Genomic DNA, 105,978 nt, shown 5'->3' on the forward strand with positions numbered 1-105,978 from the left:
AAGAACCCAAGGTTCTTCGACCCGGTGCCCGCTTTAATCCGGGAAACGCCCCCGACCCGGTGCCCGCTTTAACGAAAAAGGGACAGACGGGTGCGTCCGCTAGGCGCGGCGACGGCGCACGGCCACGACCAGACCGATGCCGGCAGCCAGCACCAGGACGGCGCCGATGCCGTAGAACAGCGTGGTGCCGATGCCGCCGGTGCTCGGCAGCATGGAACCGGAGGTGTTCTGGATGTTCAGCGTCACGTTCGGGCTGGTGGTGCCCAGCAGCTTCGGGTCGTCGGACGTGATCTCATGGTCCGCGTTGATGGTGAACACCTCGGGGGCCGCGGTGTTGTAGCCGCCAGGGGTGTGGGACTCGACGAGCTTGTAGGTGCCGGCGTCCAGGCCCTGGAAGGACAGCGTGTAGGTGCCGTCGGCGTTCGCGGTGACGGTCTTCGTGGCGCTGGTCTCCAGGCCGTTGGTGTACTCGACCCAGCCTTCGGAGCTGGCGGTCGGGTTGGCGTCGGTGCCCGTGTACTTGTACAGGGTGAACTGCGGCAGGTCGTTGTCGGCAGGCTTGCCCACGTCGAAGGTCTTGTTCACGTCGACCTTGTAGGTGAAGACGGCGACCTTGTCCTCCGGGGTGGTGGAGGTGGTCTCGCCGGAGCCGTCGTTGCTGGCGTTGTCGGAGAAGGTCAGCGACGCGGTGTTCGGGTTGCCGTCGCCGGCGATCACGGCATTGGAGTTCAGGGTGGCGTCGTAGCTGACCACGATCTGCGTGTTGGGGCCGATGTTCGCGGCGGTGCCGTCGTCGGCAGTCTGGATGGCCTTGAGGTTGTCGTTGGTCAGGGTGAGGACCGTCTGGCCGTCTGCGTTGGTGCTGGTGGCGACAGTGAAGTACTTGGTGATGTTCTGCGCGCTGGCGGTGGACGTGTTCGGGTTGTTCACCACGTTCACCTGGATGCTGGACTGGTCCAGCGTCAGGCCCTTGGACAGGGTATCGGTGAAGACGTACTTGAAGGTGTCGAAGGAGGAGTAGTTCGCGGGGATGGTGCCCACGAGGATGTACGGGACCTTGTCGCCGATGTTGTAGTCGGCGGAGTCGATCCACGTGGTGCTGCCGGTGACGTCACCGTTGGGGTCGTTGTCCTTCACCTTCTTGGTGAGGGTGACCGTGCCGCGCTTGGCGGCGATGGACTGCGAGCCGGACAGGTTCGTGTTCACGATGAACGACGAGTTGGTGTTCGTGCTCGGCGCGCCGTTGACGGTCTGGTTGAACAGGTAGTAGCCGAGCGGCAGGTCGAAGGTGACGGAGGTGGCGCCTGCCGCGGCGGTCTGCACCTGGTCGGGCTCCAGCTTGGCGTCCTTGATGGCGGCCATGACGCTGGCGGCGAAGCTGCGCACCGCGGCGGCGTCGCCGCCGGTGGTGGCGCTGCTGCCGGCGCCGGTGAAGGCGTCGTCGGGCAGCTTGGAGATGTAGTCGATGATGCCGGCAGGCGTGGTCTGGCCGGTGACCTGCTGCAGGACGGCCGTGTACTTGCTGTTCAACGCGTACGCGACCTTGGCGTCGGCGCCGGTGCCCGAGGCGCCGGTGACGGTGAGCAGCTCGTAGGCGGCATAGGTGTCGCCCGGGGCCAGGTTCGTGATGGTGATGCTGTCACTGCCGCTGGCAGTGCTGTCCGTCGTGTCGTCGGCGGACGCCGTGGCGACGCCGACCAGGCCGGCGGCGGCGATGGCGAGCGCGGAGACGGCGCCAGCCAGGCTCTTCCAGACCTTCCTCATGTGAAATCTCCTTGTCATGTTGTCCCTCGCCTCACGGTCCGGCAAAAGACACCTGTTCCTCTATGCCCGTGCATGCGCATGGACGCGTGCACGGCAGGTGCCAACCATGTGGTCGATCCGTGTGGGTTCCCCTTGGACAGTTCCCCCTGCCATTTATCGGCATCTGCAATTGCCAGCCGTACGCGCACTGGATTCGGGCGTCGGCGTATTTGCTGAACGCGCAACGGTGCAGGGCGTCCCGGCAGATGCGTTAGGGCGTGTGTTCCTGCGTGCCAGAAAAATCACGGGAAAACGTAAGATTTCTAGCACGCAGGAACACACGCGGCAGAGGATGCTGTCGGGTATGACAAGGCCCCGTTTCCCTCATTGCTGGGAAACGGGGCCTTGGACCCTGACCGGGCCGTCCGGCGTTCCGGCCGCCGCGCATGGCGGGCCGTGGCGTCGGGCGGTCCGGACCGGCGAACGTCAGGCTCAGATGGAGGCGACGTCGACCGGGATGCCGGGGTTCATCGTGGAGGTGATGGTCGCCTTGGTGATGTAGCGGCCCTTCACGGTGCCCGGCTTGAGGCGCTTGATCTCGTCGGTCACGGCGCGGAAGTTCTCGTCGAGGTTCTCGGCGGGGAAGCTCAGCTTGCCGAACATGAAGCTCAGGTTGCCGTTCTTGTCCACGCGGAAGTCGACCTTGCCGCCCTTGATGTCCTTGATGGCCTTGGTGACGTCCATGGTCACAGTGCCGGTCTTCGGGTTCGGCATGAGGCCACGGGGACCGAGCACGCGGCCGAGGCGGCCGACCTTGCCCATCATGTCCGGGGTGGCGACCACGGAGTCGAAGTCGAGGAAGCCGTTGGCGACCTTCTCGACGAGGTCGTCGTCACCGACGATGTCGGCGCCGGCCTCGAGGGCCTCGGTGGCCTTCGGGCCACGGGCGAAGACGAGGACCTTGGCGGTCTTGCCGGTGCCGTGGGGCAGGTTCACGGAGCCGCGGACCAGCTGGTCAGCCTTGCGCGGGTCCACGTTCAGGCGGAGCGTGGCCTCGACGGACTGGTCGAAGTTGTAGGTCGGCATGCTCTTGAGGAGGGCGATTGCCTCTTCCGGCGTGTACAGGTTGTTGCGATCGATGCGCTCTGCCGCTTCGCGGTACTTCTTGGAATGCTTAGCCATCTGTCTGTCTCCTCTCAGTCGGTCACCGTGATGCCCATCGAGCGCGCAGTGCCCTCGATGATCTTCATTGCGGCTTCGACGTCACGAGCGGAGAGGTCAGCCATCTTGGTTTCGGCGATCTCGCGCACCTGGTCCTTGGTCACCGTGCCGACCTTGTCGGTCAGCGGGTTGGACGCGCCCTTCTGGATGCCGGCGGCCTTCTTGAGGAGGGCGGCGGCCGGAGGGGTCTTGAGGATGAAGGTGAAGGAACGGTCTTCGTAGACGGTGATCTCGACCGGGATGACCTGACCCATCTTGTCCTGCGTCTGAGCGTTGTACGCCTTGCAGAAGTCCATGATGTTCACGCCATGGGAGCCGAGGGCCGGACCGAGCGGCGGGGCCGGGTTGGCCTTGCCAGCCTCGATCTGGAGCTTGATCAGCGCCGAGACTTTCTTCTTGGGAGCCATAGTATGGTTCTTCTTTCTGTCAAGCGGTCAAACGGTGCGGGTTCGACCCCGCGCCTTCCGCATCACTGTTGCTGTGCTGTGCAAGCGGGTGCGCCAATACGCCCCCTCCATGACACAACTTATCCATTATTGCACGACCCATGCCTAACCATAAGCGCCCCGCATCCCCCCGCCCTCCTCCCCCACGAGAAATTGTTCATTTTTTGAACAAAATCTAGGGGGTGAGTCCGGTTCACCGGACTCACCCCCTAGATTTTGTTCAAAAAATGAACAATTTCTCATCAGGTCAGTCGATCTTCTCCACCTGGTTGAAGCCGAGCTCCACCGGCGTGTCACGGCCGAAGATGCTCACCAGCACGGTGAGCTTCTGCGTGGTGGGCTCGACGTCGGAAACCACGGCGCTCATGGTGGCGAAGGGGCCGTCGGTGACGGTCACCTGGTCGCCCACGGCGTAGGAGACCTCGACGGTGCGCTTCTTGGCGGCGGCGGGCTTGTCGCCGGCGGCCTTGAGCGCCTGGGAGGCGATCATCGGGGCCATCATCTGCACGACTTCCTTGCGGGTCAGCGGTGCGGGCTCACGGGTGGGGCCGACGAAGCCGGTGACGCCCTCGGTCTCGCGCACGATGCGGCGGGCGTCCTCGTCCGGGTTCATGCGGATGAGCACATAGCCGGGCACGCGCACGCGGGTGATGACCTTCTTGCCCTTCTCGGTGTGCTGCTCGACCTCCTCCATCGGCACCTCGACCTGGAAGATGGTGTCCTCGAGGCCGTAGCTGGAGACGCGGGACTCGATGTTGCTCTTCACGCGCTTCTCGTAGCCGGAGTACGTGTGCAGCACGTACCACTTGCCTTCCAGCGTGCGCAGCGACTTGGAGAACTCCTGCACGGCGATGGCGCCGGCATCGGCTTCCTCCTCCGGGGCGTCGTCGTTGGCGTCCTCGTCGGCGGCACCGTCGGAGTGGTCGTCGGAGTACACGGACGGCGAGGCGTCCACGGACTCCTCGATGCTCACGGATTGTGCCTCGGCCTTGTCGGCGTCGTCGGCCAGGTCGGATGCCGCCATGGCGTCGTAGGCCATGCCCTCGGCGATGTCCTCGCTGTCCGAAGCCGCCTGGACGTCGTCGATCTGATCGTTCGCGGCCGTCTCGGCGTCGACCGTCTCCTCTGCGCCCGCGACGGGCTGCTGGTCGAGGTTCACTTCGTCACTCATGCACGTTCACCTTTACTGGTTTGCTGGGAAAAACTACAATCATGGAAAATGATAATGCCCCAACGAGTATAACCGTTGGGGCAAACCGTTCGATGCGGCGCTCAGCCGAAGATCAGGAAGGCGAGCTGGCCGAGGCCGTAGTCCATGGCGGTGACGCACACCATGAGCAGGGCGACGAAGATGAACGCCGCCAGCGACCACCAGAACAGCTGCTTGCCGGTCGGGGTGACGACCTTGCGCAGCTCGTCGATGATCTGCTTGAAGAACAGGCCGATGCGCATGAACACATTCGGCTGGATGACTTCCTCACCATGGTCGGTCTTGCGTGCCATGATCCCTCCTGGATTTGAATACACTTACTCGCTGATGGTCTTTGCAGGGAAGGCGGGACTCGAACCCACAACCTACGGTTTTGGAGACCGTTGCGCTACCAATTGCGCCACTTCCCTAGGTGGATCATGCGCGGCCGTCCGTGAGGTCCCTCTCGGCAGCCTCGCAAAACCGCCAAGAAGAGATAATAGACCACGCCGCCGACGATGTCCAATCCCCGGCGCGTGTTCTTTACGTTTCGCCCATAATTCGGCGTGTTACGCCGCGGCGCCGCCCCTCCTTCTCCCCGTTGAGAAATTGTTCATTTTTTGAACAATTTCTCAACGACCAAGCCGCCTCACGCCTCGGCCCACTCCTTGAACCGCTTCATGCCCTCGGCGATCGCCTCATCGCTCGTGGCGTAGGAGAAACGCATGTACCCGGGCGCGCCGAAGGCCTCGCCGGGCACGGCGGCCACGTGGGCCTCCTCCAGCAGTGCGTCGGCCAGCTCGGCGCTGGTGGAGAAGACGCGGCGGTTCGGCCCGACCGGTCGGCCGAGCAGTCCGCTCACCTCCGGGAAGGCGTAGAAGGCGCCGGTCGGCATCGGGCAGCGTACACCGTCAATGTCATTGAGCGCACCCACGATCGCCTTGCGACGCACGTCGAAAGCCTCACGCATGCGATCGACGGCGTCCAGCGGACCCGCCACGGCCGCCAGCGCGGCACGCTGCGCGATGTTGTTCACGTTGGAGGTCATGTGCCCCTGCAGCTTGCCGGCGGCCTTGGCCACGCGCCCGGGCGCCACCATCCAGCCGACGCGCCAGCCGGGCATCGCATAGGTCTTGGCCACGCCGTTGAGCACGATCAGCTGCTCGCGCACCTCGGGCACTGCCGCGCCCGGGTAGACGGTGTGCACGCCGTCGTAGTTGAGGTGCTCGTAGATTTCGTCGCTGATGACCCACACGCCGTGCTCGACCGCCCACTCGCAGATCGCCTTGATCGTCTCGCCGCTCCACACCGCGCCGGTCGGGTTGTTCGGCGACGTGACGATGATCGCCTTGGTGCGCCCGGTGCGCGCGGCCTCAATGGCGTCGATGCTCGGCTCGAAGTTCACGTCGGCGCCGGCGAACACCTCGACCGGCTTGCCGCCGGCCAGCTTGACGGCCTCGGGATAGCTCGTCCAGTACGGCGTGGGGATGATGACCTCGTCGCCGTCGTCGAGCAGCAGCTGGAAGGTCTCGTAGACGGCCTGCTTGCCGCCGTTGGTCACCACGACCTGGTCGGCGGTCACCGGGTAGCCGGAGTCGCGCAGCACCTTCGCTGCGATGGCCTCGCGCAGCTCGGGCAGGCCGGCGGTCGGCGTGTACTTGTAGTTGCGCGGGTCGTCGACCGCCTCCTCGGCAACCTTGACGATGCTCTCGGGCGTGGCGAAGTCGGGTTCGCCGGCGCCGAAACCGATGACGTCGACGCCGGCGGCCTTCATGGCCTTGGCCTTGGAGTCCACGGCGAGCGTGGCGGAGGGGGACACCGCGTTGATGCGGTCGGACAGGGGGAGCTCTGCAGTAGTCATGCTGCCCATGGTACCGGCGTGGCCGCCCATTGCCTGGGTCATTGCTCGTTTTTCAAGCAAAGACCCGTGGGGAAGGCTGGTAATGCCCCAAAAGTGACTCTCCGAAGCGATTCGGAGCCCTTCCCCGGACTTTCCACGCCTTACACCAGCACCAGGTTGTCCCGGTGCACCACCGGGTGCGCATACTCCTCGCCCAGGATCCGGCGCAGCTGCGCGGTGGTGCGGCCGAGCATGTCGGGAATCTCCTCGGAGTCGAAGCCGACCAGGCCGCGCGCCAGGTGGTTGCCGTCCTCGTCGTCGATCCACACGGCGTCGCCGGCGGCGAAGTCGCCGCGCACTTCCACGACACCGGCGGCCAGCAGCGATGCCCGCCCGCCGCGCACGGCCGCCGCGGCGCCGGCATCGACGACCAGCACGCCCTGCGGATGCGACGCGAACTTGATCCACAGCCGCCGCGCCGACCCGCGCTGGCGCACGGGAGCGAAGGCGGTGCCGACGGCGTCGCCCATGAGCGCGGGACCGGCGTTCGGCGCGCAGGTCATGACCGCGGGGATGCCGGACACGGACGCCATGCGCGCCGCCTCGAGCTTGGTGACCATCCCGCCGGTGCCCACGCCGGAGTCGGAGCCGCCGACCTGGATCCCGTCGATCATCGCGGCGACGTCCGGCACGAAGCCGATGCGCTGCGACCCCGGCTTGCTCGGCGGCGCGGTGTAGAGCGCATCGACGTCGGTGAGCAGCACGAGCGCGTCGGCGCGCACCATGTTCGCGATGAGTGCGGAAAGCCGGTCGTTGTCGCCGAAGCGGATCTCGTTGCTGGCCAGGGCGTCGTTCTCGTTGACGATGGGCAGCACGCCCAGCTCGAGCAGCCGCCCGATGGTGCGCCGCGCATTGCGGTACTGGCGCGGCTGCATGGTGTCCTCGGCGGTGATGAGCAGCTGGCCGACCCTGATGCCGTAACGGGCGAAGGCGAGTTCGTACTGCGCCATGAGCAGCCCCTGGCCGACGCTGGCCGCCGCCTGCTGCGTGGCGACGTCGGTGGGCCGCGATTCGAAGCCGAGCGGCCCGAAGCCCGCGGCGATGGCGCCCGAGGAGACGAGCACGACGTGGCCGCCGAGCATGTGCACCTGGGCGAGCGCACCTGCGAGCGCCTCGAGCTTGTCGACGTCCAGGTGTCCCGACGGCTGCGTCAGCGAACTCGACCCGACCTTGACCACGACCGTGCGCGCCGCCGCCACCGCGCGGCGTGTCTCTTCCTCGTTGTGTTGCATTGGTTCTCTTCCCTGGCTGTGCCTTGCACCCTTGCTAGAAATTGTTCATTTTTCTGAACAAATCCAGGGTGGGCCGCACACGCGGCCCACATCCTGGATTTTGTTCAGAAAAATGAACAATTTCTAGCAAGGGTGCAGAACGCCTACTCTTCCTCGTACTCCTCGGGCTCGCCGCGGCCGAACAGGCTGGTTTCGTCGTGGCGGTCGTCGTCAATGCCGGGGTCGGCCCAGTGGCCGGCTTCGCGCTCGGCCTGCATGGCGGCGCGCACGGCGGCGCGGGCGTCCATCATCTCGTGGTACTGGCGGCGACGCTCCGTGTTGGTGCGGCGGTGGGCACGGCCGGAGTCCTCCTCGAGGCGCAGGTCCTTGCCACGGCCGCCCAGCTGGGAGCCGTCGAGCATCTCGGCGCCGGCGGCGATGGTCGGATCCCAGTCGAAGGCGACGGCGCGCGCGCCGCGGCCGATGCGTACCTCGTCGCCCGGCTTGGCGCCGATCCTGCGCAGCGCATCCTCCACGCCGAGCCTGGCGAGGCGGTCCGCGAGGTAGCCGACGGCCTCGTCGTTGTCGAAGTTCGTCTGCATGACCCAGCGTTCGGGCTTGGTGCCGGTGACGGTGAACCAGAAGTCGCCGTTGCGGTCCTCTTCGCGCACGATGTCGAACTCGCGCACGTCGCGGCCGGCGCGGCGGCGCGGCCCGCTTTCCTCCAAGGGCTTGATGATGACGCGCTCCTCCTCGGCGGCCTCTTCGCGCTGGGCGATGTCACGGCGCATCTCGGTGACGAGGTTGGCGAGCGCGAAGTTCAGCTCCTTGAGACCCTCGTGGGAGGCGGTGGAGACCAGGTAGACGGGCAGGTCGAGCTTCTCGAATTCCGGCTTGACGAACTCGGCGAGTTCCTTCGCCTCGGGCATATCGACCTTGTTGAGGATGATGACGCGCGGGCGTTCGGGGATCGGTATCGCCCCGAGCGGAAGTTCGAGGTCGTTCGCGTAGATGGCGAGTTCCTCTTCGAGCGCATGGTAGTCGTGCAGCGGGTCGCGGTTCGGTTCGAGGGTGGCGCAGTCGATGACGTGCGCGATGATCTCGGTGCGTTCGATGTGCCGCAGGAACTGCAGGCCCAGGCCCTTGCCCTGGGAGGCGCCGGGGATGAGGCCGGGCACGTCGGCGATGGTGTAGCGCATGTCGCCGGCCTGCACGACGCCGAGGTTCGGCACGAGCGTGGTGAAGGGGTAGTCGGCGATCTTCGGCTTGGCGGCGCTCATCGCGGCGATGAGGCTGGATTTGCCGGCCGACGGGAAGCCGACGAGTGCGACGTCTGCGATGGACTTGAGCTCGAGGATGATGTCCCGCTCCTCGCCGGGTTCACCCAGCAGCGCAAAACCGGGGGCGCGACGCGTCTTGTTGGCGAGCGCGGCATTGCCCAATCCACCCGCACCGCCTGCCGCGGCGACGAAGCGGTCGCCGGCGTGTCGCAGGTCGGCGAGGACTTCACCGGGGCGCTTGGGCTGGCCTTCGGCGCCTCGCGCGGTGAAGACGACGGTGCCGACAGGCACCGGCAGGATGAGGTCGTCGCCATTGGGGCCGTCCTTGGTGTCGCCCAGGCCCATGGTGCCGTTGCCGGCGGTGCGGTGCGGCATGAAGCGGAAGTCGAGCAGTGAGTTGGCGTTGGGGTCCGCCACGAGGATGACGGATCCGCCCCGGCCGCCGTTGCCGCCGTTGGGGCCGGCGAGGGGCTTGTATTTCTCGCGGCGGATGCCGGCGGAGCCGTTGCCGCCGTCGCCGCCCTTGACATGTACCGTTACGCGGTCCACAAAATCACTCATGCCCACCAGCTTACCGGCAGCGGCCTATTGGGTGCCTTGAGAAACCTCTCGTTTTTTCGTGACATTTCCAGGGCGGACTTGGGCTGGCTGGTTTTGTGTGCCCGTCTTCGGGCACAAAGGCAGACACGGTTCTTGTTGTTCAGGGTGTGCAAGCCACAGGCAACAGGGGCCAGCCCTTCAAGACACGCGCCTACGTTTGTGTCGGCACGCCAGTGGCGACCGGTACGTCCCGGCCGCCCATCTGCCGCGCCGGACCCGTATCCACAGGTGCCGCGACCTGTCCGATGCGCCGTACTACCTAGCCTTCGTGCGACCCGTGGCGTGCCTGCCGCCTCCGGGACAGCAACACCATAGACAGATCGACGGCCAACCACTTTCCCGATATCGGAACGATCCGCTTGCCTGCTCAGCGCCTCGGCAATCCGGGCGTCCACGACCGAAGGCGTGCAAGGCAACCGGCGAATTCATCCGGGTTGCGGCGCGAGCCCGCACAAATTCGCCGTAACGAGAACCCGGGACGACGAATCCTTACAGAACCGGGCAAGTTCCCGTACAAATTCGCCCTAACGAGAGATTTCCAGGATGAGGAAACAAGAGAACATCGCACTGACTTTGTCAATATGGCTAACATCACCTACGATGTTAGCCATATTGACAAAACCATCGGAAAAGAAAGAAGGCGGTTATGGGCATGATCCCGGTTCACTCCATCCGACAAGTGACCGTACTGCTGCGAGACGCACGCAAGTCACTTGGCTGGACCCAGGATGAACTGGCCGAGCGGGCGGGACTGACACGCTCTTGGGTCAGCATGCTCGAAAGCGGACGTATCGGCGCCCCCGGCATGGATCGAATACTGAGATTGTGCAGCATCCTGGAGGTGGACTTGCTCATGCGCATATCCGAGGCGGATGGGGGAATCTCGCCCGTGCATCCTCCACATCTGGATGAATCACAGCCAAAGCAGCATCCAACTCCGACACCACTCCCCCCGGAAACCGAATTCGCCGATGACGACCTCCAGGAAGACACCGCCGTCGATTTCCCGGTCCAGGTTTCGGGTGCCAACGCCCGACGGGTGAACCGCATCATGGAGCGCCTGGCCCAACGTGCAGAGACAACAGGCGTCCCAGCGCAATAGGAAAGGCAATAAGCATGATTGCAACAACCAAACACTTGCACGTGCTCCTGTCCGGTGCACATATCGGCATGCTCGAAGAGGACCGTGCCGGGAGCCACATGCTGACGTATGATTCCCTGGACGTGACCCCGCTGTCATTGGGGCTTCCCCTGCGTCGCGAACCCTGGACCGGTACCCCGGTAGAGGCATACATCGATGGCATTCTCCCCGACGATCCCGCCATCCGCAACGGCATCGGACGCATCCATGGCGTCAATCCCCGCAATCCATTCGCGCTCCTGACCGCAATCGGCTTGGACTGTGGCGGCGCCGTCCAGTTCATGACGGACGAACAGTATGCCACGTGGCAGTCGGGCAACGCTCCCGCAGATTCGATATATCGCGAACTGTCCGCAGAACGCATCGGCGAACGATTGGCTTCCCTCGTCAACGGCACGGCGTCCTCGTGGCAGATGCCCCAAGAACATTGGTCACTGAACGGCGCACAAAGCAAAATCGCTTTAGCCTATGACCCTCACGGCGACCGATGGTACGAGGCTTTGGGTAGCGCCGCCACCACGCATATCCTCAAGCCAGGAGTCAATGGCTTGCACGAGCAATCCTTCGACGAGTACTTGTGCATGAGGATCGTACGCGCTTTGGGATTACCGACTGCTTCGGTGCAATACCGTCGGTTTGGTACCATGTCCGCCCTCGTCAGCAAACGTTGGGACCGCGCATGGCTTCCGGAGGAAGGACACCAAACGGTGCACCGCATCCACCAGGAGGACATGTGCCAGGCGATGGGTGTGATGACCGCTTTCAAATACCAGAACGAAGGCGGCCCCGGTGCCGCTGCCATCGTGCGATTCATGCGCGAAAATGGCTTTCACGAGGATGACGTGGCCATGTTCTATGGTGCGCTCGTCGTCAATTACTATCTGGGAGGTTCCGACGCCCACGCCAAGAACTACGCGATCCTTGAGCCTCCCGGCGAGGCGCCACGCTTGGCACCGCTGTACGACATCGCCTCGCTCTATCCCTATCAGCCAGGACGGAAGCAGTTCAGGATGGCGATGAGCATCGGGCATGACTATCGCTGGGACCGCATCGGATTGCGTTCATGGCGCGAACTGGCGCGCCAAAGCGGCAATCCTGATGACTTCGACGTCCTGGTCGTCATGCTCCGAAGATATGCGCGAATCCTGCCGGACATGGCACGCAGCATAGGCCGGGAATCCCTGCAGACAGCCCGTGCGTTGCCCGGCGAAAATGAGGAATCGTTGGCCCGCAAACAACGCATAGCAGAGCGCGTGCTGGAAGGCGTCGAGGCACAGATACAACGAGTCACCCACGAATTCAATCCGGCAAGCAATGGCATAGGGCATCAGTCTGACAGTCCGCCCGAATGGCTCCGTTCCCGGGACAGCCCTCGTTGAGAGATATCTTTTGGGATGGTATGGTCCGGTATCCCTGATGGAAGGTTGGCGGAATACCGGGCTTTCTCCGAATCGGATACGTGGCCATATGCCCGAATTTGATATCTCTCAACACCGCGGACGCACCGGCAGGCTGTCCACGGAACCGAAGCTGGTGGAGGGGAACTTCGCCAGTGCGGGACGCGCAGCCGCGGCATTCCCCGCAGCCGCTCCGGCAGCACCGGCGTCCCCGCAGGCACCCCCGCCACTGTCCCCTGCTCCTGTATCCTCGCCGGGTCCCGTGTGACCGGGCACCGCACCACCGCCCGAGGCCGCAGAAGCCGCCGATGCTGCCGCCGCCGGTGGCCGCCCCGCTGTCCTTGGTGACCTGGCCGTCCACGGTGACGTAGCCGGACAGTTCGGTGCCGGCGTCCTCGCTGAATTCGATGATGGCCTTGCCGTTGCGAATGGTCCAGGTGGCGCGGGTGCGTCCGCTGGAGTCCTTGAAGGCCTGCACGCCGATGTCGTGAAACTGCAGGTTGGCCGGCAAGTCATAGGTGAGCCGGTCGCCTGCCTGGATGGCGGTGTCGTTGCCCACCTTGAAGGCGATTTCCAACCGGACCGTGTCACCCACGGACACCGGCGTGTTGTCCGCCAGGGTGGCGCATCCGCCGCCGTTGGCTTGCGCGCAGACCTGGAAGGAGCTGTGGTCGGCGTCCAGCCAGCCCTGGGCGTCGATGTCGTAGGTGGTGGCAGCCGCGGCGGCAGGAACGAGGGCCAGCAGCATGGCGAACGTGGTGAACAGGGAGATGAATGCGACAGCGATGCGGCGACTGACTGCCATCCGCGGCGCCGTCGCCGGGGTCGAAAGCGTCACTCGGGCCATGGCTGGCCGCCTCTCTCCTACCGGCCGCCCAGCAGTCCACTCAACCCCGCTACCCACGAAGTGCATGCGAAAAAGCCGCAGCGCTTCTGCACTGCGGCTTTCACAACGTATATGTGGCGCGGAAAACTACTCCGCCACGGCCTCGACCACGTCGACGACCTTGCGGTCACGACGGACGCCGAACTTCACCTGGCCATCGGTCAGGGCGAACAGCGTGTGGTCCTTGCCCATGCCGACGTTCTGGCCCGGGTGGAAGTTGGTGCCACGCTGACGAACGATGATGTTGCCCGCGATGACGGCCTCGCCGCCGAACTTCTTCACACCAAGGTATTGGGGCTTGGAATCGCGACCGTTGCGCGAGCTGGACGCACCCTTCTTATGTGCCATGATTGGTTCCTTTCGCTAACTAAGCTGGTTGAAAACCTTGAAACTGACTTGTCGGGAGAATCAGGCGATCTCGGTAATCTTGACGAGGGTCAGCTTCTGACGGTGGCCCTTGCGGCGAGCCACGCCCGTCTTGTTCTTGAACTTCTGGATGCGGATCTTCGGACCCTTCGCATCGTCGTTCACAACCTCACCCTTGACGGTGATCTTCGCCAGGTCCGCAGCGGCGAGGGTGACCTTGCTGCCATCCACCACGAGCGCAACCGGGAACTCAACGGTCTCGCCGTTCTTAGCAGCAAGACGATTCACGAGGATGGTATCGCCAACCTCGACCTTTTCCTGATGGCCGCCGGCCTTCACAATCGCGTACATAATCAGTTCCTTTATTCACTTGGAAAGCTTACTGCCCGGCATGCGCGAGCCCGCGGCCAGACACCAAACGCCAACTATACACACGCCCACGAACAATGCCAACCCCCGCGACACACCGGGTTGCCGCATCCGTCGTTACCCCGCAAAGCGCCATGGTTCTCGTCCTTACCGACATGTGCAGCATTCGCAGCAAGGAGCGTCAGCCCCGCACCCACCACTACTTGCCTATGAGGGGTAGGTTAAGCAACACCCCTCCTAGTATGCCCCTTGGTATTCCAACCTTTTCAAGGCCTTATACTCGGCGGGTTCCGCTTGACCTACTCCTCATAAGCAGCCAGTGGCGCCCTAGGAGCCGTATGGAAGCCTTGCACCCTTGTCTGGAGGCTTCCCTACCTAGAAATATCACGAAAGATTTCTAGGTAAGGAAGCCTCCACATGTGGAAGGTATGCTCTCATGGGATTCCTCCCAGCCGCCCCGCCCACACGCAGCCGGGTCAATCAATCACACAGGACAGAACGAGCGCCGTGACGGCATCCATCTCCTGCGGACGCAGGCAGCCAACCACCTGCGCATCACGGGCTTCCAGATCCAACGCCTTTAACTGTTCAACCTCCACAAAACCATTGACATCCCCGTCAGCACCGACAACCCGCACCTGATGATGCAGGGGATATCCGTTACCTGCGGAAGTAATGGGGCATACCATGGTCAAATGGCATCGCGCGTTGAACCCATCGTTGGAGACAACAACCATGTAGCGACGTTTCGTCTGCTCATGCCCGGCAGACGGATCAAGCGTCGCCACTACGACATCCCCTCGGCGAAAGTCACTCACAATTCCTCCCGCCCTACGGGTGCCGCAAAGGCATCTTCCTGGGGCTGATACGAACCGTCATACTCCAGAAACAATGCGCCGATATCAGGCACATCAAACCTGCCGACACGACGCCCGGAAGCCAAAGGTGTGACGACCAGGCTTCCATCAGACACCTCCAAGCTGACCGTGTCTCCGGCATGCAACCCCAGCTCTTCCCGGATGCCCTTGGGAATGCGAATCGCCTCGCTATTCCCCCACTGAGCCACTACAGCGTGAGATGCCATGATTCCTCCTTGCCTCCGCTAACGCACAACCATATGTAGATACATAGTATCTACATATGGTTCCGGGAATGCATCCTCTGTGTTGCGTCTCCCTCAAGGCACAGATATCGGCCGGAGAAGCTCACTCATGAGCGGAGGCCGCAATTCGAGGCTGGTGGCGCGCTAGGCGTGATTGCTTCCCTCCCTAGAAATGTCAAGAAAAAACGAGAGATTTCTCAGAGGGACGGGACGCCAATCTGCATCCTCATGCGCGCTTCTCGCGGCCATCCAGATACCTGATGACCGCAGGCATATCCGTCCACGGCGCATACGCGGGCCCATTGAGCTGATCACGGCCCACCCGCTTGCCATCGTCATTGTGCTTTTCGGCATTCCGTACCGCAACATCCAACAGATCGCCGACATCCTCCAGATGCACGTACTTGCCGCGCGCACCACCGGACACCTGCAATCTTACGGCTTCCGCCTCGGCTGCTTTTGCCTGCGTCAACGACGGCGGACACACCCTGACGTGGTCTATCAGCCACACTTCGAAGCATGGGTTCGAAATGATCAACTCGATTCCGTGGCTTCGGCAATACTGCTGTGCATCGCGCAAATCCGTGAATTGATCAACGTCCACGACAACCCAGACGCACTCATACGGATCGACATCGGTATCCCGACGGTCCTCATCCCTGATGCGAACTGCCTGCCTCGCCAACTTGGAGGGACTCTCGTTGTACGACCGGTAGTCGATGACTATTCCATACACCGATTCCAGCTGCTTGAAGTACTGCCTTTCCGTGACCTCGCCGCCTGCGACGACCAGATAACGATGCTTGCGCTGGCGTGCCGACCGTCGTACGCAACGGCCGTGGGGGAGTTCGCGACGCCGTCCCACTATGCCGCCTCCTGCGCCATGATCTGCGCGAAGACATCGTGGAAGGCCGGCTTCGGGGCCGCTCCATAGACGCCGTTGAGATAGTTCTTGCCGATGTTCTCGCCCTTGCGCAGTCCCATATCGGTTGCCGGGAAAAGTTCGGATGAGCCATCTGGACCTTTCTCCACGAACCAGACCTGATCAGGCGCAAGGACATGGTGACCCGATGCTGGCACGTTGATCAAGGACACGTCATGGGTGGTGAAGATCAGTTGGGCGCCATGCGGATTGGTCATGGGATCCGTATACAGCTCCACGAGCTCCTCCACGAACTTGGGATGCAGGCTCGTGTCGATTTCGTCCACCAGCGTTACCGTCGGCCCCGCAAGGTTGATCAACGCCATGGAGAAGAAAGACAGGGCGGCACGGGTGCCGTCCGACTCCTCCTCTGCACCCAGCGCCGCACCTGTGTCGCCGCCGTGCCGGAACAGAAGATGCAGCGCAGGGCCGCCTTCCAGCAACCCATGCAAATCACCACCTTCCTCGAAGAGTTCGGGCTGGGTTTGCTGCAATTGCGCGAACATGGGCAGCAAATCGACTTTCTCCAGCTCGATGTCATCGATCCCGAAATCCGCATATCGCACCAGCTGCGACAGGTGCTTGGCAAAAGCACTCCCCGCTGCCAACTCGTTGAGGATGCGCCGCTCCTCCGATTTGAAACCTGCAGCCACGTAGTAGCGGATCTGCACGGAGAAGAAGTCAAAAACCGGCTGGGTCACTTCCACGCCTACGGCTGCGCACACCGAAAGCATCAACGCATTGGGACGCTTCGCCACCAGTTCCTTGATCTGTGCACGCGCACCCTTGAAGGCAGCCCCGTATGAGACGTCCTGACCATCTCGACGGAACAACAGTGCCGAACGGGTCGAAGGCCGTCCGTCGATGACGTTGTAGCGACGCAGTTCCTCTGACACGATCACCTGCGAATCGCACGCAAAGGAATACCGATACCGCAATCCATCCTGCCCCAGGAATTCCACATAGAACTCCGTGGCCTCTTCCCTGCTGTGCCGATCCAAACGAAATGGCTCCTGCGGCACACCGCTGTTGACATCGCCCTCTCGGTAACTCGATACCACCATGCGCTGCATGGCCTCGAACGCCTTCAGGAAATTCGATTTACCGGATGCGTTGGCCCCATACACGGCCGATACGGGCGATATATCGGCCCCCTCAGTCGCATCTCTCTCGTCTCGTTCCATGGAGAATGCCTGTTCATCACGGAACGACCGGTAGTTCCTGAAACTGAAATCGATGAGCATGATACCATCTCCCACAATATTCTTTTCAAGAACTATATCATATTTGTACCTTTCTGCAAAAAAGAACTACTTCTTACGATTGCAGATACCTGAAGCGCTCACATCAGACGCGCACGCACCATCCATCATCGCGCGCATTTTCTTATGAGGAGTAGGTTAAGGAGAACCCCTCAAGTATGCCCATTGGCATTTCAACCTTTTCAGGCACCCATACTCGGCAGGTTCCGCTTAACCCACCCCTCATAAGCACAATGCCACCTAAACAAGCCCAAACCCTCCAGCCGGACTCCGCCCCAGCACCTGCGACCGTAGGTGGTGTATCTGATAGAAAGAACAAGGAAAGGAATAGGTTCGAAGGAGCAGCTCCATGGATTCTTGTTGCGCATATGGAGACGAGAGCATCCGAATCCAAGGCTCGGGCATGCCCACATACTATCTTGGTGCTTGCATCTATAGCGAGCCCGAGGATTCCCTCCGCTCCGATCTTCTTCAAAGAACCGGCGTCGACGTTCCCAAATTGCATTGGCGCGACATGACTACGCACGTAAAACAACGGGCTATTTCAGCAGTAACTTCATATGAACCGACTTTTGTAGTTGTCGCTCTTCGCCCCATGGTATCGATGTCCCAAGAACGTGCTCGCGGAAAGTGCTTTGAATACCTCCTCCCTCTCCTCGAACAACAATACGGCGTGGCGCACCTTTTCATGGAATCGCGAGAAAAAACACAAGACAAGAAGGACATTGCCCTTATCCAAGGCCTCCGATCACGACATTATATCGACACACTGCGCGTGGATTTCCGTTCAGGAAAAGAGGACGCCCGATTATGGCCCGCAGATCTGCTCCTAGGTGCTTTGGGGGACATGGAGCATACGTTACAATCGCCAGATTACGCCATCCAGGACATGCTGCATGAATACACCATCAGTGGAAAATGAACGTCAAGGAGCTCCATTAGTATAATTGACCATAGGCCAGCCTCTGCGGAGGATATGGAAGTAGGAGCCGGATTCCCTGTGCATCATGGGGGCCGGCTCCTGCGCTATGTTTGGGAAGAGTGCGAAAGCGCTTCCGTGAAACCTTACGTGCTTGTTCCTGACGAGAAGCCCCGTCTTCTGCGAACACCTCACCGCCAGTGCAAGGCCAATCAGAATCATCATCGCGCGCATTTTCTTATGAGGAGTAGGTTAAGGAGAACCCCTCAAGTATGCCCATTGGCATTTCAACCTTTTCAGGCACCCATACTCGGCAGGTTCCGCTTAACCCACCCCTCATAAGCACAACGGCACCCCCGGGGAGGCATGTGTGGCGCCCAGTCACATCCCGCCTACGCCCGCAGACGCCTCATCGCCAGCGCCAGGCCGACCATGGCCACCAGCACGATGCCCAGACCGCCCAGAACCACCGCCAGCTCGCCACGGCCGCCCGTGTCGGGCAACACGAAACCTGGCTCATCGGTGATCACACCGTCGTCACCGAGCGAGATCACGGTGCCCGCCGTGGAGGCATCCACGGTGAAGGTGAAGGTCTTGTCATTGAGATAGTAGCCTTCCGGCGCCTTGGTCTCCTTGACGGTGTACGTGCCCCAGGGCAGGTTCTCCAGCTTGAACCGCCCCGCCGTGGGATCCACGTTCACCTGCCACTTGCCGGCACTGGAAACCGCACACCCGCTCGCCGCGCAATCGCTGACGGTGAAGCTCTGTCCATCCGCACCGGACCCATCCGCCGGCGTATACGTGACCTTCCACTCGGACCCCGGCAGCACCTGCGACTCCCCGCTGCCGCCGGACTTCTTGGCCCACTGCACCGCCCCGAGCAGCCGCTCGTTGGCGATGGCGGTGCCGGACGCCCTGGAGCCGCCGGTGACCGGATCCCCGCTGCCGCCCACGGCACCGCCGCCGCGCACCAGCGCGGACACGACGCCCGTGGAGGACACGGTGAAGTAATAATAAGGACCCTCCGCCTCGCTCGGCGCGGCATACCCGTCCGGCACCTTCGACTCGAAGATCCGGTACTTGCCCGGCACGAGCCCGGCGACGCGGAAGGCCGCCCCGCCCTCCGACACCGTCACCACGACCGTCGGCAGCCCCGACCCCTGGGAGAACTCCATGGAATCCGGGCACCCGTCCGCGCACTGCGACGCCATGTCGAACACCGACGCGTACGACGCCCCGTCCCACTTGGACACCTGCCACGCGGACCCGGCCAGGGCCGCACCGGAGGTGCCGTCCGTCTTCGACCAGTCGACCGCCGTGGGACTGTCCGCCACATCCAGCGAACCGTCCGTGACCAGCGACGCCACGTCCGTGTCCCACGTGAGCTTGCCGTCGGCGATGGTGAACCCGTAGGTCTTCCCGTTGAGCTGATAGCCCGCCGGCGGCGTGATCTCCTTGAGCGTATACGTGCCCGGCTTGAGGTCCGTGATCTTGAGCTGTCCCGCCGCCGAATCGGCGTCCTTGAACGTGCCGGAGACGCCGGAGGTGTCGTTGTCGGTGATCGTCCACGACTCGGTGCCGTTGCTGACCTGCCACACGGAGCCACCGAGCAGCGTGGAGGAATCCCCGTCCGCCGTCTTCTTCCACGCCACGTCGGCGCCGTTGACCGCGTCGACGATGGTGGTGACGCCGTCGGGGGTGCGGTGCATGGTGTCCTGGGTGCCGTCGGCGAGCGTGTAGTCCGGCGCCATGTACACCTGGAAGACGTTGCTGCTCACCGTGCCTTCGGCACCGGTGGGCATCTGGTAGATGTTCGCGTTGAGCTTGTAGCCGTCCGGCGCCACGGTTTCACGGATGTAGTAGTTCGCGTTGGGCGACAGCCCTTCCACCTGGAACGAACCGTCATTGCCGTCGGCCCAGTCGCCGGAGGACAGGTCGCCGTCCTTGACCACCATGAGTGCCTTGGACGCGTCCCCCGCCTTGGCCGCCGCGAGCGACCCGTACACGGCGAACGAGGCCCCCGGCAGCAGCGTCTCCTGCATGTCCGCCTTGTTCCACTTGAGGCCCGCGGACTGGCTGAGTTCCGCCGCCCACGGGAAGTTGTGCCGTTCGAGGTCCATGTTGATGACCGACGCGGAGTCGGTGCCGCCGATCGGCGTGGGGCTGTTGAGCTCGAGGTCCTGGCCGACCCACACGCGGCCGTTGGTGGTCACGTGGCAGTCGAGGCTGCCCTTGGGCACCATGACCGACCCGACGAATTCCGAGGCCGGGTCATCGTTGTTCTTGTTGTTCTTGCCGCCGGTGACGGTCACCTTGGAGGCGTCGGCGAAGTTCCACATGATGGCTTCCGCCGCATGCCCGTACTGCTTGGAGTACGTGGAGGTGGGCAGGTAGCCGCTGGCGATGTCGACGCCGTTCCACCACAGCCGCCAGCCGTGGGCGAAACTGACGTCGCCGCCGGTGACGTTGATGGCGATCGGCGCGTCGGCGGCGATGTCCTTGAAGCTGAAGTCGACGGCCTTGCTGCCGAAGGAATTGAGCTGCTGTGCCGTGAGGTCGAAGACCTGCAGGCGCGAGGTCCCGTCGCCGGTGAAGGTGATGAGCCCCTCTTCGCCCTCGGTGTAGGTGTAGGTGACGGTGGTGCTGCTGTTGGCGTAGTCGGTGACGGTGACGCTGCCGGCCGGCGCATTGCCGACCGTGACCGTCCCGTTGGCTTTGGCCTTGTCCAGCTCGGTGGAGAGCGACTGCACCTGCGTCCCGTAGGTGCCGTAGTCCGTCCCGTTCACGTCGGCGAGCGGCGACGACTGGTTCCACCAAGCGCTGTTGGTGTGCCAGTCGGTCATCTTCCCGACGATGGAATCGCGCCCGCTGTTCGACTGCCAGTGCGTGACTGGCCCGGCGAACTTGCCCGCGAACTCGGGCCCGTGCCAGCTTCCGTCGCCCCACTGGCCCGGCCCGATGAAGCCGCCGTGCGTCCATGCGCCGATGTCGCCGGTGACGCCGCCCGTGGTCATGGTCCCGATGCCGGAGTCCGCGCCGGCCACCACGAGGCCGACCTTGCCCGCGGCCGGACGGAACTGCGACCCGAAACCGGCCGCCACGAAGCGGAAGCCCTGCCCGCTCCACGAGTTCTTGACCGGGTTCATGGCGAGCTTGCCGCCCACCACGGTCAGTCCCTCGGCCTCGGCGGCGTAGGTGCCGATCGGCGCGTTGGTGGCGTTGAGCACCGTCGTGTCAGCGGGTTTGCCCGCCACGTAGTAGTCGCGCCCCACGTAGGTCGCCACGCCCGTGTCCGTGTTGTTGGCGTTGTCCGCGCGGTCCAGGTTCGTGGTCAGCGTCAGGTCGCGCCACGTGGCCATGGAGCCGTCGGGCAGTCCGTTGTCCGCCGCGAAGGCCTCGGGGGCGCCGGCGCTGGGCAGGAAGAACACCGCGACCATGGCCAGCACCGTGACAATACCGCCGATCAGTCCCAGCCGCGCGCGGTGAGCCGTGGAACGATATGCCGTTGAGGAAATCATGCGCGCCGCCCCTCGTCCTGCTCGCCTGCAGCGGAAGCGCGCATGATCATGAGCACGCCGAGCACGACCGCCACCACGGCTACGCCAACGGCGAGCACGGTGGTGGCGCCGGTCTGCGCCGGCGTTTCACCGGCCGTGAACGGTTTGCTGTTGGTGATGGTGACGACTTCGGTGCCGTCGCCGCTGGTGTCGTGGTCGCTGTCCATGGTGTAACCGACGGGCACCTGCCGCTCGACGACCCGCCAGTCATGCCCGGCTGCGAGCTGCGTCCATTCATGCGTCCATCTGTTGGACGCGCTGAGTTCCACCACCTGGTCGACCGCGCCGTCCCTGAGCAGTGCCACCTGAATCGAGGTCGGCCTGTCCGCAGCGAAGCCGTCCTGCCACACCTTGTGCACCTGCAGTGCGGAAGTCGCCGTGGTCGGCGGCGCGCAGTCGCTCTTGGGTTCGATGTCCGCGACCATGCGGTCCGCACCGGCGGCCGCGTATGCGTTGGGCAGTTCGACGAGCATGGCGGACGCGCCGCAGGTGAGGGTGGATGTGTCGACGCGGTCGGCGGTCACCAGGAAGAGCCCCTCCCCCAGTCCGGCGAAGCTCGCCCGGCCGTCGGCGTCGGTGACGGCGGTCGCCTCGGCGGGGGTGCCGTTGGCGGCGATGAGGTCGGCCAGCGTGGCCGCCAGCTCGCGGTACTCCTCCTCGCTGGCGTGCGTCGGCCAGGAAATCGGGAACCGTGCGGTGTCCGCGAAGGCGCCGACCGGCGTGACCTTGCCGTCGGCGAGCATGGCGACCCTGTAGATATGGAGCGTGACGTCCCCAAGGCGCTGGGCCGCTGCCCCTGCTGCGTGCCCGCGGTGTGTGCGTAGGTGACGTTGACGATGCCGGCCTCCGTAAGCTGGTCGGCCGATGCGGTGGCTGCTCCCCCGAGCATGGCTAGGGCCATGGCGATGGCGCAGAGCACTCCCGCGCATCGACTGGCTACCGTGTGGCGTCTCATGATCTCCCCTTCCGAGCAGGGCCATGGGAGATTCATTCGCTCCCGTTGCTGGCCCTAAGAAGGGATGGTAGTAGTACGTCACCGTACAAGTGCCGTTTTCGGCTGTGGGAAATTTTGCCCGCCCCCCACTAGAAATCTCTCGTTTTTCCGTGACTTTTCTAGGGCGACCCGCGCGGGCGGGCCGCGTCCTAGAAAAGTCACGGAAAAACGAGAGATTTCTAGCCCTTGCCATCCGGAGGCCCACCCATCGAAAACCGCATAACAAGACGGCCGCCACCCGAAAGGGATGGCGGCCGCCGGTTTTGGTGCGAAGGAGAAAACTTCGTTACTGCTGGCTGCCCGAGCGACGTGCCTTGACAATCATGAGCACACCGATGACCAGCGCCGCTCCCGCCACGGCACACAGCGTGGCGATCTCGGCACCAGTCTGCGCCGGGGTCGGCGTGGGGGCCGGAGGCGTCGGCGTCGGGGTGGCCGGCTTGGTGTTGGTGATGGTCCAGTAGCTGGTGGTGGCCGAGACACGGTCGACTTCCATGTGCATGGTGTAGCCTTCCGGAACCTCGGTCTCCTGCACCACGTAGTCCATGGACTCGGGCAGGCGGGTCCACTCGTAGGACCAGTTGTTGGCTGCGTTGAGCTCGACGGTCTCGTACTCCTCGAAGGGGCCGTCCTCGTCGAACTGGTAGAACAGGGTCACCTTGATGGAGGTGGGGCGGTCGGGCGCATTGGAGTCGTTCCAGATCTTCTTCACATGGATCGGGTCCTTGCCGCTCCACGGGGTGCCCTTGACACTCACCTGCACCTGACGGCCCTCGTACTCGGCGGCGGTGCCTTCGGGGACGGAGACGAGCTGCGCGGAATACACGGCCTTCGGCAGGGCGTAGAGCGGGGAGATGAGGAAGTACACGCCGTCGCTCAGCCCGGTGAAGGTGACCACGCCGTCGGCGTCCGTGGTGCCGGTGGCCACGTAGTCGGAGCCGAACTGGTTGGCCTTCATGGTCTGGAAGAGCGTGGTGGCCAGGTCGTACCAGTCCTCGGCGAAGGGCTTGTTGCCGTTCTCGTCCGCCTCGTACTTGGTGTCCAGGAGCGACCAGTTGACGTCCTTGAAGACCTCGTCCTTGAATTCGTCGGTGAGCTGGGAACTCAGCGGTTCGTCCGGGTTGTCCTTGTCCCAGTTCGCCACCTTGTACAGGTAGAACTCGGATCCTTCCACCTTCTCGCCGTTGTATTCGAAGGTGGCGGTGATGCTGCCCTTGGCGTCGGTGTCCTCGGGCGGCAGTTCGTCGGCGACCGCCCCCGCGGCACCGAACCCGAGCGTCGCCAACATCGAGGCCACGCACAGCAGCGCGGGTGCGAGCCGGCTGGCAATGGTATGCCGTGTCATGTTCTCCCCTTTTTCCTAGGTTCTGTGTGTAGGTCTTCTCTCCCGCCGCGCGACGCGCGTGCGGCAAAATCCTTATTTCGCGTGCCTCACCTTGGCGTTCGGCAGGCTTCCCCGTCCGGACCGCTTGGAGCGGCGGATGACGATGGAGACGATCCATGCAATGAACAGCACGATGAGTGCCGCGGCGATGCCGATGACGATGGTCTGGTCTCGGTCCGCCTTCGCATACTCCGCTTCGCTGACGGTCTCCACCGGGTTCGGGATCCGGTGGCCGCGCACCAGCAGGCGATGCGAGTTCACGCCGTAGGGCGTGCACGTGATGAGCGTGGCATAGTCCTGGTCGGCACTGAAGTCGAGGTCGCGCATCTCGTTCGGCAGCACCACCCGGATCTGGTCGACCTGGTAGGTGTACGTGTCGTCCAGCACGTGGAAGGCGAAGGTGTCGCCCTCCTTGAGGCTGTCCAGGCCGGTGAAGAGCTTCGCGCTCGGCAGGCCGGTGTGCCCGGAGACCGCCGTGTGGGTGCCCTCGCCGCCGACCGGCAGCGAGCTGCCTTCGAGGTGACCGCCCGCGATCTGCAGCACCGACTCTTCGGTGCCGTGGTAGATCGGGAGCCTGGCCTTGAGTGCCGGGATGGTGATGTATCCCATGATGCCAGTGCCCGTCACGTCCAATGTTCGGTTGTATTCCTCCCGCTCCTCGTCGGTCAGGTTCCAACGGTTCGGGAGGGTGTTGAGCTTTTCGTTGTAGGCGCGGGCGTCGGCGAGCATCTGCTCCTTCTTTTCCGCGCTCATGTCGTCCACCTGCTCGACGTAGCTGGCGACGGCGCGGGAAGCGTGCTGCCTGTTCCACCAGTCCGCGACGGTGGGGTACAGCAGCAGGCCGATGCCCGACAGCAGGACGAGCGAGCAGACCACGATCATGACCGTGATCAGGCCGTCGCCCTTCTTGTTCTTCTTACCCGCGGATGCGGCAGAGCCGCCCATGGATTCCAGAGTGGAGCCAGTGGGCGGCTGCTGGGGTGAGGAACCGCCCTTCCCGGTTGTGTCAGTCAGGTTCTGGCTAGGCACGTCCTTGGAATGACGATTCCTCATGACACCTTTCCTTTAGGGGATTGGTTGTTGTTTTTGGTTTGTCTGAGCGAGGCTCAGGCCTGGCGACGGCGCAGGGCCACCGCGAGACCGATGCCGGCCATCAGGACGATCGCGCCACCCACGGTGTAGAGGATGGTGGTGCCCATGCCACCGGTCTCGGGGAGCTTGCTACCACCCTTGTTGAGGATGGTGGTAGCAGCACCGGTCCCGTTCAGGGTCGCACCGGTGACCGTAAGGGTAGCGGTCGGCTGATCCGACGTAACATCGTGGTTGGCAACAATGTCGAAGGTGACGTTATCAGCCTTGGTGAAGCCTGCAGGGGTGTAGGTTTCCTCAAGGGTGTAGTTACCGGCATCGATGCGGTCAACGCCGAACTTGTAGGCGTCTCCCTGCTTGGTAACCGTCAGATTCTCATAGACCTTGCCGGTGCTGTTGTTGGTCAGTTTGAAGACCGGCAGATCGTTGTCGTTCGGAGTGATATCGAAGGTCTTGGTACCGTCGAAATTCCAAGTGAAGACCACGACCTGGTCGGTCGGAGTGGTGCCCTTGTCGCCGTCACTCTGCTGGTAGGGGTTGTTCGAGAAGGTCAGGTTCGCCTTGTTCCAGTTGCCGCCGGTGCCAATCACGGCATTCTCGTTGAGCGTAGCGTTGTAAGTGACCACGATCTCGCTATTGGAGGTCAGGGCACCAGCTGTATCGCAGGCCTTCAGATCCTCAGTGGCAATGGTGATCGGGGAACCCTCGGTAACCGTGAAGCAGGAGGTAAGATCAGCATCGCCGCTCATGACATTGACGGACGACTTGTCAAAGGTCAGACCTGCATCCAACGTATCGTTGAAGGAGTAGAAGTACGTCTCGTATTCGTCGTACTCAGCGGGCAGAGTACCGGTCAGCTGGAAGGGAACGGTGTCGCCAAGAGCCCAGTCAGCCGAATCGTTCCACTCTCCGTTGCCCTGCCCCTCGGGGGCGTTGGGGTCGCCATTGTCCTGGACCTTCTTTTCCAGGGTGACAGTACCGTTCTTCAGCGTGATCGTGAGGCCTTCCGCACCAACGGTATCCACCATGTAGCGGGAACGGGTATCCCTGCTATCAGTTCCGATAGTAGTGTGCGCGAAGAGGTAGTAGCCCTGGGTGACATCACCAGTGGCACCAATAGTGTCCGCTTCCGCCGTCGGAGAAGCAGCAATGAACGCCTTGGCAAAAGTCTCGACATTCGTGTCCGTTAGATTGTCAAGAACAAGCTTGATGAGATCGGCATCCGTAGCATCGTCTGCCACAGTTGCCCCAATGCCCACGAGGCCTGCCTTAAGAGCATCCTTGTTGGTTGCGTACACGGAATAAACGAACTTACCCTCATCCTCGGACTCGATGTTGAGAATACGGTAGGCAGTCAGCTGATCGCCAGCCTGGTAATTGCTGATGGTGACGGTCGCCTTGTCGGCAACGGTCGCGTAGGCGGCACCGGCAACGGCGCCGAAGCCGGCGAGACCCAGCGAGAGGGCAGCGAGAGGGCAGCGAGGCCGGAAATGCCAGCCTTCCAAACCTTCTTCATATTTATCTCCTTCAATTGGTTACCTTATAAATCGCTTGGATTTATAAGGTAATCTTTTTTGTTATCCCCGTACTCAAACTTGGAGTTTGAAGTGGAGGGTGGCACCGCAGATCCAAACCGATATCGACGGAACCAAATCTTGAGTTGTAGACGCTCCCAACGGCTGGGATTCGTCACCAGGCAGAGCACCTGTGCTTCTGCATCCCACAGCGTAGCACGGTTTGCACCGTCAGCGCAACTCGAGTTGCAAGAACCGGAGTGTTGCTTGAAAAAACAACAAGATGCATTCAGTTGTCTGGTCGCCTGTCAGATAATCGTATACGTAAATTTACAAGTATTCAATCATCATTACGTTTTATTTGCAAACCCCAGTTAACTCACCAAGGTTTTTCGTTCCCTATCGGAACCTTATGGTTAAGAGCATATGCCATGGCAATCGGAAGGGGAAGACCCCGGGCATACCTTTCACAACACCTCCATGAGATTGCTCAAGGTGTGTGGGGAAAGGTCGGACGCATGGATGCGACAGACCCTGGAATCCGACGAAACCCTCCTTCCATGCAGTGGTGGGGACGGGTGGTTCCGGCCACGGAGCAGGCCGGAACCACCCACGCTCAGGGATGTGCCAGGCTACGCCTGCTTGCACAGTGCGATGCCGCAGCCCATCATCGCGATGCCCACCAGGACAACGCCGAGGTAGACGAGCCCCATGTTGACGCCCGGTCCGCCCGTCTCCGGGAGGATGACGCCGGGGGTGTTCTCGATCAGGTTGCCGTCCGACAGATCCTTGCCATCCACCTGAATCTTGATGCCTGTGAGATGGCTGGCATCAATGGTGAAGGTGTAGGTCTTGTCCGACAGGTTGTAGCCATCCGGCGCCTTGGTCTCGGTGAGGCGATACTCGCCCCACTGCAGCTTCGTGATCTCGAAGCGGCCGGTTTCCTTATCCTGGTCACCATTAGCGTCACACGTATCGGTGCAGTCCGTGATGGTCGTCGGATCAATCGCCGTCCACGTGTCGCCGTCCCTGCGCTCGAGCTTCCACTCGGAACCAGCCAGAACCTTCCCGGTATTGCCTTCCTCGACCTTGACCCAGTTCACCGAGCCAGTCTTGCGGAAGTTGTACGCGAAGTTGACGTAGTTGCCGACAGACTGAACGGTTGTGATTTCGGTTGGCGTGCCCTTGTCATCATGGTTCTTGGTGGCCTTGGCCCACGTAACCGGAGAGCCCTCGGTAGGAGCGGTATCGTGCACGAAGTAGTAGTACGAATCCTCATCAAGCTCATACCCTGCCGGAGCAGCAGTCTCATGCAGGCGGTACTTGCCAATACCGAGCTTCTCCAGCTTGAACTGGCCTCCACGATGATCGGTATCCGCACCGGTGCACTTGTCCGCAGACTCGGCGACGCAATCCACGACGTCCGAATGATGCTTGTACTGCTTCGCAGTTGCGTCGAATTCTTCGAGCTCCCAAGTGGAGCCAGCCAGCGGATTGGTCGTGGGATGTTCGTTGTCGTATCCACCGTCAAGCTTGGCGAAGCCGAACTCAGTCGGAACGTCGGAGATCCACGGGAAACCGTTTACCATAGCGGGCGATTTGCCTGTAGTCCAGGTTACGTTTCCACCGCTGATCTTGAACTCATAGACGGTAGGATTCAGGAAGAAGCCAGCCGGAGCTACGGTCTCCTGGAGGGTGTACGTGCCGTCGGCCAGGTCCGTGACCTTGAAGAGGCCCACGGCTTGGTTCACATCGTGAGGACCGCTAGGCGTAGCAGCGCCATCAGCCAATGCAACTTCATCCGAAAGCTCCGCCACTGCTTGAGTCTCGTCATTGGACTGAACCGTGCGAACCGGTGCAGACGAACGCGCGGATACAGAGCATCCAGAAGGCGCGCCTTCCTTCACATCCGCATACCAGCCATTGATGTAATAGCTCGACTCAGTGCCAGGAATCGGTATATCCGTTACACCGGGGTTGCCATTAGCATGATACTTATCACCATCATTGTTACCCGTGACGATGATTTGGAAATTACCAGTCAATGGCACAGTGAACTTATACCAAGAATCGCTGCCACAATTCACCTTGGACATAGCGGTACCCGGGAAGGGATTGTTATTCTCAGTATCGTTCCAGTAGTACAGCTTTGCCTGACCACGATCCGTCCATTTCACGTACACATCCGTAGAAGTACGTTCCACAGGCTGAGTGACCGTAACGGTGACGGTGTCCTGCTTGTCACCAGACTTTGCGGTGATAATAGCAGTACCCGCTTTCAGGGCAGTCAGCGTTCCATCTTCACTCACGGAAACGACATCGGCATTGGACGATTCCCAACTGGCGCTCAAGCCCGCTGGATCAGTCGTCACCGAGAGCTTCTGAGTGTCGCCCTGTTTCATGGAAATGGGGCCTGAAGGCTTGATAGTGACTGAGTTCACCGTGATTGGCGTGCAGACGATGGTAACGGTGGCCTTCTTCGTGGGGTCAGACACAGAAGCAGCAGTGATAGTGACAGTAGAATCTTCACCATCGTTTGCATTGCGCAGAACAGTGACTACGCCTTTGTCGACACTCACCATGGACGACGACGAGCTCCACTCCACGTCCTGCACAGCATCCGAGGGAAGCACCTGGGCAGTCAGTTCAACCTGCTGATTGGTTTCCAAGTTAATCGAGCCCGTCACTACCTGCCCATTCCGCAGGATCTGCACGCCCGTCACCGCAGCCGTGTTATCCGTGATGGTCCACTTCTGGTTCGGCGTGGCACTTGTCTGCGTAAGCTCCCACTCGGAGCCCGCAAGACCGGTCGGCGATTCATCATCACCTTCCGCTCGCTTGCCCCACTCAACAGCTGCGCCACTCGGATTGTTCACGATTCCGGATTCGCCAGACAGGTTCTTGTTCGCAGGGGAAGTGATTTCAACACCTTGGGCGTTGTATACCTTGTCGATCTTGGCGTAATGGGCAGCATCGTCATCTCCCGTAATGATACGGTAGATGTTCTCACTTCGCTGGTAACCCGTAGGGGCACCGACTTCCTTGATGTAATAGGTTGCATTCTTCTTCAGATTCTGGATCTTGAACACGCCCTGCGTCTGATCCTGATCGACCAGGTTCTGGTTATCCGTAACCGTCAGGAGCGGAGTTCCGGTCGCACTAGTAGCCGCATCCAGCGAGCCGTAAACCCGGAAAGATGCCTTGGTGTCATTCGTCCCAACAGCGATGGGATTTCCAGCAGCATCGACCTTCTGCCAGCCAATGGTGGGGCAGTTGGTCTTGACTATTGCCGCCCACTGCAGGTTATGGCGCTCCTGGTCCATGTCGATGATGGAGGAGGAATCGCCTTCGCTCACACCGTCGCCGAAGGTGTACGCCTTCGTGGGGTTGTTCATGTAGAAGTTGCCACCGACCCACACGCGGCCGTTGGTGGTCACGTGATCGTCAAAGGTACCGTTCGGCACCGTGATGGAGCCAAGCATGGCAGCGGCGGGATCGTCATTGACAGTGGCAATGCTGCTGTAGTCACGCTTGGGATAAGTAGTATCACCGTCGTACCAGCTTCCGCCGTTATCCCACCTATACTGCTTCTTGGCAGTCACCTGAGCACTGGTGGCCTGACCGCCACGGATGGTTACGGAGGTAGCCTCGTTGAAGTTCCACATGATGGCCTTGGAGGCGGTCACGTATGCGTTTCGCTGATATTCGGTTGTATTGAGCTCATTCGCGTATCCGTTGCCGATCTCATACTTGGACCAGTCGCCACCCAGCTCATTCGCGCCGGCCCACCAAAAACGCCAGCCGTTGTGGAAGTCGACGTTCCCGCCTTCGACGTTGATGACCACAGAGGCTCCGTTGGGAATCTTCTCGAAAGCGAAGGAAGTGCCGCTGTAGCCATTATTGTTCAGATCAGATGCCTTGATCTTGAATACCTGCAGCATGCTCTCACCGTCACCAGTGAACCGCAGCACGCGTTCGTTCACATTGAAGGTGGCTTCAATGATGGTCCGGTTCAGAATCTTCGTCCCGCCGTTTTCACCTTCTACACCCTCTTTACCGGAGTTGTACTTCGTACGCTTGTAGTCGCCTTGGTAGCTGCTGGAGGCCGTTACGGTACCGGTGGCTTCCATCGCATACAGTTCGTTCGACTGGGCAGTGACGGTTGTCGTGCCGAAATTGGTGAGGTCAGTCGTTGTCCCGTTGATGTTGACCGACGACAGCGGGTTGTTGACACCATAGGCAACGCTGTTGCCGTTGCTCCAGTCGTAGACAGACGTCCAGGAATTCGAACCGCCAGGATAGTCGATACCGGGAGTCTTGTCTTTCAAGCCCATGGCGGCACTTTGATTACCGGCGATTTTCGCCGTATATGCAGGTTCACCGGTTTGCAAGGCTCCCAGCCAGCCACGGCCACGGCCGAGGGGTGCGGCATCGTTCCAGCCGAGCACATTGACGGCCTTGCCATCCCTGTCGGTCATGCGGGACATCTGGGAAGAATCGGAACCGGCAACGATCAGTGCGTCACCGCTGTCCGGACGGACCTGGCCGCCGAAACCGACGATGCCGAAGCGGAAACCACGGCCGCTGTACGCCTTGCCGTCGGAGCCATAGTTCGCACCCCAGGAATTCTTGATGCTATTGATGGCCAGACGGCCGCCAACCACCGTTAGGCCTTCCGCTTCAACAGCGTACGACTGACCCGGGGTCTGTCCGTTTTGACCATAAGCTGCCGTAGCACCCCCAGTAGTGGAAGGCGAGCCGATATACATATCTTGACCGACCCAGGTAGCGACACTGTCGTCCGTGGTGGAATCCGTCGTATCGTCTCCCAGCGGCCTGTCTTGTGGAATGCAGATGGCACCATCAGCCAACTCGCCGTCTGCATAGGCCTCGAAGGGTAGCAGAGATGGTATGGCACATACGACCATCATGGTCAGCGCCGTAAACATAGCGAAGAGCCGCGGGCGCACCTTTGATGGCTGCCCGTGGCTCTGAATGCGTTCAGTCATAGGTCTCTCCCCTTATTGGTTCTCTCCAACGCACAATCGGGTGGTCATCGCGAATCGTTCCCTGAGATCGTGGTTCACGGTGTGTGCGCTCCTACGTGCAACCCTTTGCATCTGCGCCACGTGTGCTCGACACGACCTCCCTGTTCGCTTATCGCTTTGACTGCATTAGTCACTTATTTTACTCACGGCGGAAATATTCCACACAGGCAACAGTCAACTGAAAGCCTTCAGTCCCTAGAATCACTAGGTTCCGTCGGCGTTTCGCATCGGCTGAAACCGCACGGAATATACCGTCGCAAGTACTTGCCGAACCATTCAACCATATGCATCACGTCGATTCAATGGATACAGCAGCACCACCATCATTTCTCCCCAATTCTGCACAATGTCCACACACTTCTGCCAGATATGTCTCAAAAGTCGGCACCGGATGCACTGCCGTCATCCTCGCTCAAAATGCCTAATTCATCGGCATAAGCTCGTCGTCGATGCCGTCGTCGCTCTTCACGTCTCCTTCACACGTTGCGAGCGTATTCAACCCATCGGCGGTTTCCTTCGGACAGTGGCAGGCAACGGTGCGGCGGAAACGGCGGATCGCCACGTCGGCCGCTCAGCTGCGGGCAAAGTCGCCATCGGTCAGTTCACGACAGGACACACGATTGTCTTACGGGGACAGTCGTCAGTGGCCTATGCTGTCGGCAGGTCAGTGTGCCGGACGCCGACGGTGGCGGGACAACGGCGCACGATGCTTTTGCCGGAGGTGATGGGCATGAACGGGACACAGCGGTATGGATGGGCGGCAGCCGTCTGGACGTGTGCGTTCTTCGTCGTCGGTACGGTGCTCGCGCTGGTCGGATGGCACGGGACGGCGGCAGCGTCGTCGGGTGAATCGGGAAGCGGGAGGCCGGAATGCGGTCGGGACTGCTTCGGGAAGGAGTCGGGATGAAGGAGATCATCAGGGCGGTCATCAAAGGGAATGCGGTGCCGGCGGAGCAGCGCGGGATGGGGAAGGTCAGCAATCATGTGATCACGGCGATCATCGTGGTGGCGTATGTGGTGGCCGAAGGCGTGCGGATGCTGATGAAGCATGACTGGGGGCTGTGGTGGGGTGCGGTCGGGGTCGGGGTGGTGCTGTTCCTGGTGTGCGAGGCGGTGCTGTATATGGTGCGCGAGCCCGGGGCGCCGGCGCCGGCAAGGAAGGCGTCGGGGTGGAGAGTGGTGCTGGCGGGAGTGGTGGCCGTGGTTTGGGTTGCGGCGTGGGTTTGGTGGGGGTGGTGAGCTCTGCACAGGGTATAGTGGCACTGGTGTGACCCGCAGTGCAATCCGCTTCGGTGGTGCGGGTTCCAATCGTCAAGCGAGAGGCCGGCAGTAGTGTTGGCCTTCTTGCTTATGTTGGGCGGTATGCGGGTAAGTACGGGTCTCAAATAGGCAAATGCGGGACCATCGGTCGAGCGTGTTGCCTGGGGGTTGGTCGGCCCAATCGTCAGCACGCTTGATATCGCGTCCGCCAGTATGCGGGAGATCGTCACTTGTCTGGCTTTTCACGCATGAGTTGCGCGGAAGGTCAGGGGAACGGCTCAGCACGGCGAGCAGGCAGACCGCGCACGGCAATACATGGGTCCGGCGAGCGCCAAATGTTCGTGGCAGCTTGGCGTGCCAGCAGTTTCAAGGTCTTCGGCAATGGCTTGAGCCACGCATTTGTTTATAATGGCCGTCAGGTACTTGCATCACAACCCGCCGCATGGCGGTGCAGGTCCCTGTTGTTAAGTGATAGGCCAGCAGTAGTGCTGGCCTATCACTTGTATTGGGCGGTATGCGGGTGAGTACGGGTGTCGTCAGTGTGCGCGATGGTGTTTCAAATGTTAGTGTGGTGGAGGCTGACGAACATGAATCATATTCGTCAGCCTCCCGTCCCTGGACACCTATGCGTTCAGATGGGAGGAAAGCCGTTACGGGCATCGGAACGATCTCGTCAGCGGGGAACCACGAACTTCGGAAGCATCGCAAGGTTGGAGCCCCGGCCCAGGGAGGCGGCCGGTTGCTCCATAACGTATTTCCACGATCGGTACCAGGAATCACCGTCATCTTCAAGTTGTCGGTCTCCGCCGTGCATCACGTAAAGAGCGTCCAGTATTCGTTGGAACTCCTGCGGGCTATTGCTAAAACGAACCGCAAGCTTTGCGGCATTTATCTGTTTCTGCGCAGTCTCGAAATCATGCGCATCGCCAAGGAAAGCATGTTCCAAATTGCGTGAGACATAAAACAGTCGGTACGGGATGCCTTCAACCGATTCCAAGCCCATCAGCGACCGTATGGCATCTCGTTTGGCATGCATAATCTTGCGCTGGCACTCAGGGTTGCGAACGGCAATCGTCGTATCGCTGTATTCTACTTTGTCATGGCTGCCTTGGAGCACTTGCCCGTCCGGAATAAAGGCTCCATCCAAATCGATAACCTGCACTACATATGCATAGCTTCGCTTGCGTATGTCCGAATCAAGGATATAGCTCTTGACCCTGTCACGGACAACCGCACGCACGTCCGCGTTCACGAGCAATCCCGCGTTGCGTGCGTTTTGCGGAAACATGGACAAGGTTGCTACGTTGCAGCGGAACTCACTACCCCATACACGCCACCCTTTTGGCGCACGCATCTCAGGCGTTGCGTCACGTTCATCAAAAAGCGCCTGAAATGATGGCACCAGCAACGTGGAATCACTCTCGCCTTCCACCAGCATGAGCACTATGTTGGGACTGGACTTGCTCATCGAGCCTCCGACCCGGCGCCCGCCAACAATGCATCCACGGCATCATTGATACGTATATCCAAGTCATCATCTGAGTACCCGGCCAACGTGAACTCCGCGCCCATGAGCTGCGGTTGAAGGAACCGGTACAGCGGAACAGTTCCACCGCCGGTCGCCAACGCCTCAAGATAGATCTTGCGCCCATTGCTGGTATGACTGATGGACTTGAACGGCACGAAGCGCTGGTCGGGGTCCAGCGTAGTGAGCACGATGCGGTCCGTGACCCCGAGCCGTTCCAACGCACGTAGATTATGCGCGGTGAAAATCAGCTGCCCTCGTGCATGCTGCTGGAACAGGTGCAACAGCTCTCCGAGCAGATATTCGAAGAGACCGTTGTCGAATTCGTCGATCACTACACACGCATCGGCGTCATTGTAGACGCGGATCAGGTAATTGAGCATACCGATAATCCGCAGCACGCCCTCGGATTCATTACGCAAAGGAATACGTCTGCCATCGCGCACGCTCATCGCTTCAGACCGTACAGCGACGCTGCCGTCATCAAGCAAAAGAGATCCCAGTTCCCTCAGCTCTATGGTCAGTCCGGGGATGACCGTAGGCAGGATTTGGTTGAACACGTCGACATTGCGCTGCAGGCACTCATAGTCCTCCCGTGTCAGTGCATTGGCCTGGGTCAGCGGCAGGATGCGGTCGTCGTAATGGCCGTTGTCGCGTCGTGCCGCCAGCGGCATCGCCTGGTAACTTACTACGGCATTGCGGTCAGTGGTCAGGATGAACAGGTCATTGGACGCGTAGTCGCGAAGCTGATGCAGCCCGTCGAATAGCAAGTCGCCATGTTTCGTCATCGCCGTCTGGGCAGCGCGCGACAGTGGCCGCTTGGGGTTGCGTACTGCTTCCGCGACATCGTGTAGGAAGGGGCGGGAGAACAGTAGGGAACGACCATCACGACGGGCCTCACGCTGCGACAGCAGGAGTTCATCGCGCAAGACTCTGTCAGTGGCGGCAACGCTGCGCCAGACGTATTCGGGAGCCAAGGCGAGGTCATGGGCGTCGCCGTATTTGGTCTCCACTACCGGCACGCCCAATCGCTTGCGGGTCTTGCCGAGCCACACTTTTTCGGAGGCGATTTGCAGAGAAGTCTCCCCCGGCGCATATTCGACTTCGTAGCGTAGATAGAACTTCTCTGCGTCGGCATTTTCCAAGGCAAAGACCGCTCCGACAACGGACCGGTCACAACCGGCCATGACCCACTCGGATGCGCCGGCTGGCAGTTCATCACCCATACAGGTGTTCTTCAACAGCTGCAGCGCGTTGACCACGGCGGTCTTGCCGGATCCATTGGGACCGTAGATGCCGGTTATGCTGCCGCCAGCCGGCGTTTCCTTGAATCGCACAACACCATGCTCGACATTCTTCACGTTGTGCAGGGATATCTCCAGCAACCTCACCATTACGCGCTCCCGACGTGCAAAAACTCAAAATCAAGTTAAAAAATCAGTTTTATGGATTTTAGACGGTTTCAGGGTTAAAAACAACATGAGCGTGTCGTGCGGCAGCGGACGCCCTGCTGGAGGAAGGAGCCGCTTTTGAAGCATTCGAGGCTGCGTCTAGCCGTATTGCAGCGATCTTCGCCGAGCATCGTCAGTGTGCGCGCTTGCCCAGCGGCGGGTTGTCGTCCACCACCGCGCTGTCCATGCCGAAATACTGAAGGACGTCTTCGTTGTTGTCGAAGCGGTCTTCAAGGTCCTCGTTGCCGAGCTGATATCGGCTGTTCATAAGTCGGCTCCTCTCTTTATCGGGGTCGTCCGGGGTCCGGGGAATGGGATAAGTCGTCTCGTGTCGGTCAGGTTATCCACATATCCACATTTTCACAAGGGTCGGTGGCGCGCTGCGGGCAGGCACGGTAGGGTCTTGCGTCATGAAGGACGAGATGTTGGGAATGGAGATGTTGCTCTTGACCAAGGCGGGGCAACGTTCGATTGAGGCGGCGCAACGGTGCCTGGATGCGGAGGCACGGTGCCACAGGCGCGTGGCGTGCGTGTTCGCATTGGGTGCGGCGCTGAGGTTGTTGGGGGTTTCGTACGAGCCCCGGTTGGAGGATGGCGGTTCCGGTGCGGTCGGGTCTCGGTTGGGTGCCGAGTTGTTGCAGGTCGTCATCGGACCGGGCGAATGCAAACCCAAGGATCATTGTTCCAGGCAGCGGCAGCGCAAGAGGTTCGGTGCGGATCGGGCGGCGTACTTCGTCTGCAATGTGCCGGTCGAGACAGTGGAGGTGGCGCCGGGAGTGACGTGTACGTCGGTGCCATTCACGTGGTTCATGATGGCGCGATGGCTCAGTTTGGAGGAGTTGGTGGTGCTCGGGGATGCGATGATGCAGCGCAAGACCCTGCATGAGCGGGTGACGCTTGAATCGTTCGAGGATATGCTCAGTCGGGTGGAGCGGCATGTTCGCGAGCGCGGCGGCGGGTGTCGGGCGCCGCATGGCATCGGGAGGTGTCGCATGGCGTTGCGGCTCATGGCGGAAGGCACGGATTCGCCCATGGAGACACGCCTGCGTCTGACGTTGGAGCGGTATGGGCTGCCGAGGCCTGTGGTGAATCTGCCGTTGGAATTGGAGGATGGGAGCCATGTGTTCCTGGATCTTGCGTTTGAGGACGCGAGGGTGAGTGCGGAATACGACGGGCGACACCATGCGGAACAGTGGGAGCAGGATTCCGTGCGAAGGTTGGGGATCGAGTCGGCAGGATGGGCTTACGTGCAAGTGGTCAATGAAAGCATGGCTTCCGAGTCGGGGCGGAAGACCGTGGCGGAGTTGGTGGCGAGACTGATCGCGGAGCGCACGGGCGTCAATTGGCTCTTGCCGAAGCCATTGACGCTGGAACAGGTTGCCAGACGGAAGCGGAGAGCGGGAAAGTACGCCAAGAGGGGCGCTTGACGGGTATCGAGGGGCATCCGTGGAGTCGTTTGGGGCTTATGAGGTGTAGGTTAAGCGAAACAGGCCCAGATACACCCCTCCAAAACGGCGCCATTCCAATGGGTATACTTGCCCTCCCCCGCTTAACCCACACCTCATAAGAATCAAAGGCAATATATCTGGCACTGGAGCCCTCTTATGGCTGCGGTTCTCTCAGTGCTGCTGCGTCCAGATTGCCAAATTGATTTACAATGTAATGTCAGTATAATGACATCAGATGTATGTACAAGGAGAAAAATGATGAGTGAGTCCACCACAATCACCTTCCGGACCGACCGTGCGGTGAAAGAGGAAGCACGCGAGCTGTATGCTTCCATGGGCATGGATCTTTCCACGGCCATCAACGTGTTCCTACGCCAATCCATTCGTGATAACGGCATGCCGTTCCGTATCACCAACGAACCGCAGGCAAGCGTGGAGGCTCGACGGCAAGCAACCATGCATGAAGGCGAGACCTTCCCGGATGCAGATGCACTCATGAAGGATTTGCTCGATGCTGAGTAGCGTCTTCCGTACCACTCAGTTCAAACGAGATTTCAAGGCGTTACTCAAGAAGCATTACGATCCCGAAAAAATGAAGGCGACAGTGGAAGCATTGCTGGCGCAGGATCGAGCAGTCTCGAACTCGCAATACCGCGACCACGCACTTGTGGGTGGTTGGAAAGGATACCGCGAGATTCATCTTGAAGGTGACTGGTTGGTAATCTACCGCATCGAGAAGCAACAACTGCAACTCGTGTTGACACGCACCGGCTCCCATGACGATTTATTCTGATGCAAGGCATCACGGTTGGTTACGTTCAAGAAGGGGTCTGTGCTGCATATCGTTAGGAGTGTAGGGAAGAACCGGTAGAGGAAGCATCCCAACCCGGTATGCGTATGCATTCATATGCGAAAGCAGAAATCTCTCGTTTGTTCGTGATATTTTCTAGGGCGGCCCGCCCTAGAAAATATCACGAACAAACGAGAGATTTCTGTAGGAATTAATTCTTGTCAGTTCACTCGGTGGTGTCCGCAGCCTCCGTCTCGGTCACCTCGACCGTCTCCGACTCGGACTCAGGCTCCTGGTCCTTCACCTCGGTCACCTCAATCTCTGGGGCCTGGACCTCCTCAGGGGTCTGTGTCTCCTCGATGTGCTCGATCTGCACTTCCAGGTCCTCAGCTTGCTTCAGGGCGTCCTCGGCTTCGGTCTCCGCGTTGTTGGCGGCGACCGCGGCGGCGGCGATCTGCGCGAGCTTCGCCTTCACGGCGGCGGAGGAACCCTTCGGGGCGTTCTTCACCGCGTGGACTTCCGTGCCGTGGCCGTGCTTGTTGGTCTTGATGAAGGGGTCGCCGCCCTTGAGGGCGTAAGGGTCGTCGAAGTCACGGGAGATGGTGGGCTCGTCGTGCACGATGAAGCCGCGGCCCTTGCAGGTCGGGCACTCCTCGGAGAAGGCCTCCACCAGGCCCTGGCCGATGCGCTTGCGCGTCATCTGCACCAGGCCAAGCGACGTGACTTCGGCCACCTGGTGCTTGGTGCGGTCGCGCGCCAGGCACTCCACCAGACGGCGCAGCACCAGGTCGCGGTTCGCGGGCATCACCATGTCCACGTAGTCGATCATCACCATGCCGCCGATGTCACGCAGCCTCAGCTGGCGGGCAATCTCCTCGGACGCCTCCAGGTTGCAGCGCGTCACCGTCTCCTCGAGCGACTTGCCCTTGCCGATGAAACGGCCGGTGTTCACGTCGATGGTCGTCATGGCCTCGGTGCGATCGATCACGATCGAGCCGCCGCTCGGCAGGTACACCTGCCGCTCCATGCCCTTGCGCAGCTGCGAGTCGATCTGCCACTTGTCGAACACGTCCTTGCCCTCGTGCTCGGCCGGGTCCCACTTCTCCAGCTTGCCGCGCAGGTCGGGCGCCATGTGCTCGAGGTACTCCTCGATGCGCTGGTAGACGCCGTCGCCCTCCACGATCATCTTGCGGAAGTCATCGTTGAAGATGTCGCGCACCACGCGGATCGCCATGTCCGGCTCGCCCTGCAGCAGCTTCGGCCGCTTGCCGTTGCGGAACTCCTCGAACTTGGACTGGATCTGCTCCCACTGCTTGACGAGCGCCTCGAGGTCCTTGGTGATGGCCTCCTCGCTCGCCCCCTCGGCGGCGGTGCGGATGATCACGCCCATGTCCTTCGGCGCGATCTTGCCCACGATGCCCTTCAAGCGGCTACGTTCGCGGCTGGAGAGCTTGCGGCTCACGCCGGTCATGCCGCCGGACGGCACGAGCACCAGGAAACGGCCGGCCAGCGTGACCTGACTGGTCAGGCGGGCACCCTTGTGGCCGATCGGGTCCTTCGTCACCTGCACGAGTACCGGATCGCCGGACTTGAACGCCAGCTCGATGCGCCGCGGCTGGCCCTCCAGCCTGGTGGAGTCCCAGTTGACCTCGCCGGCGTAGAGCACGCCGTTGCGCGCCTGGCCGATGTCCACGAAGGCGGCCTCCATGCTCGGCAGCACGTTCTGCACGCGGCCGAGGTAGATGTTGCCCACGGTCGCCACCTCCTGGATGTCGGAGACGTAATGCTCCACGAGCACATTGTCCTCGAGCACGGAGATCTGCGTGTGACGGTCGCGCTGACGGACCACCATGAGGCGGTCCACGTTCTCGCGGCGCGCCAGGAAGTCCTGTTCGAGCAGCTGGTTCTGGCGGCTGCGTTCGCGGCGGTTGTCGCGGCGACGCTGCTTCTTCGCCTCCAGGCGGGTCGAGCCCTCCACATCGGTGATCTCGTCGATGTACTGCTGCTTGCGCGAACGGTTGACCTTCGCGGCGCTCGATTCCTCCTCGGAACCCTTGCCGCCGCGGCGACGGCGCCGGCGACGCGTGACGGTGGTCTCCTCGTCCTCCTCGTCGTCATGTTCGTGCTTGCCGCGGGCGTCCTGCGCGTTCTCGCGCTCTCCCTCGGACTTGCGCGAACGGCGGCGGCGACGGGTGCGCAGCTGCTGGCCGTCGTCCTCCTCGTCGTCGTCATGCACGGACGTACGCTTGGCGGCCGCGCGCGCGATGGCGTCATCGATCGGCGCGTAGGTGATGTCGTCGAGCACGAGGTCCTCCTCGATCTGCTCGACCTCGGCGGCGGCGCGACGCTCCTGCGCGTTCAGCCGACGGCGCGAATGACGGGACTCGTGCTCGTCTTCGTCGTCATCGTCTGCGTGGGCCTTGGAGCGGGAACGGCTGGTGGTGTCTTCGTCGTCATCCTCGCGCTTGCGGCCACGGCGACGGCGCGTCGGCGCGGGCTGGTCGTCGTCCTCCGGGCGTGCGTGGCGGCCGCGACGGCGCGGACGGTCGTCCTCGTCATCGTCGCTGTCCTCGTCGTCATGGACGAGGCGGGCCGGCAGCACCGGCTCCTGGAAGAGCAGCGACGTCATGCCGCCACGACGACCGACACGGGCCTCGTCCTCCTCACGCTCCTCGAGCTCGAGGGCGGTGGGCTCGTCGTCGTCCGGCGCCGGCGCGGTGCGGCCGCGACGGCGGCGCGGGGCGGGAGCGTCCTCATCGACCGCGGTGCGGCTGCGGCGACGGGTGGACGGACGGTCATCGTCATCGTCGTCATGGGCGGAAGCACGGCGACGGCGGGTCGGCGCAGGCTGGTCGTCCTCGTCGTCGGCGTGCGCGGCAGAGCCGCGGCGGCGGCGCAGGGCGGGGGCATCTTCGTCGTCATCGGCAGCAGCGCGGCTGCGGCGACGGGTGGTGGCGGGGGCGTCGTCGGTGGTGGCCGTGCGGCGGCGACGGGTGGGGCGCTTCGGCTCGTCTTCGTCGGCGTCGTCGTGGTCGGGCTGGGCGGTGATGGCGGCCTTCGGCTTGGCGGTAGGCAGGACCTTCATCTTCGGCTCTTCGAAGAGCGGGCCGTGCTCCTCCACCTTGAGTTCCACGGATGCGTCGGCGGCGCCGGCTCCGCGGACTACGCGGCGGCCTCGGCGGCGGCGTGCGGGTGCGGCCGCCTGTGCATCTTCGGTTGTGTTGTTCTGTGCGGCTTCGGTTGCGTCGAAGTCCTCGTTTGTCTGTGGCACTGGTCTCCTCGCGTCGCGCTGCAATCACGGCGCAAACGTCTGGGCTCCGTACGGTCTCACAGCCACCCTCTCACGATGGCCACGCCTAGGGGCGTCCGCCGGAAGCGAATCCTAAAGTCATCTCATGCGACGGCGGACACCGGCGCCCGCACGGCCGGTCACGCTGGGGCGGTACTCATTCATTGCCCAGGGCGGCTCGATGCAGGGGGATCGACGCCATCGGATGCGCGGTGGTTTTGCAGGAACCACCAATTCATAAGTATGACACAGGGAGTGGTCCGTGCGCCAGTGGCGTTGTTCCTGCTAGAAATTGTTCATTTTTCTGAACAAAATCTAGAGGGCGAGCGGCCGCTTTGCGGCCTGCTCTCGCCCTAGATTTTGTTCAGAAAAATGAACAATTTCTAGCAGGAACAACGCCACGGTGGGCGTCACGCGCCCAGCCAGTCCTTCAGCAGGTCGGCCATCAGGGTCAGGTCAGTCTCGGGGAGTTGCTCGTCGTGCTTGTGGGCGAGCAGGGGGCTGCCGGCGCCCAGGTTCACGGCGGGCACGCCGAGCTGCGAGAAGCGGGCGACGTCGGTCCAACCGAGCTTGGGCAGCGGGTCACGGCCGGTACGCTCCTTGACCAGGGCGACCAGCGACTGCGCGAGCGGGTCGGTCAGGCCGGGACGGGCACTGGGCGACTCGTCCTTCATCTCGATGCCGAAGCCCTCGAAGACGCCGCCGGTGGCCACGTGTTCGCCGTTGCCCAATTCGGCGCCGGCGTCGGCACCCATCATGAGGGCCTTGGCCTCCTCGATGCTCTTGTCCGGGGCGAAGCGGTAGTTCACGTGGATGCGGCACTCGTCGGGGATCACGTTCGTGCCCTTTCCGCCGGAGATGAGGGTGGCGTTGAGGCCCTCCCGGTAGGTCAGGCCGTCCACTTCGATGGCACGGTTCTCATAGGAGTTGAGGCGGTTCAGGACTTCGGCGGCCTTGTGGATGGCGTTGTCGCCCATCCAGGCGCGGGCGGAGTGGGCGGCAGTGCCGTGCACGACCACGTCGAAGCGCATGGTGCCGTTGCAGCCGCCTTCGATACCGCAGTCGGTCGGTTCGCCGATGATCGCGAAGTCGCCCTCGATCCAGTCGGGATGCGTTTCCGCCACCTTGCGCAGGCCGTTGTGTTCGGCGGAGACCTCCTCATGGTCGTAGAAGACGAAGGTCAGGTCGTAGGCGGGGTCGGTGAGGGTGGCGGCCAGGTGGAGCAGGACTGCGTCGGAGCCCTTCATGTCAGTGGCGCCGCGTCCCCAGAGCACTCGCTCGCCCGGGTGGGCGGCGGCGATCTCCTCGCGGATGAGCGGGTCGCCGGGCTCGAGCCAGCGCGGTGGGAAGTTGTCGATGACGGGCACGGTGTCCAGGTGGCCGGCGAGGACCACTCGGCGGTCGCGGCCCAAGTCGGTGGAGGCCACGAGGGTGTCGCCATGGCGGCGGACCGTCAGGTGCGGGGCGTGGGTCTTGAGGAAGTCTTCGACCATGTCGGTCAGCTCGCGTTCCTCGCCGCTGACCGAGTAGACCTCCATGATCTGGGTCATGAGGCTGTTGAGGGATTCCTGCTCGGGAGCGGTCGGGTCGAAGGTGATGGTCATCTGGTCGGGCATGGCGGGTCCTTGGTGTTGGCGGTGCGGTACTGGGGCCTTATGGTACGCGGCACCCTCCGCACCCCTCTAGAAATTGTTCATTTTTTTGAACAAAATCTAGGGCGAGAGGCCGCTGTGCGGCCTGCTCTCGCCCTAGATTTTGTTCAAAAAAATGAACAATTTCTAGAGGATACGGCAGACTGGACCGGAGAGCGCATGCGGAAGGAGACACACGATGCCGGGCTTGATCAGCGCGATGGAAGGATTCTGCGTCATCGGCATCGTCATCGGTGTCGGCTATGTGGCGGCACGCATGCGCATCGGCGGTCCCCAGGCGCAGCACGTGCTCAACCGGCTGAGCTTCTTCGTCGCCAGTCCCTGCCTCATGTTCGACATCCTCGCCGACGAGAAGATCACCGAGATCTTCCACCCCTCCATCGTCGTCGCCTTCCTATCCGCCATGGCCGTCGGCGTCATCTTCCTCATTCTCAATCGCCTGTACTTCCATCTCAAGGCGCCGGACGCCACTATCGGCGCGCTCAACTCGCTGTACCTCAACTCGAACAACATCGGCCTGCCCATCGCCACGTACATCCTCGGCAACCCCGCGCTCGTCGCGCCGATCCTCGTCATGCAACAGGCACTGTTCACGCCGGTCGGGCTCACCGTGCTCGACGTCACCACCAAGGGCAAGGTCTCGCTCAAGGCGATCCTCAAGCAGCCGCTGCACCAGCCGCTGCTCATCGGCACCGTGCTCGGCATCCTCGTCTCGTTTGTCAACGCGAAGTTCGGTTTCGCGGTGGTGCCGGACTACATCCGCACGCCGATTTCCATGATCGGTGACGCGGCCGTGCCCATGATCCTCATGGCCTTCGGCATGTCGCTGCACGGCACCCGGCCGATGCAGGAGAAGGGTGACCGCCCGGCCATCATCACGGTCGCGGTGCTCAAGAACGTCGTCATGCCGATCGTCGCGTTCCTGCTCGCCTACTTCATGATGGGCTTCCGCGGGCCGGTGCTCTACGCCTGCGTCGTGCTCGCCGCGCTGCCGACCGGGCAGAACGTGTACAACTACGCGGCGCGCTACAACGTCGGCCTGCAGTTCGCGCGTGACGGCATCCTGGTGAGCACGGTGACGAGCCCGATCTTCATCGCCATCATCGCCGCCGTGCTCAGCTAGTCAGTCGTCGGCGCGCACGCGGCGGCGGTTGAGGCGCGCGGCGGTGCGGTTCGCCGCGAGCGCACCCACCAGCACGAGCGCGTAGCACAGCGCGACGCCGGCGACGAAGGTCAGCATGGTGGCGGGTTCGGTCATCGCGCTGGCCAGCAAGGGGATCATGAGGAAGACGGAGCAGGCCATGGTCAGGACGACCACGGTGTTCAGCGGGCTGAGGACCTCACGGTAGCGGGCGCGGGCGAGGGTGCGTTCGTCGGTGCCTTCCAGGACGAGCATGCGGTATTCGGGGGCCTGGTCGATCACGCTGGCGGACTGCATGACGCCGGAGCTGACGGCCGCGAGGACGGCGGCGAAGACCAGGGTGAGCATGCCGCCGGTGCCGATGTCGCGCATCACGGTGGCCATGACCTGGTCGCCGTTGCTGTCCGTGGTGCCCACGTAGCCGCAGATCGAGGTGATGCCGGCGATGAAGACGGCGAGCGCGATGCCGGAGACGTTGCGCCAGGCGCGCTTGGGGTTGTCGAGGATGCGGCGGGCGGCGAGCATGGTGGCGGCGTCCTTCGGGTGGCGGGCCAGGGCACGGGCTCGGGCCGACACGGCGAAGCAGCCGACGAGGTTGACCAGGGCGAAGCAGCCGACGATGAAGACGATGACGACGGCGATGGCCACGACTTGGGATTGCACGAGCTGGCCGAGGTTTTTCAGCACGGTGAAGGCGATGAGGACGCCGGCCATGAAGATGATGGCACGCCACTTGCCGGGCATGGGTTGGGAGGCGCGGGCGGTGACGCCGAGCGGGGTGATGGCCACGCGGCGCAGGGTGAGCAGGGCGGAGACGAGGGAGAGGACGGCCACGCCGACGACGGTGCCGATGAGCGCCCAGGGGCCTACCCAGAGCTGTTCGAAGGTGAAGTGGGCGTCCTGGAAGTTCAGGAGCATGATGAGGGGCATGATGGCGAAGTAGCCGGCCACGCCGATGAGGGCGCCGGTGACGGATTGGAGCATGGCGTCGAAGGCGGTCAGGCGGGTGACCTGGGCGGTGGTGGCGCCCACGAGGCGCAGGGTGGCGAGGCGTTCGTCGCGGCGGGAGGCGGCCAGACGGGCGGCCGAGCCGGCCAGGGCGACGAAGGGCACGAGGAGCAGGAGGCAGGCGAACAGGGCCAGGATCACGTAGAGCGAGGCGGTGTCTTCCATGTCGCCGGTGAAGAAGGGGGTGGATTGCGTCAGGCAGTGGTCGGGGTCGACCAGGCACCGCACGGTGTGGTCGGGGCTCGCGCGCCAGATGAAGCCGTGGAGGCCGCCGAGCACGGTGAGGAAGATGGCGGTGGCCGCGGCGAAGGCAATGACGGCGAGGAGGGTGGTGGAGTCGGTGGGGTTGGTGTTGGTGGAGCGGGTGCGGGTGTCGGAGCGGTGGAAGAGGCGCCAGAGGGCGAAGGTGGACATGGTGGACTTGGAGGTGGTCGGGGTGGTTTGGGTCTGTGTGGTGTCGGTGGCAGGATTCATGGGATTACTTGCCTTTCATGGATGCGCCCACGGAGAGGATCAGGGCAAGGACGGAAAAGACCAGGGGAAGGGTGTAGGTGACCATGGCTACCTCTCTTCCAGGATCATGCCGTCGCGCATATGGACGGTACGCGAGCAGTAGGAGGCGACGTTGGGGTCGTGGGTGACGAGCAGCACGGCGGCGTGGTTGGCGTGGGCGGCGTCCATAAGCAGGCGCATCACCTCGTGGCCGGTGTTCTGGTCCAGGGCGCCGGTGGGTTCGTCCGCGAAGATGACCGCCGGGTTCACGCACAGGGCGCGGGCGATGGCCACGCGTTGCATCTGGCCGCCGCTCATTTCGCCGGGTCGCTGGTTCATCAGGGCGCGCAGCCCCATGCGGTCGAGCCATGCCATGGCGTGGTTGGTGGCCTGGGCGTAGGGGACGCCGCCGAGCATGATCGGCAAGGCGATGTTCTCCACGGCAGGCAGTTCGGGCAGGAGCTGGCCGGACTGGAATACGAAACCGAAGGCGTTGCGGCGCAGGCGCGTGCGGTCCGCGTCGCTCATGGTCTCCAGGTTGGAGCCCCGGAAGGTGACGGTGCCGGCGGTGGGCTTGATGATGCCGGCGAGGGATTGCAGCAGCGTGGTCTTGCCGGAGCCGGAGGGGCCCATGATGGCCACGCTCTCCCCTTCCGCGAGCGCGAAGTTCACGTGGTTGAGAGCGAGCGGCTGGGCGCCCGGCATGAGCGCGGGCCCTGCGCCGGCCACCGCATGGGCGGTGTGGGCCTTGGTGATGGAAGCGGTGTAGTCCATGACGAGATCGGCGGCCTGGAGGACTGCCTGGCGGAGAGAGGTGGTTGAGGGTGCGGGTATCGACGTGGTTGCATGCGGGGACGGAGCTGGCGCGGATGCGTTCGGTGACGGGGAGGCTCCGGGGTGGGGTGCCGTCTGGGTGGCAGCGGGGTTGTTGGGGCTGGGATTGGCGGCGGTGCCGGGTGCATTGGTATATGTGGTGTTCATGCTTGCCAAGATATGCGCGGATTCACGGCGGCAGCATCGGCCCGGGGGATGAATGAGGAGGCCTCATCCGCCTCGAGGATGAGACAAGAGACAGATAAGAGACCGCTCCGAGAGGCATACCGCTATGCTCACGTACATCCGCCCCCCCCCTCATCGGCGAAAACCTCTCCCAGAGGGGTGGCGCATCCGTTCCCAAGGGCCATTTCCGAAGTCGTTCCGGAAGCATTACGTGGTTGGTTTCGTTGAGAGATATCAAATTCGGGGGTATGGGCAAGTATGGCCTGAAAAGAATGGCGGAATATCAAGCCTCTCGCAGACGCATACTTGCCCATACCCCCGAATTTGATATCTCTCAACGACAGCGGGTGTGGCAAGTTTGCATCAAGCCACGTCAATCCACTCATCACTGACCGTAATTTCACCGGGAGAAGGCCTATATGGCTTCACCACCCCTTCCGGCGCCGGTGTCGGAGGTCCCGAATGCGGAATCTTTCGACGTCCAAGCGCGATATCCCGTCTACGGCATGCCTTTGCCAATTCTTCCAGGGACAGCACCGACGTGGTGTCATACTGGATTCCCGTACGTTCAGCCAAAAGGGCGGCCAACCGTTCCACCAACATGGCCTGCCGGCCTTCGGCAGCGAACAAGGCTTCCGTCACTTGCACGTATATCCATCCGGTTTCCTCGATGAGGGCACGTCGATCGGAATCTTCTTGCCATTGCTCCCTATGGAACTTGCCATCATATTCGACTGCCAGCCTTGCCTCGGGGTAGGCGGCATCCAAGGAAAACACACTGCCATCCCATGCCTGCATGGTCGCATTCCGTGCCGGCAGAGGCAAGCCATGGCACAACAACGCAAGGATCAACCGGGCCTCCTGCCGGGAATCCGTACCACCGTGGATGAGCGGCAATGCCAGTCGGCAAGATCGCATCCCCTTGGGAAGCCTACGCCCTTGTGCCTGGCATGCCGCTGCAACCCTGTCCATGTAGTCTTCGAAATCTTCGCGCTCTACCGGCGGGTGAAGGGGTTTGCGTCGCCGAATGGCGTAGCCGAGCAGAACGAGTTCCTCAAAGGACAACCATTGTGCAAGCATGGTCCACGTGCACACCGGTGACGTGCACGTGATGCCCTCGCTTACTTCCACCGTATCCAAAGGAAGATTCCAAGCAAAACTGCGAATCTCACCGCCACGCTTGGTGCTGCGCCCCAAGCGTTGGTCGAGAGTCGGCACAACCACCTGATGCTTGTCCTTCGAAAAGGACTGCAACACGGCAGATTCGAATATTGGCAGCTCGATGCCCAGCAGTTGCAGAGCACTCATCAGCCCATACACATAGGGGCGCTTGAACCGATGGTTGCCCTCGAATGCGTGGCATGCCGCCACGGTCTCGATCTTGCACTTGGCAAGTTCGTGATCGTAGTTCCGATAGTCTTCGTCATCTTGCATGACGCTACGGTAAGGATTTCTGGCTTGACCTGCAAACCGATAGGGCTCCGATTGTGGATATGTGGATGGTTTCGGCGCGTCGCCCACAGTATCCACACGCAAATTGTGGATAGATCCTCAGGTCAGCTTCCAGGAAATGCGGTGCAGGTCACTCGGCCCGTGGGAGGCAATGGCGTCCCGATGCTCCTTGGAGCCGTAGCCCTTGTTGCGCTGCCATCCGTAGACCGCATATTCCGGGCGTTCACCCAGTTTCTCCATGAGGCGGTCTCGGGTCACCTTCGCCAATACAGCGGCGCAGGCCACGCTGGAGCAGGCGCGGTCGCCCTTCACCTTGGTCACCACGTGGGCCGGCACGGGCACGTCGGGTGCCTCGAAGGTGCCGAGCGCCTTGGTGATGTAGTCGTGAGGACCGTCCAGGATCGCCCCGACGCGGATGCCGGCCCAAGCGTCGGCCCCGGTGTGGACGGAAGGCCCGGCATCGTCCACATTCCCGGTGGATTCCCCGGGAATCCCATCCACGGCCAGCCCGAATTCCGGCTGGATGGCCACGCTGTCCGCATGGAGGCGACGGGACGGTGCGTTACCGCGTCGGGTCCCCGTTCCGCGCCCCGTGCCCTCGGCCGCCGCCGGGTTTTGCTCCTTGGAAGGACCGAGGCGGACAACTCCACCCTTCCGGCCGGCCCCGACCGTGGTCCCACCGTCCGCACCTCCCTGCCGCACATCGCCACCGCCGACGCCGGGTCCCCGCAGCCGCTCCCCCAGCTGTCGCTCCACCTGTTCCAAGGCACGCAGGGCCGCGATGCCCAGGGCGTGGGAGATGCCCCATTCGTCGATTTCCTCGTTGCTTGCCGACCCGATCGCATACCCGTCGCACCAGGCCGCCAGCGCATCGAACATGGCTTCGCGCCGATGCTCGGTCAGCAGCTTGGAATCATTGAGCCCTGCCGGCACATTGCGTTCGGCGCCCTTGAGCGACCCTGCCAGGAAGGCGGCTGCGCCGACCATCACGGGGCCAGCCAGCGAGCCGCGGCCCACCTCGTCGAAACCGACCACCAGGTCGAAGCCGTCCCCGGCCAATGCGTGCTCGAGTTCGAAGTTCGGGGTTTCCATCGTTGGCTCCTTTCCGGTTGCCGCGAGGGCCGACGGCCGCGCATGACGCCCATGGCGCGAAAAAGTCACGAGGGATCGGGAACCTACTGCCCGCTGCTCGTCACGCGGTCGGGTACGTCTGCGAACACCTCGTGGTGCGCACTCAGCCAGCCGATCCGGTTGAGCGGCCAGTAGCGCATGAACGCCACGCCCACCACGTCGCCGATGGGCACGAGGCCGCCGTCCCCGTCGTTGGAATGGTAGCGCGAGTCGGAGGAGTTGGCGCGGTTGTCGCCCATCACGAAGACGTGGTCGGCGGTCACCTCCACCTTGAAGGCGAAGTTGCTGGGCTCCACGCCAGGCTTGAGGTAGGACGACTCGTCAATCGCCACGCCGTTGATGGTCACCGGCGCGCCGTTACCGTCGCACTGCACGATGTCACCGGGCATGCCGATCAGTCGTTTGATGAGGTAGTCGCCGCGCTGGCCGGTCTCGTCGGCCAGCCAGTTGGCGGGGTCCTTGAAGACGACGATGTCGCCGCGCTTGAGCTCGATCGGCCGCGGCGACAGCTTGGTGGTGAGCACGCGGTCGCCGGGCATGATGGTGTTTTCCATCGACCTCGATGGGATGACGTACATGCCGAAGAGCAGCCAGCGCAGCAACAGCACGATGATCACCGGCACGGCGCACCACAGCAGCAGGTCGCGCCAGCTGAGGGTCTCGGGGTTCTTGTCGGCGGCATCGGTGCCCAACTGGCGGGCATGCTCGGCTTGTTTGCGCATTGCGCTCCTGACGTTGGGCGGAACAGTCAACGGTCCTTATTCTAGGACACCGGGACGGCAGTCGGCAGTAAGAGCGCGGTTTCTTCACCAATCGTGGAAGATTCCTTGCCGTAGGCGCAAAAAAACGAGGCTCGGCAGCGGGTGCCGGGCCTCGTTCAGGCATGGGCGACGATCACTTGGCGGTGTTGTCGCGACGCTCGACGATGCGAGCGGCCTTGCCACGCAGGTTGCGCAGGTAGTACAGCTTGGCGCGACGCACCTTGCCGCGACGCACGACCTTGATGGAGTCGATGGACGGGGAGTGCAGCGGGAAGCGACGCTCCACGCCGGTGCCGAAGCTGATCTTGCGCACGACGAAGGTCTCGCGCACGCCGGCACCCTGGCGGGCGATGACCACGCCGGTGAAGGTCTGGATACGGGAGTTGTTGCCTTCCTTGATCTTCACGTTCACGTCGACGGTGTCGCCGGGACGGAAGGCCGGGATCTCCTCGGCAGGCTTCATGTGCTTGGCGTCGAATGCCTCAATAACGTTAACCATGGTGTTCCTCGTTCGCTGCCGCATATCAGCGCTAGGGTTGGGGGCCGACCGGCTGGGCGGGCCTCGTTCTGCTCATGCGCAGGATGCCCAGTGGCGTCCCGCGGGCGTGCCAATCCGCCGGGAGTCAAGCCCGGCTGGACCTGGTGGGGAACGGCGGTATGCGGCCGAACCATCCCCCGGCACAGCAACGCACCATCCTAGTGGAGGGGGTGGCCAGCGGGGCGGGACACTGCCCCGTATCCTAGCTGCCCATTGCCCGCCCGCAATCCGGGCCCCAAGCGGGTGCCCCGAAGGACACATTTTTCCCGACGCCTCAAAATGTGTATGCCTCCAGGCTGCACAAACCCAAATTGTGTCGTCTGGAGACCTACACGATTTCCTGACGCCAAAAAATGTGTCACCCTCCAGCCTGGACCTACCCATGGGCAAGTCCCATGCCCAACATCACGACAGGGGCGCCCGCCGTGAAATCACGGCGGGCGCCCCTGTCAGTCAGCCAGTCAGGCCAGTGGGATCAGAACTCGCGCACCTTGCGGTAGAAGTTGATCAGGCTGCGGGTGGACTCGTCCTGGGCGGCCAGGGCGTCGTCGTCCTGGGAGATCGCCGGGGTGATCTCCTTGGCGAGCTGCTTGCCCAGCTCGACGCCCCACTGGTCATAGGAGTCGAGGCCCCAGACGGTGCCCTCGACGAAGGTGATGTGCTCGTACAGGGCGATGAGCTCGCCGAGCGCGAACGGGTCGAGACGCACGCCCATGATCGAGGTCGTCGGACGGTTGCCGGTGAACACGCGGGCCGGGACGATGTCCTCGGGCGTGCCCTCGGCGCGCACCTCGTCGGCGGTCTTGCCGAAGGCGAGGGCCTTGGTCTGCGCGAAATAGTTGCCCAGGAGCAGCTCGTGCATGTCCTGGTCGCCGTCCTTGAGCGGGTTCGGCGTGTTCGCGAAGGCGATGAAGTCGGCCGGGATCAGCTGGGTGCCCTGGTGGATCAGCTGGTAGAAGGCGTGCTGGCCGTTGGTGCCGGGCTCGCCCCAGAAGATCTCGCCGGTCTCGCAGGTCACCGGGGTGCCGTCCCAGCGCACGGACTTGCCGTTGGACTCCATGGTCAGCTGCTGCAGGTAGGCCGGGAAGCGGTGCAGGTACTGGTCGTACGGCAGCACGGCGTGGGAGGCGACCTTGAAGAAGTTGCGGTACCACACGTTGAGCATGCCCATGAGCACCACGACGTTCTTCTCGAACGGGGTGTTCCTGAAGTACTCGTCGATCTGGTGGAAGCCGTTGAGGAACTCCTCGAAGCGGGCCGGGCCGAACACGATGGCCAGGGTCAGGCCGACGGCGGAGTCGACGGAGTAGCGGCCGCCGACCCAGTCCCAGAAGCCGAAGGCGTTCTTCGGGTCGATGCCGAACTCGGCAACGCGCTCCAAGTTGGTGGAGACGGCGACGAAGTGCTTCTCGACGGCCTCGGACTTGGAGGCGTCGGAGCCGTCGATGGCGCCGGAAGCCTGCAGTTCCTCGAGCAGCCAGGCGCGCGCCTCACGGGCGTTGGTCAGGGTCTCGAGGGTGCCGAAGGTCTTGGAGACGACCACGAACAGAGTGGTCTCCGGGTCGAGGTCGCGGGTCTTCTCGGCGATGTCGTTCGGGTCGATGTTGGACACGTAACGTGCCTTGATGCCGGCGTCGGCGAAGGGCTTGAGCGCCTCGTACGCCATGACGGGGCCCAGGTCGGAGCCGCCGATGCCGATGTTGACGACCGTGTCGATCTCCTTGCCGGTGACGCCCTTCCACTCGCCCTTGCGGACCTGCTCGGCGAAGGCGTACATGCGCTCGAGGGTCTCACGCACGTCCTTGACGGTGTCCTGGCCGTCGACGACATACTTGCCCTCGTCCTCGGCGGGGCGGCGCAGCGCGGTGTGCAGCACGGCGCGGTCCTCGGTGTTGTTGATGTGCACGCCGGTGTACATCTGCTCGGTGCGCTCGGCGAGCTTGACCTCGTCGGCCAGCTGTGCGAAGACCTTGAGCATCTCCGGCTTGATCAGGTTCTTGGACAGGTCGAAGTGCAGGGTGCCAGCGTCGAAGGACAGCTGCTCGACACGATTCTCGTCCTCGGCGAACCACTTCTTGAGGTCCACGCCTTCGGCCTGCATCTGGTCGTACACGCTCTGCAGCTCGGCCCAAGCCTCGGTCTTGGTGGCGTCAACGGGGGGATTGATAGCCATGATTTATGGGGCCTTTCGTCATCCATCTGAAGCCCCGCGCGGTCAGCAACCGTTCGCAAGGCCTCACAAAACCACAACCATACCCACAAAATGCGACACTCAGCCCGTGCGGGCACCGGATGGAGGCCAAGCTCCCCATTGCGGTAGGTCTCCCTTGAGATTTTGTTCGAAAAATGAACAATTTCTGAAGCGGAAGCAACCACAAAGGACCGCAACGCCCCCATATGCCCCCTACGACATCACGCCCGCACCAAAGCCCAGTCAGGGTGCGGCCCAACGCCCCCACCGAGCCCTGCAGCACCCCACAGCACCCCCTACAGCAGCTCCTCCCTCCCCGACTGCTCCAGATGCCTCACCATCGCCTTGACTTCCTGGCTGCGTGCGCGCGGGGCGATCAGCAATGCGTCGGGAGTGTCGACGACCACCATGTCGTTCACGCCGAGCAAGGCGATCGTGCGGCTGCCCGACGGCACCACCACGTCGCCGGCGGAGTCGAGCATCTCCACGTCGTCGACCGACCCCAGCACCTTGATGTTGCGCTCGTTGACGCTCGGCAGCAGCGCGGCCACCGAGTTGAAGTCGCCGATGTCGTCCCAGCCGAAGTCGCCGGGTACCATCGCCACGCCGCCCGCCACGGACAGCGGTTCGGCCACGGCATAGTCGAAGGCGATCTTCTCCATCGACGGCCACCAGCGGCCCATCGCCTCGTCCTGCCGTTCGCGGAAGTCGGCACGGTCGACGGTCTCGCGCGGGTTCTCGCCGCGCTCCACGGCCGCGGCGACGGCGGCGTCATGGGCGCGGTCGTCGTCGCAGATCGCCTCGGCGATGGCGTCGATCGCGTGCGCCAGCTGCGGCTTGGCGGCGCGCAGGTGGTCGAGCAGCGTGTCCGCGCGCATCACGAACATGCCGGCGTTCCAGCGGTATTCGCCGGTGGACAGGTACGCCTGCGCGGTGACCGCGTTCGGTTTCTCGACGAAGCGTTCGACCAGCACCGCGCTGGGGGCGTCGGGCACCTGTTCCGCCAGTGACGTGCCCTCGTGGATGTAGCCGAAGGCGGTGGACGGGCGGGACGCGGCGATGCCGATGGTCGTGACGTACCCGGCGCGCGCCGTGGCGACCGCCTGGCGCACTGCCTCGATGAAGGCGACCTTGCCGCGGATCACGTGGTCGGCGGCGAAGGAGCCGACGATGATGTCGCCGCCGTGTCGGCGCGCGAGCACGGCCGTGGCGAGCGCGATCGCGGCCGTCGAGTCGCGCGGCGACGGTTCGGCGAAGATATGTCCGGAGTCGACTTCGGGCAGTTGTTCGCGCACGGCGGCGACGTGCCGTTCGCCGGTGGAGATGCACACGTGGTCGACGCCGGCGATGGTCGCCAGCCGGTCGAAGGTCGATTGGATGAGCGTGCGCCCCTGGCCGAGCAGGTCGTAGAGGAATTTCGGCTTGTCCTCGCGGGACAGCGGCCACAGGCGCGTGCCGGTGCCGCCGGCGGGGATGATGGCGTAGAAGTCGTCGAAACCGTTCGTCATGTGCGCGAGATGGGACTTGAACCCACACGACTTTCGTCACAGGAACCTAAATCCTGCGCGGCTACCGATTACGCCACTCGCGCGCACCCCGTGGTCTTCCCCGCCGGTTTGGTACGCGGAAAACAAAACCCTAGGCGAGCGCCTAGGGTGGGATGGAGCCACTTGACAGAATCGAACTGTCGACCTGCTCATTACGAGTGAGCCGCTCTACCGACTGAGCTAAAGTGGCATGTGCACTGCCGCACAAAAAGATGAGTATACGCGATGGCCAACTGTTGCGCAATACCCGCGTGTCGGCAGCGGCACACGACCGACACCACACCGGCCGCCGCCACTCCTCACTACACTATGGCCATATGCTCCAACCCATCGCCCTGCTGTGCATCATCCTTGCCGGTTACCTGTTCAAGCGGCGCGGCCTGTTCGGCCAGCGCGACTACCGCGTCCTGCAGGTGGCGCTCTTCGACCTGGTGCTGCCCGGGGCGATCGTCTACTCCTTCGCCAGGAACCCGCACGACATCTCCCTGCTGTGGCTGTCCGCCTTCGGCTTCATCGTGGCGTTCATCCCCGTGGCGACGATCTTCCTGAGCACCCGACGTACGCCGGTGGCGCAACGCGCGTTCCTCATGCTCAACGGCTCCGGGCTGAACATCGGCTGTTTCTGCTTCCCGGTGGTGCAGGTGTTCCTGGGCACGCAGGCGGTCGTGCCGGCGGCGATGTTCGACATCGGCAACTGCATCATGGTGGCCGCCGGCACGAACGTGATGACGCAGACCCTCCTGCACATCGAACCAGGCAAGCCGCTGACGCGCAGCGACTCGCCGACCATGTCGTTCACGCCGCCCACCGACCGCGACGCGCGCCGGCTGCACCGCCGCGCGCTGCGGCGTACCGTGCTGCGCGGCTTCGTCGGCTCGGTGCCCTTCGACACCTACGTGGTGATGATCGCGCTGACGGCTGCGGGCATCTCGCTGCCCGGCTGGCTGACCGACCTGTTCGCGCCCTTCGCCAATGCGAACGCGCTCGTCTCGATGCTCATGGTGGGCATGCTCATGGACCTGCCCGAAAGCCGCGCGGACGTAGTCGCCGTCCTGCGCGTGCTGGCGTGGCGACTGCCCTTCGCGCTCCTGTTCGCCTGGTGCGCGTGGACGCTGCTGCCTTTCGACGCGACGGTGCGCGAGGCAACGATGATGTGCTGCCTGGCACCCATCGCCGTCTTCTCCACGCTGTTCACCGACGAGGTGCTCGGCAACGCGAGACTCGCCGGCTTTTCGCTCTCGGTGACCGCGGTCATCAGCCTGGGGCTGATGACCGGCGCCCACCAGCTCATCGCCGCCGGCGTACTGTGACCCGCCGCTAGCGGCGCACCGACTCCAGCGCCTTCCTGACCATGAAGCGGAACTTGCCGACGGGGATCGTGAACTCGCCGGGCAGCTCCTCGACCCGGCCGTTGAAGCCCTGCTTGAACTCCAGTACGCCGCGGCCCTCGCTGTCCGGGTCGTCGAAGACGCCGTCGATGCCATAGAAGTTGTAGCGCGGCACGCCACGGCGCACGCAGTAGCGCAGCATCGCCTCGTGCTGGATGAGCGCGGAGGCGTAGAAAGGCTTGAATTCCTCCTCGCTGCCGGAGAACAGGTAGACCGTCTCCTGCGGGGTGTCCACGAACAGCGAACAGGCGGCGGGCAGCAGGTCGCCGCGTTCGCGCAGGGCGCGGGCGCTCGCCAGCCGCTTGTTCGCCGCCGCCAGGTTGCTGCTTTCCTCGTTGAGCCGACGGCGCAGCTTCGTCGTCTCGCGCCGGGCGATCTTCGCCGTGAGTCCGTCGACGAGCTGCTGCAGTTCCGCGCTGCGCCGCTCCATCTGCTCCAGGTAGGCGGCGGTGTCGATGGAGGCGATGAGGAAGTGCGCGTCGTCGCCGAAGGCGTGCGCGAAATCGTGGAAGTACTGCTCGCCGCGGAAGGCGAAATTGCGCCGGTTGGCGGTGTCCTGTTCGATGCGGGCGAAGGTGCCCAGCTCGTCCTCGCCGACCTCGCGCACGATGACGCCGCTGGAGCGGGCCCGCTTGACGCTCCACTGGGTGCGCTTGGAGTAGGACGCGAGGAGCGACTCCTCGTCCTCGATGCCGTCGAGGTCCTTGACGTAGACCCAGCGGTTGATGACGGTGCCATAGCCGGTGTCGAAGCCGTGGTGTTGCCACCCGGCCGCGCCGAAGGCCCGCATGAGTGCGGCGTCCGGGGCGCCGTCCGCGGAACCGTCGGAGCGGTGGGAGCGGTAGGGGTGCACGGGCCATGCGTTGACGTCGACCGCATGGTGGTGCCGTGCGTCCGAGACGATCGCCTCGGTCAGGGCGCGCACCGTGGCGGCGTCGTCCATGTCGCCCAGGGGGCCGGCCCAGATGGAGCCTTCGTCGCCCAGCCGCGAATGGGTGTAAACGACCATCGCGCCCGTCACGGGCGTCCCGGCACCGTCCACGATCCCCACGAAGGAAGTGTCCATGCCGTGGGCGTGCGCCAGGTCGCGCATGTGCAGGGTCTGCTGGAAATTGCCGTCGGCGGCGCGGGCCGCCAGGTCGCTGAATTCGGAATCGGTCAGCGCACGCGGCGCCAATGCTGTAGTCATGTCCTTGCTTCCTGGGGAGAGGGCTCGGTGAACCCTCGCGGAGGGCCCTCGCGCCGGAACACGGAGGCGCGCCCGAAGGCACGCGTGCGACACCACGCGACGGGCCCGTTTGGGAAGCAATGCTAGCGTCGTACCCTGTCGACTACGCCGTGAGCCAACTGAAGCAGACGATAACGCCCGGGGCGAAGTACGCGGATGAACTCGCCGGGCAGTTCCTCGACCCGGCCGTTGAAGCCCTGCTTGAACTCCAGCACGCCGCGGCCCTCGCTGTCCGGGTCGTCGAAGACGCCGTCGATGCCATAGAAGTTGTAGCGCGGCACGCCACGCTCCACGCAGTAGCGCAGCATCGCCTCGTACTGGATGAGCGCGGAGGCGTAGTACGGCTTGTACTCCTCCACGCTGCCGGAGAACAGGTAGACGGTCTCCTGCGGCACGGTCACGAACATCGACGCCGCCACCGGGATGATGTCGCCCTTCGCCGCCAGCGCACGCGCCTCGTCGAGCCGCTTGTGCGCGGCCTTGAGGTTGCTGCTTTCCTCCGCCAGCTGACGGCGCAGCTTGGTGGTGTCGTGCCGCTCGATCTTCGCCGTGAGCGTGTCCACCTTGGCCTGCTGGCCGGCGACCTTGCGTTCCATGGCGTCCACGCCCCGCGCGGTGTCGATCTGCGCCACGAGGAAATGCGCGTCGTCGCCGAAGGCCTGTGCGAAGCGCCGGAAGTACTCCTCGCCGCGGTAGGCGAAATGGCGGCGCTCGGCGGTGTCCTGTTCGATGCGGGCGAAGGTGTCGAGCTCGTCGAGGCCGATGCTGCGCACTTCGACGCCCATGGACTTCGCGCGCTTGACGCTCCACTGGGTGCGTTTGCTGAAGGACTTGAGCAGCTGCGTGCCGTCTGCGATGCCGTCGAGGTCCTTGACGAACCGCCAGCGCGGCACCGCGGTGTAGCCGCGCGTGAAGCCCTGGTGTTCCATGCGTGCGGCCGCCAGGTTGTCCATCATCGCCTGGTCGGGGTCGCCGTCCGTGGCCTCGCCGTCGCCGTCGCGCAGCCGGTAGGGCTGTTCGGGGGTGACGTCGAGGTGCACGGCGCCGCGCTGCTTCCGGGCGAAGGCGGCGAGCGCGTCCATCAGGTAGACGGTCAGCTCGCGGTCGTCAAGGTCGCATAACGGCCCGTCGTAGACGGCGCTGAAGGCGGAGACGGCGGACTTGACGGTGCACAGGAGCGCGGCGGCGACGAGCCGGCCGCGCTCGCGCACGCCGATGTAGTCGACCTGGGTGCCGTCGCCGGCGCGCAGGTCGCCCATCATGGTCGTCTGCTGGAAGTTACCGTGGGGTGCCCGGGCTGCGAAGGCCGCGAATTCCTCGGCGGTCAGGAGGGTGCAGGAGAACTGTCGCATGCGTGCCGATGTCCGTTCGCTCACAGGATCGCCTCGACGGCGGGCATGAGCGCGCGCAGCGCCTTGCCGCGGTGGGAGATGGCGTTCTTCTCTTCGGGCGTCATTTCGGCCGAGGTGAGCAGTTCGCCGTCGGCTTGCGCGCGTTCGGGCTGGTCGTCGGGCATGAAGATCGGGTCGTAGCCGAAGCCGTTGGCGCCGTGGGGCGCGTGCACGATCTGGCCAGCCATTTCGCCGACGGCGACGGTTTCGTGGAATTCGCCGAGGCCGTCGCCGTCGTCGGTGACGGGCACGACGAGCGCGGCGGCGCAGCGGAAGCGTGCGGTGCGCGCGTCGTCGGGGATGTCGGCGATCTGGGCGAGCAGGAGGCGGTTGTTGGCGGCGTCGTCGCCGTGGGTGCCGCTCCAGCGGGCGGAGAGGATGCCGGGCGCGTTGCCCATGACGTCGACGATGAGGCCGGAGTCGTCGGCGATGGCGGGCAGGTCGGTCTGCGCGGCGACGAAACGCGCCTTGAGCAGCGCGTTGTCCTGGAAGGTGGTGCCGTCCTCGACGGGGTCGGGCAGGCCGAGCTGGCCGGCGGACACCAGTTCGATGCCCTCGGCGCGGCCGCCGAGCTGTTCGGCGAGGATGTTGCGGATTTCGGTGAGTTTGCCTTCGTTGTGGGTGGCGACGACGATCTTCATGCGTGCTCCTTGTGTGGGGTCGGTGACGTGCGGCGGGCGGGTCAGCTGGCGGCGCCGGCGAGCGCGGTGCGCTGGATGGCCTGGAGTTCCCTGTTGCCCTTGGTCGCCAGGTCGAGCAGCACGTTGAGTTCGTCGCGGGAGAAGGGGCGATGTTCGGCGGTACCCTGGATCTCGATGAACTCGCCGGAGCCGGTCATGGCGACGTTCATGTCGGTCATGGCCTGGCTGTCCTCGATGTACGGCAGGTCGAGCATGGGGTGGCCGTTGATGATGCCGACGGAGACGGCGGAGACGCTGTCCTTGAGCACGCGTTCGGCGCTGCGGATCCTGCGCTGCTTCTCGGCCCAGCGCAACGCCTCGACGAGGGCGACGTAGGCGCCGGTGATGGAGGCGGTGCGGGTGCCGCCGTCGGCCTGGAGCACGTCGCAGTCGAGCTGGATCTGGTTCTCGCCCAGCGCCTTCATGTCGACCACGCCGCGCAGGCAGCGGCCGATGAGGCGGCTGATCTCGTGGGTGCGGCCGCCGACCTTGCCGCGGACGGATTCGCGGTCGGTGCGTTCGGCGGTGGCGCGCGGCAGCATGGAGTATTCGGCGGTGACCCATCCCAGGCCGCTGTCCTTGCGCCAGCGCGGCACGCCCGGAGTGAAGGTGGCGGTGCACATGACGCGCGTGTTGCCGCATTCGATGAGCACGGAGCCTTCGGGGATGTCGGTGAAGCTGCGCGTGATCTTCACGGGGCGCAGTTCGTCCACGGCACGCCCGTCGGGGCGGATGACGGTCTTCTCGGTCAGCAGATCCTTGATTTCCACGGTTCTTCCTTAGCTTCGTTCCGTTCGCTACCCATAGATAGTAGGCGCACAGGCCGCCCTTCCGCCCTCAGCGCGCCAAGCGGGGAGCGGAAGGGTGCAACAGCGGCCCACGGAAAGGCGGGAAAGGCGAGATTGGCTTCGGAGAGTCGTTTTCGCCGGAAAACGGCCCTCAGGCGGCGCCCAGCACGGGCCGTTCGGGCATCGCACGGTCCAGGAGGCACAACACCGCCCCCAGGGCGAGGGTGGCGGCCGCCACCTTGAGGCAGGACACCCCGAACTGGGACCATCCCAGCAGCGTGGGGTCGAGGAAGGCCATCGGGTAGGAGCTGCCGCCCATGCCGGGGCCCGCATGCGGCATCCACGTGCCGCGGACGAGCAGGAATCCCACGTAGGCAGCCGGGTAGATGAGCCAGACGAGCACGTCCAGGGCCTTGAGGCGGTGGTGCGGGTCGAAGAGCAGGAAGTCAAGAATCACCATGCCCGGCACCACCCAGTGCATGAGCGCCGGCACGCCCAGTCCCACCAGGCGCATGACCGGCACGGACGCCACGTCCAGCGGCGCCGAGGGGATCACGGTCAGGGAGCCGACCACGAGCAGCAGCGCGTAGACGGTCACGCCGCCCTTGAGCCACGCCGGCGGCTGCTGGCCATGGATGAGGCTCGCCGCCGAGGACCACAGCATCACGAAGACGATGAGCACGGTGCACTGCACGTTCACGTACGTCCACACATGGGGCAGTCCCCACACCGTCTTCAATGCCCAGATGCCGAGCGCGGCCGTCAGCAGCCGCCAGATTCCCGCAACAAAACGCATGGCACCAGCATACCGGGTGGCGGGGTGCCTCCGCCATGCCACGCCCGGGCGCAATGGCCCACGGACCGACTACGCTTGGACGAAACACGCGACATGCCCATGCCCGCCGCATCCCAACGAAGGAGACAGACCGTGCTCGACTACAACGCGCCGCTGATGACCGACATGTACGAATACACGATGCTCGACGCCACCCTGCAGGACGGCACCGCGAACCGCGACTGCGTCTTCGAGGTCTTCACCCGCCACCTGCCCCAGAACCGGCGCTACGGCGTGCTCGCCGGCACCGGCCGCCTCCTCGAGGCGCTCAAGGACTTCCATTTCGCCGAGGACGACCTGCGCTTCCTGGCGGACCGCCACATCGTGAACAAGTCCACCATCGACTACCTCGAGCGTTTCGAGTTCACGGGCACGATCCGCGGCTACCGCGAGGGCGAGGTCTACTTCCCCGACTCCCCCGTCCTGCAGGTCGAGGGCAAGTTCGGCGAGTGCACGCTCCTGGAAACGCTCATCCTGTCCATCCTCAACTACGACTCCGCGGTCGCCGCCGCCGCCAGCCGCATGACCAGCGCCGCCAAGGGCCGCCCCTGCATGGACATGGGCGGCCGGCGCACCAACGAGTGGGCGGCCGTGGCGGCGGCGCGCGCCTCCATCGTCGGCGGCTTCCGCGGCACCGCGAACCTGCTGGCGGCGAAACTCTACGACCTGCTGGCCATCGGCACCGCCGCGCACGCCTTCACGCTCGTGCACGACTCGGAGCGCGCCGCCTTCGAGTCGCAGATCGCCGCGCTCGGCCGCAACACCACGCTGCTGGTCGACACCTACGACATCGAGCAGGCGGTCAAGCTGGCCGTGGAAGTCGCCGGCCCGGAGCTCGGCGGCGTGCGCATCGACTCCGGCGACCTGGCGTCGCTGGCGCAGCGCGTGCGCAACCAGTTGGACGCGCTGGGCGCCACGAACACGAAGATCACCGTGACCAACGATCTCGACGAGTACGCGATCGCGTCCCTGCAGACCGCGCCCGTCGACTCCTACGGCGTGGGCACGCAGCTGGTCACCGGCTCGGGCTCGCCTACCTGCTCGATGGTGTACAAGCTGGTGGAGCGCACCGGCGACGATGGGCGGATGCAGCCGGTGGCGAAGAAGTCGAAGGACAAGGCGACGGTGCCCGGCCGCAAGCTGGCGTACCGCTCCTACGAGTATTCGCTGGCCGAATGCGAGCACGTGGTCTCCGGCCCCGTCGCCGAGCTGGACTGCTTCGAACCCGGCGACGGCTGGCGCAACCTGCTCGTCGACTTCGTGGACCATGGGCAGATCGACGACGCCTACACCGGCCATGACGCCATCATGGACGCGCAGAAGCACCATGCGGAGGCGCTTGCGGAGCTGCCGATCACCGCGCAGTCGCTCATGAAGGGCGACCCGGTGATCCCCACGCAGATGGTGACGCTGCCTTGGTAGCCCACGCCTACGTCACCTTCCTGACCGCACCGAACGGTATGCTGGAAGCGCCTTTGTGCAACGATGCAAACCTTGATATCACTTACGACCAAACCCAAAGGAACCCCATGATCGAAATCCCCGGAATCTACGTGGCCGACCCGAAGCGCTACGAGCGCATGCAGTACGCGCGCAGCGGCGACAGCGGCCTGCAGCTGCCCCGCATCTCCCTGGGCCTGTGGCACAACTTCGGTGACCTCAACACCTACGATTCGATGAAGGCGACCGTCACCTGCGCCTTCGACCACGGCATCACCCAGTTCGACCTGGCGAACAACTACGGCCCGAAGGCCGGCAGCGCCGAACGCAACTTCGGCCGCATGATGCGCGAGTTCCTCACCCCCTACCGTGACGAGATCATCGTCACCACGAAGGCCGGCTACGACATGTGGCCCGGCCCGTACGGCATCGGCGGCAGCCGCAAGTACCTGCTGGCCAGCCTCGACCAGTCGCTCGAACGCATGGGCCTGGAGTACGTGGACATCTTCTACCACCACTGCATGGACCCGAACACGCCGCTCGAGGAGTCGATGGGCGCGCTCGAGCAGGCCGTGCGCTCCGGCCGCGCCCTCTACGCTGGCCTGTCCAACTACGACGGCCCGACGCTGGAACGCGCCACCGCGATCCTCGACGAGCTGCACGTGCCCTTCATCATCAACCAGAACTGCTACAACATCTTCGACCGCACCGTAGAGCGCAACGGCCTCAAGGACATGGCCAAGAAGCTGGGCAAGGGCCTGATCACCTTCTCCCCGCTCGCCCAGGGCCTGCTCACCAACCGGTACCTCAACGGCGTGCCCGCAGACAGCCGCATCGCCCACGACAACCGCTTCCTCAACGAGAACGCGCTCACCGAGGACCGCCTGCAGCAGATTCGCGACCTCAACGACCTCGCGCAGCAGCGCGGCCAGACCCTCGCCGAGATGTCGCTCGCGTGGCTGCTGCACGACGACGCCGTCACCTCCGTGCTCGTCGGCGCCTCGCGCCCCCAGCAGATCCTCGACGACATCGCCGCCATGGAGAACACCGGGTTCAGCGCCGAGGAGCTCGCCAGGATCGACGAGATCGCGTTGCGCTGACGCGGGCCCCGCCTCGTGCCTTCCGCCGCCCCAGCGCCCTCCTGGATTAAAGCGGGCACCGGGTTGAACGCCTTTCCAGTGTTAAAGCGGGCACCGGGACGGGGGCGTTTCCTGGATTAAAGCGGGCACCCGGTTGAAGAACTCTCGGTTCTTCAACCGGGTGCCCGCTTTAATCCAGGAAACGCCCCCGTCCCGGTGCCCGCTTTAACACTGGAAAGCAACAAAAAGCAATAAAGCGACGCGAATCGGCAACGCACAGGCGCCCGGGACCTAGAACATGGCGCCCGAATACTCCTCGTAGATCTTCTTGCACTCCGGACACACCGGGTAGTCCTTCGGGTTGCGGCGCGGCACCCACACCTTGCCGCACAGGGCCACCACCGGGCGGCCCGTCAGGCGCGACTCCTCGATGCGCTCGCGCGAGACGTAATGCGCGAAACGGTCGGCGTCGCCGCCGTCGTCACGCTTCGCCTGCGTGTCCTCCTGCGGTCGTTCCAGGACCGAGGTGCCCGTCGAGAAATCCGGCTCGGTGCTTGTCTCGAAATCGTCCATGATGTCCTCCCCGTCAGAAGTGTGCTGCCGTTCGCTCCATAATATTAGTCGCAGGGCCATCGCACAATCCGCTGGCTGCGCGATTCGCCGTGTCCAGTCGGTCGATTGCGTAGTCTAGTGCACATGACCATTGCAGTTTGCCCCGGATCCTTCGATCCCGTCACCGACGGCCACATCGACGTCATCCGTCGTTGCGCGCGCCTGTTCAGCACCGTGCACGTCGTCGTCGCGGTCAACGCGGCGAAGACGCCCCTCTTCAGTGAGGAAGAGCGCGTCGACATCATCAGTCACGTCCTCGCCGATGCCGGCGTGACGAACGTCATCGTCAGCTCCACCGACGGACTGATCACCGACTATTGCAAGCACGTCGGCGCCACCGTCATCGTCAAGGGACTGCGGCAGAACGGCGACTACGAGGCGGAGCTGGGCATGGCGCTCGTCAACCGCAAGCTCGGCAACGTCGAGACGCTGTTCCTGCCGGCCGACCCGGTGCTCGAGCACGTCTCCAGTTCGGTGGTCAAGGACGTCGCGCGACACGGCGGCGACATCACCGGCATGGTTCCCGACTATGTCGTGGCAAAATTGATAACGGCATTGCGCGCTGAGCGATAGGAGGGCGAATGGCTGCCGAGGAAGCACGCGAGGAACAGGACGGCGCGACCGCCAAGCGTCGCGCCCTGGAGAACATGCCGGACCTGCGCGAGCACCACGGCGCCGAGGAGACCCCGAGCCAGGCGGAGTTTACGACGGTCTACGACACAATCGACCAGATGGAGGCACGTCTCAACGAGGCGAAGGGTACCATGTTCTCCCCCAGCCAGGTGAAGATCGACCGCGACGAGTTCCTCGAGCAGCTCGAGGCGCTCAAGGCAATGCTGCCGATCCAGCTGGAGCGCGCGTCCGCGCTCATGCGGGCGGCGGAACAGCGACTCGAGAGCGCGCAGTCGCAGGCGAACATGATCATCAGCTCGGCGCAGAGCCGCGCGCAGGACATGATCGCGCAGGCCGACGAGCAGGTGAAGTTCCTCACCGGCCAGGAGAACGTCACGCAGCTGGCGCGCGACCGCGCCCGTTCGATCCTCGACAAGGCGCAGGCCAACGCCGACCGCCTCACGCAGGGCGCCGACCGCTACTGCATCGGCGTGATGAACGACCTCATGGAACAGCTGCACAAGGTGGAACGCAACGTGGACGGCGGCATCAAGGTGCTCCAGGACCGTCAACAGGCCGCCGCGGAGGACCTGCCGCACCTGGACGAGGACGACTACCCGCAGAATTGATGCCTCTCAACGGAAATCCCTGTATGCAGGAAAATCGGGAACGGCCATTTTCCAAGGATTTCGCAATTACCTATGGACGCGGACCGCGTTGGGAGATATCTTTTTCGCAGGTATGCCCGAGCATGGGACCCCGCATGCGCGCACTGCGGCATCGGCGGAACCCGCGGATGCGGGGCATCGAGGAGCTGGAGCTCATCAAGGAACTAAGGATGGATTCATGGCACGAGTGACTTATACGGATTGGACGATTCCCGTCGCGCAGATCGGTTCGCGCGCGGGGCAGTCGATGGAGATCGACCGCGAGTTCCCGGCGCCCGGCGGCATCGGCGACCGGATCGTGGGCGTCGACGAGGGCGCGCCGGTGCGGGTGGACGGCCGCTTCGACTCGATCGTGGACGGGCTGATCTTCACCGGCACCGTCCGTGCGCCCATGCATGCCGTGTGCATCCGCTGCGACATCGACCTGGACCGGGACCTCGAGCAGCAGGTCACCGCCTTCTTCCCCTATGAGGACCCGGCGGTCGGCAAGGGCAACGGCAAGGACGGCAAGTCGCAGGACGAGGAGATCGAAGTGCTTGCCGGCGAGGACGAGGCCGAGGACGTCTACCCGCTCATGGACAACGGCGCCTTCGCGGACATCGAGGCGCTCCTGCGCGACACCTTCGTGGACGCCCTTCCCATGCAGCCCCTGTGCCGCCCCGACTGCAAGGGGCTGTGCCCGCAGTGCGGCGAGGACCTCAACGAGCATCCCGAGCACGCGCACCGGCAGGCCGACATCCGCTTCGCCGGCCTGGAGGCCCTCAAGGCGCAGCTGGAGGCCGAGCAGGGCGCCGAGTGACGCATCCCGGAGGGGATGCACGACGCCCGCGCCTGTGACGGCTTCCCGCCCACCCGGCCACAAGCCGCCCGCGGAAGCGCATGGAGGTTTCCGCATGATGCTTCGTCCGGCGTTCCACGCATGAGTCGCGTGGAACGCCAACCCGCGGGCTGCCCGTCCGGCATGCCTCGCCGGGCACCCCTCGACGGCATATGCGCCCTGTCCCGCCCCTCCGTTAGACTTCTGAACGCTTAAGCTCATATATTGTTCGAACGAAACAGAGGAAACGACTATGGCACTGCCAAAGTACAAGATGTCGCGCGCCAACACCCGTTCGCGTCGTGCGAACTGGAAGGCCCAGGCGGCCCAGACCATCACTTGCCCGAGCTGCGGCGCTCCGGCCCTGCCTCACATGGCTTGCCCGAGCTGCGGCGCCTACCGCGGTCGCATGTACCGCGAGGCCGTGCGTTCTTCGCACACCCGCTAAGGTGATGCTTTTCAAGGCATGAACATGGGAACCCTGCCATCGACGGGTGGCAGGGTTCCTTCATATCCGGCGGCAGGCGGCACCGCAGGAGCGCCGAGGCAGGCGCGGGACACCTCCTGATCCGTCGATGGGGATGCCGCCTCGCCGTCATGCACCCCGGGGCGGGCGCGGGGACGCCCAGCCTTGCCCCATCCCATGCTGCCCTGGGCGCTTTCCTCCCCGCAACCCCACTCTCCCGGCCACCTGAGGCACTAGGATGCAAACCATGACATCACGCGAGCACAAGAACGAGCGCAAGAACACGAACAAGACCAGGTCCAGGCGCCACCAAGGCAAGCCGCGGCACGACATCCGCACCGCGGGCGAGGCGCCGCAGGCCGCGACCCAGGAGCTCCTCGACGCCTTGGGCACCACCATCTCCCCCGAGCTGCTGGTGGAGGCCCTCACCCACCGCTCCTTCTCCCATGAGCACCCGGGCGCCCCCAACTACGAGCGCCTGGAGTTCCTCGGCGACGCGGTCCTGGAATTCGTGGTCACGGAGACCCTGTTCCGCGAGCATCCCGACATGACGGAAGGCCAGCTCGCCAAGATACGCGCGAAGGCCGTCTCCGAGGAAGAGCTGAGCCAGGTGGCGCGCGACAAGCTGCACGTGAGTCCCTTCATCCTGCTCGGCCATGGCGAGGCGGCGCAGGGGGGCGCGCAGAAGAGCTCGATCCTGTGCGACATCGTGGAGTCCCTCATCGGCGCCACCTTCCTCGAGCACGGCATCGATGGCGCGCGCGAGTTGATCCACCGGCTCATGGACGGCGCCCTCGACGAAGTGGCCACGGAAGGCCCCGCCCTGGACTGGAAGACCTCGCTGACGGTGAAGGCGCACGAGATGGGCTATGGCGAACCCACCTACCGCATGGCCGTGGGCGGCCCCGACTACGCGCCGGTGTTCACTGCACAGGTCCGGCTCGGCGACTCCCCGGAGATCGTGGGCGTCGGCTCCGGTTCGAGCAAGCGCAAGGCGCAGCTTGCCGCCGCCGAGATGGGCTGGAACCGCCTGGACGAGATCGCGAAGACGGGCATGAAGTAGCGCCAGTTGTCCCCTTCCCCTTGGGTTTAGGGCGGGCACCCGGTCACAGGTGTTTCCTGAATTAGGGCGGGCACCGGGTTGAAGAACAAGAGTTCTTCAACCCGGTGCCCGCCCTAATTCAGGAAACACCTGTGACCGGGTGCCCGCCCTAAACCCAAGGGGAAGGGGACCCACAACCCCAGCGGCACCACCTTCGCTGTCCACGACCGCATTCAGCATGTGGGCACGCACTCGGACTCCCCTGCCGCGTCCAGTAAAGTATGGCAGTACTTTGTGCCGTGCAACCGCACGCACGGCGAGACCAAACAAGACCAAGCGAGAGAGGGATCGAGCAGTGCCACCTACACCCCTTCAAGCATTCAGCGGCGTGAGCAAGGCCACCGCTGACCACCACCGGCCTGTCGAAGGCGAGCGCATGACCGGCGCGCAGGCGCTGGTGCGTTCCCTGGAGGACCTGGGTGTCAAGGACGTCTTCGGCGTACCGGGCGGCGCGATCCTTCCCGTCTACCACGCCATCGACGAGGACACCAAGTTCCGTTTCGTCCTGACCCGCCATGAGCAGGCCGCCGGCCACGCCGCCGAAGGCTACGCGGTGGCGACCGGCGAGGTCGGCGTGTGCATCGTCACCTCCGGCCCGGGCGCGACGAACATGATCACCGCCATCGCCGACGCGAACATGGATTCCATCCCCCTGGTGGTCATCACCGGCCAGGTGGGCGTCGACTCCATCGGCACCGACGCCTTCCAGGAGGCGGACATCGTGGGCGCCACCTACCCCGTGGCGAAGCACTCCTACCTGGTGACCGACGCGCAGGACATCCCGCGCGTGCTCACCGAGGCGCATTACGTGGCGCATTCCGGCCGCCCCGGCCCGGTCGTCGTGGACCTGACGAAGACCGCGCAGAACGGCGAGATGCTGTACAGCTGGCCGCAGCGCATGATCCTACCCGGCTACAACCCCGTGACGCAGGCGCACGGCCGCGTGCTCGAGGACGCCGCGAAGCTCTTCCAGAACTCCTTCCGCCCGGTGCTGTACGTGGGCGGCGGCGCCGTGCGTTCCGACGCCGGCGAACAGATCAAGGCGCTGAGCGAGCTGACGGGCGCGCCGATCGTGATGACGCTGCCCGCGCGCGGCATCGTGCCCGACGACGACCCGGCGGTGCTGGGCATGCTGGGCATGCACGGCACCATCGCCGCGACCGGCGCGGTGCAGCGCTCCGACCTGCTCGTGGCCATCGGCGCACGCTTCGACGACCGCGTCACCGGCAAGCTCGACGCCTTCGCCCCCGGCGCGCGCGTCATCCACATCGACATCGACCCCGCGGAGATCGGCAAGAATCGCCACGCCGACGTGCCGATCGTCGGCGACGTCAAGACGGTCCTCAAGGCACTGCTGCCGAAGATCGAAAAGCAGCATGCGCAGTTCGGCAAGCCGAACCTGACCACCTGGTGGCAGCTACTCAACGGCTGGAAGGAGCAGTATCCGATCCGCTACGAGCAGCCGGACGACGGGTCGCTGGCGCCGCAGTGGGTAGTGCAGGAACTGTCGAAGCAGGCGAGCGACGACACGATCTGGGTATCCGGCGTCGGCCAGCACCAGATGTGGGCGACCCAGCTCATCGAGTTCCACAAGCCCCACCAGTGGATTTCCTCCGGCGGCCTGGGCACGATGGGCTTCGGGCTGCCCGCGGCCATCGGCGCGTCCGTCGGCTCGCAGCGGTATTTCGACGGCAGGAAGCCGGTGTGGCTCATCGACGGCGACGGCTCCTTCCAGATGACCAGTGAGGAGCTCGCCACCGCCTTCCTCGAGGGATGCCCCATCAAGATCGCGCTGCTCAACAACTCCGTCTACGGCATGGTGCGCCAGTGGCAGACGCTGTTCTACGACCGGCATTATTCCGCCACCATCCTGCACGAGGAGGAAAAGACGGGCCTGGTCGGCTGCCCCGACTTCGTCAAGCTCGCCGAGGCCTACGGCTGCGTGGCCATGCGTGCCACCACCGAGGAGGAGGCCATCGAGTGCATCCGCAAGGCGAACGAAATCGACGACCGCCCGGTGCTCATCGACTTCCACGTGTGGAAGGACGCCATGGTGTGGCCGATGGTCGCGGCCGGTGACTCCAACAACAACGTCACCTACATGCCCGGCGTCAAGCCGCTCATGAATGCCGATGCCGGCGCGCCGACCGCCGCCGAGGTGGCCGAGTCGGTCGAGGAAGCCGTCGCCACCGAGGAACAGAACTGAAAGGAGTGCCGCACATGGCCACCAACTACCCTGCGTCCCAGCCGGGTTCCCAGCGTCACACCCTGTCGGTGCTCGTGGAGAACCGCCCCGGCGTGCTCGCGCGCATCGCCGGCCTCTTCGCCCGGCGCGCGTTCAACATCAACTCGCTGTCCGTCTCCCCCACCGAGCGCCCGGACATCTCGCGCGTCACCGTGACCGCGGACGTCGACGAGGTGCCGCTCGAGCAGATCATCAAGCAGCTCAACAAGCTGCTGCATGTGCTCAAGATCGTCGACCTCGACCCGTCGACCACCGTGGAGCGCGAACTGGTGCTCATCAAGGTCGCCGCGAACGAGGAGACGCGCTCCGACGTGCTCGAGATCGTGAACCTGTTCCGCGTGCGCGTCGTGGACGTGAACACGGAGTCGCTGACCATCGAGGCGACCGGCGCCAGCGGCAAGCTGGACGCGCTGCTCGGGCTGCTGGAACATTATGGCATCATCGAGCTGGTGCGTTCCGGTGCCGTCGCCATGACGCGTGGACCGCGTGCCCTGAGCGAGAAGGTGATCGGCTCGGAGATCACCGGACGCTGATTTTCACTTCCGGTGCCGTTGCGGGCCGGGCGCAGGGCTGTGATGGCCCTGTGCCCGGCCCGCGGGTTTATGGTACATGGGTGTGGGTGGGTGGTTGTGCGGTATGACCGGGTCACAACCCAGCGGATATCCGCCTGACATGCAGCCGAAATGGCTCTATCTCGCGGTTATGCGGTATGCCACGGTCACGACTCACATCCGACGGATACGGTGCATGCACGGTGAATCACGAGGAATGCCACCTGCCCGGCACCACTCTTGAAGTGTGCCGGGCCCGGGCTAAGTCGCACCCATTGGCACAATGGTGGGTATGAGCAAACCCGAAGTCCTCATTCTCCAGCATGCAGATTGGGAGAAGCCGGGCCGCATCCAGGCCGAACTCGAAGAGATCGACATGCCCATGCAGGTCCTGCGCATCGCCGACGTCAAGAAACCCGATCTGCCGGACTTCGACGAAGTGGCCGGGTTGGTGCTCATGGGCGGCCCGATGGGCGCCACCGACTTCGACCGCTACCCGGGCCTCAAGGCGGAGGCCAAGCTGGTGCGGGCCTCGATCAGCGTGGGCAAGCCCGTGCTGGGCGTGTGCCTGGGACACCAGATCATCGCGACCGCCCTGGGCGCGAAGCTCAAGCACGGTGAGCCGGAGATCGGCGTCGTGCCGATCAAGCGCGTCGACCGGCACGACTACTTCTCCATGTGGAACAAGGAACTCGACGTCCTGCAGTGGCACAGCGACTGCGTGGGCCTGCCCGAGGGCGCCCAGCTGCTCGCCCGTTCGTCCGCGGCGAAGGTGCAGGCCTTCCGCTTCGGTTCCGCCCTGGGGCTCCAGTTCCATCTCGAGGTGACGCCGCAGCTGCTGGAGGAATGGCTGGAGGAACCGACCATGGTCAGGCAGCTCAAGGACGCCGGCGGCTCGAAATCGCAGCTGCGCGAGCAATACGCCGCCACGCAGCTGCAGCCCCTGGCCGAGCAGGTCTTCTCCGGCTTCGCCGCCCGCTGCCAGTCCTACGCCCGCAGCCTGATGCGGTAGTGTGCTTCCGTATAGAAATTGTTCAGAAAAATGAACAATTTCTATACGGAAGCACCCCACGTCATGCCCGCCACTAGACTTGGACCCCATGCCGACTTATGACATGGGACTGGAGCACGTCTCCCTCGAATTCGCCACCAAGACCATCTTCACCGACGTCACCCAGGGCGTCTTCGAAGGCGACCGCATCGGCATCGTCGGCCGCAACGGCGACGGCAAGTCCACCCTCCTCAGGCTCTTCGACGGCGCGCAGCAGCCGGACAGCGGCAAGGTCCAGCGCCGGGGCGGCCTGACCTTCGGCATCCTCACCCAGCGCGACGAACTCGACGACGACGCCACCCTGCGCCAGGCCGCCCTGGAGGGGCGCGCCGACTACGAGTGGGCCTCCGACCAGACCTCCCGCGAGATCGTCGAGGCGCTCCTGGGCGGCATGAACCTCGACGCCAAGGTCGGCACCCTGTCCGGCGGCCAGCGTCGCCGCGCCGACCTCGCACGCCTCCTGCTCAAGGACTGGGACATCCTCGCCCTCGACGAACCCACCAACCACCTCGACGTCATCACCATCCACTGGCTCGCCGAGCACCTCAAGCACCGCTGGGCCAAGGGCACGGGCGCGCTGTTGCTCGTCACCCACGACCGCTGGTTCCTCGACGAGGTCTGCGAGTCGATGTGGGAGGTCCACGACGGCCAGATCGAGCCCTTCGAGGGCGGCTACTCCGCGTACATGCTCCAGCGCGTCGAACGCGACCGCCAGGCCGACGTGCGCGAGACGAAGCGCCGCAACCTGGCGCGCAAGGAGCTCGCATGGCTCTCCCGCGGCGCCCGCGCACGCTCCACCAAGCAGAAGTTCCACGTCAAGGCCGCGCGCGAGCTCATCGCCGACGTCCCACCGCTGCGCAACAGCGTCGAGCTGAAGCAGATGGCGACGAGTCGCCTGGGCAAGCAGGTCATCGACCTCGTCGACGTCACGCAGATCTACGACCGCGAGCTCGGCAGGACCGCCGACCTCGACCCCGACGTCGACGACCCGCGCCTGGCCTCCGCCTTCGGCGAGGCAGCCGAGGAAATCGCCGCGCAGCACGGACTCGTTTCACGTGAAACAGCCGAGCAGGACGGCCGCACGACCACCGCTGCGCACATCACCGTCTCCGGCCGCGAGATCCTCGACGACGTCACCTGGCTGATCGGCCCCGGCGACCGCTTCGGCATCGTCGGCGCGAACGGCGCCGGCAAGTCGACGCTGCTCAAGATCCTCGACGGCTCGCTCGCCCCCACCCAGGGCCACGTGAACATCGGCAAGACCGTGAAGTTCGCCGTGCTCACCCAGCGGCTCGACGAGCTCGAGAAGCTGGGCAAGTACAAGGTCAAGGAAGTGCTCAGCCGCTACAAGCCGAGCTACGTCGTCGACGGCAAGGAAGTCACGCCCGGCCAGCTCATGGAGCGCCTCGGCTTCTCCGCGGCGCAGCTCATGACGCCGATCCGCGACCTGTCCGGCGGGCAGAAGCGGCGCATGCAGCTGCTGCTGATCCTGCTCGATGAGCCGAACGTGCTCATCCTCGACGAGCCGGGCAACGACCTGGACACCGACATGCTCGCCGTGATGGAGGACCTGCTGGACACCTGGCCGGGCACGCTGATCGTGGTCAGCCACGACCGTTACCTGCTCGAGCGCGTCACCGACCAGCAGTTCGCGCTCATCGCCGGCCAGGTGCGCCACCTGCCCGGCGGCGTGCAGGACTACCTGGACATGGTCGACGAGCTCAAGCGCGGCGGCAACCCGCTGGGAGAGGCGGCCGGCGCGACGGCCGGCGTCGACGCGGCCAGCGGCGAACCGACCGTGTCCGCCGGCGCTGCCGACGACGAGGGCGGCAAGGACGAACCGGTGCGACTGACCGGCAAGGCGTACGCCGATGCCGGCCGCCGCGTCTCCGCGATCGAACGCAAGCTGGCGAAGCTGGGCGACGAGAAGCAGCTGCTCGAGGAGCAGATGGCCGCGCACGACCCCAGCGATTTCGTGGGATTGGCGGACCTGAGCCGTCAGGTGCAGGACATCGACCAAGAGAGCGCCGACCTCGAGGAGGAATGGCTGCTGCTCAGCGAGCAGATGGGCGAGTAAGAAGCGGGTTGCATGCCTCGAGGGCGGCCCCGGGACGCTCTAGAGGCGTCCCGGGCTTATGAGGGGTAGGTTAACGGCACATGGGCCCGAGACCACCCTTGACATTCCGCGGTTTCCAAGCCCCTCTACCCACCCTGTCCCGCTTAACCCACCCCTCATAAGGCGATCGGCCCGCATATGGGCTCCTTCTTCTGACCTTCCGTGCATGAGTTGCCCGAAAGGTCAGGAATGTATCGCCCCTGGCCTGGCATTTCGCGCAACTCATGCATGGAATGCCAGAAGAAGCGCATCCAAACACCGGCCCACCCGCACTGCCCCGCCGTGTCCGCCAATCGCCCTACGCTCGAACCATGACACAGCAGGAAGAAACCCAGTTCCAGGAGACGCTCATGGCCGGCGACGGCGGTGTGCAGAACGCGGCCACGGGCCTGAGGCTCTACGACACCGCCTCGCACGAGGTGTCCCGCTTCGAGCCCGTGCAGCCCGGCAAGGTGGGCATGTACGTGTGCGGCGCGACGGTGCAGAGCTCCCCGCACATCGGCCACATCCGTGCGGGCGTCGCCTTCGACATCATCCGCCGCTGGTTCCTGCGCCTGGGCTACGACGTCACCTTCGTGCGCAACGTGACGGACATCGACGACAAGATCCTCGACAAGGCGTGCGCCGATGGCGAGCAGTGGTGGGCCCGCGCCTACAGGTACGAGCGCGAGTTCACCGAGGCCTACGACGAGCTGGGCGTGATGCCGCCGACCGTCGAGCCGCGCGCGACCGGCCACATCCTCGACATGATCCACCTGGTCGAGCGGATCGTGGACAACGGCCATGCCTACGTGGTGCGCGACGAGGCCGGCGAGCTCACCGGCGACGTCTACTTCGACGTGGCCAGCTGGCCGCACTACGGCGAACTGACCCACCAGAAGCAGGGCTCCGGGGATTCCACGGACGAGGCGGCCGCGGTGGCCGACGCGATGGGACCGAGCGTGGACGCGGCCGGCGAGGACAAGTACAACCCGGTCGACCCCGCGGACCTGAGCGAAGCCAAGCGCGACCCGCGCGATTTCGCTCTGTGGAAGCGTCCCAAGGACACCGACCCGCTCGACGCGCGCTGGATCACGCCCTTCGGCCCCGGACGTCCCGGCTGGCACATCGAATGCTCCGCGATGAGCTACCGCTACCTCGACGGCATGTTCGACATCCACGGCGGCGGCCTGGACCTGCGCTTCCCCCACCATGAGAACGAGATGGCGCAGACGCGTGCCGCCGGCTACGAGACCGCGCGCCGCTGGATGCATTCCGCCTGGGTGACCGACAAGGGCGAGAAGATGAGCAAGTCGCTGGGCAACGGCCTGTCCGTGCCGGCCGTGCTCGCCGACCACTCTGCCTGGGTGGTGCGTTATGCCCTAGGCAGCGTGCAGTACCGCTCGATGCTTGAGTGGAGCGACCAGACACTCGCCGAGGCGCAGGCCGCCTACGAGCGCATCGTCAACTTCATCTCCCACGCCGCCGAGACGCTCGGCGAGCAGCCCGACCGCGAGGAAATCGCCGCCGTGATGGCCGATGCCCTGCCCGTCGACTTCGTGGCCGCCATGAACGAGGACATCAACGTGTCGCGCGCCCTGGCCGCCGTGTTCACGCAGGTGCGCGCCGGCAACACGCTGATGGCGCAGCCCGTGCCCGACGACGACGCGCGTGCCCGGCTGCGTGGATCCCTGGTGGCCGTGCGCGCGATGCTCGACACCCTGGGACTCGACCCGCTTGCCGATCCGTGGGTTGACGGCGGCGACGACCGCGGTGGCGAGGCCGCCGAGCATAAGGCCCTGTCCGTGCTGGTCGACGCCCAGCTGGCCGCCCGCGCCGAGGCCCGCAAGGAGAGGGACTTCACCGCTGCCGACGCAATCCGCGACGAACTGGCTGCCGCCGGCATCACGATCGAGGACACCCCGGCGGGCAGTACGTGGAGCGTGGCGTAGTCGTTGGGGTCTTTCCCGAATTAAAGCGGGCACTCGGACGGGGGTGAAACGCGAATTAAAGCGGGCACCGGGTTGAAGAACCGCGAGTTCTTCAACCCGGTGCCCGCTTTAATTCACGGTTCGCGCCCGACCGGGTGCCCGCTTTAAGTGCGGAACCGACCGCATCCGGGTGCCCGCTTTACGCACGAAAGACACACGAAACGAACACGACCTAGGAAAAGGTCACACAATCTTCGGCATCGGGGTCGTCAGGCTCGTGGTCAGGTTCACATGCACCAGCCCGGCGCCGGAATGCACGTCCACCTTCTTCAAGGTCACGGTGCGCTCGTCGGCCGGTGCGGTGTCGTCGTCGGTCATCGTCGCCGGGGACTTCACGGCCACCAGCGCGAGGTCGTCGAGGTCCATGCCGGCGTCGGCGGCCAGCTGGCGCGCTGCGGCCAGCGACTCCTCGAAGCCCGCCTTGGCGACCACGCGCTCGGCGGGCACGCCGTAGGCGTTCTCGCACACCCAGCGCACGGTCTCCAGCAGGTCGTCGCCCTTGTGGGAGGCGGGCTGGGTGGGCAGTCCCTCGGCGGACACGGCGTCGACGAAGGCGTCGAGCTGGGGCACCAGCGCGTCGCCGCCGTCGCGGAACAGGTTGCCGACGATCGGCTCGCGGAAGCCCAGCTCCTTGGCCGTCTCGCGCAGTGCCGGCACCTGGTCGTCCTCGCCCTCCCACAGGTTGATCAGCGGGAAGGTCGGGATGCCCAGGCCCTCCAGGCGCTCGACATGGAAGGGGTAGCGCCACTGCAGTGCCGGGTCGTCGCGCCAGGTGGAGGCGCGCGTCACCACGACCGCCGCGCTCGGCCACTGCGCGCCGTACTCGCGGCAGGCGATGTCGAGCCACTTCTGCGCACCCGCGTCGGCGCCGTAGCCGGCCTCGACGATGACCACGTCATGCTCGGCGCAGGCCATCTCCACGGACACCAGCGAGGGGATGCCGATGGACACGTTCGCGAAGGGGCCGCCGTGCACGTACACGGGCGAACCGTTCACCGTCTCGGTGCGCGCCGGCTTGACGGCGTCCGCGAGGATGTTCGTGATGCGCCACAGGTCGATGAACTCGCCGAAGGTCACGGCCTTGCCGTCCTTCGTGCCGGCGATCATCTTCGCCACGCGCTCGCCGATCTCGTCCATGGAGCGCGACAGCACCACGATCTGCATGAGCTCGCAGGTCGGGGTGAGCACGGTCTTCTCGCGCACGTCGTTCTTGCCGGCGTCCACCACCACGGAACGCAGGGAGCGGCTCGGCACTTCGGAGACGCGTGGCACGAGCACCTCGTCGAGCAGGCCGTCGTCCACCGCCTTCTCGGCGAAGGAGGCGAGCAGGTTCTGCGCGGCCTCGATGGAGCCCATCTCTCCGCACAGGCCCCAGTCGATCAGCTCGGGGTGGGTCAGGGACGCCTTGCCGCCGCCGGAGGCGCCGCCCTTGGAACCTGCCGCGGTGATGCCCATGCTCGGTTGGCGCAGCACGGCCGCCGCGTCGATGCCGCGCGCGTTGAGCGCGTCGATGAGCGCGATGGTGGTGGTGGTCTTGCCTTCGCCGCGCGACGCCTTGAGCGGCGTGTCCGCGGTGACGAGCACGACCTTGCCTGCCTTGCGCGGCCGGTTCGGGTTCTGCTTCAACTGCTCGAGATATCCGAAGGCGTCGATCTTGTCGACGAGTCCGTACGGCTTGGTGAATTCCTCGATTGAGCTCACTGGATGGGGTCCTTCCATGGAGGGGATGATGCAACAGTTATGAACTTAGCAGCCGCCATAGCGCCACAACAGCGCATGTACCAAATCCCGCACATTGCCAATCAAACTTGACAATCGTTTAATTATCATTATATATTTGTCAAGACGAAAGGAGCAAGATGACCGGACACACTCTTACGTTAGGGAAAAGAATCAGAAAGCTCATGACCGAACAAGGACGTACCCAAAAGCAAATTGCGGAACTTGTGGATATCACAGAAGCTACGATGTCGCGATACGTCAACGACGAGCGCATGCCGAGCGCCGACATCCTAGCCGACATTGCCACCGCCCTCCACACAAACAGCGATGCTCTTCTGGGACGGACACGCGATACTAATCTGTCCCTACCCGAAGCAGTAACCTTAGTTGCGCGCAATGCATCTTATCTCACCAACGAGCAAAAGCGCGCAGTCATTACCGCATTACTCGGCATTGAACACCAACAAGCAGAACAAGAAGAAGGGAGCAAGCATGAGCCGTGACGTAAATAAAGTGTTGCCTTCCTGGCGATATCAAGAGTTGGAAGAATCTGCCGTTGATCTTTTGGAAAGTGTACCCATATTGCATCTGCCCATCAGCGGCTTCGAGATGGCACAAAGAATGGGTGTAGCAGTAATTCCCTATAGCGAGTGCGGCCACAAGAAGATGAAGTATATGTTCGCCTGCAGTCACGATGCCTTTCTGTTGACCGATGCAACAGAAACGTCCACTATCTACTACAACGATTCCATGCCTTACGAACGCGTAAACTTCAGTTTACTACACGAACTATGCCACTATTGGCTCAAGCATCAGGAACATTCGCGACTGTCGGAACTGGAAGCCAACTTCATGACTGGCTACCTTCAGGCCCCTCCTTTGTTTATCGAACTGGTCTCCCCGATTTCAGTGCCGACGCTTGCTTCTCTGTGCCAGATCAGCGAAGAAGCTGCAAGACACCGGATAGAACGCCATGAGAAATGGAGAAAGCATTTATTACGGAACCAAATGGGACTGGCACCCCACGAAAAACGTCTACTCGCTTTGCTCGTCAAGCAAGCATAAAACAAAGAGGGAGATCCCGAAACACTGGTCGTGTATCAAAATCTCCCATCCGGAGGATGCGAGACATCCTACCTAGTCGCATTTGTATTATGAATCGACCTCCGGATAACGCGAATTCAGAAGCAACCACACTACTTCCTTGAAGGAGGTCTTAATGACATTATCACCGCAGTCCATGCGCGCAGGTTGGCGCGACGTATTCCATGCCCGGCTCTTGTCAGGCGCCCAATATGCAAGCTCCCACGAACTCCCATGGGTCGAACCTTCCACCATGGTGCCGAAACGACTTATCCCCTACTCACAGGCGAAGCACACCGATGATTTCAACCAATGGGTGTGTTTCTATGAGGATGACCATAAATTCATCGCCGACGTATGGAGAAATCCCTCGCGAGCACTGCAGATAGTGAGACGCTTTGAAGGCGCCATCTCACCAGACTTTTCCATGTATCGCGATATGCCACTCATTCTACAAGAATATGCTGTATTCATGAACCGGGCAACGGAATATTATTGGCAAAAGAATGGCGTTCAGGTGATTCCTAATGTCAGATGGGGCGATCAACGGACACACGAAATTGCCTGTGCCGGCATTCCTCGATGCTCGACGATAGCAATAGGCTCTTACGGGGCGCTCCGCGATCGTTCCAATCGGCAATACCTTCTCGCTGGCGTCTCATATGTTGCCAAGACGCTGCAACCCGAGAAGGTAATCGTATATGGAGGAACTCCACCAGCCATGGTCGAATCTTTTACCAGCGTTGGCGCACAAATAGTACGTATCGCCACCGCTGCGGAGAATGCGCATAAAAAGGCGGCATGACATGGGGCAGGGACATTCAGGAGCTTTCCAAGGTACATCTGGCGCTGAAGAGAATCCTACGGAAACGAGCGTCGACGCAAATGCAATGCGCATGGCTGCTACTTATCCTCTTTCTCCAGGAGGTTATTTCGGAAGGAAAGGAACCGGCCGCGTACGTGTCATAGATTGCGATGATGTCTATGCCGCATCCGCTTCATTCTTCACGTCCATAGCTAGGGGCGGTCTCTCTCAACAATTCACCAATGCAAAGAACCAGGTAGTGAAACGTGCCATTTTATCAGATGGCACACGAATCATTTACCGAACCATTACCAGTAGCGCCAACAGCCCAGCTGTGGAGATTACGGTGTCCTCGCCGTCAAGGGTGAGGACACAAAAAATACATTTTGTGCGGAAGGACACATTATGGTAAACATCCAACTGACAGACACGAGCTTAGAGGCTCTTGATTCCCTGATAGGGGATACGTTCGTTTCCTTCGAATGTGAGGGTCTCCACCAAGACGGTACCTACGGATACCTGCTGCTTCAAACCAATCGTCACCGCCTTCAGATCTCAAACATTCAGCAGGAACTGCCGGGTTTTGATATGTTCGGAGACTTTCCGCTCCTAACATGCAACATGTTGAAAGACCATGAGTCATTTGCACCGTTCAAGGAACAACCCCTAAAGAAATATCCTTTATACGGCACCATTACCGATGTCGATGTCATCAATGACCACATTCAAGTACCCGACACGCCTCAGCCCATCTGTCGAACGGAAGCAATTGACTTTCACACCGATGACGGTTCCGTAATCGTGAGGGTAGGTCCATTGTTCAGCGAAGACCTTTTCATCACAATCAATGATGACGGCACGTCGATTCCCACCCCCACGACAATTGCAGATGAGTGGAAAGAGTATCCAAGGGACCAAGTCAAAGTCCAGCGTGTCACCAGCTCCATAAGCAGTGTGACCGACAGCAAGAAAGCGTGATTCTCCAGTTGCACACCGAAGTGGGTTTGAGATCGGCCCTCATGCCTTCTCCTGATTGGCGTGAGGGCCGGTCCATAGTCCAGGGGGAGACCATGCCACCTGGACAGAAAGTGTGTCCGAAAACCACTTCAAGCCATTGGAACCATTGGCCTATAACCCGAGATTTCTCACGTGGAAGCAATCACACAAGAAAGCCTCGCCCCCGCCCACGTGGAAGTAACCACACGGGAAAACCTCCCGAAAACCACACGCATCAGTGATCCGAACGGTTGAAACCGTTCCTCATACCCATGCTGGCGGTGAACAGCACCTCGTCGAGCAGCTTGTCGGTGGCGCACTTGAGGCGGTGGGCCATGCGCTCGTTGGCGCTTGCCAGCGCCTTCCTCACGGCGGGCACATGCATCGCCTGGACGATCTGCGCGGGTTCCATGGGCTGCACGTCCGCGGGCACCTCGCCGAACTCGTCCTCCGGCACCTCCTCCAGCTCGACGAGCGTATCCACGAAGGCGTCGGTCTCGTGCACCATGCGGTGGCCCATGGATCCGACCTTCTCCTGGTAGCGTTCCACGGCGTTGGCGGTATCGCCGAAGTGCGCGTCGCACAGCGCGGCGATGATGCGGTTCTCCCAGTAGAAGTTCTCGCTGGTGACGCGGGTCGTGGTGTCACGCAGGTAGGTGGGGGTGTCGTCGACGTTCACGTAGAAGGGCATCAGGGCGTTGAAGGGGTTGGAGCCGTAGGCCATCCACTGCAGGGTACGTGCGCACTGCGGGCGGTAGGGGCGGATCTGGATGACCGCCAGCTGGCTCTGGCGGTTGATGCCGATGGGACGGAACATGCGGCGCGTCTCCTCGGTGCCGAGCTGGCCGTACGGGTCGTAGGGCGTGCCCTGGTAGTGCGAGCTGAGCACGTACTTGACGTCCTCGATGGTGATCTTGCGCTCGGGCTGGCGCGCCCACGGGATGTCGTCGCCGGTGGGCTTGTGGTCGGCGTCGGGGCCGTCCCACACCTCGTCGTAAGGGTTGAGGAAACGCTGCATGACCCAGGCGCGCGGCGTGTTGTACACGTGGTCGGAGTCGGAGTGCGAACCGAAGGCGGACCGCGGATCGAAGGCGCTCAGGCCTTCCACGGACAGGTCGAGGTGGTTCTCCGCGATGAACGCCGGCAGGTCCGGCGAGCACATGTGGTCGATCTGGTCGTTCATGGCGTCGTCGAGGTCGAACTCGTCGATGCCCAGCTGGTTGGGCATGGTCACGTAGGAGTCGTCGGGCACGCGGCGCGCGATCCAGTGGTGGCCGCCGACGGTCTCCAGCCACCAGATCTCGTTGACGTCGGAGAACGCGATGCCGTTCATCTCGTAGGTGCCGTACTCCTCGAGCAGGGCACCCAGGCGCTGCACGCCCTCGCGTGCGGTGCGCACGTACGGCAGCACGATGGTGACCATGTCCTCCTCGCCGATGCCGCCGGCATGTTCGGCCACGTAGCAGGGGTCGCCCTCCTTGCCATGCGCCGGCACGTACTCCACGAGCGGGTCGGCGCCGAGGACGCGTTCGTTGCTGGTGAGGGTCTCCGTGGCGCTCATCGCCACGTTCGCCTCGTTGACGCCGGCCTCTCCCCAGATGCCTTCCTTGAGGTCGGCGTTGGGCACCGCGGTGTACTGCATGGGATCGTCCGGCAGTTCGATGGTCAGGTGGCTCAGGACGCTGGTGTAGGTGCGCGGCTGCTCCTCCGGCTTGACGACGACGAAGCGTTTGGGGCAGAACTCGCCGTTCGCGCTGTCCTCGTTGCGGGCGATGATGGTCGACCCGTCGTAACTGGCGTCCTTGCCGACGAGGATGGTGGTGCAGGTCATATGGTCGTCCTCCTGGTGCCGGAAATGTGTACAGACCGTGAAGATTACCAAAACTCTAGGCCATGTCCCGCGCCTCGGCGTCCGGCGGACCATGATGCGGAACATGGCGGCTCGCCCTTTGGTCAGCCGCGTGGGACGGCACGCGAAGCGGGGGTGGCGACACGACTGCCGCCACCCCCGCTTCGGACCTGCGGCCCATCTGTCAGAAGTCGGCCATGCTGAAGGCGTTCTTCATGTTGACGCTCGTGGCCTGCAGCGCGTTGGCAATCATCGTCTGGGTCTGCGCCTTGAGCTCGTCGGCCATCCGCTGGTTCGCCGCGGCCAGCGTCGCGCGCGCCTCGGCGTTGCGCGTCGCGCGGGTCACGTCGGCGGGAGCCATCGGCTCGACATCGCCCTGGACATCGTCGGACGCCTCGCCGGCCAGCTGCCGGTCGGTGCGGAATAGGTTCTCGTGGCCCAGCGCGGCCACGGCCTGCTTGTAGCCGGCGGTGGCCTCGTGCGTGCCGGCGTAGTCGGAGTCGCCGAGCACGGCGAGCAGTCGGCTCGCCCAGTAGTAGCTGTCGAGCGTGACCTCGGAAGTGGTGTCGCTCACATAGTGCGGCATGGCGTCCACGTTCGCGAAGAACGGCACGGCGGCGTTGAAGGGCGTCGAGGCGAAGGTGATCCAGTGGACCGAGCGGCACGCCTGCGGCGCGTAGGGGCGAATCTGCATGATGGAACGCTCGCAGGTGCGGTTGATGCCGATCGGGCGGAACAGGTGACGCGTGGCGTCGGTGCCGAGCTTGCCGTAGGGGTCGTACTCCGTGCCCTGGTAGTGCAGGGCGAGGATGTAGTCGACTTCCTCGATGGTGATCTTCTCGTCGGGCTGGCGGCACCACGGGATGTCGTCGTCGTGCGGGGTGACATCGGCGTCCGGGCCATCCCAGATCTCGTCGCGCGGGTTGAGCGTGCGCTGCATCATCCAGGCGCGCGGCGTGTTGTACACGTGGTCCATGTCGGAGTGGGAGCCGAAGGCGTGGCGCGGGTTGAACTCGTCCTCGGACTGCCAGTCGAGGTCGAGGTGGTGCAGGCGCATCCAGTCGCGCAGGTCGGCGGAGCACATGTAGTCCTTCCGCTCGCCGTAGGCGTCCTTGAAGTCGAACAGGTCAATGCCCAAGCGGTTCGGGTTGGTCACGTAGCAGTCGTCGGGCACGCGGCGGGCGATCCAGTGGTGGCCGCCGACGGTCTCGAGCCACCAGACCTCGTTGACGTCGGAGAAGCCGATGCCGTTGGATTCGTAGGTGCCGTACTCCTCGAGCAGGTGCCCGAGGCGCTCGACGCCCTCGCGGGCGGAGCGGATGTAGGGCAGCACGATGGTGACGAGGTCCTCCTCGCCGATGCCGCCGGCGCGCTCGGCCACGTAGCCGGCTTCGCCTTCCGTGCCCTTGGCCGGCTGGTACGGCACCAGCGGGTCGGCGCCGAGCACGCGCGCGTTCGTGGTGATGGTCTCCGTGGCGGTCATCGCCACGTTGGCCTCGTTCATGCCGGCCTCGCCCCACACGCCGTCGCTCGTGAAGGAGTTCGGCGTCTCGGAGTACTGCAGCGGGTCGTCGGGCAGCTGGATGGTCAGGTGCCCGTTGACGCTCGTGTACGTACGCGGCTGTTCCTCCGGCTTGACGATGATGAGTTTCTTGTTGTTGAACGAGCCGGGTTCGTCGTCCTCGTTGCGGGCGATGATGGTGGATCCGTCGTAGCTGGCTCCCCTACCGACCAGAATTGTGGTGCATGCCATGTGAGGCCTCTTCCTTATCGATGAGGCGTGCGGCAACGGCCGCGCGCTACTTCAGTGTTCTACCGCAGCGCGCGGCGAAGAGACCCCGAGGAACGTGAATTACTCCACGAGGAAAACGGAAGCGTCCCGGCTCAGGCCTTGCCGATGACGGCCAGGCCACCCGCGTCGCGCACGTCGTGGCAGGCGTCGAGGCGGTGCAGCAGTTCATTGAGCCAGAAGCCCTGCCCTAGGTCGGGCAGCGGCTTGGAGGTGCCCCACACCTGCAGCACATATTCGTGGTCCTTGTCCGGCGGCTGCGGCCCGTTGTAGCGGGCGATGAGCTGCGGATCGTCGGAACGGCCCACGAACTGCGAGGCGGAGGAGTTGCGGCCCTGCAGCGCCTCGGGGATCATCGCGGGCAGCTTGCGCGAGAAGTCAACGGGGATGGACAGCGCGTTCGGGTCTGCGGGATCGAACATGACGGCGTCCACCGGCAGGTTCGCCACGGTCCAGTGGATCCATTCGAAACCGCACACGGGGATGGAGTCGGGGTCGGTGAACTGCCAGTGCAGGTACTTGACCTGCGGGTCGAGCCGTTCGATGGTGAAGGGGAAGGAGATGCAGGGCACGCCGTCGACGCGCGCATCCGCGGGCGCGAGCTTGGCGTATTCGTCGGGAACGACGGAGAAATCAGCGGTAACTAGCATGCTCCCAGTATGGCACAGCATCCATAGGAGAAATTGTTCATTTTTCTGAACAAAAACTTGGGGACGCTGTCCGCATGGGACTGCCTGTCCGGTCCGGCAACGCCATTGCCGGCGTTGCCGGACCGGACAGGCAGTCCCATGCGGACAGCGTCCCCAAGTTTTTGTTCAGAAAAATGAACAATTTCTCCTATGGGCAGCTCAGTCCTCGGTCCAGAACGGCGGCTTGTAGAAGTCGCCGTCGAGAGCCTTGGCGGCCAGCTCCCTGGCCTCCTCCATGGTGTGGGAGGCAAGCTCGGCACGCACGTCGTCCAGTGCGACCGGCGTCATGGACAGCGAGTTGACGCCCAGGCCGGCCAGCACGACGGCCAGGTCCGGGTCGGCGGCGGCCTCGCCGCACACGCCCACCGGCATGCCGTGCTCACGGCCGGCGTCACAGATCATCTTGATCACGCGCAGCACCGCCGGGTGCCAGGCGGTCTGGTAGTTGGACACGGAGCCGAGCGTACGGTCGGCGGCCAGCGTGTACTGGGTCAGGTCGTTCGTGCCGATGGACACGAAGTCGGTGACCTGCGCCACCTTGTCGGCCATCACGGCGATGGACGGCACCTCGGCCATGGACCCCACGAACTTCAGGCCGAAGCTCTTGCCGAGCTTGGTGAAGTACTCGGCCTCCCACTCGTCGGCGACCATCGGCGCCATGACCCACAGGTCGGCGTCGGTCTGGGCGTCGGCGTCCGCGAGCGCCTTGAGCTGGCCTTCGAGGACCTCCTTGTGCTGGGCGAGGGTGCGCAGGCCGCGCAGGCCGAGCGCCGGGTTCGGCTCGTCCTCCGGGGTGGAGGAAGGGCAGCGGCTTGTCGGCGCCGGCGTCGAGCAGGCGGATGACGACCTTCTTCCCGGGGAACTGGGACAGCAGCTCAGCGTAGGCCTTGGTCTGCTCCTCGACGCTCGGCGGCTGTTCGTTGCCGATGAAGAGGAATTCGGTACGGAACAGGCCGACGCCCTCGGCGCCGTACTCGTGTGCGACCTTGGCATCGGACGGCTTGCCGACGTTCGCGAGCAGCGGAATGCGGGTGCCATCGGCGAGCTGGCCGGGCTGGCCGCGCAGTTCCTTCGCCTTGTCGGCCTTCGCCTTGGCCTCATGCGCCTCCTCGACCTGCTCGGCGGTCGGCTCGGTGACGACCTCGCCCTTGGCGGCGTTGACGATGACCTGCTCGCCGTCCTTGAGGTCGATGGCCTCGGCGGCGGACACGACGGCCACGATGCCGCGGGCGCGGCACAGGATGGCGGTGTGCGAGGTGGGGCCGCCTTCGGAGGTGACGATGGCGAGGGTCTTCTTCAGGTCGAGCGCCGTGGTGTCGGCGGGCGACAGGTCCTTGGCGACGAGCACGAAGGGCTCGTCGGACTCGGGCACGCCGGGGGCCGGCAGGCCCATGAGGTTCGCGATGACGCGCTGGCCGACGTCGTGCAGGTCGGCGGCGCGCTCGCCCTGGTAGCCGCCGATGGCACGGAACATGTCCTCGACCTGGCCGAAGCCGTCGAGTACGGCGCGCTCGCCGGTGGCGCCGGCGTCGACCTTGGCCTTGATGTTCGCCGCGAGCGAGGGGTCGGCGGCGAACATGGCGACCGCCTGGAGGATCTCGGCGGCCTGCTTCTGGCCGTCGTCGCCGTTGGCGGCTTCCTCGGCGCGCTTGTTGAGGTCGGCGTTGACGGCGTTGAGCGCCGCGGTGACGCGCTCGTTCTCGGCCTCGGCGGTGATGGACGCGTCACGCGGCTCGTCCTTCGGCTCCGGAAGCGGCTCGGCCATACGCAGCACAGGGCCGACGGCCACGCCGCGCCCGATACCAACACCCTTGAGGATCATTGGAACTCCTTGTTCTGTTTTGCTCTCCGTTTGACGGGATCTCCGGCGGCACTCCTCCCATCCTGCGGTGTTCGTGCGTGACGTCAGCAGCTCCCTTTTTCGTGTTTCCCAGTCTAGTCACAAGGCATGCCGGGCACCTGCCCTTTTTCTGACATGAGCTGACTGACGGTCATCCATGGTATCGTGTGTTTCACTGTCACCGGTGCGCGCCCCTGCATCCGCGCCGCGCCACCATCCATTTTCAAAGGAGCACATCATGGCAACCGCTACCCGTAGCACCGTCATCAACGATCCCGTCGGCATCCACGCCCGCCCGGCCGCGCAGTTCGCGCAGGCCGCCGGCGCCTCCGGCTGCACCGTCACCATCGCCAAGGAAGGTGGCAACGCCGTCGCCGCCGACTCCATCCTGTCCGTGATGGGCCTGGGCGTCAAGCAGGGCGACACCGTCGAGATCACCGTCGAAGGCGACAACGCCGAGGCCGTGGCCGACGAGCTGATCAACACGCTGCTGGCGGTCTGATTCACTATAAGAAATTGTTCGTTTCGCTGAACAAAATCCAGGGGAGGTGCCGGGCGCCTCCCCTGGATTTTGTTCAGCGAAACGAACAATTTCTTATGTCATCCCGCAGAACAGCGCCTCCAGCACCAGCTGCGGGTTGCCGTTGCCGGCCAGGCGCCTCCTGGCGGTCTCCACCTCGTCCAGGGCGTCGATCACCTGCCGGCGCGACAGCCTGGCGGACAGGTCTGTGATGGCTTCGGCATTCTCCAGGTTCACCAGGCCGACCGAGTCCACGGCGTCGTTCTGCAGTACCGCGACGTCGCGGTACACGCTCGCCACGGTGTTGAGCGCACGGTCGAGCACATCGCGCTGCCGGCGCGTGGTCTGGCGGCGTACGTCGTCCTTCTTGCCGATCTGGTTGTAGACGGGCCTGAGGGACGGGGGCACGCGGTCCTTGGGCCCCAGGCCGTTGAGCTGGCGGAAGGCGCGTTCCTCGCGGGCCACGGCCGCCTCCACGGACTGCTTCGCCTGCGCCTTGGCACTTTCCATGAGCTTCTCGGCGAGCAGGATCGCCTGCGACGCCTTGCGCAGGCCCACCAGGCCGACGACGAGCTCGTCACGGTCCCTCAGCACGTCCGAGTTGCCCGCGTACAGCGTCGCGATGCCGATGTGTCCCTCGGCGAGCCGCGCGGCGCGCATCGCGAGCGCATGGTCGGGCCGTACCGGCTGTCCGTCGGCGCCGAGCAGGGAGTTGCCGTCAGCGTCCTCGAGCGTGACGTGTTCCTCGAGATGGCGCGCGACCTGCGCGTCGGAGGGCACGCCCAGCGAGACGATGCGGGTGCGCGAACGGATGGTGGGCAGCACGTCCTCGGCACTCGGTGCGCACAGCAGCCAGATGGTGCGCGGGCTGGGCTCCTCGATTTCCTTGAGCAGCACGTTGGTGGTGCGTTCGAGCATGCGGTCGACGTCCTCGATGATGATGATCCGCCACGGCGCGGTGGTGGGCATCTGCTCGGCGGAGACGATGAGGTCGCGCACGGCGTCGATGCCGATGGTCACCTTGTCGGTGGCGAGAGTCATGACGTCCGGGTGGGTGCCGGCGAGCACCTGGCGGGTGACCCTGGTGGGTTCGTCGCCCAGCCCGTGGTCGGGGCTTTGCAGGGCGGCCGCGAAGGCGCGCGCCACGTTCGACCGGCCGGAGCCGGGAGGCCCGCAGATGAGCCATGACTGGGCGATGGCGGCGCCGTCGCCCGTGCTGACGGCGCGCAGCTGGTCGATGACCTGCTGCTGGCCGACGATGGAATCCCACACACTCATGGGGTTCAGCCAACCAGATTCGCGCTGTCTTCGCAAATCGCGCGGAACAGTCCGGCTGCGGGCAGCGTGGCGTCGAGGGTGAGGAAGCGGGCCGGTTCGCGCTCGGCGAGCGCCAGGAAGGCGGCGCGTGTACGTTCCTGGAAGACCAGGCCTTCGCGTTCCATGCGGTCTGGGCCGCCGTCCATGCGTGCGGCGGCGATGCGCGGGTCGAGGTCGAGCAGGTAGGTGCGCACCGGCCACAGGTCCTGCACGGCCCACACGCTCAGGTTCCGGATCTCGTCGGCGGTCAGTTCGCGGCCGCCCGCCTGGTAGGCCAGGGAGGAGTCGATGTAGCGGTCGGTGATGACGACGGCGCCGCGTTCGAGGGCCGGGACGATGACCTCGGCGGCATGCTGGGCGCGGTCGGCGGCGAACAGCAGTGCCTCGGCGCGCGCATCGATCGGCACATCCGCGTCGGCTCCGAGCAGCAGTGCGCGCAGGCGCGTGCCGAGCGCGGTGCCGCCCGGCTCGCGCGTCACGACGACCTCGCGACCGCGTGCACGCCACCAGTCGGCGAGCAACCCGACCTGCGTGGTCTTGCCGGCGCCGTCGACGCCCTCGAAGGAGATGAAGGTGCCTTGCATGCGCTCCCCCGTTCAGCGCGCCGGGATGACCGGCGGACGGTCGTAGTGGTCGTGTTCGGCCAGGTAGTCGAGATCCTTCTTGACGGTGGCCGCGGTGGTGCCCAGTTCCTTGGCGATGCGCGTGTTCGCCCACCCCTGGTCGGCGAGCGCGCGCACCTTGCCGCGCCGTTCGGTGCGGGCGGCCTCGGCGGCGCTCGGCTTCCTGGCGGCCGTCTTCTTCGCTGGCGACTTCGCCGACTTGGCCGACTTCGCGCCGCCCTTCGCCGCCGCCTTGCGCCCGCGCTTCTTCGCGGGGCCGGCTGCGCGCTTCTCGGCGAGCAGACGGTAGGCGTCCTCGGCGGAGACGGTCTTCGGGTCGTACTGCTTGGGCAGCGAGCGGTTGGTCTCGCCGTCGGTGATGTACGGGCCGTAGAAGCCTTCCTTGATGGTCACGGGCTTGCCGGAGGTCGGGTCCTGGCCCAGTTCGCGCAGCGGCGGCTTGGCGGCGCCGCGGCGGCGGCCGTACTTGGGCTGTGCGAACAGGTCGCGCGCCTGCGCCTCGGTGACGGTGAAGATCTCGTCCTCGCTGCCCAGGGAACGCGTGTCGGTGGAGCCGTCGGCACCGGTCTTGGTCAGGTACGGGCCGTAGCGGCCGTTGTTGGCGCTCACGGTGACTTCGCGCATTTCGCCGGTCTTCGCGTCGGTCTCCTCGTAGCGGCACACTTCGCGCGGCAGCGCCAGCAGTTTCAGGGCATCGTCGAGCGTGAGGGTCTCGGGTTTCATCGACTTGAACAGCGACGCCATCTTCGGCTTCTCGCCGTCCTGGCCGTCCTGGCCGGGCAGCACGAGCGCCACGTAGGGTCCGAAACGGCCGGAGCGCACCTCGACGGTGCCGCCGGTGGCCGGTTCGGTGCCCAGCACGCGCGGGCCGCCGGCGTTGGATGCGATCAGCTCGCGCGCCTTGTCCACGGTCAGCTCGTCCGGGGCGACCGTATCAGGCACGGAGGCGCGCTTGGGGTTGCCTTCGGCGTCCAGGTGCGCGGTGTCCTCCAGGTAGGGCCCGTAGCGGCCGACGCGCACGTTGATGCCATCGCCGATCTCGATGGTGTTGATGGCGCGCGCGTCGATCTCGCCGAGCTGCGCCACCTGCTGCTGCAGGCCCTCGTGCACGTCCTGCTCGTCGCGGGCGGCGTCCTTGCCGGTGCCGAAGTAGAAGGCGGTGAGCCATTCCTTGCCGGTCTCCCGGCCGTGGGCGATCAGGTCGAGGCCGTGTTCCATGTCCGCGGTGAACTGGTAGTCGACGAGCTTGGGGAACTTCGTCTCGAGTAGCTTGGTGACGGCGAAGGCCAGCCAGGAGGGGATGAGCGCGCGTCCCCGCTCGTACACGTAGCCGCGGTCGATGATCGTGGAGATGATGCTCGCGTAGGTGGAGGGGCGGCCGATCTCCTTGGCTTCCAGCGTCTTGACGAGGGATGCCTCGGTGTAGCGGGCCGGCGGCTGCGTCTCGTGGCCGTCCGCCTGCACCTGCGTGGCCGCCAGCTCCTGGCCGTTGGTCAGCGGCGGCAGTGCGTTGTCGTCGTCGCGTTTGGCGTCCCGGTGGTCGCCGAAGACGCGCAGGAAGCCAGGGAACTCGATCACGGTGCCGGAGGTCTGGAAGACGGCCTCGCCCTGCGAGCTGGGGGCGGCGAAGCGCGCCGTGGCGGTCGAACCGGTGGCGTCCGCCATCTGCGAGGCGAGGGTGCGCTGCCAGATGAGCGTGTACAGCTTGAGCTGGTCCGGCGGCAGCGCCGACGCCACCTGCGCGGGGTCGCGGAAATGCGCGCCTGCGGGGCGGATGCACTCGTGGGCCTCCTGGGCGCCCGCCGTCTTCGTCGCGTACTGCCTGGGGCCGTCGGACAGGTACTGGCGGCCGAATTCGCGCTCCACGCTGTCGCGGGCCGCGGCGATGGCCTCGTGGCTCAGGGTGACCGAGTCGGTGCGCATGTAGGTGATGTAGCCGTTCTCGTACAGGCTCTGCGCGGCGCGCATCGTCTGGCGCGAGCTCATGCCCAGGCGGTTGCCGGCGGCCTGCTGCAGCGTCGACGTGGTGAAGGGCGGCAGCGGGCGGCGACGGTACGGCTTCGTCTCCAGGGACGCCACGGTGAAGGTGACGTCGGACAGCTCATCGGCGAGCCGGTCGGCGCCGGCGGCGTCCAGCCGGGCTACGCCGTCGCGCCGCGCAGCGTCGGTGAGCCGGCCGTCGTCGGCGAAGTCCTTGGAACCGGCCACGCGGTGGCCGTCGAGCGAGACCAGGCGCGCCTCGAAGCCCGCCAGCGCCCCCAGCGCGTCAGGTGCCTGCAAGGTGGCGACGACATCCCAGTACGGGGCGCGCACGAAGGCCATGCGTTCGCGTTCGCGCTCCACGATCAGGCGGGTGGCGACGGACTGCACGCGGCCCGCGGACAGGCCGGGGCCCACCTTGCGCCACAGCACCGGGCTGAGCTCATAGCCGTAGAGGCGGTCGAGCACGCGGCGCGTCTCCTGCGCGTCGACCATGTTGCCGTCCACCTGGCGGGTGTGTTCGAGGGAGGCGCGGATCGCCTCGGGCGTGATCTCGTGGAAGACCATGCGCTTGACGGGCACCTTCGGCTTGAGCGTCTGCACCAGGTGCCAGGCGATGGCCTCGCCCTCGCGGTCCTCATCGGTCGCGAGGAAGAGCTCGTCAGCATCCTTGAGTGCGCTGCGCAGCTCCGAGACGGTCTTCCTCTTGTCGGCGCCCACGATGTAGTAGGGGGTGAAGCCGTCGTTGACGTCCACGCCGAACTTGCCGAACTGCGCCTTCTTGTCCGCCGGCACCTGGCTGGGCTGCGCCAGGTCGCGGATATGACCCACCGAGGCGAGCACCCGGTACTCCTTGCCCAGGTACCCACCGATCTTCTTCGCCTTGGCCGGTGACTCGACGATGACGAGCTTGCTGCCGGTAGCCATGTTCCGCTCCTTACCCTTGGTTACGACGTCATCATACTCAGGCCGTTCTCAAAGCTTCGCGGACGGCCCACCACCCCATGGCCATGAGTCGGCGGGCTCCCGCTCGACACGCTTCCCGCGGACCTCTCTGCCTACCCTGCCTATGAAGGGTGGGTTAACACGGAAAGGCCAAGTATGCCCCTTGGCATTCCAACCTTTTCGTCATCTCCTACCCAACCTGTCCGCGCTAACCCACCCCGCATAGGCCCATATAAGCCCATCCTGGGGGTTATGACCGGGTCACAACACACAGCCACCGGATACACCATGCTGCACAGTGCCACGCATCTCCATATGCCCATATGCGTCAAGGCGACGTGCAACGTGCCGTCAGTCTGCGGCATCCCCCACGCGGATCGCACCGAGATTCTGTCGCGACGTCTCTCCGCATTGGTTCAGGACTTCACCGGCGGGGCGGGCGGAGCGCCGATCAGCCCCAGGCGCGTCAGCGGCGCCGCGGTCAGCTGGCGCATCATGAGCACCATGCCGTTGACTAGCGCCGCCGAACCGAAGACCATCGCGGTGCTGGCGGCGCAACTGCCCGAGATCGCCCAGGCGGAGGCGAACAGCAGGCCGTCGGACACCTGCCAGAGCACGTAGGCGCCGTAGGCGAAGGCGCAGATGCCGAGCGTGATCAGGCACGTCGCGCAGATCTGCACGCTCGGCGAGGACACCCGGTCGCCGGTGCGGTCCATGCCGCTGCGCCGCGTGCACGCCAGGGCCGCCATCATGAGCGCGCCGGCCAGGAAGACCGCCATGACCACGTCGCAGGGCCGGTGCCAACGGCCGGCGATCACGGAGCAGCCGACGACGACGGTGAAGAGCGTGGAGACGAGCGTGCCGACCGCGCGCCAGGCGTGCGGTAGCGCGCACAGGAGCGCCAGGCCGGCGGCCGCCGCGAGCATGGTGTGGCCGGAGGGCGCCGAGTTGGCGGCGTTGGAGTCGACGTGGACGAGCAGCGGGCGCGGCAAGACCGGCTTGAGGATGCGGCTGGCGAGGAAGGCGAGGGCGGCGAAGGCGGCGAGCTGGCCGAGCAGCCACCAGCGGCGGCGCACGGCGGCCACCACGGCCCCGACGGCCCCGAGTGCCAGGGAGACGGCGACGACGGCCACGGACCGGATGCCGGCCAGCGGCAGCCAGGAGGGCAGCGTGGACGCGTAGTTCATGATGGCCAGGTCCTCGAAGCTCTGGCCGGCGGCGGTGCGCACGCCGAGCCAGTAGGCGGCCGCGGCGATTGCGGCGAAGGCCAGCGTGAAGAGGATGCACAGCACGATGCTCGAGGTGCGCGGGCGGCGCTCCAGCGGATCCGGTGCGCGCAGGCCGTGCTCGGTGCCGTCCTCATCCGCCTCGTCGACGGTGACGGTCGGCGTCGGCGTGTGCGGCGCGGGTTGCTCCAGGACGTCCCACGTCGGCGTGTCGGGGCTCTCGGGTGTTGCTGGATTCGGTGATGCTTGCTGGTCGCTCATGCCTACGACTGTACGGGGAACGCTGAACGAACGCAGGTATGGAAAAACCTCCGCGCACCCACCAGAGGCCACTTACCCTTGCTGCATTCCTGCCCTGGGGGGATTGGGTGACGTAGTGCCACGCGGAGGCGAGTACCCAGTATACACGGGTGGGGGACCAAGTGTAGCGGCTGCTGTAGCCCCGTGAGAAATTGTTCATTTTTTTGAACAATTTCTCACGGAAGTCCCACGGAAGCTCATGGAAGCAGGCGTGGGGGCGCTGCCCTCAGGCCTTCCACACGTCCTTGCCGTCGGCCTTGGCCTTGGCGACGTCGGCGTCGAGCTGCTCCTCGTTCGCCTCGACGTTGCCGGCGATGAACTCCTCGACGAGCTGGCGGGCCTCGTTGTCCTCGTGCTGCACTGCCGGGGACTTCATGAAGTAGGAGGACGGTGCCAGGATCGGGCCGGCCAAGCCACGGTCGAGGGCGATCTTCGCGGCGCGCAGGGCGTCGATCACGATGCCGGCGGAGTTCGGGGAATCCCACACCTCGAGCTTGTACTCCAGGTTCAGCGGGACGTCGCCGAAGGTCGTGCCCTCGAGGCGCACGAAGGCGAACTTGCGGTCGTCGAGCCATGCCACGTAGTCGGACGGGCCGATGTGCACGTTGTAGGGGTCCATGTCGTGCGGCACCACGGAGGTGACGGCGCGGGTCTTGGAGATCTTCTTGGATTCCAGGCGGGAGCGCTGCAGCATGTTCATGAAGTCCATGTTGCCGCCCACGTTGAGCTGGTAGGTGCGGTCGAGGCGCACGCCGCGGTCCTCGAAGAGGCGGGCCATCACGCGGTGGGTGATGGTGGCGCCCACCTGGGACTTGATGTCGTCGCCCACGATCGGCACGCCGGCGTCACGGAACTTCTGCGCCCATTCCGGGTCGGAGGCGATGAACACCGGCAGGCAGTTGACGAAGGCGACGCCCGCGTCCATGGCGGCCTGGGCGTATGCCTTGTCGGCCTCCTCGGAGCCCACGGGCAGGTAGGAGATGAGCACGTCGACCTTCTTGTCGCGCAACACCTGTGCCACGTCGACCGGCTCGGCGTCGGACTCCTCGATCATCTGGCGGTAGTACTCGCCCAGGCCGTCGTAGGTCGGGCCACGCAGCACCTCGACGCCCAGCTCGGGCACGTCGGCGAACTTGATGGTGTTGTTCTGGGATGCGCCGATGGCCTCGGACAGGTCCTTGCCGACCTTGGCGGCGTCCACGTCGAAGGCGGTCACGAACTCGATGTCGCCGACGCGGTACCCACCGAAGTTGTTGTGCATCAGGCCCGGGATCTTGTCATCGTCCGCGGTGTCCTTGTAATATTCCACGCCCTGCACCAGCGACGAGGCACAGTTACCCACGCCGGCGATGGCCACACGAATGCTCATGATTGAAACGACTCCTCTGAATTGCGTGCGTGTATCCGCCTATAAGCATACCGTCACGTCCAACGAACAGAAGCTACGGCAGTTCTCCAACATAGCGCAAGAGTCGGAAAACCTACGATACCGTCGGTTGGGCATGTTCCGCGGCGCCGACGGTTTGCCCAGAGAAAAACCGCATGAGGCTTGACGGCAAGCGCCGGGCGGGGTATCGCGCGCGTGCGTCCGCGCTTTTCTCAGGACAAACGGTTACCGTTGTATGCATGGCTTCACAAACACGTACAGCGTCTTCGACCACGCGCCGCCGCCACGCGAGCCCGGCCCCCGGCACCCGCAAGGGCGGCAACGGCAGCAAGGGGAACCCCGGCAAAAGCGGCAAGAACGGCAAGAAGCAGCACAAGGGCCTGTGGTGGAAGATCCTCCTGGGCGTCATCGGCACCATCCTGGTGATCGGCATCGGCCTGTTCGCCTACCTCTACGCCACCACGGAAATCCCGCAGCCCGAGAAGGTCGCCGTCGCGGAGAAGACGACGATCTACTACAGCGACGGCACCACGCCGATCGGCACCATCGCCGAGCAGAACCGCGAGATCATCGACTGCTCGGTGCTGCCACAGTACGTGGGCAACGCGATCGTCGCCTCCGAGGACCGCTCCTTCTATACCAACAAAGGCATCGACATCACCGGCATGGCGCGCGCGCTGATCAACAACCTGACCAAGGGCACGCGCCAGGGCGGTTCGACGATCACGCAGCAGTATGCGGAGCGCTATTACCTCGGCGAGACCACCTCCTACGCCGGCAAGGCGCGCGAAGCGATCCTGGCCATGAAGATCGCGGCCACGCAGGACAAGCAGCAGGTGCTGTGCAACTACATGAACACGATCTACCTGGGCCGCGGCGCCTACGGCATCCAGGCGGCCGCGCAGGCGTACTTCGGCAAGGATGCCAAGGACCTGACCGTGTCCGAGGCGGCCATGATTGCCGGCATCATCCCCGCCCCCAGCAGCTGGGACCCGGAGACCAACCCGGACCAGGCCAAGCAGCGCTTCGAGCGCGTGATCAACATCATGAAGGAGGACGGCTACATCACCGAGCAACAGGCCGAGGAAGCGAAGTTCCCGGAAGTCAAGGCCTACACGCTGAGCAATGACTTCGCCGGCCCCAACGGCTACCTGATGACCACGGTGGAGAACGAGCTCATCGACTCGAAGGCCTTCACCAAGGACGACCTCGAGTCGGGCGGCTACCAGGTGGTCACCACCCTCGACGCCACGATGCAGAAGGAGGTGCAGGAAGTGGGCGACGAGCGGCCGGAGGGCATGCCCGAGACCCTGCAGGTGGGCGGCATCGCCGTGGACCAGTCGACGGGTGCCGTCAAGGCCATGTACGGCGGCAGCGACTACCTGGACAAGCAGCTCAACAACGCCACCCAGGCCACCTTCCAGCCGGGTTCGACCATGAAGCCCTTCGGCCTGATCGGCGCCGCGCAGGACGACGTGAGCTTCAACACCCTCTTCAACGGCAATTCGCCGGTGGAGTTCGAGACCACCCCGGGCGTGTACGCGGAAGTGCCGAACGCACTGAACATCAGCTGGGGCAACATCAACCTCAACCAGGCGACGGCGAACTCCGTGAACACGGTGTTCATGAACGTCAACGAGCACCTGACCCCGGAACGCTACGCGCAGATCGCGCATGACGCCGGCATCAGCGGCGACATCCAGACGGACACCCTGTACAACATCCTGGGCATCAACTCGCTGACCGTGTGGGACCTGGCGCAGGGCCACTCGACCATCGCCAACTCGGGCACGAAGAACACCCTGCACGTGGTGGACCGCGTGACCAAGGACGGCCAGGACATGTACACGCCGAACCTGGAAACCACGAAGGTGTTCGAGGAGAACGACTGCGCACTGACCATCAACGCCATGCTGGGCACCACCGTCAACGGCACCGCGGCGGGCACCTCCGCCACGCTGGGACGCCCCGTGGCCGGCAAGTCCGGCACCGCGAACGACGAGACCGCCGCTTCCTTCGTGGGCTACACCCCGCAGCTCATGAGCGTGTGGGCCATCTGGAACCCGGGCGAGAACGGCGAGAACCAGGTGGTGCCCGAGTTCGCCGGCTACGGCGTGAGCTCCACCGGCTACCCGGCCCACCTGTTCACCGAGTTCATGTCCCGTGCCATGGAAGGCCAGCCCGTGGAGCAGTTCCCGACCGCCACGGACGACGGCAAAATCGGCGGCCCGGACGGCGACTGGGGCCTGGGCGGCACGAAGGTGACCTCCACCCCGAGGGCCCAGCCAAGCCAGTCCGCCGAACCTTCCGAATCCCCCTCGGCCAGCGCCTCCCCCAGCGAGACCGCCACCGACAAGCAGCCCAGCCCCGCGCCGACCACGAGCGAACCCACCGAGGAACCGTCGCAGACCGCCGAACCGACGGGCGACGCCAACGGGCACCCCGACGGAACCGACCGACGAACCCACGCAGCAACAGCAGCCGAGTGCGCCGGCTACGCCGTGAGAGGCTGTGCCCACCTGAGAAATTGTTCGTTTTTTGAACAAAAACTTGGGGCCGGACGTCCCCGGGACCCATCAGGAGGCGCCGATCGGGTTGTGTGCCGATTGTTGGTGTGTGGGTATGGGAAAGGGTCATCGCCTAGAATTCCGTAAAAGCATACATTCAAGATTCCAGGGAGATGACCCCTGATGGACAGGGTAGTCGATAGCGATGTCATGACCTTCGAGCAGATGCCGTTGGACGCGGACGGCTGCGTGGATTCCAGCCGTCCGGCAGTGCGCCCGGTACAGGACTGTTCGTGGCAGCGGTGCGTGGTGCACCTGGAACGTGACGTGATGGGCAGGATCCGTGGCCGCAAGGACGACATGCGACAGGCGAGGCAGATCATCGAGCAAGCCATCCGGCAGGCCGCCTGAACGATACAATCAAGACGATGCCCCGACCCAACCTGCACCAACATTTGAAACACCATCCCGAAATCTCTCAGGGGGAAGCCTGACGGAGGAAAACATGCAGGAAAACTACCGGGAGCCCTACGCCTGCGGCACCCTCGTGGACTCCCTCACCACCAAAGTGGAAGGCACCTGGCGGTACTCCCTGTGCGTGACGGGGTCCTCCTGGCCGTCGGTGCCCGCGAAGAGGCGCTCGCCCGACTGGACGCCGTCGATGCGGTCCTTGAGCGTGCGCACCGCCAGGCGCGCCACCTCGTCCAGGCCCGGCGAGATCGAGGTGAGCGCCGGCGAGAGGTACTTGGAGTCATCGGAGTTGTCGAAACCGATGACGGCGATGTCCCCGGGAATGCGGTAGCCGTGCATCTGGATGGAGTGCATGACGCCGGAAGCGAGCATGTCGTTGAGCGCCACCACGCCGTCGGGCACGATGCCGGAGTCGAAGAGCGTGTCCATGGCCGCCTCGCCGTCCACGCGGTGCCACATGCGCGACGGCACCACGAGCCGCTCGTCATAGTCGATGCCCGCATCGAGCAACGCCTCGCAGTAGCCTTGGAAGCGCAACGCCGCCGAACCGACGCGCTCGCCCGGATGGGTGCCGATGACCGCAATGCTGCGGCACCCCGTCTCCAGCAGGTAGGTGGTCGCCTTCTTGGCACCCTCCACGTTCTCCGTGGCGATGTGGTCGACCTCGTTCGTGAAGACGCGTTCGCCGAGCAGCACGAGCGGATAGTCCACCCGGAACTCCGCGATGTCCTCCTGGCCGAGCTCCAGCGGGCTGAAGATGAGACCGTCGACCATCGTGGACTGCAGGCCGTGCAGCACGTTGAGCTCCTCCTCGCGCGAGTAGAGCGTCGGCTCCACCAGCACGCGCAGTCCCAGCTTCTTCGCCTCCTCGATCACCAGCGACGACAGCTGCGCGAAGTACGGCATCTGCAGGTCGGGGATCGCCAGGGCGATAAGGTTCGCCTGGCCAGTGCGCAGCGAGCGCGCGGAGACGTTGACGGAGTAGCCCAGCCGGTCGATGGCCGCCTGCACCTTGGCGCGCGTGGCGTCGGACACGAACTCGTAGTCGTTGATGACGTTCGACACCGTCTTGATGGACACCCCGGCCTCCCGGGCCACGTCACGCATGGTGACCGCACGTTCGCCTGCCTGCCTGGCCATGGTCGTACCCCATTCCCTGATCCTTCGCGCCGGCCGCCCCGGCCGCGCACCGCTGCATGTTGCCTTCGACGATACCACCGTCCGGGCGCCGGGCAGTGCCCGGACGCCCGCAAATCAGCGCACGACGATGGACATCGTCACCTGCCGGCACGCCGGGTCGAGCTCCTCGTCGGCCTGCATGTCCATTACAGGCATGCCGTCCGCCGCCCAGTGCACGCGGCGCACCTGCACGTCACGCCCGCCGTACCGGCCGTTCTCGTATTCGGCGGCGTGGAAGACGTAGATGAGGTTGCCGTCCTCGTCGTGCACCTGTGTGTTCGGGCCTTCGGCGATGAGGTTGTCCCAAGCGAACTCCGGCACGACCAGCTGCACCGGCTGCGCGGCATCGTCGCGCATGAGAAATCTCTCGTTTTTCCGTGACTTTTCTCGGGGCTCCTGAAAATCAAAGCGGATACCCGGTCGGGGCCAATCCCGACCGGGTATCCGCTTTGATTTTCAGGAGCCCCGAGAAAAGTCACGGAAAAACGAGAGATTTCTCATGGGGCGCACGCAGCGCCTACCGCGCCGAACGGTTCACGGCGGAGATGATCGCCTTCAGGGAGCTCGTGATCGTCGAGGAGTCGATGCCGACGCCCCAGACCATGCGCTTCTCCTCGTCCTCCATGCCGACTTCGCACTGCACGTAGGAGGCGGCCTTCGCGTCGCTGCCCACGGGCATCGTGTGCTCGGCGTAGTCGAGGACGGTGGCCTCCACGCCGAAGCTCTTCACGGCGTTGAGGAAGGCGTCGATCGGGCCGTTGCCGCGGCCTTCGATGTGGCGGGTCACCTCGGGTTCGGCGCCCACGTTGATGCCGCGGTCGAGCACGGTCGCGGTCAGCTGGGTGTCGGAGCCGTCCTCGCCGGAGGACATGCTCACCTTGAGCAGCTTGAGGCGTCCCCACTGGTCGAGGCTCTCGTCCGGGTGGTCGCTGGCCGCCGCACCCGCGTCGGTCGCGCCGGACTCGCCCACCGGCAGGTACTCGTCCTTGAAGAGGCGCCAGATGTCCTCGTCCTTGACTTCCTTCTTCGTGGCGTCGGCGTGCTGCTGCACCACGTGCTCGAACTCCACCTGCAGCTTCTTGGGCAGGTCGAGGTTGTGGTTCGTCTTGAGCAGGTAGGCCATGCCGCCCTTGCCGGACTGCGAGTTGACGCGGATGATCGCCTCGTAGGAGCGGCCGATGTCCTTCGGGTCGATCGGCAGGTAGGGCACGAGCCACACGAAGTCCTCCAGCTTGACGCCCTGCATGTCCGCGGCGACCTCGCGCGCCTCCAGGCCCTTCTTGATGGCGTCCTGGTGGGAACCGGAGAAGGCGGTGAACACGAAGTTGCCCGCGTAGGGGTGTCGCTCGGACACCTTGAGCTGGTTGCAGTACTCCACGGTGCGGCGGATCGTGGGCATGTCCGACAGGTCGAGCTGCGGGTCGATGCCCTGGGTGAGCAGGTTCAGGCCGATCGTCACCAGGTCCACGTTGCCGGTGCGCTCGCCATTGCCCAGCAGGCAGCCCTCGATGCGGTCCGCGCCGGCGAGCATGCCGAGCTCGGCGGCGGCCACGCCCATGCCCTCGTCGTTGTGCGGGTGCAGGGAGAGGACGACGGCGTCGCGGTCCTGCAGGTTGTCGGAGACGTACTCCACTTGGTCGGCGAAGACGTTCGGCGTGGTCATCTCCACGGTCGCCGGCAGGTTGATGATCATCGGGTGGTCGACGGTCGGCCTGATCACGTCGATCACCGCGTTGCACACCTCCACAGCGTAGTCGGGTTCGGTGCCGGTGAAGGACTCCGGGGAGTACTCGTAGTACATGTCGATGCCCTCGGCGTCGCCCTCCAGCTCCTTGCACAGCTTCGCCGCGTCGGTGGCGAGCTGCTTGATGCCCTCGCGGTCCTTGCGGAACACGACCTCGCGCTGGAGTACGGACACGGAGTTGTAGAAGTGCACGATGGCGCGCTTGCAGCCCTTGAGGCACTCGTAGGTCTTGCGGATGAGGTGCTCGCGGGCCTGGGTGAGCACCACGATGGTCACGTCGTCCGGGATGAGCTCACGTTCGATGAGCATGCGGATGAAGTCGTAGTCGGTTTCCGAGGCGCTGGGGAAGCCGACCTCGATCTCCTTGAAGCCCATCTCGACGAGCATGTTCCAGAACCGCAGCTTGCGCTCGGAGTCCATGGGGTTGACGAGGGCCTGGTTGCCGTCGCGCAGGTCCACGGAGCACCAGCGCGGCGCGCGCGCCAGGCGCCTGTCCGGCCAGGTACGCTGCGGATAGTCGAAGGGCACCTGCTTGTCGTAGGCCACGTACTTGTGGTAGGGCATGGCGCTGGGCTTCTGCGGGGCGCCGATGAACCGTGCCGGAGGCAGCAGCGGGTCGTTGTTCCCTCCGTTGGACGCCGCAGCCGCGGCAGCGAGATCAAACACCGATGATTGATCCTGACCCATCACTCCTCCTTCTGTCTGTATGTCGACTCTTGTGGTTGGCGCGCATGGTCATGCGCAAGGGTCTACGTTATACAGCCTAGCGAAGGAAGCCCCGCGAAACGTCCGTATCCTGAGCAATTCGCACAGGTGTTTTACAAACCTCGTGTATAGGGGCGTACGCGACAGTGCGGCCGGCAGGGTCAGTTGATGAGGTTGACGCCGCGGCGCGCCATGCAGTAGGCGTTGCCGAGCCAGGTGTGCCGCGAGTTGGGCCACACGGCACCCAGGCGCGGGGCGTTCTGGCTCATCCAGATGCTGGGCACGCGGCCGTCGGCGCTGCGCGAGCCGAGCAGGTTGAAGCCGTTCTTCTCGAGCAGCCATTCGGGGTGCTGCGTGGCGATGGCGAGTCCCTCCTCCAGGGTCAGGGGGATGCGCTCGTCGGATTCGATGAGCTTGCGTGCCACGTCCGGCTCGCGGTTGACGTAGCAGGTGCCGGTGTGCGGTTCGACGACCAGGTAGAAGGGGCCTTCCGGCGGTTCGAAGCCGTCGGTGGGCAGGAAGCTGACGATGTCACGCGGCGGCATGGTGGTGAAGCCGGCCATGCGGTTGATGCTGGTACGGGCGATGAGCGACTCTGGGGTGACCAGCTCGCGCGTGGGCACCAGGAGGATGTCCTCACCCAGGTCGGAGTCCTCGAGTGCGTTGATGAGCGGCTGTGCCAGCGCGCGGAAGGAATCCGCGCCCATGTCCGCCACGTCCGGGTACCCGAGGGCCACGATGCGGTCCAGCTGCTTGCGTGCTTCAATCGATGCCGTTGACATGGTGCCCAGTGTACGCGCCTACTGGAAATCTGTCGTTGTTCCGTGGCCGTTCCCGGGACTCCTGTAATTAAATAATTAAAGCGGGCACCCGGTCGGCGGCGATTTCTGAATTAAAGCGGGCACCCGGTCGAAGAACATTTTTTGTTCTTCGACTGGGCGCCCGCTTTAATTCAGAAAACGCTTCCGACTGGGTGCCCGCTTTAATTCGTGAAGTGTCCCCGACTGGGTGCCCGCTTTAAGTGCGGAAACCCCCGGAAACAGCCACCGGACAACGGGAAATTCCCCTGTCAGGTCCATGTCAGAACGGCGTGGACGCCATGAGGTACGAACCCTCTGGGGCGGCCTCCCCGCCGGCGACGGGCTCCACGTGGGCCCAGCCATCGCTCGCGGGCACGAAGACCGCGTCGCCTTGCCGCAGGATGCGTTCGTCGCGCTCGCTTACGCAGCGGACCGCACCCTGCGTGCACACCACCACGCGCGGGCCACGGTGGGGGAAGTACCCGTGCCCCGTCACCTGCTGGACGAGCCGGTCGTAGCGGCGCGCCAGGCGCGACACCAGCGGCCATGGGCCGTGCGCCGCATCCACATGCCCGTAGGCGAGCACATATTCGCTCACGCCGGGCCGGTAGAAGACCACGTCGCCGGCCAGGAAGGCGGCCAGCCGCGAATCCGAGGGGTCCACCGGCGAGGACGGCTTGCAATCCACGCAGTGCAGCAGATTCGGGATGTCCTTGTACTTGACGGTCATGCCGGCGCGCAGCACGTTGTCCGAATTCGTCATGATCTCGGCACCCATGCCATGGATGTAGGCATGGGGCACGCCGGTGGGCAGGAACACGGACTCGCCTTCCTCCAGTTGCACCGGGTTCATCATGAGCAGCGCCAGGACGCTCGGGTCGCCCGGGAATGCGTCCGCGGCCTGCAGGGTGAAATCGCAGGCGAGACGGGTGCGCTCATGGTCGGCCGTCCGCATGGAACACAGCAGGTCGTCGCGCAACTCGCCGGAATCCAGGCAACCCGCGGTCACCGCCGTGTGGAAGGCGCGGAACACCCGCTTGCGGTGCTCGGGCCAGACAATGGCGTCCACCGGAAGCATGCGGTCGGCGGCGTCGAATTCCCCTTCCGCCCCGTTGCCCTGCAATGCGCGAATCATCCGCTGCGCCACGGGCGAGCGCAACCCCTCCAAGTTGCGCAGGGCGAAGGAGCGGCCGGCAAAGCCCACGCTGGCCTGGAAGGGTTCGAGCGCGACGACCATCTCGCTTTTGGCGTTCATGTCCTTGAAGGATCGTTCGGGCGCGTCGAGGGGCACGTGGCGCAGGTTCTCGGCATTGTAGCCGGCCCTGGCCTGGAATCCCACGGGGTGCACCTGCAGGGACAGGGGCCGCTGGGCGCAGATCAGCTTGAGCAGGAAGGGCAGCTGGGGGCCGAACTGCGTGACGCCCCGGGTTCCGACCATGCCGTCTGGGTCCTCGCCGATGGCATGAGTGAGGGGCACCGCCCGACCGTCGATCTCCACCGTGGAGGGCGACTGGGGGTGCCCGCTGTACCACATTTCCGCCAACGGCTTCTCCCGGGCGACTTCGGGGAGGTGGAACAGCCGCTGCAGGTGTTCGTTCGATCCCCACGCATACTGCTTGGGTACAGGGAGGATCGTGTACACGCTGGTTTCCTTTCGCTGGCGGCATGGCGGGGACGGTCCCGTCCACTCGGGCTCATTGTACGCGAAACGCCCCATGCGTCCCAGTCCGCGCCGTGAATATCAGCCTCGGGGATGAGCGACGGGCGGTCTGGCGATGCGTTAGGGTTATGGGTATGAAATTTGCCCCGATCCTTGATCCCCATGTGCGTCGCCCCTCCCCCAAGCCGATGCAAGTGGATTTGCGCAAGGCGTTCCTGTTGGGCATCCTGCTGTGGTCCATCGCCTTGGTCGGTTCGCTCTGCCTATGGCTGTTGGGGCACATCCAATGGTTCGAGAGGGCGTCGATCATCTGCGGCTTCGGCATCGTCCTCGGTCTGGCCATGCTCGTCTGGGAGCATTTCGACCGCTGGGACTACCGGCGCTCGGCAAGTGAGTCACCCAGCGGCAGCACGAGGCTGAAGGTGCTGCCCTGCCCCGGCCTGCTCCACACGTTCACGCCGCATGGTGGGTGAGCGCCACGTGCTTGACGATGGCCAGGCCCAGGCCGACGCCCTCGCCCGTCCTCTCGTTCTGCCGCGAACCGCGGTAGAAGCGTTCGAAGATGCGGTCCTGTTCGCGTTCGGGGATGCCGGTGCCCCGGTCGATGACCCGGACGACGGCGTCGTGGCCATCGGGCGACCTGCCGACCGTCACGCTGACCGTCGCCCCCTGCGGCGAATAGTCGAGCGCATTCTCCAGCAGCTTGCCGATGGCCGCGCGGATCTGCGACGCGTCACCGTGGACGGTCAGCGACGTGTCGCCGCTGACCTTCACCTGCTGGCCGTGCGCCGACGCCCGCTCCTGCACGAGGCCTGCCGCCGACTCGACCTCGGCAAGCAGCGCCAACTGGTTGTCGCCGCTGGGCACGACCTGCTCCTGGGCCTTGATCAGCAGGAGCAGGTCGCGCACCATGTGGTTGACGTAGCCGATGGTGCGCCGCACGTTGCGCGCGTCCTGGCGGACCTGCGCGGCGTCGCCGTGTTCCAGGCGTTCCGCCAGGTGCGCGAGTTCCTCGCTGGGCCGCAGCAGCTGTTCGGAGACGTTCGTGATGAAGTCGTCGCGCACCTGGTTGAAACGCACCGTCTCGCTGACGTCGGCGAGCAGGACGACCACCAGATGCGCGTTGATGCGGCCGACGGTGACCTTGACCCAGTTCGGCCTGCTCACCGCCACGCCTTCGTCGTGGGCGAAGGCGGGCGGCGTGGCGGTGGTGATGTCGAGGTGCTGCCGGCCGCCGTGTTCCTGCACAGCGCGTACGGCGGCGGCCACGCGGTCGTCGGTGATGGTGTCGTCGTTGACGATGCCCAGGCGCGCCGCCTCCGGGCTGGCACGCAGCACCTCGCCGGTGGAGTCGACGACGATGGGGGCGTCGGAGATCATGGCCAGCAGTGCGGCGGCCTCGTCGTCGAGGTCGTCGTCCTCGTCGTCCTCGTCGTCACGGTCGTCGGCGTGTCGGTGAGGCAGGCGGTCGGACAGCCAGTCGCGCCAGTCGACGCCGCGCGTGATCCGCGACAGCAGCGGCGCGATGGTGTCGCCGAGCATGACCAGGACGCCCAGGACGACGGCGATGGCGACGAGCACGAATGCGACGACGATGACGGTCAGGGTGAAATCATGCGGCATGCTTCCCATTGTGGCATGTCCCGTGCCGTGCACGTGGTTTTCCGCTGCCGCTGGAGTTCGGCGGCTGCATCCTCTACACTGAAGGCACCGATGGGGTCCATTCCCGAATCCGTACGGAACTGATGTGAAAGGCGGGCAGATGCGCGTTATCTTCAATGAAAGCCTTAAGGCGGTCGCCGACGACCTCGACCGCATGGCATGCAATGTACGCGATGCGATCCGTGGCGCCGGCAAGGCCCTGCTCGACCAGGACATCGATGCCGCGCAGGCGGTGATCGACCATGACGCCGAGGTCGATGCGCTCTCCACCAGCATCGTGGACAAGTGCGTGGAGCTCCTCGCACGCCAGAACCCGGTGGCGACGGACCTGCGCGTGATCGTGTCCACCATGCGCCTGTCCATCACCTTCGAACGCATGGGCGACCTGGCACGGCACATCGCGGAGGCGGCGCGGCGCACCTACCCGGAGTCCCCTCTGCCGGCCGATGCCGTGGACACCTTCCGCAGGATGCAGCAGTTCCTGGAGATGACCGCCGACCGCCTCGTGCAGATGCTCGCCGACCGTGACACGCACGTGGCCGACCAGATTATCCGCGACGACGACCAACTTGACGAACTGCACCTCAAGACCATGCGGATGGCACAGTCCGAGGACTTCGTGGGCACCAACCAGCAGCTCATCGACGTGGTGCTCATCGGCCGCTTCATGGAGCGCCTGGGCGACCACGCCGTCTCCGCCGCCCGCCGCGTGGTCTTCATCGTCTCCGGCTTCGACCCGAGCAAGGAGCCGGCACGCGACGAGGGCACGGACATCGACTGACATTCCCCTTGGAAACCTCTCGTTTTTCCGTGACTTTTCTCGGGGATTCCGAAATTAAAGCGGGCACCCGGACGGGGGTGAATCCCGACTTAAAGCGGGCACCGGGTCAAAGAACTCAAAAGTTCTTTGACCCGGTGCCCGCTT

Annotated in this window: 83 protein-coding genes, 3 tRNA genes, 1 other RNA gene and 3 pseudogenes; 30 read left to right on the plus strand and 60 right to left on the minus strand. The window is 64.3% G+C overall.

Annotated features, from left to right (window positions below; translation table 11 throughout):
* Positions 1 to 99 precede the first annotated feature (99 nt).
* From BCUN_RS05820 to obgE, 9 genes are all read right to left on the minus strand, one after another.
* Positions 100 to 1,764 (minus strand): isopeptide-forming domain-containing fimbrial protein, encoded by a 1,665-nt coding sequence (locus BCUN_RS05820; RefSeq protein ID WP_033518409.1) that lies wholly within the window; start codon positions 1,762 to 1,764, stop codon positions 100 to 102.
* 471 nt (positions 1,765 to 2,235) lie between these two features.
* Entirely contained in the window at positions 2,236 to 2,925 is a 690-nt protein-coding gene (gene rplA / locus BCUN_RS05825) for a 50S ribosomal protein L1 (RefSeq protein WP_033518407.1), read from the minus strand.
* Between the two features lie 14 nt (positions 2,926 to 2,939).
* Positions 2,940 to 3,371: a 50S ribosomal protein L11 gene (gene rplK, locus BCUN_RS05830; protein WP_033518406.1), complete on the minus strand. Its 432-nt coding sequence runs from the start codon at positions 3,369 to 3,371 to the stop codon at positions 2,940 to 2,942.
* 286 nt (positions 3,372 to 3,657) lie between these two features.
* Complete coding sequence (nusG, locus tag BCUN_RS05835; RefSeq protein WP_033518403.1) at positions 3,658 to 4,581, minus strand: transcription termination/antitermination protein NusG; 924 nt, start codon at positions 4,579 to 4,581, stop codon at positions 3,658 to 3,660.
* A 101-nt stretch (positions 4,582 to 4,682) separates the two neighbouring features.
* Positions 4,683 to 4,913: a preprotein translocase subunit SecE gene (gene secE, locus BCUN_RS05840; protein ID WP_033518401.1), complete on the minus strand. Its 231-nt coding sequence runs from the start codon at positions 4,911 to 4,913 to the stop codon at positions 4,683 to 4,685.
* A gap of 44 nt (positions 4,914 to 4,957) precedes the next feature.
* Positions 4,958 to 5,030: transfer RNA gene (locus BCUN_RS05845), tRNA-Trp, on the minus strand.
* A 218-nt stretch (positions 5,031 to 5,248) separates the two neighbouring features.
* A complete protein-coding gene (locus tag BCUN_RS05850; protein WP_162178416.1) occupies positions 5,249 to 6,469 on the minus strand; it encodes a pyridoxal phosphate-dependent aminotransferase in 1,221 nt (406 codons plus the stop codon).
* A 131-nt stretch (positions 6,470 to 6,600) separates the two neighbouring features.
* Positions 6,601 to 7,731 (minus strand): glutamate 5-kinase, encoded by a 1,131-nt coding sequence (gene proB, locus BCUN_RS05855; RefSeq protein WP_033517172.1) that lies wholly within the window; start codon positions 7,729 to 7,731, stop codon positions 6,601 to 6,603.
* Between the two features lie 143 nt (positions 7,732 to 7,874).
* The gene (gene obgE, locus BCUN_RS05860; RefSeq protein WP_033517170.1) at positions 7,875 to 9,551 is read right to left on the minus strand and encodes a GTPase ObgE; all 1,677 of its coding nucleotides are present in this window, start codon (positions 9,549 to 9,551) and stop codon (positions 7,875 to 7,877) included.
* Between the two features lie 685 nt (positions 9,552 to 10,236).
* Between obgE and BCUN_RS05865 the strand changes: the two genes are divergently transcribed.
* The gene (locus BCUN_RS05865; protein WP_033517168.1) at positions 10,237 to 10,692 is read left to right on the plus strand and encodes a helix-turn-helix domain-containing protein; all 456 of its coding nucleotides are present in this window, start codon (positions 10,237 to 10,239) and stop codon (positions 10,690 to 10,692) included.
* Positions 10,693 to 10,706: 14 nt separating this feature from the next.
* Positions 10,707 to 12,110, plus strand: a complete 1,404-nt coding sequence (locus BCUN_RS05870) for a type II toxin-antitoxin system HipA family toxin (protein ID WP_051920857.1) — start codon at positions 10,707 to 10,709, stop codon at positions 12,108 to 12,110.
* On the opposite strand, the gene BCUN_RS05875 is transcribed toward BCUN_RS05870, so the two are convergent.
* The 7 genes from BCUN_RS05875 to BCUN_RS05905 all read right to left on the minus strand — a co-directional run bounded on the left by BCUN_RS05875 (position 12,031) and on the right by BCUN_RS05905 (position 17,017).
* On the minus strand, positions 12,031 to 12,933 hold the full coding sequence (locus BCUN_RS05875; protein ID WP_152598160.1) for an Ig-like domain-containing protein: 903 nt from the start codon (positions 12,931 to 12,933) through the stop codon (positions 12,031 to 12,033). The genes BCUN_RS05870 and BCUN_RS05875 overlap by 80 nt on opposite strands.
* A 168-nt stretch (positions 12,934 to 13,101) precedes the next feature.
* Entirely contained in the window at positions 13,102 to 13,362 is a 261-nt protein-coding gene (gene rpmA / locus BCUN_RS05880) for a 50S ribosomal protein L27 (RefSeq protein WP_033517164.1), read from the minus strand.
* 60 nt (positions 13,363 to 13,422) lie between these two features.
* Positions 13,423 to 13,731 carry a 50S ribosomal protein L21 gene (gene rplU, locus BCUN_RS05885; RefSeq protein WP_033517162.1) on the minus strand — a complete coding sequence of 103 codons (309 nt, stop codon included), beginning with the start codon at positions 13,729 to 13,731 and terminating at the stop codon, positions 13,423 to 13,425.
* 494 nt (positions 13,732 to 14,225) lie between these two features.
* Positions 14,226 to 14,567 carry a type II toxin-antitoxin system PemK/MazF family toxin gene (locus BCUN_RS05890; protein ID WP_033517160.1) on the minus strand — a complete coding sequence of 114 codons (342 nt, stop codon included), beginning with the start codon at positions 14,565 to 14,567 and terminating at the stop codon, positions 14,226 to 14,228.
* A complete protein-coding gene (locus BCUN_RS05895; RefSeq protein WP_051920858.1) occupies positions 14,564 to 14,833 on the minus strand; it encodes an AbrB/MazE/SpoVT family DNA-binding domain-containing protein in 270 nt (89 codons plus the stop codon). The genes BCUN_RS05890 and BCUN_RS05895 overlap by 4 nt, the downstream gene beginning before the upstream one ends.
* Before the next feature lie 244 nt (positions 14,834 to 15,077).
* Positions 15,078 to 15,716 carry an RloB family protein gene (locus BCUN_RS05900; RefSeq protein ID WP_033517156.1) on the minus strand — a complete coding sequence of 213 codons (639 nt, stop codon included), beginning with the start codon at positions 15,714 to 15,716 and terminating at the stop codon, positions 15,078 to 15,080.
* A complete protein-coding gene (locus tag BCUN_RS05905) occupies positions 15,716 to 17,017 on the minus strand; it encodes an AAA family ATPase (RefSeq protein ID WP_033517154.1) in 1,302 nt (433 codons plus the stop codon). The genes BCUN_RS05900 and BCUN_RS05905 overlap by 1 nt, the downstream gene beginning before the upstream one ends.
* A 421-nt stretch (positions 17,018 to 17,438) precedes the next feature.
* Between BCUN_RS05905 and BCUN_RS12275 the strand changes: the two genes are divergently transcribed.
* Complete coding sequence (locus BCUN_RS12275; RefSeq protein WP_152598159.1) at positions 17,439 to 17,957, plus strand: hypothetical protein; 519 nt, start codon at positions 17,439 to 17,441, stop codon at positions 17,955 to 17,957.
* 389 nt (positions 17,958 to 18,346) lie between these two features.
* Here BCUN_RS12275 and BCUN_RS05920 read toward each other — a convergent pair whose 3' ends face one another.
* The 6 genes from BCUN_RS05920 to BCUN_RS05945 form a co-directional block, all read right to left on the minus strand.
* A complete protein-coding gene (locus BCUN_RS05920) occupies positions 18,347 to 21,472 on the minus strand; it encodes a SpaA isopeptide-forming pilin-related protein (RefSeq protein ID WP_034258474.1) in 3,126 nt (1,041 codons plus the stop codon).
* A complete protein-coding gene (locus BCUN_RS12555) occupies positions 21,469 to 22,254 on the minus strand; it encodes a Cna B-type domain-containing protein (protein ID WP_033517687.1) in 786 nt (261 codons plus the stop codon). The genes BCUN_RS05920 and BCUN_RS12555 overlap by 4 nt, the downstream gene beginning before the upstream one ends.
* A gap of 537 nt (positions 22,255 to 22,791) precedes the next feature.
* Entirely contained in the window at positions 22,792 to 23,850 is a 1,059-nt protein-coding gene (locus BCUN_RS05930) for a Cna B-type domain-containing protein (RefSeq protein WP_033517688.1), read from the minus strand.
* A gap of 72 nt (positions 23,851 to 23,922) precedes the next feature.
* Complete coding sequence (locus BCUN_RS05935) at positions 23,923 to 24,942, minus strand: class C sortase (RefSeq protein WP_420796468.1); 1,020 nt, start codon at positions 24,940 to 24,942, stop codon at positions 23,923 to 23,925.
* A gap of 53 nt (positions 24,943 to 24,995) precedes the next feature.
* Positions 24,996 to 26,483 carry an isopeptide-forming domain-containing fimbrial protein gene (locus tag BCUN_RS05940; protein ID WP_051920861.1) on the minus strand — a complete coding sequence of 496 codons (1,488 nt, stop codon included), beginning with the start codon at positions 26,481 to 26,483 and terminating at the stop codon, positions 24,996 to 24,998.
* Positions 26,484 to 27,124: 641 nt separating this feature from the next.
* Entirely contained in the window at positions 27,125 to 31,501 is a 4,377-nt protein-coding gene (locus BCUN_RS05945; protein ID WP_034258476.1) for a SpaA isopeptide-forming pilin-related protein, read from the minus strand.
* A gap of 942 nt (positions 31,502 to 32,443) precedes the next feature.
* On the opposite strand from BCUN_RS05945, the gene BCUN_RS05950 reads away from it, so the two are divergent.
* Positions 32,444 to 32,779, plus strand: coding sequence for a hypothetical protein (locus BCUN_RS05950; RefSeq protein ID WP_033516250.1), 336 nt, complete (start codon positions 32,444 to 32,446; stop codon positions 32,777 to 32,779).
* A 694-nt stretch (positions 32,780 to 33,473) separates the two neighbouring features.
* Here the strand turns inward: BCUN_RS05950 and BCUN_RS05955 are convergent.
* The 3 genes from BCUN_RS05955 to BCUN_RS12905 form a co-directional block, all read right to left on the minus strand.
* The gene (locus BCUN_RS05955) at positions 33,474 to 34,268 is read right to left on the minus strand and encodes a hypothetical protein (protein ID WP_033516251.1); all 795 of its coding nucleotides are present in this window, start codon (positions 34,266 to 34,268) and stop codon (positions 33,474 to 33,476) included.
* Positions 34,265 to 35,719, minus strand: coding sequence for an AAA family ATPase (locus BCUN_RS05960; protein ID WP_033516252.1), 1,455 nt, complete (start codon positions 35,717 to 35,719; stop codon positions 34,265 to 34,267). The genes BCUN_RS05955 and BCUN_RS05960 overlap by 4 nt, the downstream gene beginning before the upstream one ends.
* Positions 35,720 to 35,909: 190 nt before the next feature.
* Positions 35,910 to 36,044 carry a hypothetical protein gene (locus tag BCUN_RS12905; protein WP_274518380.1) on the minus strand — a complete coding sequence of 45 codons (135 nt, stop codon included), beginning with the start codon at positions 36,042 to 36,044 and terminating at the stop codon, positions 35,910 to 35,912.
* A gap of 142 nt (positions 36,045 to 36,186) precedes the next feature.
* Here BCUN_RS12905 and BCUN_RS05965 point away from each other — a divergent pair, with 142 nt between their 5' ends.
* The 3 genes from BCUN_RS05965 (at position 36,187) to BCUN_RS05975 (ending at position 38,017) form a co-directional block, all read left to right on the plus strand.
* Positions 36,187 to 37,203 (plus strand): DUF559 domain-containing protein, encoded by a 1,017-nt coding sequence (locus BCUN_RS05965; protein WP_051920862.1) that lies wholly within the window; start codon positions 36,187 to 36,189, stop codon positions 37,201 to 37,203.
* Between the two features lie 279 nt (positions 37,204 to 37,482).
* Positions 37,483 to 37,746 carry a type II toxin-antitoxin system RelB/DinJ family antitoxin gene (locus BCUN_RS05970; protein ID WP_051920869.1) on the plus strand — a complete coding sequence of 88 codons (264 nt, stop codon included), beginning with the start codon at positions 37,483 to 37,485 and terminating at the stop codon, positions 37,744 to 37,746.
* Positions 37,736 to 38,017, plus strand: coding sequence for a type II toxin-antitoxin system RelE/ParE family toxin (locus BCUN_RS05975; protein ID WP_033516254.1), 282 nt, complete (start codon positions 37,736 to 37,738; stop codon positions 38,015 to 38,017). Before BCUN_RS05970 ends, BCUN_RS05975 begins: the two co-directional genes overlap by 11 nt.
* A gap of 223 nt (positions 38,018 to 38,240) precedes the next feature.
* On the opposite strand, the gene BCUN_RS05980 is transcribed toward BCUN_RS05975, so the two are convergent.
* Together BCUN_RS05980 and dapE are read right to left on the minus strand one after the other, a co-directional pair.
* Positions 38,241 to 41,285: an Rne/Rng family ribonuclease gene (locus tag BCUN_RS05980; RefSeq protein WP_156100131.1), complete on the minus strand. Its 3,045-nt coding sequence runs from the start codon at positions 41,283 to 41,285 to the stop codon at positions 38,241 to 38,243.
* A gap of 428 nt (positions 41,286 to 41,713) precedes the next feature.
* On the minus strand, positions 41,714 to 42,919 hold the full coding sequence (gene dapE, locus BCUN_RS05985) for a succinyl-diaminopimelate desuccinylase (protein ID WP_033516255.1): 1,206 nt from the start codon (positions 42,917 to 42,919) through the stop codon (positions 41,714 to 41,716).
* Positions 42,920 to 43,133: 214 nt separating this feature from the next.
* Between dapE and BCUN_RS05990 the strand changes: the two genes are divergently transcribed.
* Positions 43,134 to 44,078, plus strand: a complete 945-nt coding sequence (locus tag BCUN_RS05990) for an AEC family transporter (protein ID WP_033516256.1) — start codon at positions 43,134 to 43,136, stop codon at positions 44,076 to 44,078.
* On the opposite strand, the gene BCUN_RS05995 is transcribed toward BCUN_RS05990, so the two are convergent.
* From BCUN_RS05995 to BCUN_RS06040, 10 genes are all read right to left on the minus strand, one after another.
* On the minus strand, positions 44,079 to 45,518 hold the full coding sequence (locus BCUN_RS05995) for an FtsX-like permease family protein (protein ID WP_033516261.1): 1,440 nt from the start codon (positions 45,516 to 45,518) through the stop codon (positions 44,079 to 44,081).
* A gap of 147 nt (positions 45,519 to 45,665) precedes the next feature.
* Positions 45,666 to 46,577 carry an ABC transporter ATP-binding protein gene (locus BCUN_RS06000; protein ID WP_081895574.1) on the minus strand — a complete coding sequence of 304 codons (912 nt, stop codon included), beginning with the start codon at positions 46,575 to 46,577 and terminating at the stop codon, positions 45,666 to 45,668.
* 381 nt (positions 46,578 to 46,958) lie between these two features.
* Positions 46,959 to 48,029, minus strand: a complete 1,071-nt coding sequence (locus BCUN_RS06005) for a hypothetical protein (RefSeq protein WP_051920865.1) — start codon at positions 48,027 to 48,029, stop codon at positions 46,959 to 46,961.
* A 117-nt stretch (positions 48,030 to 48,146) separates the two neighbouring features.
* A complete protein-coding gene (locus tag BCUN_RS11865) occupies positions 48,147 to 49,139 on the minus strand; it encodes a ribonuclease HII (protein ID WP_033516257.1) in 993 nt (330 codons plus the stop codon).
* An 83-nt stretch (positions 49,140 to 49,222) separates the two neighbouring features.
* Complete coding sequence (gene lepB / locus BCUN_RS06015) at positions 49,223 to 49,900, minus strand: signal peptidase I (RefSeq protein ID WP_081895575.1); 678 nt, start codon at positions 49,898 to 49,900, stop codon at positions 49,223 to 49,225.
* A 172-nt stretch (positions 49,901 to 50,072) separates the two neighbouring features.
* Positions 50,073 to 50,438: a 50S ribosomal protein L19 gene (rplS, locus tag BCUN_RS06020; RefSeq protein WP_033516258.1), complete on the minus strand. Its 366-nt coding sequence runs from the start codon at positions 50,436 to 50,438 to the stop codon at positions 50,073 to 50,075.
* A 514-nt stretch (positions 50,439 to 50,952) separates the two neighbouring features.
* Positions 50,953 to 52,650 carry a glucose-6-phosphate isomerase gene (gene pgi / locus BCUN_RS06025; protein ID WP_033516265.1) on the minus strand — a complete coding sequence of 566 codons (1,698 nt, stop codon included), beginning with the start codon at positions 52,648 to 52,650 and terminating at the stop codon, positions 50,953 to 50,955.
* Positions 52,651 to 52,964: 314 nt separating this feature from the next.
* The gene (locus BCUN_RS06030) at positions 52,965 to 54,176 is read right to left on the minus strand and encodes a mannose-1-phosphate guanylyltransferase (protein ID WP_033516266.1); all 1,212 of its coding nucleotides are present in this window, start codon (positions 54,174 to 54,176) and stop codon (positions 52,965 to 52,967) included.
* A gap of 1 nt (position 54,177) precedes the next feature.
* Positions 54,178 to 54,259: transfer RNA gene (locus tag BCUN_RS06035), tRNA-Leu, on the minus strand.
* A 70-nt stretch (positions 54,260 to 54,329) separates the two neighbouring features.
* Positions 54,330 to 54,405, minus strand: a tRNA-Thr gene (locus BCUN_RS06040).
* 127 nt (positions 54,406 to 54,532) lie between these two features.
* On the opposite strand from BCUN_RS06040, the gene BCUN_RS06045 reads away from it, so the two are divergent.
* Positions 54,533 to 55,525 carry an AEC family transporter gene (locus BCUN_RS06045; RefSeq protein WP_033516267.1) on the plus strand — a complete coding sequence of 331 codons (993 nt, stop codon included), beginning with the start codon at positions 54,533 to 54,535 and terminating at the stop codon, positions 55,523 to 55,525.
* 7 nt (positions 55,526 to 55,532) lie between these two features.
* Here the strand turns inward: BCUN_RS06045 and BCUN_RS06050 are convergent, their stop codons facing one another.
* From BCUN_RS06050 to BCUN_RS06070, 5 genes are all read right to left on the minus strand, one after another.
* Positions 55,533 to 56,792, minus strand: a complete 1,260-nt coding sequence (locus tag BCUN_RS06050) for a peptidoglycan bridge formation glycyltransferase FemA/FemB family protein (protein WP_033516268.1) — start codon at positions 56,790 to 56,792, stop codon at positions 55,533 to 55,535.
* 122 nt (positions 56,793 to 56,914) lie between these two features.
* Complete coding sequence (locus BCUN_RS06055) at positions 56,915 to 58,183, minus strand: aminoacyltransferase (protein ID WP_033516274.1); 1,269 nt, start codon at positions 58,181 to 58,183, stop codon at positions 56,915 to 56,917.
* A 20-nt stretch (positions 58,184 to 58,203) separates the two neighbouring features.
* Positions 58,204 to 58,863 (minus strand): RdgB/HAM1 family non-canonical purine NTP pyrophosphatase, encoded by a 660-nt coding sequence (gene rdgB, locus BCUN_RS06060; RefSeq protein WP_033516269.1) that lies wholly within the window; start codon positions 58,861 to 58,863, stop codon positions 58,204 to 58,206.
* A gap of 41 nt (positions 58,864 to 58,904) precedes the next feature.
* Positions 58,905 to 59,672, minus strand: a complete 768-nt coding sequence (gene rph / locus BCUN_RS06065; RefSeq protein ID WP_033516270.1) for a ribonuclease PH — start codon at positions 59,670 to 59,672, stop codon at positions 58,905 to 58,907.
* Between the two features lie 169 nt (positions 59,673 to 59,841).
* On the minus strand, positions 59,842 to 60,486 hold the full coding sequence (locus tag BCUN_RS06070) for a Pr6Pr family membrane protein (protein WP_033516271.1): 645 nt from the start codon (positions 60,484 to 60,486) through the stop codon (positions 59,842 to 59,844).
* 99 nt (positions 60,487 to 60,585) lie between these two features.
* Here BCUN_RS06070 and BCUN_RS06075 point away from each other — a divergent pair, with 99 nt between their 5' ends.
* A complete protein-coding gene (locus BCUN_RS06075; RefSeq protein ID WP_081895584.1) occupies positions 60,586 to 61,947 on the plus strand; it encodes a nicotinate phosphoribosyltransferase in 1,362 nt (453 codons plus the stop codon).
* Positions 61,948 to 62,054: 107 nt separating this feature from the next.
* The gene (locus tag BCUN_RS06080) at positions 62,055 to 63,065 is read left to right on the plus strand and encodes an aldo/keto reductase (RefSeq protein ID WP_033516273.1); all 1,011 of its coding nucleotides are present in this window, start codon (positions 62,055 to 62,057) and stop codon (positions 63,063 to 63,065) included.
* A 270-nt stretch (positions 63,066 to 63,335) separates the two neighbouring features.
* Here the strand turns inward: BCUN_RS06080 and BCUN_RS06085 are convergent, their stop codons facing one another.
* Positions 63,336 to 63,617: a DUF3039 domain-containing protein gene (locus tag BCUN_RS06085; protein WP_033518546.1), complete on the minus strand. Its 282-nt coding sequence runs from the start codon at positions 63,615 to 63,617 to the stop codon at positions 63,336 to 63,338.
* A gap of 123 nt (positions 63,618 to 63,740) precedes the next feature.
* Here BCUN_RS06085 and coaD point away from each other — a divergent pair, with 123 nt between their 5' ends.
* The 10 genes from coaD (at position 63,741) to cysS (ending at position 75,215) form a co-directional block, all read left to right on the plus strand.
* Positions 63,741 to 64,229 (plus strand): pantetheine-phosphate adenylyltransferase, encoded by a 489-nt coding sequence (gene coaD, locus BCUN_RS06090; RefSeq protein WP_033518548.1) that lies wholly within the window; start codon positions 63,741 to 63,743, stop codon positions 64,227 to 64,229.
* Positions 64,230 to 64,237: 8 nt separating this feature from the next.
* The gene (locus tag BCUN_RS06095; protein ID WP_051920866.1) at positions 64,238 to 64,897 is read left to right on the plus strand and encodes a hypothetical protein; all 660 of its coding nucleotides are present in this window, start codon (positions 64,238 to 64,240) and stop codon (positions 64,895 to 64,897) included.
* Positions 64,898 to 65,114: 217 nt separating this feature from the next.
* Complete coding sequence (locus tag BCUN_RS06100; RefSeq protein WP_033518550.1) at positions 65,115 to 65,735, plus strand: YceD family protein; 621 nt, start codon at positions 65,115 to 65,117, stop codon at positions 65,733 to 65,735.
* A 271-nt stretch (positions 65,736 to 66,006) separates the two neighbouring features.
* Positions 66,007 to 66,201 carry a 50S ribosomal protein L32 gene (rpmF, locus tag BCUN_RS06105; protein WP_033518552.1) on the plus strand — a complete coding sequence of 65 codons (195 nt, stop codon included), beginning with the start codon at positions 66,007 to 66,009 and terminating at the stop codon, positions 66,199 to 66,201.
* A gap of 265 nt (positions 66,202 to 66,466) precedes the next feature.
* Entirely contained in the window at positions 66,467 to 67,282 is an 816-nt protein-coding gene (gene rnc / locus BCUN_RS06110; RefSeq protein ID WP_152598229.1) for a ribonuclease III, read from the plus strand.
* Positions 67,283 to 67,649: 367 nt separating this feature from the next.
* Positions 67,650 to 69,527 carry an acetolactate synthase large subunit gene (locus tag BCUN_RS06115; protein WP_420796469.1) on the plus strand — a complete coding sequence of 626 codons (1,878 nt, stop codon included), beginning with the start codon at positions 67,650 to 67,652 and terminating at the stop codon, positions 69,525 to 69,527.
* 14 nt (positions 69,528 to 69,541) lie between these two features.
* The gene (ilvN, locus tag BCUN_RS06120) at positions 69,542 to 70,099 is read left to right on the plus strand and encodes an acetolactate synthase small subunit (protein ID WP_033518695.1); all 558 of its coding nucleotides are present in this window, start codon (positions 69,542 to 69,544) and stop codon (positions 70,097 to 70,099) included.
* A 310-nt stretch (positions 70,100 to 70,409) separates the two neighbouring features.
* Complete coding sequence (locus tag BCUN_RS06125; RefSeq protein ID WP_033518426.1) at positions 70,410 to 71,129, plus strand: type 1 glutamine amidotransferase; 720 nt, start codon at positions 70,410 to 70,412, stop codon at positions 71,127 to 71,129.
* A gap of 88 nt (positions 71,130 to 71,217) precedes the next feature.
* Complete coding sequence (locus BCUN_RS06130) at positions 71,218 to 73,245, plus strand: ABC-F family ATP-binding cassette domain-containing protein (RefSeq protein ID WP_033518428.1); 2,028 nt, start codon at positions 71,218 to 71,220, stop codon at positions 73,243 to 73,245.
* Between the two features lie 350 nt (positions 73,246 to 73,595).
* The gene (gene cysS / locus BCUN_RS06135) at positions 73,596 to 75,215 is read left to right on the plus strand and encodes a cysteine--tRNA ligase (RefSeq protein WP_033518429.1); all 1,620 of its coding nucleotides are present in this window, start codon (positions 73,596 to 73,598) and stop codon (positions 75,213 to 75,215) included.
* A gap of 222 nt (positions 75,216 to 75,437) precedes the next feature.
* On the opposite strand, the gene BCUN_RS06140 is transcribed toward cysS, so the two are convergent.
* Positions 75,438 to 76,955: a formate--tetrahydrofolate ligase gene (locus BCUN_RS06140; protein ID WP_033517771.1), complete on the minus strand. Its 1,518-nt coding sequence runs from the start codon at positions 76,953 to 76,955 to the stop codon at positions 75,438 to 75,440.
* Positions 76,956 to 77,113: 158 nt separating this feature from the next.
* Between BCUN_RS06140 and BCUN_RS11420 the strand changes: the two genes are divergently transcribed.
* The 4 genes from BCUN_RS11420 to BCUN_RS06155 all read left to right on the plus strand — a co-directional run bounded on the left by BCUN_RS11420 (position 77,114) and on the right by BCUN_RS06155 (position 79,842).
* Positions 77,114 to 77,479: a helix-turn-helix domain-containing protein gene (locus tag BCUN_RS11420; RefSeq protein ID WP_051920867.1), complete on the plus strand. Its 366-nt coding sequence runs from the start codon at positions 77,114 to 77,116 to the stop codon at positions 77,477 to 77,479.
* Positions 77,469 to 78,041, plus strand: a complete 573-nt coding sequence (locus BCUN_RS06150) for an ImmA/IrrE family metallo-endopeptidase (protein WP_051920868.1) — start codon at positions 77,469 to 77,471, stop codon at positions 78,039 to 78,041. Before BCUN_RS11420 ends, BCUN_RS06150 begins: the two co-directional genes overlap by 11 nt.
* A gap of 154 nt (positions 78,042 to 78,195) precedes the next feature.
* A complete protein-coding gene (locus BCUN_RS11870; protein ID WP_081895579.1) occupies positions 78,196 to 78,864 on the plus strand; it encodes a DUF4417 domain-containing protein in 669 nt (222 codons plus the stop codon).
* A 405-nt stretch (positions 78,865 to 79,269) separates the two neighbouring features.
* A complete protein-coding gene (locus tag BCUN_RS06155) occupies positions 79,270 to 79,842 on the plus strand; it encodes a hypothetical protein (protein WP_033517769.1) in 573 nt (190 codons plus the stop codon).
* A gap of 253 nt (positions 79,843 to 80,095) precedes the next feature.
* Here the strand turns inward: BCUN_RS06155 and BCUN_RS06160 are convergent, their stop codons facing one another.
* The 4 genes and pseudogenes from BCUN_RS06160 to ptsP form a co-directional block, all read right to left on the minus strand.
* Entirely contained in the window at positions 80,096 to 81,691 is a 1,596-nt protein-coding gene (locus BCUN_RS06160) for a C69 family dipeptidase (protein ID WP_033517767.1), read from the minus strand.
* 202 nt (positions 81,692 to 81,893) lie between these two features.
* Entirely contained in the window at positions 81,894 to 83,462 is a 1,569-nt protein-coding gene (locus BCUN_RS06165; RefSeq protein ID WP_033517765.1) for a C69 family dipeptidase, read from the minus strand.
* Between the two features lie 131 nt (positions 83,463 to 83,593).
* Positions 83,594 to 84,169 carry a YbhB/YbcL family Raf kinase inhibitor-like protein gene (locus BCUN_RS06170; protein ID WP_081895580.1) on the minus strand — a complete coding sequence of 192 codons (576 nt, stop codon included), beginning with the start codon at positions 84,167 to 84,169 and terminating at the stop codon, positions 83,594 to 83,596.
* Between the two features lie 177 nt (positions 84,170 to 84,346).
* Positions 84,347 to 86,009, minus strand: a pseudogene (ptsP, locus tag BCUN_RS06175) (phosphoenolpyruvate--protein phosphotransferase).
* A 256-nt stretch (positions 86,010 to 86,265) separates the two neighbouring features.
* On the opposite strand from ptsP, the gene BCUN_RS06180 reads away from it, so the two are divergent.
* Positions 86,266 to 86,529 (plus strand): HPr family phosphocarrier protein, encoded by a 264-nt coding sequence (locus BCUN_RS06180; protein WP_033517002.1) that lies wholly within the window; start codon positions 86,266 to 86,268, stop codon positions 86,527 to 86,529.
* Positions 86,530 to 86,622: 93 nt separating this feature from the next.
* On the opposite strand, the gene BCUN_RS06185 is transcribed toward BCUN_RS06180, so the two are convergent.
* The 6 genes from BCUN_RS06185 to BCUN_RS06205 all read right to left on the minus strand — a co-directional run bounded on the left by BCUN_RS06185 (position 86,623) and on the right by BCUN_RS06205 (position 94,307).
* The gene (locus BCUN_RS06185; RefSeq protein ID WP_033517004.1) at positions 86,623 to 87,825 is read right to left on the minus strand and encodes a DNA polymerase III subunit delta'; all 1,203 of its coding nucleotides are present in this window, start codon (positions 87,823 to 87,825) and stop codon (positions 86,623 to 86,625) included.
* 5 nt (positions 87,826 to 87,830) lie between these two features.
* Positions 87,831 to 88,448 (minus strand): dTMP kinase, encoded by a 618-nt coding sequence (tmk, locus tag BCUN_RS06190; protein WP_033517006.1) that lies wholly within the window; start codon positions 88,446 to 88,448, stop codon positions 87,831 to 87,833.
* Positions 88,449 to 88,460: 12 nt separating this feature from the next.
* Entirely contained in the window at positions 88,461 to 91,394 is a 2,934-nt protein-coding gene (topA, locus tag BCUN_RS06195) for a type I DNA topoisomerase (protein ID WP_033517008.1), read from the minus strand.
* Between the two features lie 434 nt (positions 91,395 to 91,828).
* Positions 91,829 to 92,899 (minus strand): phosphatase PAP2 family protein, encoded by a 1,071-nt coding sequence (locus tag BCUN_RS06200; RefSeq protein ID WP_081895581.1) that lies wholly within the window; start codon positions 92,897 to 92,899, stop codon positions 91,829 to 91,831.
* Positions 92,900 to 92,940: 41 nt separating this feature from the next.
* An RNA gene (ffs, locus tag BCUN_RS11875) (signal recognition particle sRNA small type) lies at positions 92,941 to 93,031 on the minus strand.
* A gap of 133 nt (positions 93,032 to 93,164) precedes the next feature.
* The gene (locus BCUN_RS06205; RefSeq protein ID WP_033517010.1) at positions 93,165 to 94,307 is read right to left on the minus strand and encodes an inositol-3-phosphate synthase; all 1,143 of its coding nucleotides are present in this window, start codon (positions 94,305 to 94,307) and stop codon (positions 93,165 to 93,167) included.
* 257 nt (positions 94,308 to 94,564) lie between these two features.
* Here BCUN_RS06205 and BCUN_RS06210 point away from each other — a divergent pair, with 257 nt between their 5' ends.
* Together BCUN_RS06210 and BCUN_RS06215 are read left to right on the plus strand one after the other, a co-directional pair.
* On the plus strand, positions 94,565 to 96,979 hold the full coding sequence (locus tag BCUN_RS06210) for a transglycosylase domain-containing protein (protein ID WP_081895582.1): 2,415 nt from the start codon (positions 94,565 to 94,567) through the stop codon (positions 96,977 to 96,979).
* A gap of 36 nt (positions 96,980 to 97,015) precedes the next feature.
* Positions 97,016 to 97,243 carry a hypothetical protein gene (locus tag BCUN_RS06215; protein ID WP_152598153.1) on the plus strand — a complete coding sequence of 76 codons (228 nt, stop codon included), beginning with the start codon at positions 97,016 to 97,018 and terminating at the stop codon, positions 97,241 to 97,243.
* 117 nt (positions 97,244 to 97,360) lie between these two features.
* On the opposite strand, the gene BCUN_RS06220 is transcribed toward BCUN_RS06215, so the two are convergent.
* From BCUN_RS06220 to manA, 5 genes and pseudogenes are all read right to left on the minus strand, one after another.
* On the minus strand, positions 97,361 to 98,443 hold the full coding sequence (locus BCUN_RS06220) for a LacI family DNA-binding transcriptional regulator (RefSeq protein WP_033517014.1): 1,083 nt from the start codon (positions 98,441 to 98,443) through the stop codon (positions 97,361 to 97,363).
* Between the two features lie 114 nt (positions 98,444 to 98,557).
* A pseudogene (locus BCUN_RS06225) lies at positions 98,558 to 98,749 on the minus strand (hypothetical protein); the annotation flags it as partial.
* 250 nt (positions 98,750 to 98,999) lie between these two features.
* Complete coding sequence (leuA, locus tag BCUN_RS06230; protein ID WP_033517018.1) at positions 99,000 to 100,913, minus strand: 2-isopropylmalate synthase; 1,914 nt, start codon at positions 100,911 to 100,913, stop codon at positions 99,000 to 99,002.
* Between the two features lie 179 nt (positions 100,914 to 101,092).
* The gene (locus BCUN_RS06235) at positions 101,093 to 101,713 is read right to left on the minus strand and encodes a DUF5701 family protein (RefSeq protein ID WP_033517020.1); all 621 of its coding nucleotides are present in this window, start codon (positions 101,711 to 101,713) and stop codon (positions 101,093 to 101,095) included.
* A gap of 298 nt (positions 101,714 to 102,011) precedes the next feature.
* On the minus strand, positions 102,012 to 103,373 hold the full coding sequence (gene manA / locus BCUN_RS06240) for a mannose-6-phosphate isomerase, class I (RefSeq protein WP_033518559.1): 1,362 nt from the start codon (positions 103,371 to 103,373) through the stop codon (positions 102,012 to 102,014).
* A gap of 152 nt (positions 103,374 to 103,525) precedes the next feature.
* Between manA and BCUN_RS12560 the strand changes: the two are divergent.
* Positions 103,526 to 103,774: pseudogene (locus BCUN_RS12560) on the plus strand (DUF2530 domain-containing protein); the annotation flags it as partial.
* A 70-nt stretch (positions 103,775 to 103,844) separates the two neighbouring features.
* Here BCUN_RS12560 and BCUN_RS06250 read toward each other — a convergent pair.
* Positions 103,845 to 105,014 (minus strand): sensor histidine kinase, encoded by a 1,170-nt coding sequence (locus tag BCUN_RS06250; RefSeq protein WP_238552340.1) that lies wholly within the window; start codon positions 105,012 to 105,014, stop codon positions 103,845 to 103,847.
* Between the two features lie 139 nt (positions 105,015 to 105,153).
* Here BCUN_RS06250 and phoU point away from each other — a divergent pair, with 139 nt between their 5' ends.
* Complete coding sequence (gene phoU, locus BCUN_RS06255) at positions 105,154 to 105,834, plus strand: phosphate signaling complex protein PhoU (RefSeq protein WP_033518561.1); 681 nt, start codon at positions 105,154 to 105,156, stop codon at positions 105,832 to 105,834.
* Positions 105,835 to 105,978 lie beyond the last annotated feature (144 nt).

It is taken from the genome of Bifidobacterium cuniculi (assembly GCF_000741575.1).
GTDB lineage: Bacteria > Actinomycetota > Actinomycetes > Actinomycetales > Bifidobacteriaceae > Bifidobacterium > Bifidobacterium cuniculi.

Excerpts from the sequence above, each read along its gene's own strand:
- obgE (WP_033517170.1), bottom strand. The coding sequence starts at position 9,551 with ATGAGTGATTTTGTGGACCGCGTAACGGTACATGTCAAGGGCGGCGAC.
- BCUN_RS06100 (WP_033518550.1), top strand. The coding sequence starts at position 65,115 with ATGGCACGAGTGACTTATACGGATTGGACGATTCCCGTCGCGCAGATC.
- BCUN_RS06130 (WP_033518428.1), top strand. The coding sequence starts at position 71,218 with ATGCCGACTTATGACATGGGACTGGAGCACGTCTCCCTCGAATTCGCC.
- BCUN_RS06125 (WP_033518426.1), top strand. The coding sequence starts at position 70,410 with ATGAGCAAACCCGAAGTCCTCATTCTCCAGCATGCAGATTGGGAGAAG.
- topA (WP_033517008.1), bottom strand. The coding sequence starts at position 91,394 with ATGGCTACCGGCAGCAAGCTCGTCATCGTCGAGTCACCGGCCAAGGCG.
- BCUN_RS06205 (WP_033517010.1), bottom strand. The coding sequence starts at position 94,307 with ATGAGCATTCGTGTGGCCATCGCCGGCGTGGGTAACTGTGCCTCGTCG.
- rplA (WP_033518407.1), bottom strand. The coding sequence starts at position 2,925 with ATGGCTAAGCATTCCAAGAAGTACCGCGAAGCGGCAGAGCGCATCGAT.
- leuA (WP_033517018.1), bottom strand. The coding sequence starts at position 100,913 with ATGGGTCAGGATCAATCATCGGTGTTTGATCTCGCTGCCGCGGCTGCG.
- BCUN_RS06000 (WP_081895574.1), bottom strand. The coding sequence starts at position 46,577 with ATGAACACCACATATACCAATGCACCCGGCACCGCCGCCAATCCCAGC.
- BCUN_RS11870 (WP_081895579.1), top strand. The coding sequence starts at position 78,196 with ATGACATTATCACCGCAGTCCATGCGCGCAGGTTGGCGCGACGTATTC.
- BCUN_RS06070 (WP_033516271.1), bottom strand. The coding sequence starts at position 60,486 with ATGCGTTTTGTTGCGGGAATCTGGCGGCTGCTGACGGCCGCGCTCGGC.
- BCUN_RS05990 (WP_033516256.1), top strand. The coding sequence starts at position 43,134 with ATGCCGGGCTTGATCAGCGCGATGGAAGGATTCTGCGTCATCGGCATC.
- BCUN_RS06220 (WP_033517014.1), bottom strand. The coding sequence starts at position 98,443 with ATGGCCAGGCAGGCAGGCGAACGTGCGGTCACCATGCGTGACGTGGCC.
- nusG (WP_033518403.1), bottom strand. The coding sequence starts at position 4,581 with ATGAGTGACGAAGTGAACCTCGACCAGCAGCCCGTCGCGGGCGCAGAG.
- BCUN_RS05970 (WP_051920869.1), top strand. The coding sequence starts at position 37,483 with ATGAGTGAGTCCACCACAATCACCTTCCGGACCGACCGTGCGGTGAAA.
- rnc (WP_152598229.1), top strand. The coding sequence starts at position 66,467 with ATGACATCACGCGAGCACAAGAACGAGCGCAAGAACACGAACAAGACC.
- BCUN_RS06055 (WP_033516274.1), bottom strand. The coding sequence starts at position 58,183 with ATGCGACAGTTCTCCTGCACCCTCCTGACCGCCGAGGAATTCGCGGCC.
- BCUN_RS05905 (WP_033517154.1), bottom strand. The coding sequence starts at position 17,017 with ATGCTCATCGATTTCAGTTTCAGGAACTACCGGTCGTTCCGTGATGAA.
- rpmA (WP_033517164.1), bottom strand. The coding sequence starts at position 13,362 with ATGGCACATAAGAAGGGTGCGTCCAGCTCGCGCAACGGTCGCGATTCC.
- BCUN_RS05920 (WP_034258474.1), bottom strand. The coding sequence starts at position 21,472 with ATGATTTCCTCAACGGCATATCGTTCCACGGCTCACCGCGCGCGGCTG.
- dapE (WP_033516255.1), bottom strand. The coding sequence starts at position 42,919 with ATGCCCGACCAGATGACCATCACCTTCGACCCGACCGCTCCCGAGCAG.
- BCUN_RS06185 (WP_033517004.1), bottom strand. The coding sequence starts at position 87,825 with ATGAGTGTGTGGGATTCCATCGTCGGCCAGCAGCAGGTCATCGACCAG.
- BCUN_RS05945 (WP_034258476.1), bottom strand. The coding sequence starts at position 31,501 with ATGACTGAACGCATTCAGAGCCACGGGCAGCCATCAAAGGTGCGCCCG.
- secE (WP_033518401.1), bottom strand. The coding sequence starts at position 4,913 with ATGGCACGCAAGACCGACCATGGTGAGGAAGTCATCCAGCCGAATGTG.
- BCUN_RS06210 (WP_081895582.1), top strand. The coding sequence starts at position 94,565 with ATGGCTTCACAAACACGTACAGCGTCTTCGACCACGCGCCGCCGCCAC.
- BCUN_RS05870 (WP_051920857.1), top strand. The coding sequence starts at position 10,707 with ATGATTGCAACAACCAAACACTTGCACGTGCTCCTGTCCGGTGCACAT.
- BCUN_RS06075 (WP_081895584.1), top strand. The coding sequence starts at position 60,586 with ATGCCCGCCGCATCCCAACGAAGGAGACAGACCGTGCTCGACTACAAC.
- rplS (WP_033516258.1), bottom strand. The coding sequence starts at position 50,438 with ATGGTTAACGTTATTGAGGCATTCGACGCCAAGCACATGAAGCCTGCC.
- BCUN_RS06180 (WP_033517002.1), top strand. The coding sequence starts at position 86,266 with ATGGCAACCGCTACCCGTAGCACCGTCATCAACGATCCCGTCGGCATC.
- BCUN_RS05965 (WP_051920862.1), top strand. The coding sequence starts at position 36,187 with ATGAAGGACGAGATGTTGGGAATGGAGATGTTGCTCTTGACCAAGGCG.
- BCUN_RS06170 (WP_081895580.1), bottom strand. The coding sequence starts at position 84,169 with ATGCTGTGCCATACTGGGAGCATGCTAGTTACCGCTGATTTCTCCGTC.
- proB (WP_033517172.1), bottom strand. The coding sequence starts at position 7,731 with ATGCAACACAACGAGGAAGAGACACGCCGCGCGGTGGCGGCGGCGCGC.
- BCUN_RS05895 (WP_051920858.1), bottom strand. The coding sequence starts at position 14,833 with ATGGCATCTCACGCTGTAGTGGCTCAGTGGGGGAATAGCGAGGCGATT.
- BCUN_RS05875 (WP_152598160.1), bottom strand. The coding sequence starts at position 12,933 with ATGGCAGTCAGTCGCCGCATCGCTGTCGCATTCATCTCCCTGTTCACC.
- BCUN_RS06095 (WP_051920866.1), top strand. The coding sequence starts at position 64,238 with ATGGCTGCCGAGGAAGCACGCGAGGAACAGGACGGCGCGACCGCCAAG.
- BCUN_RS05930 (WP_033517688.1), bottom strand. The coding sequence starts at position 23,850 with ATGACACGGCATACCATTGCCAGCCGGCTCGCACCCGCGCTGCTGTGC.
- BCUN_RS06215 (WP_152598153.1), top strand. The coding sequence starts at position 97,016 with ATGGACAGGGTAGTCGATAGCGATGTCATGACCTTCGAGCAGATGCCG.
- BCUN_RS12275 (WP_152598159.1), top strand. The coding sequence starts at position 17,439 with ATGCCCACATACTATCTTGGTGCTTGCATCTATAGCGAGCCCGAGGAT.
- BCUN_RS06030 (WP_033516266.1), bottom strand. The coding sequence starts at position 54,176 with ATGACGAACGGTTTCGACGACTTCTACGCCATCATCCCCGCCGGCGGC.
- BCUN_RS06045 (WP_033516267.1), top strand. The coding sequence starts at position 54,533 with ATGCTCCAACCCATCGCCCTGCTGTGCATCATCCTTGCCGGTTACCTG.
- BCUN_RS05975 (WP_033516254.1), top strand. The coding sequence starts at position 37,736 with ATGCTGAGTAGCGTCTTCCGTACCACTCAGTTCAAACGAGATTTCAAG.
- BCUN_RS06235 (WP_033517020.1), bottom strand. The coding sequence starts at position 101,713 with ATGTCAACGGCATCGATTGAAGCACGCAAGCAGCTGGACCGCATCGTG.
- BCUN_RS05935 (WP_420796468.1), bottom strand. The coding sequence starts at position 24,942 with ATGAGGAATCGTCATTCCAAGGACGTGCCTAGCCAGAACCTGACTGAC.
- rpmF (WP_033518552.1), top strand. The coding sequence starts at position 66,007 with ATGGCACTGCCAAAGTACAAGATGTCGCGCGCCAACACCCGTTCGCGT.
- BCUN_RS06165 (WP_033517765.1), bottom strand. The coding sequence starts at position 83,462 with ATGGCATGCACCACAATTCTGGTCGGTAGGGGAGCCAGCTACGACGGA.
- pgi (WP_033516265.1), bottom strand. The coding sequence starts at position 52,650 with ATGGCTATCAATCCCCCCGTTGACGCCACCAAGACCGAGGCTTGGGCC.
- cysS (WP_033518429.1), top strand. The coding sequence starts at position 73,596 with ATGACACAGCAGGAAGAAACCCAGTTCCAGGAGACGCTCATGGCCGGC.
- phoU (WP_033518561.1), top strand. The coding sequence starts at position 105,154 with ATGCGCGTTATCTTCAATGAAAGCCTTAAGGCGGTCGCCGACGACCTC.
- coaD (WP_033518548.1), top strand. The coding sequence starts at position 63,741 with ATGACCATTGCAGTTTGCCCCGGATCCTTCGATCCCGTCACCGACGGC.
- BCUN_RS05850 (WP_162178416.1), bottom strand. The coding sequence starts at position 6,469 with ATGGGCAGCATGACTACTGCAGAGCTCCCCCTGTCCGACCGCATCAAC.
- rdgB (WP_033516269.1), bottom strand. The coding sequence starts at position 58,863 with ATGAAGATCGTCGTCGCCACCCACAACGAAGGCAAACTCACCGAAATC.
- BCUN_RS05950 (WP_033516250.1), top strand. The coding sequence starts at position 32,444 with ATGAAGGAGATCATCAGGGCGGTCATCAAAGGGAATGCGGTGCCGGCG.
- BCUN_RS05995 (WP_033516261.1), bottom strand. The coding sequence starts at position 45,518 with ATGTCCACCTTCGCCCTCTGGCGCCTCTTCCACCGCTCCGACACCCGC.
- BCUN_RS06085 (WP_033518546.1), bottom strand. The coding sequence starts at position 63,617 with ATGGACGATTTCGAGACAAGCACCGAGCCGGATTTCTCGACGGGCACC.
- BCUN_RS11420 (WP_051920867.1), top strand. The coding sequence starts at position 77,114 with ATGACCGGACACACTCTTACGTTAGGGAAAAGAATCAGAAAGCTCATG.
- rplK (WP_033518406.1), bottom strand. The coding sequence starts at position 3,371 with ATGGCTCCCAAGAAGAAAGTCTCGGCGCTGATCAAGCTCCAGATCGAG.
- BCUN_RS06005 (WP_051920865.1), bottom strand. The coding sequence starts at position 48,029 with ATGCAAGATGACGAAGACTATCGGAACTACGATCACGAACTTGCCAAG.
- rplU (WP_033517162.1), bottom strand. The coding sequence starts at position 13,731 with ATGTACGCGATTGTGAAGGCCGGCGGCCATCAGGAAAAGGTCGAGGTT.
- BCUN_RS06150 (WP_051920868.1), top strand. The coding sequence starts at position 77,469 with ATGAGCCGTGACGTAAATAAAGTGTTGCCTTCCTGGCGATATCAAGAG.
- tmk (WP_033517006.1), bottom strand. The coding sequence starts at position 88,448 with ATGCAAGGCACCTTCATCTCCTTCGAGGGCGTCGACGGCGCCGGCAAG.
- BCUN_RS06200 (WP_081895581.1), bottom strand. The coding sequence starts at position 92,899 with ATGAGCGACCAGCAAGCATCACCGAATCCAGCAACACCCGAGAGCCCC.
- BCUN_RS12555 (WP_033517687.1), bottom strand. The coding sequence starts at position 22,254 with ATGCTCGCCGACGGCAAGGTCACGCCGGTCGGCGCCTTCGCGGACACC.
- BCUN_RS06080 (WP_033516273.1), top strand. The coding sequence starts at position 62,055 with ATGATCGAAATCCCCGGAATCTACGTGGCCGACCCGAAGCGCTACGAG.
- BCUN_RS05865 (WP_033517168.1), top strand. The coding sequence starts at position 10,237 with ATGGGCATGATCCCGGTTCACTCCATCCGACAAGTGACCGTACTGCTG.
- BCUN_RS12905 (WP_274518380.1), bottom strand. The coding sequence starts at position 36,044 with ATGAACAGCCGATATCAGCTCGGCAACGAGGACCTTGAAGACCGCTTC.
- BCUN_RS06160 (WP_033517767.1), bottom strand. The coding sequence starts at position 81,691 with ATGACCTGCACCACCATCCTCGTCGGCAAGGACGCCAGTTACGACGGG.
- ilvN (WP_033518695.1), top strand. The coding sequence starts at position 69,542 with ATGGCCACCAACTACCCTGCGTCCCAGCCGGGTTCCCAGCGTCACACC.
- BCUN_RS05960 (WP_033516252.1), bottom strand. The coding sequence starts at position 35,719 with ATGGTGAGGTTGCTGGAGATATCCCTGCACAACGTGAAGAATGTCGAG.
- BCUN_RS05955 (WP_033516251.1), bottom strand. The coding sequence starts at position 34,268 with ATGAGCAAGTCCAGTCCCAACATAGTGCTCATGCTGGTGGAAGGCGAG.
- lepB (WP_081895575.1), bottom strand. The coding sequence starts at position 49,900 with ATGCGCAAACAAGCCGAGCATGCCCGCCAGTTGGGCACCGATGCCGCC.
- BCUN_RS11865 (WP_033516257.1), bottom strand. The coding sequence starts at position 49,139 with ATGGAAACCCCGAACTTCGAACTCGAGCACGCATTGGCCGGGGACGGC.
- BCUN_RS06250 (WP_238552340.1), bottom strand. The coding sequence starts at position 105,014 with ATGCCGCATGATTTCACCCTGACCGTCATCGTCGTCGCATTCGTGCTC.
- BCUN_RS06155 (WP_033517769.1), top strand. The coding sequence starts at position 79,270 with ATGGTAAACATCCAACTGACAGACACGAGCTTAGAGGCTCTTGATTCC.
- BCUN_RS06050 (WP_033516268.1), bottom strand. The coding sequence starts at position 56,792 with ATGACTACAGCATTGGCGCCGCGTGCGCTGACCGATTCCGAATTCAGC.
- BCUN_RS05820 (WP_033518409.1), bottom strand. The coding sequence starts at position 1,764 with ATGAGGAAGGTCTGGAAGAGCCTGGCTGGCGCCGTCTCCGCGCTCGCC.